The following is a 112,500-nucleotide window of genomic DNA, read 5'->3' as shown; positions in this document are numbered from 1 at the left end:
AAGAACTTCGAATCGGGCCTCAGCGCCTTCTTCGTAGGCTGCGACGTTTCCGTCGTAGCGAGCCGCCCATTATATGGCGGCTTTTCTGCTTCGTCAACACCTTTTGAGAGGCTGTTGACTTGGCGGCTTCAGCGCTGGCCCGAAGGCTTTTCGTCGAAGCGAGCCGCCTATTATGGCAGGCTTTTTGTTTCCGTCAACACCCTGTTTCGAGGCTGGTGACGTCGCTTCTTGGTGTCGGTCACTGCTGTGATCGGCGCCGTGAAGCGAGGAGGTGGATTCTAGACATCTTTGTGAAAATCGCAATCACTTTTTGTTGCAGAGCGGCAAATCGGGGATTGGGGCCAGAGTTGGCAAAGTGCCGGGGGTGCCGGGGTTGGGTTTTGCTCTTTGTGCCTCTTTGCACGCGCTCCCAAGCGCAGATCAGGAGCTTGGACGAGTTCGCTGTCGACTTGCTGTTCTGGTGCTTGCTGGACGACTGGTCCGGTACTGAGCTGCTACATGGCAGTGCTAAGAGCTGCCCTCACCCCAACCCCCGCTCCGCGCCCCGGCCCTTACGCTGGCGCAAGGGCGTTCGATGGGCAGCGAACCAATGGTTCGCAAGCTGCCCCTCTCACCCCGTAAACGGGAGAGGGGCTATTACTCCGCCTACCTTTGTCTGGGACCGTAGAGCGGCTTGCTGGGCCACAATGCGGGTTGATCCGTCGCACCCCTCTATATAGATGACCAATCCGGCTCCGCGTTCGTTCTTTCGTGATCTCTCGTTGCCTGCGGTGGTTGCCGGCTTCATTACGGTGCTGGTGGGCTTTGCCAGTTCGGCGGTGATCGTGTTCCAGGCCGCGCAAGCCGTTGGTGCCGGGCAGGCCGAGATTGCGTCGTGGATGTGGGCGTTGGGCATCGGCATGGGTGTGACCTGTATTGGTCTGTCGCTGCGCTATCGGGTGCCGGTGGTGACAGCCTGGTCGACCCCGGGCGCGGCGATGCTGGTGGTCGGGGCGACCACGCTGCCGCTGTCCGATGCGATCGGTGCGTTCGTGCTGGCCGCGTTGCTGGGCACGGTGGCCGGTTTCTCGGGGGTGTTCGAGAAGGCGATGCGGCGGATTCCGGTGTCGCTGGCCTCGGGCATGTTGGCCGGTGTGCTGCTGCGCTTTGGCCTGGATGTCTTCGTATCGGTGAACACCCAGCCGTTGTTGGTACTGCTGATGTTTGCCACCTACCTGCTGGGCCGGCGCTGGCTACCGCGCTATGCGGTGATTGCGACCTTGCTGGTGGGGGTGGCGATCGCCAGTGGCAAGGGGTTGATGCATATGGAACAGGTGCAGCTGCAGATGGCGCTGCCGGTGTTCACCATGCCGACGCTGTCGTGGGCGGCGCTGTTCGGCATCGCCCTGCCCTTGTTCATCGTCACCATGGCCTCGCAGAACGTGCCGGGCGTGGCGGTGTTGAAGGCCTCTGGCTATGACGCGCCGATATCGCCGGTGATCGGTTGGATCGGCGTGGTCAATACCGCCCTGGCACCATTCGGTGGCTATGCCTTGAACCTGGCGGCGATCACCGCGGCGATCTGCATGGGCCGCGATGTGCACGAGGACCCGGCGCGGCGCTACACCGCGGCAGTGAGTGCTGGCGTGTTCTATATCGTGATCGGCTTGTTCGGGGCAACGGTGGCGGCGGTGTTCGCGGCGTTCCCCAAGGAGCTGATTGCGACGCTGGCCGGCATCGCCCTGCTCGGCACCATCGGCAACAGTCTGGCGGTGGCGCTGAAGGAAGAGGCCGAGCGCGAGCCAGCGCTGGTGACCTTCCTGGTGACGGCATCGGGATTGTCGATGGCGGGTATTGGCTCTGCGTTCTGGGGCTTGGTGGCCGGTGTGATCACCTTGCTGGTGCTGCGCCGACCTGCGCCGCTGCGCTGACACAAGCTAAAGCTTGCTGCAGCACCATCCTGCTTGAAGGCCAGTGCCTGCCCGCGAAGGGCGGGCACTGAGAGACATCATGCAATCGCGGCTGCAATCAATAGATTGATACCCACCAAAACAACAATGCCAATCACCACGGCGGCACCATTGGTGCCACCGCGCAGTCGCAACTGCGCCCGTAAAGCATGCGCACCGCCAGTATTGGCAGCCGTCGCCTGCTGGATCTCCTTCTGCACATGCTTCAGGTAGAACGTATTACCCAAAGCACCTGCAACCGCAGCTATGCCGATGTTAGTGCTGGATCCGACGACATCCGGGACGCCCAGCAGAGCCAACACCGTTGCAAGCGCCATGGATCCGCCTGCCCACATCGCAGCGAGCCCATACATCTTGCGATAGAGCATCCACATCACGCCGAAAAAAAACGCTGGCCAATGCCAGGTGCCATTGCCATTGGGCTGCCTCTCATCCAAACGCCATTTCTTCCGATACTTGTCGAAGTTGTTGCCGACAAAGTCGGCGTAGGGCTTCAACTTATCGTCCAACTCAAGCGCTGGCGCGGTGATGCCGCTGGCCGATGCGGCGTAAGGATTGCCTCCCGCCGGCTCCGGCCAGGCCAGTTCCAGCGCGAAGTCCTGCACTGGCTGCCATTGCTCCATGCCCGCACGCCATACCAGCGCCGACGGCGCCAGCCCACCCTCGGCAAACAGCTGCTTCATCTGCGCGGTGGCGAATGGACCCTGCCGCTCGTGCTGGGCGTCGGTGTAATACCACTGGGTATTCGGCATGCTTTCTTCCTTGATGGAACAACTACTGCCCTCATGGCAGCGGGATTGACACTAGTCCGCGCGCGTACGCCTCACAACGGGATTTCACTCAAAGTGGTTTGACCTCGAATACCTGCTTGAGTGTGTGGCGTCCGCCGGGAGCCAGTTCGATCACGTCAGGGCCGGCATTGGCAGCCTCCACGCAGACGTAGTTGCGCCACGCTGCACCGATGTCGTCCATCTTTGCAGCACCGGCTTCGCCGGCATTCCAGACCACGGCGGTGCGGCTGCCGCTGGTGCTGATGTCGATGGCCCGCTTGAAACCCGGGTCGCGCAGCACGTAATGGCCACCGGCCTGGGTGTAGAGGCGGTCGCTGCGGCCCGGATCGCGCGGGTCGCGCAGGTTCCAGTCGCCCTTCTGCACGTGGGCGTTGCCGCTGTCGAGCTTGTCCAGGTAGGTGAGCCCATCCAGTCCGGTGACATCCACTTTCAAGGCATCGCTGACGTTGAAGTAGTTGTGCAGGGCCTGGGTGAAGCTGGTCGCCTGGCTGCCGGTGTTCTCGGTGATCAGCTCCTGCTCCAGGGTGCGGCCGATGCGCACCACCATCTGCAGGCGCAGCCCGAGGTTGTCCATCGGCGGCGGTGCAAGGGTCACCACCATGCTGCCATCGGCTTCGCGACGGGCGTCGCGCAGCTCCCAGGCGACAGTGCGCACGAAACCATGCGCAGGCACGTCGTTGCCCTGCCCTTGCCGCGAGAAGTACGGCCAGCACACCGGCGCACCACCACGGATGGGCGTGGGCGGTTGCTTGGCGCTGGGCGAAAGCCACATCACGTCCTGGCCGCCATTGGGCACGAAGGACAGCAACTGCCCACCGAACACGCTGATGGCCGCGGTGGAGAACGGGGTTTCCACCTTCCAGGCGGTGAAGCCCTTGAAGTCGCCTGTGCTCAGGCCCTGCACATCCTTCATTGAAACGCTGCTCCGTACGATCGGTGATTGGACAAGTTGCTGGTAGTTGGGCGGCAGCTGGAACGCCGTTGGCTGCGCCGGCTTGGCGCTGCGCAGCGCCTGCAGGATGCGGCTGCCGGCGCGGCCATCGGCATCCTTCCAGCCGAGGCGCTGCTGTTCCACCTGGATGGCGCGGCGGGTGGCGGTGCCGACCATGCCGTCGGCGCTGCCGATATCGTGGCCACGTGCGAGCAGCAAGGTCTGCAGTTCACGACGCTCATCGCGGCCGATACCTGGATCATCGGTAGGCCAGGCCGCGCTCAGACCGGTGCCGCCGCGTAGGCGGTCGGCCAAGGTGGCGATCGCCAGCGCGTAACTCTCGGCGGCGTTGTAGGAGTAGATCGCGTCGTAGTTACGGAACACCAGCAAGGCCGGGCCCTTGGCACCGGCCGGCAGCAGCAAAGCGGCATTGCTGTCGTCGGCGATAGCCGACGCCTGCAGCGGTTTGCCGTCCGCCAGGGTGATGCCCAGCGCGCGCCAGTCCGCCAATGGCTTGCGCTTGGTGCGGCCAGCGAGCGCGGCGTTGAAATTGGCCGGGATGCGGACTTCCACGCCCCACGGCTGGCCGGTGCGCCAACCGGACTGCTTGAGATAGTTGGCGGTGGAGGCCAGCGCGTCAGGGATGCTGGCGACCAGATCACGGCGGCCATCGCCGTCGCCGTCCACGGCAATGCGGGCATACGTCGACGGCATGAACTGGGTGTGGCCGAAGGCGCCGGCCCAGGAGCCGGTCAGGCCAGTCGGGTTCAAGTCGCCCTTGTCGATCAGCTTGAGCAGGGCCAGCAGTTCGCCCTTGAAGAAGGGCTGGCGGCGGCCGTTGCAGGACAGGGTGGCGAGGGACTGCAACAACGGGCGCTTGCCGAACACGCGGCCGTAATCGCTCTCCACACCCCAGACCGCGACGATGGTGGCCGGATCAACGCCATATTGGGCGCTGACCTGATCCAGCAGCACGCGGTGCTGGCTGAGCAGCGCGCGGCCATCGGCGATGCGGCGGCTGTCGACCAGCGAGGCCAGGTAATCCCATATGGGGGTGGTGAATTCAGGCTGCGCATCGAGCAGCGGCAACACGCTCAGATCGGGAGTGATGCTGCTGAAAACCTGATCGAACTTCTCGCCGTTGATGCCCTGGGCGACGGCGGCGGTCTTGAGCGAGGCACCGCAGCTGCCGAAGTCGGTGATCGCGGCGTTGGCTGAGAAGGCCAGCGTGAGCGCGGCCAGCGTGGTGCCTGCACGCAGCAGGTTGATCGGGTTCATCCATACGCTCCTTGCACTGGAGCTTGATGATAAGCGGTGTGGGTGTGTGGTTGCGGTTGGTTCTGCTTGGTTGTGGGAGCGGCGTGAGCCGCGATGCTGGGGATGGTTGAGGGCTGCGAAGAGCCAATGGCACCCCTCCCCAGCCCTCCCCTGCGCTGCGCGCAAGGGAGGGAGCGGAAGCGTAGTGCCGAGCCATGCTCGGCAGAGGCTTCACCGGCAAAGCCCCAGCCGAGCGTGGCTCGGCTCTACCTATGGATTCCTGCTATCTGCCTTCCCCTGCGCTGCGCACAAGGTAGGGGGCTAGGTGCCGGCGGCGTCGAGGTAATACCAGCGGCCGTCGATGCGTTGGAAACGGCTGTGCTCGACCATCTTTACCGCGCTGCCGCCGCCTACGCGGTAGCGGGCGGTGAACTCGACTTCTGCGGTGTCTTCGCCGGTGACTGCATGACGCTGCACGCTCAGGCCCAGCCATTGCGTGCGCTGGCCCGGGGCATCGTCCAGCGACAGCGTTGCCGGACGGGTGTCCGGGTGCCAGCTGGCGAGCAGGTAATCGACGTCCTTGATCACATAGGCGCTGTAGCGCGAACGCATCAGCGACTCGGCATCCGGTGCGGCCTGGCCGGCGTGGTAGCGGCCACAGCAGCCGGCGTAGGTCTGGTCCCGGCCGCAGGGACAGGAAGATGTGGGAGATATCTGCATCCGCGCATTTTCATCCACGCAGTCCACGGTTCCAAGCGATTCGCCGCTGCGCTGAGCGTATGCTGTCGCGCCCTGCGCCGGAGTTGCCATGCTGGAGTTGATTCCACCCGAATTGCCGTGGCTGCTGGTCATTGCCTTCATCGCGGGGCTGGTGGACGCGGCAGTCGGCGGTGGTGGCTTGATCCAGCTGCCCGGTTTGTTCACTGCGCTGCCGCAGCAGACGCCAGCAGCCTTGCTCGGCACCAACAAGTTCAGCTCGGTATTCGGCACCGGTGCCTCGGCGCTGCGCTATGCGCGCGCGGTGCGTTTCCCATGGCGGCCGGTATTGCTGGCGGCCGCCGCGGCGTTTGCGTTCTCCTTCCTCGGTGCAACCGCAGTGACCCTGCTGTCCAAGGAGGCGGTGCGGCCCTTGGTGCTGACCCTGCTGATCGTGATGCTGGGCTATACGCTGGCCAAGAAGGATTTCGGCGCACTGCACCGGCCGCGCGAGGTTGGCCGCCGCGAATTGCTGATCGCGCTGGCAATGGGCGGGGTTATCGGTTTCTACGATGGCTTCTTCGGGCCGGGCACCGGCAGCTTCCTGATCTTCCTGTTCGTGCGCTTCTTCGGGCTGGACTTCCTGCGCGCCTCGGCCGCCTCCAAGGTGGTCAACCTGGCAACCAATGTCGCGGCATTGTCGTTCTTCGTGCCCAGCGGCAACGTGCTGTTGGCGTTTGCGGTGCCGATGGCGGCGGCCAACGTGCTGGGCGCGGTGACCGGCACCCGGCTCGCCCTGCGTGGCGGCACCCCATTGATTCGCAAGCTTTTTGTGGTGCTGGTGGTGGTGCTGATCGCACGCATGGCCTGGGATACGTTCAGCGCGGCGTGAAGCTGCCCTGCACATAGCTAAACTTCGGCCACTGGAAATTCTTGACGTACATCACATAGTGGTGCAGTAAGAAGCCAACCGGGGATGGCGCATCCATGAGCAAACGTTATCGAATCGCTGCGTTGCTGCTGCTCGCCGCAGCGATACTCGCCTGTGTGCCGGTGCTGTATTCACTGCACCAGGCGCGCAAACAGGCCATCCGCGAAAAGTACGTGTTGCTCGATGACGTCTCCACGAGCATTCGCCGCGAGGTCGCCGGCACCATCGGCGTGATCGAGCGCCTGAGTGCGGAGATGCGCAGCAGCGGCGATGCCCCCTGCAGCCCGGCCGGGCTGCTGCGCATGCAGCGTTTCGGCATCAGCTCGCACATCGTCAAAAGCACCCTGTACCTGCAGGACGGCAAGGTGGTCTGTTCCTCCGGCGGTGCACTGATGCAGCAGATCGCGCTGCCACCCAACCCGTTGCGTGCAGCGGACGGCGTGCTGGTCTACACCCAGGTACAGGTGCCGGGTCTGCCCGGGCACGAGTACGTGATACTGGAGAAGGATGGCTACGCCCTGCTGGTCTACCCGGATGGGCTGATCTCCCCGTTTGCCCGCCCCGATCTGTCACTTGGCCTGTTCAACAGCATGGACGGCCGCTATGCCGCGCGTCAGGGCACCTTGCTGCCGCGCTGGACCACGACCACGGCGGACAAGAACCACGACGGCCACTTCACCGATGCCGAGGCTGGCTACCTGGTGGTGCGCCGCGTACTGCGCCCCGGTGGCACCGGGGTGATCGTGGCCACGCCACTGGCCACGATTGATACGCGCATGGCCCAGTTCGCCCATTGGTTCATCCCGATCGGCATCGTCGCCGGGCTGGCGGTGCTGGGCATGGCGCTGGTGATGATCCGCCGGCAATGGTCGACCCGTGCCGAGCTGTTGCGTGCCATCAACAAGGGCCACTTCTTCCTGGTGTACCAGCCGGTGTTCTGCCTGCAGGACGACACCTGCATCGGCGCCGAGGCGCTGCTGCGCTGGGAGCACGAAGACGGCACCGTGGTTCCGCCCGACCGCTTCATTCCCTTTGCCGAGGATGCCGGGCTGATCCAACTGGTCACCCGCCGGGTATTGGAGCTGGTGGTGCAGGACCTGAGCGGCTTCTTTCGCCAGTACCCGCGCTTCCGCCTCGGCGTGAACCTGTCGCCGCGGGACCTGCAATCGATGGACACCCCGCAACTGCTGGCGGATATGCAGCGGGCCATCGGTACAGGCAACGGCCAGTTCGTGGTGGAAGCCACCGAACGCGGCCTGTTGGAGGAAACCAGCGCGCAGGATGTGGTGGCGGCGATCCACGCGCTGGGCATCGAGATCGCCATCGACGACTTCGGCACCGGCTATTCCAGCCTCGCCTATCTGACCACCTATCCATTCGACATCCTCAAGGTGGACAAGAGCTTCACTTCCACCGCCTGCACCGAAGCGGTCACCAGCCAGGTCGCCACCCATATCATCGAGCTGGCATCCAGCCTGGGCATGCAGACGCTGGTGGAGGGCATCGAGAGCCAGGAGCAGGCCGACTTCTTCCGCAGCAGGGGCGTGCTGTACGGGCAGGGCTATTTCTTCGCCCGCCCGATGCGCGCCAATGACCTGAGCGCGTTCGTGCCATTGCACACGTATCCGGGCCAGCATGCAGCGCGGCCGCCGTCCGAAAAACACGAATCCGCCACCACACCGGATTGATCCCGCGCAATGCGCCTGCAAGGCAAACGCGGGACGCTGGCCACATGCGGAATGACCGCAGTTGTGGAAACGTCCCATGCAACACGATTTTACCGGCCGCATTGCGCTGGTTACCGGCGCCGCCTCCGGCATCGGTGAGGCAGTAGTACGGCAGCTGGCCGCACGCGGTGCAAGCGTATTGGCCGCCGATATCGACGGCGATGCCGCAACTGCGGTCGCGCTGTCGCTGGGCGAGCGGGTACAGGCACTGCAGGTGGATGTCAGCGATCCGGATGCAGTGCGGCTGATGGTCAACGCCTGCAACGAACGCTTCGGCGGCCTGCATCTGGCGGTCAACAATGCCGGCATCAGCGGCGCCAGCCTGCAGACCGCCGATTACCCGCTGGAAGAATGGCACCGCGTACTTGGGGTCAACCTGCACGGCGTGTTCTATTCGATGAAGTACGAGATCCCGGCGATCCTCGCCAGCGGCGGCGGTGCGGTGGTCAACATGGCCTCGATCCTGGGCAGCAATGGCTGGGCCGGCGCGGCAGCTTACGTGGCAGCCAAGCACGCGTTGATCGGCATGACCAAGAGCGCAGCGCTGGAGTACTCCGCGCGCGGGCTGCGGATCAATGCAGTGGGCCCGGGTTTCATCGATACACCGCTGCTTCAGGACATGGACGACCGCGCCTACGCCGGACTGGTGGCGCTGCACCCGGCCGGACGCTTGGGCAAGGCCGAGGAAGTAGCGGCGTTGACCTGCTTCCTGCTGTCGGACAAAGCCTCGTTCATTACCGGGAGCTACCACTTGGTCGATGGTGGCTATTCATCACGATGAACTGATGTAACGGCGGTTCCATTACGCGGATTCAGGTTCGCGTTGAGACGGCTCTGCTTGTTTGCGCCTAACGAATTGCTTACAAATCGGCTACGCCCGTCATGGTGGCGGGCACGTAGTCCGGCAATCACCAGGAGCATTCCGATGACGTTGTTACCGCTACGCCCGCGCCGCCTGAGCTGCGCTGTCCGCTTGTCATTGTTGTGTCTGCTGCCCGGCGCGGCCTTCGCGCAACAGGCGCCAGACAGTACCCCCAAGACCCTGGACAGCATTCAAGTCACGGGTACCCGCATCAAGAAAGCCGAGCTGGAAACCCAGGTTCCGGTACAGGTACTCAGCCGCGAAGCCATCGAACGCACCGGCTACAGCTCGGTCGCCGACGTGGTCCAGCACCTCACCGCCAGCGGCGCGTCGCTGAGCACCAAGCTCAACTCCAGCGGCAACTTCGGCTTCCCGCCCGATGGCGGCGGTGTCGGCGCCGGTGCGGCGACAGTGGACCTGCGCCATCTCGGGCCCAAGCGCGTACTGGTGCTGGTGGACGGCATCCGCTGGGTCAATGAGTCCTCCGGCTCGGGTGTGGGCTCGTCGGTGGACTTGAACACCATTCCACTGGCAATCGTCGATCGCATCGAAGTGCTGGAAGACGGTGCCTCCTCGATCTACGGTTCCGATGCCATTGCCGGCGTGGTCAACATCATCACCAAGAAAGGCGCCGAAGGCGGCCACGTCGAGGTGCAGTACGGCGACTACAACCTCAAGGGTGGCGACACCAGCAGCATCGACCTGAGCTTTGGCGGCAGCAGTGAACGCGCGCAGTGGATTGTTGGTGCGTCGTGGTTCAAGCAGAAGGAGATCTCCTCAAGGGAGTACGAATGGGCGACGGTGCCGGTGCCCGGTACCGGCCTCGCCAACGGCAGCTCGGCCACGCCGCAGGGACGCCTGGTGTTCGCCGACCCCAGTGGCAACACCTACAACATCACTTCCAATACCGGCGTTACCAGCCCGGTGTTCGATCCCAGCCAGACCGGCTGTACCCGCACCGATGACTATCACTGCTTCACCACCGCGGATCGCTACAACTTCGCGCCCAACAACCTGCTGCTGACCCCGAACGAGCGCAAATCAGTGTTCGGCCAGGTGCGCTTCGAGTTCACCCCCAACGTCAGCGGCTGGTTCCGCGGCTTGTACAGCGAGCGCGAGTCCGCCAACCAGGCCGCGCCGGAACCGTTCTTCCTCGGCACCGATGCCGGCGTCTACAACGAGTGGGCCGAAACCAAGCTGGTGATCTCGGCCAACAACCCATACAACCCCTTCGGCTTCGACCTGACCACGATGGGGGCCAATCCCAATCTGTTCCTGCTCGGCCGACGCCCGGTCGAAGGCGGCCCGCGCCGCTACGAACAGGACGTCAAAACCTGGTATGCGGCCGGAGGCCTGGACGGCATCTTCGAGGTCAACCAGCGCAGCTGGAACTGGGACATCAACGTGATGTCCAGCGAGAGCAAGGCCACCCAGACCAATACCGGCAGCTACAACGTCAAGCACATCAACCAGGCGCTGGGTGACCCTGCAGCCTGCGCGGCGATTGCCGGCTGCGTGCCGCTGGACATCTTCGGCGGGCCCGGCACCATCACCCCGCAGATGCTGGCGTGGATCTCGCCGATCGTGCGCGACCGCAGCAAGAACACGCTGTCGCTCGGTTCGGCCAACATCACCGGCGAACTGTTCGATATCTGGGCCGGCCCGCTGTCCTTCGCCGCTGGTGCGGAATGGCGTCGCTACAAGGGCGAATACCACCCCGACCCGATCACCATCGCCGGTGAGTACAACGGCGTACCGTCCGGCGTGACCATCGGCAGCTACTCGGTGAAGGAAGCCTATGTGGAATTCGACGTGCCGCTGGCGCGCGAGGGCTTCTGGGGCAAGAGCCTGGACCTGAGCATTGCCGGCCGCTACTCGGACTACTCCACCTTCGGCGGCACCGGCACCGGCAAGATCGGCCTGCGCTGGCAGCCGGCCGATGAGCTGCTGCTGCGCATGTCGTTCGCACAGGGCTTCCGCGCACCGTCCATCGGTGAGCTGTACGGCACGCTGAGCCGCTTCGACGCCACCATCGTCGACCCCTGCAACAACGCCGCTTCGACGACCCCGAAGTGCGTCGCCGATGGTGTGCCGCCGGGCTATGAGCAGGCCAACCCGCAGATCTCGGTGGTGACTGCCGGCAACCGCGACCTGGAGCCGGAAGAGAGCCGCTCGTTCATGGCCGGCGCAGTGTGGAGCCCGAGCTGGGCTGAGGACAGCAGCTGGGCGAGCAAGCTGGATCTGGGTGTGACCTTCTATCGCCACACCATCGACAAGGCGATCCAGGCACCGGATGCGCAGTCGATCATGGACCGTTGCATCGACACCCGCGATGCCTTCGCCTGCGCCAGCTACACCCGCAACGATCGTGGCCAGATCGTCCGCTTCGAGGACATCCTCGCCAACCTCGGCACCATCAACACCAGCGGCTGGGACTTCACCGCGCATTGGTTGCTGCCGGAAACCGGCTGGGGCCAGCTTGGCTTTGACTGGAAGGCGACCTGGGTAACCCGCTACGAGCTGATCAACGAATCCGGCCAAGCCGAGCCGAAGGGACCGGGCATCGAAGTCAGCGACAGTGCGATCCCGGAGTGGAGCTCGACCTTCGCCACCAACTGGGACTACCAGAACTGGAACGTGAACTGGACGATGCGCTACATCGACCGTCTGCGCGAGAGTTGTGCCGGTGCGAATGGCTTTGCGATCTGCACCGACAGCGTTGCCGATCAACACTGGCTGGGTTCAACCACCTACCACGACGCGCAGATCAGCTGGCGTACCGATGCGTGGATGAAGGGCGTCAAGCTCAGCGTCGGCGTCAACAACGTGTTCGACAAGAACCCGCCGATCTGCCTGAGCTGCACGCTCAACGGCTACGACCCGGGAACCTACGACCTGCCAGGCCGCTACACCTACGCCAGACTCAGCATGGATTTCTGAGTTGGCAAAAATGACCAAGGGAGCCGCGAGGCTCCCTTGGTTTCAGCACTGTTGTTGCGGGAGCGGTGTAAACCGCGAAGCTGGCGATGCCAGAGGCCGTGCAAGCAATGCAATTGCGGATCAAGCTGCAGCTGCGAGGCCATGAGCTTCGCGGTTTACACCGCTCCCACAAAAGCGGAAAAAAGCGGGATTGTTCAGCGCAGGAACGCGCCAGCCAGCGCCATCAGCAGCAGTACCAGCACCGGCAGCATCGACAGCCCGAAGCCCAGGCCGCGGCTGGACGGATTGCCGACATAGGCGCGCCAGTAGATGAAGCGGCCGACCAGGTACACCGCGCCAATGCCTGCCACCCATTCGGCTGGCCAGAAGCGTGCGGCGATCAGCATCGACGGCAGCAGCGCGACCATCAGCTCCAAGGTGTTCATCTGCACGCGGTAAACGCGCTCGAAACCTTCGTGACCGGTGACCGCGGGTGCTTTGACGCCGTAGCGACCACGCGCGCGGCCGGCCAACACAATGAAGAACAGGTATTGCAGCACCACCAGGGCGGTGATGATTTCCACGTAATGCATGCTGATCTCCGTTGCGGGTGTTTTTGGATATGCAGAGGGTAACAAGCGCAGCGAAGGGAGCTTGGCTGTGCTCCCTCCCTTTGGCCGAAGGCCAAGGGGAGGGTTGGGGAGGGGTGCTTTGGCTTTGGCTTGATGCGACAGCCAAAGCAACGTCAAAAGCGCCCCCCACCCGCCCCTTCGGGGCACCCTCCCCCGCAAGCGGGAGAGGGGACGACGCGAGTTCTTCAGCTGACGTTAGTCTGCTGGTTATCGCGAGGACAGCGCGAGCTTAAAGCCATCAAGCTGGAATGTTCTTCTTGGTCGAAGCCTTCTTCGCGGCTTTCTTCACTACAGGCTTGGCTTCCGCTTCCGCCGCAGCTTCAGCAACCGGCGCTTCAAGCTCGGCATCAGCAGTTGCGCTGGAAGCAACCGATGCTTCAACAGCAACCGGCACATCCGCCACGTCCTCCGCGCTGGCCTGCGCCATCGCACCACGTGCGCGCGCCGGCAGCTTCAGGCGATTGCCTGCGTCGTCGTACTCGATCAGCAGCACGCCCGAATCGTGGCGGCCGCTGATCTCCACGAAGCAGGCGCCGCCGATGAACGGCTCCAGCGTCATCACCGACTTCAGCGGTGTTGCCACCACCATCTGGAAGCCGAAGTTCTCGAAGATGTTCATCGCCAGCGCGGTGAATTCGTTATCGGCCTTGTCGAAAGCTTCGTCCAGCACCACTGCGGCATAACGCGGCAGCTCGCCATCTTCGCCGCCGAGCTGGTAGCGCAAGGCGGCGGCAAGACAGGTCGTGGCCAGCTTCTGCCGCTGGCCACCGGATTTGCCGGCGCCGCTGCGATAGATCTCGACCTGCTCGCGGGTTTCGGCATCCAGCTCAACGCCGATGAACTCCACATGCAGGCGCACGTCGAGCACCTGCTCGCGCCAGCGGCGCAGCTCAGGCTCCTGTGCGCCAAGACGACGCACCAGCTCGCGCAGCACGTTGAACTGCGATTCGGCCAGCGAGCGGTCTTCGGTCTGCTGATGGGTCAGCACCGCACGCAGCTGCAGCTGGAAATCCTGCACTTCCGGCAGGCGCCGGTCGTGCACGTCGATGGCCAGCACGGTGCCGCGGTTGAACGCAACCTGCTCCAGCGAGGCGTTGACCTCGTCCATGCGCTGCTTGATCGCCTTGTGCGCTTCGGCCGTGTGGCGTTGCAGGGCAAGCAGGTTGTTCTTGCTCTGGGTCTGCAGCAGCTCGAAGAAGCGGCCTTCGTGGCGCGGCAAACCGTCGCTTTCCAGTCGCGTCAAACGCGCAAGGAAATCGTCGGCGCTGGTCAGCGACACGGTGAAGTCGCCGGAGTCCTCCGGCCATTGCTGGGTGTATTTGCGGAAGCAGTCGAGCAGGTGCTGGGTCAGCTTGGCGTCGCGGCCCTGGCTGCTGCCCAGCTCTTCGGCCAGACCACGCTCGATCACGCGGAAGTGGCTCTCCAGACTTTCCAGGTTCAAGCCCGGCAGGATCTGCAAGCGCGATTCCAGACCTTCGCGCTGCAGCTCGGTCAGCGGTGCGCTGGAAACGCGCGACTGGCCGTTGTCGCGCTGCTGTTCCAGGCGCACGCGCTCACGTGAGAACTGCGCGCGTTCCAGGCGCACATCTTCATAGGTGCGCTTGCCCTGATCGCGCAGGCCGCGGGTCAGTTCGATCTGCTGGCCGATGCGGGCCAAGGCGCTGTCGCCTTCGCGCAGATCGACCAACTGCTCATCGATATCGGTCAGGCGCTGCAGGCGCGGGCCGACATCGATCTCGTCCCAGTCGCGCTCGATCAACGAGTGCGCAGCCAGCTGCTTTTCCTGCCCGCTTTCGCGCTGCTTGCGCAGCATCGCCACGTCGGCCTCGCTGCGCGCGATGCGCTGCGCCAGCTCCTGGCCTTCGCGTTCGAACACACGGCGCTTGTCGCGGTTGTCATGGCCCAGCATCCAGCGCTTGCGATCGTTGACCGCGTGGCGATCGTCCTTCTCGTAGCGGTCGCCCGGGTGCTTGATCTGGCCTTCGCGGGTGATCGCGCGGTCTTCGTTACGCAGCTGGCCAGCGTTTTCCACGCAGGTGTAATCGAAACGACGCTGCAGTTCGTTGTAGACCCAGTCGCCGTAGGGGTGGTCACGCAACTGCAGCTTGTGGATCAGCGAACGCTTTTCCGGCTCGCGCGAATGCAGCAGCTCGTTGTCACGGATGCGGAAATACACCAGCTTGGTACCGAGGTGGGTGCGGTTGGCCCACTCGGCGACCTGCTGGTGGTTCTTCTCGTCGACCAGCAGCGACTGCGCGAAGCCATGCAGCACGCGCTCGATCGCGCCACGCCAGCCGATCTGGTCCTCGCGCACCTGGATCAGTTCGCCGACGAACGGCAAAGCGGACTCGGACAGGCCGGTGTCGTCGCACAGGCGCGCGCGCAGCTGCTGCAGCGGCGCCGGGATCGAACTCGGCGCGGCCTTCAGCGATTCCAGTTCCACCCGCAGTGCAGCGAAACGCTTTTCATCATCGCGACGTTCGGCCATGCGCTCGGCAATGGCATCGTCCACGGTGCCGGCGCCAGACTTGGTGCCGTCGATCAAGGCACGCGCCTGCTCCACCTGCTCGGAGAAGCCGCTGGCAGTATCGGCCAGCGCCATGCCGAGCTGGCGGCAAGCGCCTTCCAGCTGCTTGCGGCGGCGGCTGCGCTCTTCGACTTCACGTTCGATGCGGACGCGCTCGCGCTCGAGTTCATCGATGCGCTCGCCACCCTGCTCGCGCTGCTGGCGTTCCAGCTCGACCAGTTTCAGTTCGTGGTTATCCAGCGACTGCCGGCGCTGCCCTTCCTCGCCCATCAGGCCGCGGTCGAGCATCTCCACTTCCTTGAGGCGCTCGTTGACCAGCTCAAGACGCTTTTCCTCACGGAAGCCGTCGATGCCGATCTGCAGGTCACGCAACGTCGCCACACCCTTGCGCAGCGACATCAGGTCCTGGTGGAAGTCACGCGCCGGGGTCAGCGTTTCGACCTGGCGGCGTGCGGTGACCACGGCGTGGTGGGCGCCATCGAGCTCGGCGAAGTCATCGACCAGGCGGTCGGCGGCTTCGAAGGTGCGCGGCTCTTCCAGCATGAAGCCACGCAGGAAGCCATTGAGGTCGCCAAGGTTCTTGGCCGACTGGGTCTTGTGCAGCAGACGCAGCGCCATGTCATTGCCGATGCCCAGCAAGTGGCGGAAGCGCTCGGCATAACCGGTGAAACTGTCGAAGTGGCCGACGTCTTCGCCCAGGCGGCCGCGCAGCTTGCGCAGGTCCAGGTCGAAGCCTTCCATCTCGGTGGCCAGGTCGAAGCGACGCGGGATCACCATGTAGTGCTTGCGCACGTCATTGGCCGAGGTGCCGGCACCGGCAATCCAGAACAGGCGCACGATCGACACCGCATCTCCGCGGGCGTTGAGGTACTCCAGCGCCAAGGCGCTCCAGGTGGCGCCCTTGCGCAGGTACTGGGTGGCGATCTCGCCGGACTCGCTGTCCTGCTGGTCGGCCCAGGCGCCGCGCACATACGACACCAGCGAGCGGTCGCGGCCGGAGCGTTCGGCTTCGCGCGCGGCGGCGTTGAAGTCGACGATGCTTGGCGGCGTCAGCAGCGCGCTCATGCCGTCGAGCAGGGTGGACTTGCCCGAGCCGGAGCGGCCGACGAACAAGAAGCCACGCTCGGCGATCGGCACTTCGGTCAGGCCGGAGAACGTGCCCCAGTTGAGCACCTGCAGGCGGCGCATGCGGAACTGGTTCGCGCGCGCATCGCTGGCCGGGTCGTTGAACAACGCGGCGTTGGGAAGCAGGGTGTGGGAAGTGGTTTCCATACGGCTCATCCTTCAGCCGCCACGCACAGCGCGGCGGTGGTCATTCTGGTCAGCGTGGCGTGGGTGCCAGGCATCATTCGGTGGCGCTGTCGCTGCTGGCTTCTTCTTCGTCGGCAACCGCGTCGGTGACGGCATCGCCGTCGCGCAACTGGCGGTAGGCCTCGACCAGCACCTGCACGTCCTCGGCCGAGAACAGCAGTTTCAGCGCCGGCGATACCTCGTAGCGGTCCTCGCTGCCGCGCAGCTTGGACAGCAGCTGGTTCTCGCGCAGCTTGGCGATGGCGGCGGCCACGCGCTTGCCGTAACCGGCCTGGTCGGTGGACACGTTCTTCTGGTAGATGCTCATCGCTTCCACCAGCTGGAACTCGGCCACCACCGCGCGTTCGCCGCGGGTATCGGCCTCGGCCAGCTGCTGGCGCAGGAACAACAACAGCACCGACTCGATGAAGGTCAGCGGTGCGGCGCGCAGCAGGTTGGGCGAGTCCAGTTCGGCGGTATCGAACTGGCGGGTGAAGGCGACGCCGCCGTCACGGTCCAGCACCAGTTCCAGGAACAGTTCGCACAGCAGGCTGCGCACTTCGTCCTCATTGCGCAACAGTGCCGCCCATTGCGCCGGCTGGCGCTGGGCATCGACGCTGGGGCCGGCCAGCAGCAGGCACAGCGCGCGGCGTGCATCGACCGGCAGGCGGCCACTGTCGCCGACGAACAAGGCCCCACCGGTCAGCACCGGGGCCGCCGGCGCCGGCGCAGCTTCCATTTCAGTTTCGGTCTCAGACCAGTTCATCGCGTCTTTCCTTGAGGAACCAGATCAGCGGTACGCGGGCGCGTCGCACCACGCCATCACCGCCGGTCCATTCCACGGTTTCGAGTTGGTCGGTCATCACCTTGCCATGGCGGGTGCCAATGGAGAGATAGCCGATCACGCTGCCCAGGCCCTGCCGCGCCGGCCGCTCGCGCAATACCTGCGAGATGCTCAGGCGCGGGCGTGAACCCAGCAGCATGAAGAGATTGTCTTTCAGCGTGCGCACATCGATTTCCGACTGCGCGACCAGATCGCCGACGCTGTCGAGGGTGATCTCGGCGGCTTCGGCGTAATAGATGGAGGTGTCGACCTGATGCGTGCGCGGGTCGTGCAGGCGCCATTGGCCGATCGAGCGGATGCGCGCCGACGACAGCGGCAACACGAAGCCGGTGGGCGCGGTCGGCCGCACTTCGTCGCGCAGCTGCAGGGCCTGGCCCTGCGCCTGCTTGAGCAGCTGGTTTAGCCGGCGCTGTTCCAGATAGCCACGGCTCTGCACGAAGCCACGCAGGCTGCGGGCGAAATGCTGCATCACCTCGTGCACCTGGCCGCCGCGTTCCAGCAAGGTGCTGGTGAAGTTGCGCAGGAAGTTGCGCTCGTTGCGGTCCAGCTTGCGGGTGAAGCCACGGTTGAGCACGGTGTCCAGCGCAGCGTCGAGTTCACCGCTGCGACGCGGATCATTGAGCAGGTCCCAGAAGGCCTGGAAGCTGCGCCCGGCATCGGATTCGCCGATCACATCGACGCCGTTGAAGAGGCGATCAAGCACGTCGCCGCGCGCGCCTTCGTCGTCGATGATGCGTTCGCGGAAGCGGCGGTTGAGCTGTTCGAAGTCATCGCGCACGCGGCGGAAGTCCTCGGCCAGATCATCGGCCAGGCGGATCACGTCGCGGGTGCGTTCCAGCGCGCGCTTGCCATCCAGCGCACTGACCTTGCCGGTCGACACCTGCGCGATCTCGGCATCGATGCGGTCGCGCTCGGCCTTCAGTGCGGCCAGCCGTGCTTCCGGATCGGCCTCGGTCTGCTGCGCCAGCTGCGAGATCTGCTGCATCACCATCGCCAACCGGCTTTCGGTGGCCAGGCTGGCGTTGTGCTCGATGCCGGCGATGAAGCGGATGGCCTGCACGGCGTGCCGTGACAGCTCGTACTCCTCCTCGCTCGCGCCTTCAGGCAGGCGTCGCACCAGCCAGCCCTGGGCCAGCCAGTAGGCGATGTAAGCCGGCGCGGTGCGCGGCAGCTCGACCTCGAGCTCCTCGCCATTGAGCGTATCCAGCTGCTGCTGCAGGCGCTCGGCAAGGATGGAACCGGGGATGCGGCGGTCCGCTTCCAGCAGCAGGCCCTGCAACAGGCCCACCAGCACCGGCGCACGGTCGGAGGCCAGCAGTTTCCATAGCGGCTGCTCGCGCAGGCGCTGGTAGCTGGCGATACGTTGGCGGTACTTCATCGAGCGCGTGCGATCCCTGGGCTCAGCGTCGGGCGTGGCCGACTTCGATGAAACGCAGGAACTCGGCGCGGGTGCGCGCGTCGTCATGGAAGGTGCCGCGCATGCGCGAGGTGACCATGCTGACGCCACGCTTGTGGATGCCGCGGGTGGTCATGCACTCGTGTGCGCCTTCCACCACGATGCCCACGCCCATCGGCTGCAGCACGTCCTGGATGACGTCGGCAATCTGCGCGGTCATCTTTTCCTGCACCTGGAAGCGCCGCGCATAGGCCTCGACCACACGCGCCAGCTTGGAGATGCCGACCACGCGGCCGTTGGGGATGTATCCGACATGCACACGGCCGATGATCGGCGCCATGTGGTGCTCGCAGTGGCTTTCGTACTCGATGTCGCGCAGCACGATCATTTCGTCGTAGCCGGCCACTTCCTCGAAGGTACGGGCCAGGTACTCGCGCGGGTCATCGTTATAGCCCTTGAACCAGTCGCCATAGGCCTCGGCTACCCGGCGCGGGGTGTCGAGCAGGCCTTCGCGGGAGGGATCTTCACCGGCCCAGCGCAGCAGGGTGCGCACGGCGTCTTCAGCCTGGGCTTGGGTGACGGACGGGTTCTTGGGATCGGCCATTACAGAACTGCGCTTGGATTACGGGGTAGACATGCTACCAGCCGGGGGTGAAGTGGGGATGGAGAGGCCCTTAATCGCGTTGTACGCTCGCCCCCTGAAAATACATAAGACTTTGTTTTTCATTGATTTTACGAACATCCACGGCCGACTCAGGAACGACTCCATCTGGATGCCCAGGCAAGCGCGTCGGTGATGGGTCCGTAAACGATTTGCCGCAGCAGACGCGCCTCACCCGGATCTACCTCATGGGTGATGCCCTGCTCATAGGCCTGCAGCAGTGCCTGCGCTTCCCGCCACAGCTCCTTGGCCAGACGCTCCAGCTCCCGCAGGGTCAGCGCTGCAGGAACCCCGATGCTTTGGCCAAAAGCACCGATTTCCGCCTTGGTGACATCGGCAAAGCGCGTGGCACTGCCCATCGGGAACACCAGGGTTTCGATTCCCCAGTCGGGCGCCCGGTACACCGCAGTGCTGAGCAGATCGTAATGCGGCGCCGGCTCCCAGCCCTTCTCGCCCCACAGGAAGCTGAGATTCTTCAGATGGGCGTCGGCATTGCCAATAAAGAAGTTGAACAGCTGCCAGCGCAGCAGTGCCAAGCGTGTAGCTGCCGGTGTTCGGGTGATATCCAACAGCTGCCGCAGGGCGGTGCTGTTGGCTTGTTGATATTTGAACACCGCGTCCAGCGACAGTAGCTGGCATCCGTCCAGCGCATAACGGCGTTGAACGTGCAGTCCCTCGCCTTCACGGTCGAAGCGACGCACCAGATAGACCGGCTCCGGCACCCGCCGCACCTGCACCTCCGGTACCGGCAAGCCACACGCGGCAGCCAGGCGCATGCAGAACCACTCATTGACCACGCTGTGCGGGTAGTCATCCACCTGCTCGTGGTCTGGCTTGAGGATGTGGGTAGAGGCGGCCTGCCCGATCGGCTCCCACAGCTGGCCTTGCTCCAACACCACGGCCAACTTGTGTTGCGCACCGGCCAGCGACATGCGCTTTGGCGCGCCATGCGACAGCGGCTGCCTTGGCAGCGCCTGGATACGTGCCGAGAGCTCGGCATCGGGCAGGGGCCGCAACTCGGGAGGCGGCAACTGCTGTCCGGGCGACAACAAGGTCAATGCGCCTGCCGACTCCGGACCAAAACGCTGCAGCAGGCCGAATGCGTCGGCCGCATTGATGCCGGCATCGGCGGCGACCAACTGGCGCCCGCCCTCCTCCGGCAGCAGATTGTCGAAGAACCACTGCACGGGACGCTGGCTGCCACCGTCCTGGATCTCGCCCGCATTGCGCGGCAAGGCCGGCGACAGGTCAAAGCCGTTGTCACGCCAGACCGGATCGTAGTGCAACGCCCACAGGTTGCCCTGCTCGTACAGCTCACCGATGCGCTGTTGTTCCAGCCACACATCGAGCTGACGCGGCTCGACCTCGACCTCGATCGCCATCAGCCGCGCTCCGGCGGCTGCAGGTCCACAGGCAGATCAAGCTGCACACGAATGCCCAGCTGCCGCAGCAATTCGAATACACGGCCAATCTGCACGGTGTCCTTGCCCCGCTCCACATTGCCCAGGACCACGTGGCTGGTGCCCGCCATTGCTGCCAGATCATCCTGACGCAGGCCCTGCGCCTTGCGTACAGCGCGGACGTACTGGCCGATGTCTGACGCCTGGTCGATCTGCACCTGCATGGCTGGCTCCCTGGAATATAACGCAGGCTTTAGATTGCGCTATAAAAGCGTGTAGCTCAAGCGAAATCTAACGTAAACGTTAGAAATATCGCATGCGGGTTGCCACAGCATCAAAATCTAACGTACGCGTTATAAATTACCGCAAAGGGATCAAATACTTCAAAAAACTAAAGCAGCCTTTATTTTTTGCCCTTAGCAGCTTGGGTGTCGCGCTCCAGTGCCTGCAACAGACTCGGTGCACGCGGGCTGGCGATATCGGCAACACGCCAGCTGCTGCCCTGGCGCTGCAGGGTCAACTGCAGCTGCACGGGGTGCTGCGGGTCGTCGAGCTGGGTGCTGGCGCGCAGTTGGTCGTCTGCCAGCGGCTGGATATCAAAGCTGAGTTGGCGCAGGTCCTGCGCGGTGTCCTGGCAGTCGCAGAGCGGATCGCCGTCCAGATAGCCAACTTCGCCGGCGTACGCGTCGCTATTGGCCTGCATCGCGGCGATCAGGGCCGGCGTGTAGACCTGCTCGTCGGGCAGGATGGCATCCAGCCCGGCGTCGGGGTGGTAGCCGGCGTAGATGTGGCTGAGGAAAGTGCGGGCGCTGCTGACGTTCTGCGCGTTGCTGCTGGTCGTTGCCTGAGTGGGCTCGGGCGTGGCGGTGGCCGGTGCGTCCTTGCTGCAGCCGGTCAGGGTCAGCACCAGCAGTGCGGTGGTTGCCAGGGTTTTCATGGGCTTCCTTGCGGTGTTCTGGGTTGGGCCTATTTAGGCTGGGATTTTGGGAAAAGCAAAGCGCTTCAAAGCACTCCTCCCAAACCCTCCCCCTTGCCTATGGCAAAGGGGGGAGACCACGACCGGCTTACCTCTGGCCCATGGCATCAAGCAAGGATGCTTTTCGACCGGCCAAGTACAGCTATCAGCCCGCACCTGCCTCCATGCCTTGCACGTCTTCATTCGCGTAGATCACCTCGAAAGTCACATTCGTATTGATCCATGCAGACCGACAGACATACTTATCTTCAGAGATGAATTGACTTCTCAACTTGCTCTCGTTGGACCGGACAGTCAACGGATCAACCTCGTAGTATCCCGCAGTGAAGAAAACTGCATTCGCGCCTTTACGCGTAGCGATACGTTGGACGTCACGCAATATCGCAGTCATCACGTCTCGACATGCTTCTTCCTTTGTTTCATAGCGCTTTGTGTTTGTTCCTTTTGAGATCACGGCACTCCCGTCTCTATTACCAAAGCTTCCAGCCGGTACATAGTCCTTTCTCAGGAGCCAAGCACTACCGAAGTAGAAACGGACGCTCCCATCAATTCCCGCCGATTCTCTTGCCTGTGTTGAATTCAGCACCTCACTTAAGGGCAGCTCAAAGCGGTTTTCATCCGCGAACGCGGAGAACCCGCAAACACTCAACAGCAGACCTACCAACATCTTCCTTTTCATTCCCTTCTCCTTAGTTGCTACAGCTCAGTAAATCAAAACTCATGTCCCAACCGCTGCGCCAAGCCTGACCAGCGGCTGGCGTGGCGGGCCAACGCCGCCTCGATTACCTCGGCGCTACCGGCCAGATGCAGGCCGTTACGGGCGCGGGTGATGCCGGTATAGAGCAGCTCGCGGCTGAGCACGCGGTTGTCGCGGCGTGGTAGCTGCAGCCAGACCTGGTCGAACTCCGAGCCCTGCGCCTTGTGCACGGTCATAGCGAAGGCGCTTTCGTGCAGCGGCAACGCCGCCGGGTGGAAGGCGCGCGGATTGGCAGGATCGTCGCCGGGGAACCAGGCGCTGACGCTGCGGCCGTCACCATCACGCAGGCAGATGCCGACATCACCGTTGAACAGGCGGTGGCGGTAGCTGTTCTCGCCAATGATCAACAGGCGGCCGTGGAACCAGCCCGGGCCCAGCGCGCGGCCACGGGTGCCAGCCAGCAATTCTTCGATGCGGGCATTGAGTCCGCGCGCGCCCTGCGGGCCTTCGCGTACGGCGGTAAGCAGGCGCATGCGGCCGGCCAGGGCCAGCGCATCGGCCGGCGTGGCAGCATCGGCCAACGCCTGCCAGTAGTGCTGAAGTGGCTCGCGCCAGGCTTGCAGCGGATCGATATCGCCTTCGTGGAAATGCACGCCGGTCAGCTGCCCGTCGCGTAGCAGTTGCAACGCCTGAATAGCATCGCCGTCGCGCATGGCAGCGGCCAGCGGTGCGAGCTGCAGGGCTTCGCTCTGGCGGTAGCCGCGCTGCAGCTGCACGCGGGCACCGGCGAAGTCGGCGGGTTTGTTTTCGATCGCATCGACTGGCAATTCGCCCAGCAGCGGGCGCAGTGCATCGGCGTCCGTTGCGGTGGTGCGCTGGCCATCGCCGGCCGCGCGCAGGATGGCGCTGAGCACATCGCCCGCTTCCACCGACGGCAGCTGGTCCGGATCGCCGAGCAGCACCAGGCGGGTGCCGGGAGCGATGGCTTCGACCAGCTTGGTCATCAGCAGCAGGTCGATCATCGAGGCTTCGTCGACCACGATGACGTCATAAGGCAGCGGGTTGTCGGCGTGGTGGCGGAAGCGCGGTGAATCGGGGATCACGCCGAGCAGGCGGTGCAGAGTCGTACCGGTGCTTGGCAGCTGTTCGCACAGGGCGCTGTCGATGCCTTGCGCCGAGAGCTTCTGCAGGGCGTGGCGCAGGCTTTCAGCCATGCGCTCGGCGGCGCGGCCGGTTGGCGCTGCCAGGGCGACACGCGGTGCCGGTTGGTTTGTGGCCTGTGCCTGTGCGGCCAGCAGCACCAGCAGGCGGGTGATGGTGGTGGTCTTGCCGGTGCCGGGGCCGCCGGTGACCAGCAGCAGGTTGTGGCGCAGGGCGGTGGCTGCGGCGCGGGCCTGGTGGTCTAGAAGCCTCCCCTCATCCGCCCTTCGGGCACCTTCTCCCGCTTGCGGGAGAAGGGAGAGGTCCAGCTGCTCGGAGGTCTGCGAGTCTTGCGGCGCCGCCCGCTTCTGGCCCCCTCTCCCGCTTGCGGGAGAGGGTTGGGGTGAGGGCGCTCCGAACAGATCAGCCTGTTGGATTGCAGGCACCGCTTGCCCCGGAAACAACCGAGCAAACACCTGCGCCAAGCCAGCAACATCACCACCAACAACCGGTGCCTGCCCGATTCGCTGCAGACCCGCCGCCAAGCGGCGTTCGTACTCACGGTAACGACGCAGATACAGCAGCCCGTTCTCCCACACCAAGGGCGCCTGCTGCGACTCCACGCTGTTATCCACAGCTGTGGATATCCATTTGGACGACGCCAGCTGCGCAATCCATTCCTCGGCAGCCGGCCATTCCACACCCGCATCCACCAGCCGTTGTGGCTGGGTCGGATCAAAGCCGGCGTGGCCCTGCGATACCGCCAGCGACGCCAAGGCAGCCGCAGCCAGCACCGCATCCGGCGTCTCCGCATCCAGGCGGCGCAGGCTCTGCGCCAGGGCATGATCCAGCGCGCGCAGGACGCCGACTTTGTTCAATGCGGCCAGCAGGCTCATGCCTCGCCTCCCAGTCGTGCCAACAAGGCCGCATGGCCGTCGCGGCCACCGGCAAACAATTCATCCACCGCATGCACCAGCTCCGGTGCGAAGCTGTGCGCGTACAGGCCCGGCGACTGCGGACGCGTTGCATCCAGGCCCCGGCAGAACAGGTAACGGATGCCACCGAAGTCACGCGCATAGTCATAGCCTGCACCGATGCGGAAACGCAGCCAGCGGTGCAGCGCCACGGTGTAGATCAGCGCCTGCAGGTCGTATTCGCTGTGGCGCATGGCCGCATCCAGCTGCGCTGGGGCGTAGTCCGGCAAGCGATTGGACTTGTAGTCGAGCACATACCAGCGCCCGTCGCGGACGTAGGTAAGGTCGATCTTGCCGGTCATCAGCCCTTCCAGCTGGCGGCGCAGGCCGAAGCCGTTGCGACCGCGCACAACCCCGTGTGCATGCAGCACGCGCAGCAGTGCCGGCACCGTGGTCGGCTGCATGGCGAAGTGGAACTCGATTTCGGCGCGGCGCTCGCCTTCGTCCAGCGAATGCAGGGCACCGCCTTCGGGCAGGGTGACAGTCAGGGTCTGGCCGATCAGCTCGGTCAGCAGCGCTACGCCGTCTTCGATCTCTTCGTCGATATAGCCGTCTGCGCGCATGGCCTTGGCGATGATCTCGCCCTGCCCTTTGGGTGCCTGTTCGGTGGGTTTCCAATCCCGCCAGATGCCGAAGTCGACATTCTCAAGCGCGGCATGCAGCACGTTGCCAAAGCGACTGCCGGCAAAACGCGGATCGAACACTTCCGGTTGTGCGGCGGCAGCTTCGTTGGCCGGCTCCGCATCGACGTCGACCTGCGCCGGTTCGTCGGCGGCACCGCCACTGTCTTCGGTGGCAGCGGCAGCGGTGTCGTGGCCGCCTTCGGCATGGGCGAGCTGGGTGAAGCTGTAGACCCACCAGTCGTGCGGCACGCTGCGGCGCACCTCGCGTACCGGCAGCAAGGCCTGCTCGCGTTCGGGCGGCAGGCGTGTCGGCACCGGGCCGCTGTCGTCTTCGATCACCTGGATGTCGGCGTGTTCGGGCAAGCCCTGCAACATCGGCCCGAGCCGCGAGGTGGCCAGGCCAGTCAAGGCACCGCCACTTATCCACAAGGCATGCTCGGCGCGGGTCAGGCCGACGTAGAGCAGACGCGCGGTTTCGGCCTCCTCATCGGCGTTGACCTGCTGGCCCACGGCCTTCCAATCGGGATCTTCCTTGTCGATCTTCCAGTGCAGTACGCGCTGTTCGCCGTCGTGCACGGTACGGTGGTTGCTGCTGTCCGGCGCGTTGGTGGCGATGCCGACAAAGGGCAGGTAGACCAGCGGGTATTCCAGGCCCTTGCTCTTGTGCAGGGTGATGATCTGCACACGGCGGGCATCCGATTCCAGCCGCAGCAGCTGCGCTTCGTCGCCTTCGTCGGCGTGGGCGATCTGTGTCTGCAGCCAATCGAGCAGGCCATGCAGGCCGATGCTGCGGTTGCTGGCTTCCTGCAGGGCTTCGGCCAGCTGCAGGTAGTTGGTGAGGCGGCGCTCGCCGTCGATCAGCAGCAACAGGCGTTCGGCCTGCTCGGCGCACAGGTCCGACAGCAGGGCGAGCACGCCGCCACGCTGCCAGCGCTCGCGCCATTGCAGCAGGCGTTCCTGGTGCAGGCGCTGTTGTTCACCTTCGTGTTCCATCGCGGCGATGGCGGCTGCGCTTTCACCCAGCAGCACGGTTGCCAATGCGGCGCGCAGGCGGCCTTCGTCGGCCGGTTGCAGCAAGGCCAACAACAGCAGGCGCAGTTCATGCGCCTCGGTGCTGGCGAACAGGCTCTGCTTGCCTGCCGCTACGGCCGGGATGCCGAGTGTGGCCAGGGCCTGCTGCACACGTGAGGCTTCTTTATGCGAGCGCACCAGCACGGCGATATCGCCCGGCTGCACCGGCTTGTCATCGACCAGCGCGCGGCCTTCGCGGGCGGCACTGAGCACCCTGTGGATATCTGCCACGCAGGCGGCGGTGGCGGCGTCGCGCGATGCATCGGCCTTCAACGGTTTGCCATCGGCGTCGCCTGTAATCAGCTGCAGGGTCAGCGCCGGTGCCGGTTTGCCGTCGAGCAGGTAATCGGCGTCGCTGCGCTTGCTGCCCGGCAAGACCGGCTCGAACTGGATGCGTTCGTCGAGGAAGGCTTCGGGGCCGGCGTTGTCGTACAAGGCCTGGATCGCGCGCAGCACGCCCGGGCGTGAGCGGAAGTTGCGGTCCAGCGCCGGCGCGGCTTCGGCCAATGCCTTGGCCTGCAGATAGGTATGCACGTCGCCGCCACGGAAGCCGTAGATGGCTTGCTTGGGGTCACCGATCAGGAACAGCGCGGCATCGCCGTCATCGGCTGCGAACACGCGGCGGAAGATGTCCCACTGGCGCGGGTCGGTGTCCTGGAATTCGTCGACCAGGGCGAAGCGGTACTGTGCACGCAGGCATTCGGCCAAGTGTGCACCATGCGGGCCATGCAAGGCCTTGGCGACGTTGTCGATCAGGTCGTCGTAGGTCTGCTGGCGGCGCAGCTGCTTGAGCTGGGCCAGCCGCTGGCGGACTTCGCTGCGCAGCTGGTGCAGCAGCACGATCGACTGCTGGCGCTGCCATTGCGTCACCTGCGCCAACGCCTGCAAGTAATCGGCGATCAGTGGTTGCAGCGGCGATTGCGGGGTGCTGCCGGCCTTGGCCTTGTTGGTCTTGGCAGTGAGCGCCTCCAGCGTGAGCCGTTCCAGACGTCCGTCCAGTTCGGCGGTCGGATCGGGGTGACGGCTCCACTGCAGCAATTGCTGGAACAGCGGCTCGATCCAGTCGGATTTGTAGCTGGACTTGTTGAGGATGCCGCCTTCCAGCGCGCCACGCAGTTGTTGCAGATAGGTGTCGCCGTGCTCGGCGATGCCGGCGGCCAGGCGCTGCGCTGCGCCGTCGCGGAACGGGCGGGTGTCTTCGATCAGGGTCTGCGGCGGCTGTGGATAAAGTGGCAGTTCGGCCGCCAATGCCGGCAGATCCCGGGCCAATGCATCCGGACTTTTCCACAGGCCGAGCAGCGCCTCCAGATGCTCGCCCTGCCCTGCGTGCAGGCGCCACAGGTCCGCCGCCAGTTCGGCATGCAGCTCACGGGTATTGGCCAGCAGCTCGGGCGCGGCAAAGGTGTGGCCGCTCTCCAGAGCGTATTCGCCCAACACGCGGGTACAGAAACCGTGGATGGTGAAGATCGAGGCCAGGTCGGTTTCTTCAGCGGCAATGCGCAGGCGCCGGCCCAGCTGCGCGGCGCTTTCCACACCCTGCTGCAGGTGGCGCTGCAGGATGGCGCGGGTGAGCGTGGTTTCGGGGCTGTCGTTGTCGTCCGGCGTGCTGTCGACCACGCGCGCAGCCAGTTCCAGACGCTCGCGGATGCGCTTGCGCAGTTCCTGGGTGGCCGCGTCGGTGAAGGTCACCGCCAGGATCTGGCCCATGCGCAGGCCCTGCTCCACCACCAGCCGGGTGAACAGCGTGGCCAGGGTGAAGGTCTTGCCGGTGCCGGCGCTGGCCTCGATCAGGCGCAGGCCATCCAACGGCAGGTGCAGATACGGGTCCTGCTGCAGCGCTTCGGTGCTCATGCGCCGGCTCCGTTCGTGAGATCGGTTTCAGCATCGAAATCGGGCAAAACGCGGCCCTCGCGCAGCGCGGTAAATATCAACAAGGCGTTGTGGATAAATCTGTGAGTAGTGCTTGGCGAAGCGAACGGATCGGTGCCGCGCAAGGCCAATTGCAGGGCTTCGCCGTTGCGCTCGCCCCAGCTGTGTTCGCTGCCGAACCAGCGCGCCTGCGCCGCGTTTTCGCGCTTGTCCTCATCGGCGTTGTAGATCTCCCAGCCGGTGTACGGGGCGAACAGAAGCGGCGCCTGCATTCCTTCGGAACGCAGGCGCAGCAAGGCTTTCAAGGCTGTCTGTGCAGCTTCTGCAGACAGCTCAGGCAAGCGGTGTGGGCCATAGCCAGCCTGTCCGTTGTCATGGAACTGCAGCATCGCTGACGGCACACCGGCAGCGTTCACCAGCAGCCAATCCAGGCCACCGCGCAGCACATAGGCCACCCCTGGCGACCCCGCCTGCAGGCGGATCAGGCCCTGTGGATGAATTTGCTCGACACGCCCATGCAGGCGCACGCCATCGAGCTGAACTTCGTAACGTTGCGAGCCCAGCGGCTGGCCGTCGTACCACTGCGAAAACGTTTCCGCACAGGGCCGGATGCGGCTGAGCATGCGTTCGAACTGCTGCCGTCCCAGCGCACCGGAAGGCAATAAAGCACGGGCACGCAGACGCTGGTACAGGCCAGCTTCGCGGCCTTCCAGCAAGGCACTGAGCACATGTTGCTGCAAGGACGAATGCAGGCGGCCACCGCTGGGTACCAGCAGCGGCTCGATGTCTTCACTGTCGTCGATGTCACCGGCCAGCCGTAGTCCAAGCCGCTGGCTGAGGAACTGCCCGGCGGGGTCACTGATGAATCGGCGCAGGGTATCCAGCGACAGGCTGTCGTCACTGAGCGCGGTCGGCAGCGGTGCGTTCAGCGGGCCGTCAAACCACGGCGCCAAGCGTTGCCGGCTGCCGCCGACCGCGCTGGCGGCCGGATGCCACTGACGCCGGTAACTGAAACGGCGCGGCTCGCCATCGCCGCCAAACGCCGCCGGCGCGAACGGCTGCAGCGGATGCCGCACCACCAGGTGCTTGCGCGCGGCAGCGCTGTCCAGGTGATAGGCCGACGCCGCGTTGACCAGTTCGCTGACCAGCACCGAGGGTTCGCGCACGCTGCCGTCGCGGGCATCTGCGCCGAGGTAACTCAGGTAGAACACGTCTTGGGCCGAAGCGAACAGCTGCAGGAACAGGAAGCGGTCGTCCTCGCGCAGCGAGCGGTCGCCATAGCGGCGACGCTCGGTGCCCAGCTCGGCGGTGAGCCGGCTCAGGCCGGCAGCCGGATCGCGGCGCGGGAAATCGCCGTCGTTCAAACCCAACACACAGATCACCCGGAACGGCAGCAGGCGCATCGGCACCATGCGGCCGAAACTGATGCCGCCGGTCAGCAGTGGCGCGCGGGTATCGGCCTCGGACAGCACCGAGGCAAAGTGGGCGCGCACGACTTCAGCCGGTACCGGCGCGTCAAAACCAGCCGTGTTGGCTTCTTCGGCAAACTCGTTGACCAGCTTGCGCAGGCGATCCAGCGCGCGCACCGCGGACGGCTCGGTCGGGGTTTCCGGCAGCAACGCCAGCAGCAGGCCGAGCAGGCGCTCGCGCCACTGATTTGGAGTCAGCGCTTCGGCCAGGGTCTTCTGGTGGCGGGCGAGAACACGCAGCAGGCGGATCAGCGCATCCAGTGCAGCCAGCCCACCGCCTTCCAGTTCCGGCCACGGCGCGACGCCTGCGATGTCCTCATCACTGCCGCTGGCGTGGCCGAGCAGCAGCCGGTCCAGTGCGAACTGCCAGGTGTAGGCATCGTCTGCCGGCGCCTGACGCTGCTTGCGATGGCCAGCATCCAGGCCCCAACGCGCGCCCGCTGCCTGCAGCCAGCCGTGCAGGCGTTCGAATGCAGCCGCATCCAGACCGGAGGCGGACGCCAGCGGCGCGCTGGACAGCAGGTCAAGAATTTCATTGAGGCCGAAACGCGATACCGGCAGGCCCAGCAGCTGCACGAACACCTCGGCCAGCGGCTCACCCTGCAGCGGACTGGCATCGGCCAGTGCCCATGGAATGTGCGCATCGTTGCCGCCACGGCCGCCGAACACCGATTCCAGGTAGGGCACGTAGGGGTCGATATCCGGTGCCAGCACCGCGATCTCGCGCGGCTGCAGCGGCGGGTCGAAGCGCGGGTCTTCCAGCAGCGCGCGCAGCTGGTCGTGCAGCACCTGCATCTCGCGCAGGCGGGTGTGGCAGGCGTGGATCTGGATGCTGGGGTCGTCCACCCGCAGCGTCTCGCGCAACGGTGGCGAGGGCAGCGCGCGGCGGTGGAACAGGTCGGCCTGCAGGCGATGCAGCAAGCTGTCGCCCAGCCCGCCGTCATCCAAACCGGGGACGGGAATGCTCTCCGGGTCGACATAGGCGGCGATTTCGCCGCTGGGGTGCACCACTTCGTAATCGCCCAGCACCGCCATGAAGTCACGGCCGGCCTCGCCCCAGGCCTGCAGCAGCGGGTTCTCGCCGGCCTCGGTGCCGAATGGTTCGGCCAGGCCGCTGCGCAGCTTTTCCTTCAGCGTCTGCAGATCGCCCCAATAGGAGCGCGTTGGCGTCGGCATATAGAAGTGCAGCGTGCCGACCCGTGCCTGGCTGGCGATCACCCGCAGCACGTCCGGCGAGACGTTGAGCGTGGCAAAGGCGAACAGCCGCTGCGGCAGACCCTGCGGCAAGGGCTGGTGCTCGCCTTCGAAGCGGGCCAGGTAATCGTTGATTCGCCGTGCGCGGTAGTTCTGTCCGCCGGCGATATGCCGCCACAGGATGGCCTGCGGGTCGTCCGGCTCAGCGCCGTCCTCCCAGCGCAGCAGCCAGTCGCGGCGCCAGGCCTGGTACTTCTCGAACACCCCGCCCAGCTCGGCCGCCAGCGCCCACGGGCGCAGCGGATCATCGCGGTCCAGGTAGGCATGCAGCCCGGCCATCGCCGGTTTCTGCATTAACGTGCTGTCGGTCAACGCCCCGTACAAGCGCCAGTGCAGGCCGGTCGCGCCCAGATCGTCTCGCTCGCCCGGCACATTGGCCTTCAGTGCCTTGGCGACGAATTCACCGGGGGTCAGGAATTCCAGATTGGCTGACACACCATATTCGGCAGCCAGCGTGGACTGCAGCCAACGGCGCATCGCCACCTGCGGGATCAGGACGATATCGGCAGCCAACAACGGCTGGCCCGGCGCCGGCTCGCGCAGCGCATGGGCCAACAGCTGGGCCAACACATCCAGGGCATTGGAGTGGTACAGGCGGAAATCGGGGGCATTGCTCATCGCGCCATCTTGCCGCAGTGGGATGGTTTCGACGAGTAATCTGGGTGGCGGTTGGGGGATCGAGGCGCTGAACAGGTGCCAGTACCTCCGTTCAATAACCCTCCATGAGCACCTGGATGCTAATGGCTTCGTTTACTGGACTCATGTGGACAGGATGAAGATTTGGAGTTCATTACCTTCCGTCCACAACGTGCAGCTCCGCTCTTGCAAATACTGCATCCGGAACGGAGAGCCGTGGCGTCAGATCGAAAGAGAATCGAACTGTCAGATCTAGCGGATTCAAAGCGAATCGGGTTATCGCATCCGGCGTTACCAGCCACTGGATTCGAACCGTTTCACCGGGGGACAAGACCTGCAATTGATTGGCCAAGTCAGAGTTAGGTGGTCCCATACCCACGCGGCTTTCCTTGCCCGAGTGATTGTCCACAAGGATCACCCTTGGCCCACGTTTCCGGTAGTACTCGACCGGCAGCGACACAGGCTCATTGCCCGCATTGATCAGCTCCAATTCCACGCGGATCATCTCGTCGACGAAGCGACAGGGATTACCACCAAGGCAACGAGCACGTAGCTCAATCATGGGATCAGTCTCCCCGCCATAAGCGAATAAGGGTAACGATAGAATCAGGATCAACAGAACACGTTGCACGCCACCTCCCGGCCGATTCTTCTGCTCAAAAATTCCCGGACTTCAAGCCCTATGTTCCAAGCATGACGCGGCTTCAGCACGGTATTGAATTCGTCGGACATCAAGGTCGCATCAGGATCGGACTTCTCTCTCATTTTCTTTGTAACTACGGCATCGGAGCTTAGAAACCCACTGGGAAAGCGATGCTTTATAGTCAATTCTGGATCTTCTCCGTCCATGTACTCATCCGGCAAACCCAGGCAGTGCATGAACTCATGCACATAAGTCCATTCGTCGGTGTTGACTGAAGTGTAGATCGTGCTGCCAGACACCTTCTCGCGAGGATAAATGTCGTGTAGCAGTAACGTGTAGTCCTCACCCGCTGCTACAAATTCCACCATGTAGCGGATTGGAAATGCCCGGGTGCCACATGGGTCGTCAATAATCTGCAAATTGAATTTATTGTTGATCCTCAGGTCAACACCACGCAGAAAGCGTTCCTTGGCCGTTTCGACGTCGTTGTCTGATACTCGCCCGCGCTTGACCACTTTGATCTTTGCTGTGACCAAGATATCGCCACCGGTCTTAAGCGGAACATCAATGCGAAAGCTGGAAGCCATGTCAAAGACAGCGCGCGTACCATCAGGCTCTTGTGCCACAAAGTAGCGGCCGTTCGGGTCCTCCCGCACATGGCGACTATGGTCACCTAGCCAACATTGCTCAGGAGGTAGCGCTCCAGGGGCCGCCAACGAAGAAGCTACTGGTTGCAGCGCAGGTTCAACTGGAATCGAGCTGCTTGCCTTCATCGCTGTCGCAGCAACCGGCGCACCACCCGCACTCACATGCGCCAACTGCTGTTTGCCCGCCAACAACGCGCAGCCACAACTGGCTTTGTCGCCATGCCGGGCGACCGGCTGGCCATCGATGACCAGCGTTGCATCGCCGGTGAGGATGGAGCCTGGCCCATGCCGGGCACAGATGACGCGGTCGCCGATGCGCGCCACTGCGCGGCCTTCGATATCGGTCTGTGGTGAGCCGGTCAGTACCGAACCACCGGCTTGCAGGGCGTCGCCCACGACGATCAGCGTCCTTGCCATCGTCCTCGGCCCCTCCGTGGCCGGTGCATTGAATGCAGTCGGCCGCGACCTTAGCCTGCCCCTTCCTGCCCAAGAATCGGATACGTCTGGAAACGACGTAGGCGTCCAGCCCTGCTGGCCGTCGTTGTTTGCAAGGCAGCCGAGGGATACACCGCTGCCGTGTGGGCATCCGTGCCCGTCACAGGCTGTGCACAGAACCCCGGACGCCGATTCGGCCACAGGGGAGACAGTGTGTTGCCACCAATACTGAGCTTCCGTGCATCCCCGGGGCCGCGCGGGGTGCGACAATACTGCACGGTCCAGTACGCTTATGTTCAGGCGCTGCTGGCAATCCTAGAACGTTGGTTTTCCGTTAAAGGCCGTCATGCCCTCAGCCCGGACTCCCTTGGTGCAGTTGTCGAACGTGCGAATCGATCGCGGCGGACGCACCATCCTGCGCGATGTTTCACTGCAGGTACCGCGCGGCAGCATCACTGCCGTGCTCGGCCCTTCGGGCAGTGGCAAGTCAACGATGCTGGCGGCACTGACTGGTGAGTTGCGGCCGGTGTCCGGCACTGTGCAGCTATTTGGTCAGGATATTCCGCACGGCAACCGTGATCTGCTGGAGATGCGCAAGAACGTCGGCGTGCTGCTGCAGGGCAACGGTCTGCTCACCGACCTGAGCGTGGCCGACAATGTTGCGCTGCCGCTGCGTGCGCATACCAAGCTGCCCGAGCCGGTGCTGCGCCGCCTGGTGCAGATGAAGCTGCATGCGGTTGGCCTGCTGGCCGCTGCCGACGCCTGGCCACGGGAGCTGTCCGGCGGCATGGCGCGGCGTGTCGCGCTGGCGCGTGCGCTGGCCCTGGACCCGCCGTTGATGATCTACGACGAGCCGCTGACCGGGCTGGACCCGATCGCCTCGGGCGTGATCATGAGCCTGATCCAGCGCTTGAACGACAGCCTCGGCCTGACCAGCATCATCGTCAGCCACCATGTGCATGAAACCCTGCCGATCAGCGATCAGGCCGTGGTGATCGCCAATGGCGGCATCGTGTTCTCCGGCACGCCGGACGAACTGCAGGCCAGCACCGACCCGCTGGTGCGGCAGTTCCTGCATGGACAGCCGGACGGCCCGATCCCGTTCGATGCGCCAACGCGCAACTACGGGTTGGAGAACGCGTGATGACGACGCTGCGCGAAATGCGTGATTCCTGCTCCCTCTCCCGCACAGCGGGAGAGGGCTGGGGAGAGGGCGCTTTTAAAGCACGTGGAGCAAAAGCTCCCCTCATCCGCCCTTCGGGCACCTTCTCCCGCTTGCGGGAGAAGGCCTTGTCGTCCAGCACCTTCGGTAGTTCAAGGGACGCTAGCTGATGCCCTTCACCTCCTCCATCCGTTCGCTGGGCCGTGCCGGGCTGTTCTCGTTGACGGTGTTGCGTGGCTCGTTGCCGACGCGCGACTTCCTGGCCGAGCTGACCCGCGAGATCTACAAGATCGGCGCGCGTTCGCTACCAATCATCGCCGTCGGCGGCGCCTTCGTCGGCCTGGTGCTGACCCTGCAGGGCTACCGCACGCTGACCACCTTCGGTGCCTCCGATGCGCTGTCCACCCTGCTCGGCCTGTCGCTGTACCGCGAGCTGGCACCGGTGCTGACCGCGCTGCTGTTCATCGGCCGCGCCGGTAGCTCGATCGCCGCCGAGCTCGGCCTGATGCGGGCCACCGACCAGATCAAGGCGCTGGAGCTGATGGCCATCGACCCGATCGCCAAGGCGGTTGCGCCGCGCTTCTGGGCAGCGGTGCTGACCGTGCCGCTGCTGACCGGCATCTTCTGCTCGCTGGCCATTGCCGGTGGTTACTTCGAAGCGGTGCACGTATTGGGACAGGACAACGGCACGTTCTGGTCGGGGCTGCGCGGCAGCGTCGATTTCTGGGATGACTTCGCCGTGGCCCTGCTCAAGTCGGCGATCTTCGGCGGTACCGCGGCGCTGGTGGCGGCTTACGTCGGCTTCCACGCCGAGCCGACCATCGAAGGCACCTCGGTGGCCACCACCCGTGCGGTGGTGAACGCCTCGTTGCTGGTGCTGATGTTCAACTTCGTGCTGTCCGCACTGCTTTTCCAATGATGCGAGTCCCTCGCAAGAGCCCGCACATCCGTGTGCGGGGATCAAACTAAAGAATCGAACAACCCGCTTCGCTTTGCGAAGCACCAGATGGATCAGGAGTGAGACAGAACATGGCCATCCGTGGACCCAGACTCGAATTTTCCGTTGGCGCCTTCCTGCTGCTGGCCCTGGCCTCGCTGCTGGTATTGGCCGTCGCTTCCACCAACCAGCGCTTCGGCACTGGCGGCGGTGGCTATGAGCTGAAGGCACGCTTCAGCCAGATCGGGCAGCTGCGCAAGCAGGCACCAGTGAAGGTCGGCGGTGTGACCATCGGCCAAGTAGCTGACATTCAGCTCGACCCGATTAAATACGATTCCATCGTCACCCTGTCGCTGGACAGCAAGTTCAAGGACCTGCCCGCCGACACGTCCGCCGGAATTTTCACCAGCGGTCTGCTGGGCGAAAGCTATATCGGCCTGCAGCCCGGTGGCGATCCGGACGTATTGAAGTCCGGTGATGAGATCGTCTTCACCCAGCCGGCGGTAGACCTGCTGCAACTGGTTGGCAAATACATGTTCAGCGGTGGCGGCAATGCCGGCGCGGCTGCAAACGAAACCCCCGGCGCAGACGCGCCCGCTACGGAACCGCAACCATGAAAGTGAAACTGCTTACCGTCGTGCTCGCCTCTGCCCTGTTGGCCGCCGCTCCGTCGGTCACGCTGGCACAGGCGCGCCCGGCCGCAACCGCCGCGCAGCCTTCGGCCGCCGCCCGCACCGTGCTGGATTCCAGCACCCGCATCATCAATTCGCTGCAGACCCGCCGCGCGGAGTTCCGCGCCAACCCGGCGACGTTGCGCAGCTACATCGATGGTGAGCTGAGCCGCGCCTTCGACCGCGACTACGCTGCCCGCCTGGTGCTGGGCGTGCATGGCCGCGGCGCCGCCGATGCCGACGTCAAACTGTTCGCCGATGCCATGGCCGACAACCTGATGTCGCGTTATGGTTCAGCCCTGCTCGATATCCAGGGCCGGCCCAGCTTCCGCTACAAGAGCGAGCAGCCGCTGCCGGGCAACCGCGGCGTCAAGGTCTCCACCGAGCTGGTACGCGCTGGCAGTGAGCCGACCCCGGTCGAATACCTGATGCGCAACGTGGATGGCCAGTGGAAGATCTTCGACGTGATGATCGAAGGCATCTCCTACGTGCAGACCTTCAAGAACCAGTTCGACGCGCCGCTGCGGCAGAAGTCGATCAAGCAGGTCGCCACCGAACTGCGCAGCGGCAGCATGCAGGCCAATGCGGGTCCGGCCGCTCCCCGTGGCAAGTAACGCCACCTTCCGCACCGAGGGCGACACCCTGCTGCTGGCAGGCGTGATCAACCGCGAAGCGGTGGTTGCACTGTGGCCGCAGCTGACGCGGGCGCTGTCGCCTGTGCGCCAGCTCGATCTGGCCGCAGTTGAGGGCATCGACAGCGCCGGCTTGGCGCTGCTGGGTGAACTGGCTGCACGTCTGCGGGCGCAAGGTGGCGGCAACGTCAGCGGCAGCCCGGCTGGTCTGGACGAATTGTGCGCGGCCTACCGGCTGTCACCGTCCCTCGATTTCAACGCCTCCTCGGCAGGAAGCTGACATGAAACTTCTCCGCACCCTCCTCCTTCTGCTCACCGTTGCGCTGCTGGCCGCCTGCGCCGGCAAGCCTGCGCGCGATGCAGCGCCGGCAACCACCCTGGTTACGCCGCAAGCCACCGAGCAGGTAGTCGACAACACCGATGCGGCTCCGATCGCCGCTGCGCAGGACAGCGCCGGCACGACCACGGCCGACGTTGCACAGAGCGGCGCAGCCGCCAGCGATGGCGCTGTGCCAACCGGCGCCGAAGACGATTTCGCCGCACTCTACGGTGGCCCTGCACCCGGCAGCGAGAGCGCAGACGGCAGCAGCACCACCGCCATGACCTACGATCCGTGGGAGAAGTACAACCGCGGCGTGCATCGCTTCAACAATGCCGTCGACCGTGGCGTCGCGCGCCCCTTGGCGACGGCGTATACCAATGTCGTGCCGCAGTTCGCACGCACTGGCGTCAGCAACTTCTTCAGCAACCTGCGTTCGCCGCTGACCATGGTCAACCAGCTGCTGCAGGGCCACGCCGACGATGCCTGGGACACGCTGGGCCGCTTCCTGATGAACTCCACCTTCGGTATTGGCGGCCTGTTCGATCCAGCCAGCAAGGCGATGGTACCCAAGCGCAGCGAAGACTTCGGTCAGACCCTGGGTGCCTGGGGCTGGCGTCGTTCGCGTTACGTGGAGCTGCCGTTCTTCGGCCCGCGTACCGTGCGTGATGTGTTCGGCCTGGCCGGTGACATTCCGCTGTCGCCGATGCGCCAGATCGAGATGGACAAGGTCCGCATCGGTCTGCAGGGCCTGCAGCTGGTCGATATGCGCGCACAGCTGATGGCGGTCGATTCACTGCGTGACACCGCGGTGGACGAATACGCCTTGACCCGCGATGCCTGGCTGCAGCGTCGCAACTACCAGATCGAAAAGGATCTGCGCCACAGCGGCAAGCGCGACGATGATGACCAGAGCCCGATTCCGGTCGACGCGATGCCGATGCCGAACTGGGGCGACTGATTCTGCTTGCGGCTGGAAAGCAAAAAGCCCGGGGAAACCCGGGCTTTTTGTTTAGCTTTTTGTCGGAGCGGCGTAGGCCGCGAAGCTGATGGATCAGCCGGTTGCAGATTGATCCGGCGCGCCGGCAATGTCAGCTTCGCGGCTTACGCCGCCCCTACAACAACCGGGTGTTTACGCAGCCAGCGCTGCGTCGATCGCCTTGCGCAGGGCAGCGTCATCGGCGGTGGTGTCCGGTGCGAAGCGGGCGACGACGGCGCCGTCCTTGCCGATCAGGAACTTCTCGAAGTTCCACAGCACGGCCGGGGCCGGGTTGGTCTCAATGCCGAAGCCCGCCAGCTTCTCGCGCAGCGGGCCCTCGCCGATGGCTGCCGGCTGGGCGGCGGTCAGCTGCTGATACAGCGGGTGGATGTCGGCACCGGCGACGCTGATCTTGGAGAACATCGGGAAGCTGACGTCATAGGTCAGCGCACAGAACTGCTTGATCTCTTCTTCGTTGCCCGGCTCCTGGCCGTTGAAGTTGTTGGCCGGGAAACCCAGCACTTCCAGGCCGGCGTCCTGCTTTTCGCGGTAGAGCTTTTCCAGGCCTTCATACTGCGGGGTGAGGCCGCACTTGGAGGCGGTGTTGACCAGCAACAGTACCTTGCCGCGGTAGTCGGACAGCGAAGCCGGAGCGCCGTCGATGGTGGTCAGCGCGATGTCGTATACGGAAGCGGTCATGTGGTTACCTGCGGTGGGGTTGGGAGATCGCAAGCATAAACGGCGCGGGTGGCGCTGGCACGACAGTCCTACTGCAACACTGTAGTGCCGAACCATGCTCGGCTGGCTGGCTGTTGGTAGTGGGGGGGGCGCGGGCGGCGGGGGGGGGGGGGGGGGGGGCCCCCCCCCCCCGGCGGGGGCGGCCCACCGCGGCGCCCCGCCCCCCCCCCCGCGCCCCCCCCCACTACACGGGCGAAGAGCCAACCCCTCCCCAACCCTCCCCTTGCCTTCGGCAAAGGGAGGGGGCTGAAGCTTGGCACCGCACTACGCTGTGGGGCTTTCGTCTTCGGCTTCGTCAGCTTCGTCGTCTGTACCCAGCATCGCCTGCGAGGCGTCGCTGGACAGGGACTCCACGCCACGCAGCTTGCGCTCGATCGTACGCGTCTTGCGGCTGGCGTCGCCCAGGCTCTTGCCAACCGTGTTGATCTGCTTCTCGGCCTTCTCGAGGATGCCGGCGAACTTGCCGAACTCGCTCTTGACCGCGCCCAGCAGGCTCCACACTTCCGACGAGCGCTGCTCGATGGCCAGGGTGCGGAAGCCCATCTGCAGGCTGTTCAACAAGGCGGTGACCGTGGTCGGGCCAGCAATCACCACGCGGTGTTCGCGCTGCAAGGCATCCACCAGACCGGCGCGGCGGATCACCTCGGCATACAGGCCTTCGGTCGGCAGGAACATCACCGCGAAGTCGGTGCTGTGCGGCGGCACGATGTACTTCTCACTGATCGACTTGGCCTGGATGCGGATCGCCCGCTCCAGCTGGTTGCCGCTGTTGCGCACCGCTTCCACATCGCCTGCTTCCTGGGCATCGAGCAGGCGTTCGTAATCTTCGCGCGGGAACTTGGAATCGATCGGCAGCCATACCGGCGACTCGGCATCGCCACGACCGGGCAGACGCACGGCGAAGTCGACCATCTCACCGCTGTCGGCGCGCAGTTTCACCCCGCGGGCGTACTGCTCGGCAGTCAGGGTCTGCTCGAGGATGTTGTCCAGCTGCACTTCGCCCCAGCCGCCGCGGTTCTTGACGTTGCTCAGCACGCGCTTGAGATCGCCAACGCCGGTCGCCAACTGCTGCATTTCGCCCAAACCGCGCTGCACCTGTTCCAGCCGCTCGGAGACCAGCTTGAACGAGGAATCCAGACGCGTATTGAGCGTGCTCTGCAGCTTCTCGTCGACGGTCTGGCGCATCAGTTCGAGCTTGGCGGCGTTGTCCCCCTGCAGGTCCTTCAAGCGCGCTTCCAGGGTCTGGCGCATCTCGGTGATGCGCTGCTCGTTGCGCTGGGTCAGTTCGCCCAGCTTCTGGTTGAGGGTTTCGCCGAAGCGCAGCTGTACCTGCGCGCCTTCCTCGCGGCCCTTGCGGGTTTCCTCGACCAGACTCTGCTGCAGGCCGGCCAGCTGGCGGGCGAAGGCTTCCATCCGCGCTTCCTGCTGCTGGCCGAACACGTCGAGTTGGCCGCGCACATCCTGCAGCCGTGTACCCAGCAACTGCGCAAGCAGCTGCTGGGCGTTGGCGGTTTCCTCGCGGCCCTTGCGGGCGTCGTCGTTGAGGCTGTCGCGCAGCAGGTCCAGGCGCTGGTCGGTGCGGGTGGACAGGTCGGTAAGGTTGCGGCCGAAGCCATCGATGCGGATGTCCTGCTGCCGCGCCATGGTTTCCAGCTGCTCGCGCAGCTCGCCGCGGCCGCTACGCTGTTCTTCACGCAAGGTGGTTTCCAGCGCGCTGTTGTCATTACGGCGCAGCAACAGCAGTAGCTGCAGCACCAGGACGACGACCAGCAGGCCGCCAAGGATCAGGGTTTCAGTTTGCATGGGCAGAAGTGTAGCCCTGCCCGTCTCAGAAGCTGATCCTGCAACCAGCCGACCACTGGCGAAAACTGCCATTGGCGCCTATCTGCGATCATGTACACCCCCACCACCCGCCGTGTCCCTGCCATGAAGCCGCTGTCGCTGCTGCTGTTGTCGAGTCTGTTGTGCCTGCTGCCGATGGCAGCCTTGGCCAGCGACTCGCAGACCATCACCTCGCCCAACGCCCTGCCCGCCAATGACGCGCGCCCCAAGGTGTTCCTGGCGGGCAGCATCGAGATGGGCAAGGCCGGCGATTGGCAACAGCAGGTACAGGCCGCGCTGGCCGACCAGGGCGTGCTGATGCTCAATCCCCGTCGCGCCGACTGGAATCCGGCCTGGCGCGCCGAGGCCGACGAGCCCGAGTTCCGCCGCCAGGTGGAATGGGAACTGGCCGCGCTGGAACAGGCCGACATCGTGCTGATGTACTTCGCGCCCGGCACGCAGAGCCCGATCACCCTGCTCGAGTTCGGCCTGTATGCGCGCTCGGGCAAGCTGCTGGTGGCCGCGCCGGCGGGTTATTGGCGCAAGGGCAACCTGGATATCAGCGGTGACCGCTACGGCGTGCCGCGCTTTGATGACCTGCAAGGGTTGATCGATGCGGTGAAACAACGCATCGCCGCGCAGCGCGCGCCCTGACCCCCACGGAGAGCCGCCATGCCGTGGATGGGTATCAACGATCTGGGCACCTTCGTGGTGGCCGTGATCCTGTTCCTGATGTTGCCCGGACCGGGCACCTTCACCCTGCTTACCGCCACAGCGCGCGGCGGCGTGCGTGCCGGCTACGCCACCCTGGCCGGGCTGATGCTGGGTGACCAGATCCTGATCGCCATTGCCGCCACCGGCGTGGCTGCGTTGCTGCAGGCACATCCGGTGTTGTTCGCCGCGCTGCGTTACGTGGGTGCGGCCTACCTGATCTGGGTCGGCATCAACCTGCTGCGTGAGCCGGCGGCTGCGGTCGCTGGCGAGACTGCGCCGGTTCAACACGGGCGGCGCTGGTTCCGCCAGGCTTTGCTGGTCGGCCTGCTCAATCCGAAGGCTATCCTGTTCTACATGGCCTTCTTCCCACTGTTCATCGACCCGGTGCGCCAGCGCGGTGCGCTGACCCTGGCGACGATGGCGGTGCTGATCGCCATCCTCAGCATCGGCTGGTGCTCGGTGCTGATCTTCGGCGGCCAGTTCATCGCCCGCCGCCTGGCCGGCTATCCGCGTGTTGGCGTGTGGCTGCGACGCGGAGTTGGCGTCTGCCTGGTGGTGTTCGGGCTGCGCCTGGGCATTGCCGATTGAGGGTGCTGCAGGCGCGGCGTTGATCAACGCCGCAAGACGCTTTGGCGGCGTAAGCTCGGTTGCCGGGTCCACAACCCGGCCTGCTCCTGTGCTTTTTATGCCGAATTCGGCACGTTGACATCTGTACGCGGTAAAAGCGCGCCAAATAGCGGGTTTTTCTAGCTTTGCTGCACTGCGTTACGCCAAACTCGGCCGCTTCCCCGAACCACCACGAACCGTGAGGTCCGCATGCAATCCTGGCTCCGGCGCAAGCCCATCGACCAACTCACCGAACACGAAGAAGGCCGTCGGCTTATTCCAACGCTGAGCTGGCCCCATCTGGTCGCGCTCGGCATCGGCGCCATCGTCGGCACCGGCATCTACACGCTGATTGGCGTGGGTGCGGACAAGGCCGGCCCTGCGGTGCTGCTGTCCTTCATCATCGCTGGTGCGATCTGCGCCTGTGCGGCGCTGGCCTATGCCGAGCTGTCGACGATGATGCCAGCCGCTGGCAGCGCCTATACCTACAGCTACAGCGCACTGGGCGAGACCATTGCCTGGGTGGTGGGCTGGAGTTTGATCCTGGAGTACTCGCTGGTGGTCAGCACGGTGGCGGTCGGCTGGTCCGGCTACTTCGTCGGCTTCCTCGAATGGCTGCACACTTCGTTCGGCTGGAACGTAGCCTTGCCGCAAGCCCTGGCCGCCGGCCCGCACGTGGAAGGTGGCTTCCTCAACGTGCCCGCCATCGTCATCACCTTCCTGGTCGCCGGCATGCTGATGGTCGGCACCAAGGAAAGCGCCACCCTCAATGCAGTGCTGGTGGTGTTCAAGCTGATCGCGCTGGCGGTGTTCGTGGCGGTGGCCCTGCCGGCCTTCGACAGCGCCAACCTGCAGCCGTTCATGCCGTACGGCTTCCCCAAATCGCTGGGTCCGGATGGCGTTGAGCGCGGGGTGATGGCGGCAGCGGCGATCATCTTCTTCGCCTTCTATGGCTTCGATGCGATCTCCACCGCGGCCGAGGAAACCAAGAACCCCAAGCGCGACCTGTCGATCGGCATCATCGGTTCGATGGTTGGCTGCACCATCATCTACCTGCTGGTTGCCCTGGCTGCGGTCGGCGCGATGAGCTACACGGTGTTTGGCAAGAGCGCCGAGCCGCTGGCGCTGATCATGCGCGAACTCGGCCATGGCACCGCTGCGCTGGTGATCGGCATCGTCGCCATCATCGCCCTGCCGACCGTGCTGCTGGCGTTCTTCTACGGCCAGAGCCGCATCTTCTTCGTGATGTCGCGTGATGGCCTGCTGCCGCGTGGCCTGTCCAAGGTCAACCAGCGCACCGGCACGCCGGTAACCATCACCCTGTTCACCGCCGTGCTGGTGGCTGCGCTGGCCGGTGTGGCGCGCCTGGATGAAATCGCCGCGCTGGCCAATGCCGGCACGCTGGCCGCGTTCACTGCGGTCGGCTTGTGCCTGCTGGTGCTGCGCAAGCGCGAACCCAACCGTCCGCGTACCTTCCGCACGCCACTGGCATGGGTGGTAGGGCCGCTGGCAATCGGTGGTTGCATCTACCTGTTCATCAGCCTGCCGATGCGCACCCAGCTGTGGTTCCTGGCGTGGAACGTGTTTGGTTTGCTGGTCTATGCGCTGTACAGCCGCCGCAATGCGGTGCTGGGGCGTAGCAAGTAATCCACAGGCTGTTGTGGATAAAGCGAAAGGCGGGCTTCGGCCCGCTTTTTGTTTTTGGGGTTTGTTGGTTCTGCTTGAAGAGCACCCCTCCCCAACCCTCCCCTTGCCTGCGGCAAAGGGAGGGAGCAGAGCCGCCCCCTCCCTTGCGCATAGCGCAGGGGAGGGTTGGGGAGGGGTGCCTTTGCTTCAAAGCTCTAAAGCCTCAAGGCTCAACCCAACCTGTGGACAACCCACTTACCCCCAACAACGTGTGGACAAAAACAAAGCGGGCCTGAGCCCGCTTCGTCATTCCACGCATCCAACAGCGCGCGATCAGGGCTTGTTCTGCGCCGCCGCGTAATCCTGCGCCTGGCGCATCACCCGCAGCACATTGCCGCTCCAGATGTTGCCGATCTGTGCATCGCTCAAACCACGGCGCTGCATCCAGGCGGTGATCTTGGGCAGGTCGGCCGCATCTTCCATGCCGGTCACGCCACCGCCGCCATCCCAATCCATGCCGATGCCGACGTGATCGGGGCCGACCACGTCGAGCATGTGGCCGAAGTGCTGGAAGAAATCATCCAGCGTGGCCTTGCGCCGCGGGTACTTCTGGTCGAGCTCGGCCATCGCCTTGCGCAGTTCCACGCCCTTGGCCATGGTCATGTTCTCCCAACCGCCAAGACGTTTCTCCAGCTCTTCCTCGGCCTGCTTGCGCTCGGCGCTCTTGGTTTCGTCGACCAGATAACCGCCATAGGCATTGGCCTGGATCACGCCGCCCTTGGCGGCCAGCTGGCGCAGGCGCGCGTCGTCCAGGTTGCGCGGGTGGTTGAACACCGCCTTGGCCGAGCTGTGCGAGAGGATGAAGGGCACCGGCATCATCTCGATCAGGTTGTCGAACACCGCATCGGAGGCATGCGACTGGTCGATCACGATGCCCAGCTTCACTGCCTCGTTGACCAGTGCCTTGCCGGCCGGGCTCAAGCCTTTCCACTCGGCCCCCTTGGGATCGGTGGCCGAGTCGGCAAATTCGTTGTTGGCGAAGTGCACCGTCGACATCAGTCGCAGGCCGGCCTTGTAGTAATAGCTCAGCAAGGTCGGATCAGCGACCAGCGGGCTGCCGTTCTCCATGCTGATATAGACCACGCGCTTGCCGGCGGCCTTGATCCTTGCGGCATCGTCGGCAGTCAGTGCCAGCTGGAACTTGTCCGGGTTGGCGGCCAGCATTTCGTGGATTTCCTGCATGCGCTGCAGGCCATGGTCGCGCTCGGCGATATGCGCGGCCGGGCTGCGGTCGCCCTGATCGGTGTAGATGGCGAAGAAGCCACCATCCAACGCACCTTCGACCATGCGCGGGTAATCGACCTGCGACAAGGCATTGTGGTCGTGGCGCTGCATGATGTTGAAATCGGCGCGGCCGAAGTTGGCCGGCGTGTCCAGATGCGAATCCAGGGTCAGCAGCTTGTGCTGCAAGGCGCTGGCCTTGCTCAGCTCAGCCTGGTTGAACTCCACCGCCGAGGCTGCCAGTGGAACGCACAACGACAGGGATACCAGCAGGGACAGGGAACGCAGCGTCATGGAGACTCACCGGATCTGGAAAAATCCGACATTAACGCCGGTCACCTGCTCAGGGCCAGTGACTGACGACAGGGGGGCGTGTCGGCGGCAGTCGCTTCGGATGGCGCGCTCACCCACAACCGAACGTGGACAGACACCTCTGCAAGCGACCATGCGCTGGTGCCACCCAGGTTTCAATCCAACGGCTGCCATCCACTTATTTCCCTGTACCGCTGCGATGCCTGTCGTACACTCGCCAACCAATGGGTATGCGGTAGCCCAAGCCACCGGAAGGGATATCTAGTCAATGTCAGCGGTACCACCGCCGCTTCCTGCACTGGAAGCAGTCGATAAATTGCCTGCAAACGAGAACCTGCAGGTTGCACTGGTCGCCCGGCTGCAACGGGACGTGCTTCCAGCGTTGTTCGCCCAGGAAGTGGACATCGGCCGCTACGGGCCATCCACAATGACCCACCAGATCACCGAGCCATCCCGCAATGACGGTGGGGCGACGGAACTGGCGCAGCTGCTCGGCCTGATGATGCAGCGCCTGCAGGAGGACTCGATCGATGCGCTGAGCGCTCGTGCGTCCTGGTGGCGGAAAGCAACCGGTCTGGATATCGAGGCCCGGGTAAACAGCGAAATACGCTTTGGCACTATTGCCGATATCGCCATGCAGATCGAAACGCAGTCCGGGTTGGTGCGCGCCGGCGTGCTGCAACTGGACACGCTGCGTGACCAACAAACACAGCAGATCTTCGAACTGCAGGCCTACATCGCCGCCGGCAAGGCCTTCGCTGCTGAACTTCCTGCTGAAACCGCCCTCCCCGAACCCGACAGCTCGCCGCGCAATCGCTTGCTACGACGGCTGACCAACCTGGCGGTATTGCTGGCGAGCCTGGAGATGGGCCAGCTGCAATTGCAGCTGGCACGAGGCAATGCACTCAGCCTGCTCGACCGCTGCGGCGAAGTCATACAGGTATTGCTCCCAATGTGGCAGCAAAGCCGGCGGGCGCTGTTCTCGTCCCGCGACACCGATCCGGCACTGATCGGCGCCGCACGGCGGGCCCACCAGGATCTGCTGCAGTCGCTGCAGCAGATCCTTACCGAACCAACCCCTCTTTTCCCAACGCCTTCGACACAAGCATGAGCCAGACGACGCTTCCCAGTGTGGCCCCCTCCATCGCCACGCCCGCCACTGCGGGCCTGGAACTGGCCGCCTACGGTCTGGTCGACACCGATCTTCCGAAGATCACCGAGCTTGCAAACGGTATCAATGGCGAAGACCCCGCCAGTGTTCTGCGTTTCGGCCGCGAGGCGAGCAGCAGCGATCTCGGTGATGGTCTGTTGGATATGGTTCGTAACAAGGACCTGGACGATGGTGGCCGCATGCTCAGCGAAGTGGTTCAGCTGGCCAGCCGGCTCAACACCACGATGATGGCTGAGCAGCGTTCAAAGGTGCCGTTGATCGGAGGCTTGATCGACCGGATGCGCGATCGCGTTGGTGCGCTCTCCAGCCAATTTGAATCCACCCGCAGCCAGATCGACCGGCTGATGACCGAAGTGAACACCACCCAGCAAGCGCTGGAACAACGCAACAGCCTGCTGGAAAAGACCTTTCAGAGCGTTGAACAAGAGGTTCGCGCACTTGGGCAGCATGTGGTCGCCGCCAAAATCCGCGCTGCTCAGCTGCAGACCGAAGCCGATCAGCGTGCGCTGCAGGACAGCACAGACCTGTTCGCCGGGCAGAAAATCAGCGACCTGCGCAATCTGGCCAACGTGCTCGACAAGCGTGCTGGCGACCTGCTGGCCGTACAGCAATCAGCACTGCAGAACCTGCCGCAGATCCGCTTGATCCAGCACAACAACCGCCAGTTGATCGAAAAATTCCATACCGTTCGCGAGGTGGTGCTACCAGCATGGAAGCGCAACGTCGTGATCGCGCTGAGCCTCAACGAACAACGCAATGCCACCGAACTCGTGCGCAACATCGATGATGCAGCCAACGAGATGCTACGCCGCAATGCCGAGCTGCTGCATAGCAACTCGGTGGAAACCGCCAAGGCCAACAACCGCTTGGCGGTGGACGTGGAGACCCTGCAGTTCGTGCAGCAGAAGTTGATCCAGACGGTCAGCGAGGTTCAGCAGCTGCAGACACAAGGCAGGCGCGACCGACTCTCGGCTGAGCAGCAGATTCTGCAGATGCGGCAAGCGCAGCAGCAATTGGTACATGCAGCAGGACCGGCAAGGTGAGTTCGGTGGCGCCGTCTTGGCCATTGCTGGAGCTGCAGAAACGACGCAACCGCGTGTTCGTCGCGCTCATCGGCGTAGTTTGCTCGATCCCATTGCTGATCAACCTGGCCGTGTCCTTCCACATGGCAGCTCCGGCCTGGAGCGGTGACCACTGGCCTGACCTGCTGCACTTACCGAGGATCGCAGCCACCGAAAGCATCGCAGGTGCAGGCGAGTCGATGGTAGCCGGCAGCTTCGCGTTCATCATCGTGTCCGCCCTGTTGCTTGTTTTTCGCAAGCGGAGCTTCCGCAAGCGCCTGCGACCGATCGACATGATCGCGCTGTCCTCGGCATGGACGATGCTCATGTTGCTTGTCCTTCTTGCTATCTCCAGCATCGGAACATGGGACCCAAAGCAGCCCTCGCTTTCAGGCAGGGACAAATGGGTGAACTACAACGAGATAAGCAAGCCAGACACGCAACTGGAGCAACTCCCGCTGGCGGTGCGCGCCTATGTGGACGTGCAGTTGGCGGTACTGAACCGGCCCCACAGCGAGTACGGGAAGATCGCCGTTGATCAGGTGAAACCGTTGCTGGAGCGCACGCGAACCGATCCCGGATTGGCCGCAGCTGTTTCGCCCACCTGGATCATTCCGCTGCAACGACTTGTCGCCAAATACGATCCGCAGACGCAGGTAACCTCCCCCAGCCGCTGGCGTGCAGCGATGGGTACGCTACTGCAAGTGGCAGCCAAGGCGCTGTGGGTACTCATCCTGTTGTTGGCCGTTGCCAGCGTTGTCCTGGTGATGTTGTGGCGCGATATCGGCGCACGGATAGCCAGGATTTCGTATCTGCTTTCGGCTACGCCGGGCTTGGCTGAGCGAATGGAAGCGTTGTCGGTGCCCGACGTGCCCCTGCAGAAAGCATCTGCGGCGTGATGCGGCCCTGCTGATCAGCGCATGCCGCAGCGATCAGCCGCCTTGGATCGATTCCCATGCAGCGGCCCTGCTCTGTGTGGCCCGCTGCATGGGGGATGATCAATCGGCTCAGTCCAGCACGCGGCAGAACACCGCCTTGAGGTAGCGCGATTCCTGCACGTGCGCCATGAACGGGTGGTCCGGGCCGGCGCCGGCAACCTTCAGGATCTGGATGGTGCGGCCCGAGAAATAGGCGGCACGACGCAGCATGTCGAGGAACTGGTCCTCGGCCACCAGGCCGGTGCAGGAGAAGGTGGCGAACAGACCGCCGGGCTTGACCACGCCCAAGGCCAGCTTGTTCATGTCCAGGTACTTCTTCAGCGCGGTGATGACCTGGTCGCGGTCGCGGGTCATCTTGGCCGGGTCGAGGATCACCACGTCGTACTGGTCGCCGCGATTGGCCGCATCACGCAGCCACGGGAAGATGTCGGCCTGCACGAAGCGCGGCTTGGCGTTGTTCAGGCGCGCATTGCCCTTGGCCAGCTGGATCACGTCCTGGTCGATGTCCACACCCAGCACGTCGGCCGCACCGCGCGCTGCGGCGTACACCGCAAAGCCACCGGTGTTGCAGCACAGGTCGAGCACGGTCTTGCCTTCCACCTGCTGGCTCAGCCACTCACGGTTCTCACGCTGGTCGGCGAAGAAGCCGGTCTTGTGCGCGCCGGCCGGGTCGGCACGGAACTTGATGCCGTACTCGGTGATCACGGCCGGTTCGGTGGTGGTGTTGCCGTGGAAATCGAAGCTTTCCTGCTTCTGCACGTGTTCGTCGGCGAAGCTGTGGAAACGGCAGCCCGGGAACAGGTCGCGCAGTGCCTCGTAGATCCATTCGCGGTGGCGGAACATGCCGGCAGCGAAGAACTCGACCACCAGCAGGTCGTCGTAGCGGTCCACCACCAGGCCGGACAGACCGTCGCCTTCGCTGTGGACAACGCGCCAGGCATTGGAGGTTGCGTCCAGCTTGAGCACGTCACGGCGCAGCGACACGGCCTGCGCCAGCTTCTGCGCGAACCAGGCCTGGTCCACCGCCACGTCCGGATTGGTTTCCAGGATGCGCACGGCGATGCGCGAGTGGCCGTTGTAGAAGCCGCGGCCAATCCACTCGCCGTCCACGCCGACCACATCGACGATGGTGCCGGACTTGGGCTTGACGGTCGGCTTCTCGACCAGTTTCTGGAAAATCCACGGGTGGCTGGAGCGCCACGCGTTCTTCAGGCGTACGACGGGGAGTGGGGTATTCATGGCGCTATTGTAGCCGCGCAGCGCCCCCTGCCTGCAGCGTATTCATTGACTGTAATAGGCCCGCACGGCACTATTCGCTCCAGAAGGGGAGTAGCTCCCAGACGTTGTCGCCGTCAATTCGAGTCGCAGGACTCCGGTGCAACGGCAGTTCCAGTCACTGGAACTGTGAGCAAGACCTTCGCCGCATAGGCGAAGCTCTGTCCCCGGTCTCCCCGATTCCGTGTCCAGCTCTTGGCCTTTGTGGTTCCGAGATATCCCCGTTCACGACCGGAATTTTTCCCATGATGCAGACAATTGGTAATCCTTGGCTTTGGGGCGGCTTCATCGTCGTCGTCATTGCCGCGCTGTTGATCGACCTGGTGCTGATGCGCCACGGCGGCCCGCATAAAGTCACCTTCAAGGAGGCCATTTACTGGTCGCTGGGCTGGGTGGCACTGGCCTTGGCCTTCAATGCGGGCCTTTGGTACTACCTGCACGAGACCGCAGGCGCGGCCGTTGCCAATGAAGTGGGCCTGCAGTTCCTGACCGGCTACCTGATCGAAAAGGCGCTGGCGGTCGACAACATCTTCGTCTTCCTGCTGATCATGGGCTACTTCGCGGTGCCCGAGACCCAGCGCCAACGCGTGCTGATCATCGGCATCCTGGGCGCGATCGTGCTGCGTACGATCATGATCTTCGCAGGCTCGGTGCTGGTCACCCAGTTCCATTGGCTGCTCTACGTGTTCGGCGCCTTCCTGCTCTACACCGGCTGGAAGATGTGGTTCGCCGCCAGCGAAGAACCCAGCCTGGACAACAACCCGGCACTGAAGTTCATGCGCAAACACCTGCGCATCACCCACGAGTACAGCGGCAACAACCTGGTCACCGAAAAGAACGGCGTGCGCTGGTTCACCCCGATGTTCGTGGTGTTGATCCTGATCGCGGTCACCGACGTGATCTTCGCGGTGGACTCGATCCCGGCCATCTTCGCCATCACCACCGACCCGTTCATCGTGCTGACCTCGAACGTGTTCGCGGTGTTGGGCCTGCGTGCGATGTTCTTCCTGCTGGCCGGCATGGCCGACCGTTTCCACCTGCTGCCCTACGGTCTGGCGGTCATCCTGGCCTTCATCGGTACCAAGATGCTGCTGATCGATATCTTCAAGATCCCGGTCCCGGTTTCGCTGGGTGTGGTTGCCGCGGTCCTGGTCGCCACCGTGATCCTGAGCCTGAAGATTCCGCCGAAGGGCGGCCACAAGGCCTGATGACGGCGCCACCGGCGGGATTGTCCCGCCGGTGGCATGCCAGATCCCATGCGCGGCGCCCTTGGCTTTCGCCGAAGGCGCCGCAATCCCTTGATCATGGACACGCCAACCCTCCCCGACACCGGCGACACGCCGGCCACCACTGCCCGCAACGACCGCAGCCGGGTGCTGCGCGCGTTCAACATCAGTCTGGGCTTCGTCCTGCTGCTGGTGGCGATGTTCGCCCTGCAGAGCAGCGGCTGGGATTGGCGGCCGTGGGCGGTAGCGCCGCTGGAAGCCAGCGGTCTGGCCGGCCTGCTTGGCGCGCCCTTGTTACATGGTTCAATCGAACACCTGGGCGCCAATGCGGTCGCCCTGCTCATTCTCGGCACGCTGGCCGGCAGTGTTTATCCCAAAGCCACCCTGCGTGCCCTGCCCTTGCTGTGGATAGGTTCCGGCCTGGGCGCCTGGATGCTGGGCGATGCCGGCAGCCGCCACCTCGGCGCCAGCGGCCTGACCCACGGCCTGATGTTCCTGGTCTTCGTACTCGGCCTGCTGCGCCGCGACCGGCCGGCGATTGCCGCCAGCCTGATCGGCTTCCTGTTCTACGGCAGCATGTTGATCACCATCCTCCCGCACGAGCCGGGCGTGTCCTGGCAATCGCATATGGGCGGAGCGGCGGCTGGCGTGATCGCCGCATTGCTGTTCCGCAACGCCGACCCACGCGCTGCACGTAAACGCTACAGCTGGGAAGACGAAGAAGAAGAACAACTGGCCCAGGCCGACAACGAACTGGAGCCGCCCGCACCGGGCCAGGTTCCAGTGCTGTGGCAGCCGCGCGAAGGCCGTGACTATGAAGTGGTGGTGCCGCTGCGGCGGCGGGATTCAGACGAACGGCCCTAAGCGCCGCGCGGTAGTGCCGAGCCATGCTCGGCAGTGGCTCTACCAGCGAACCATCAATCTGCAGGAGCGGCATAGGCCGCGAAGCTGCCGATGCTTGAAATGCCTAAAAGCTAACCCCTCCCCAACCCTCCCCTTGGCTACGCCAAAGGGAGGGGGCCGTTCTCGGCGATCTGCCAGTGAGCAGCTTAGCTGCTTGGCTCCCTCCCTTTGGCGTAGCCAAGGGGGTGAAGAAGGCCTGCTTGCGCGCCATTGGCGCGCGGCCTGATGAACGACCGAAGGCTACGCCTTCGGGCCGGACGGGTTGGGGAGGGGCCGCTCTTCAGCCTTTACGAACCACCATCCACCGCCCGTCGACCCAGCGCCGGATCATCGGTAAAGAACGCATCGATGCCGGCCTGCAGATAGGCGCGGATCTCGGCCACCGAGGCCTCCGGGTTGCGTGCGTTCTCCGCCCCCTGGCGCAGTGCCGGTGGCAGGAACGGGTTTTCCGGGCGGAAGCTATAGGCCACTACCTGCAGGCCGGCGGCATGCGCATCGCCGATCAAGGCGGTAGGTGCAGCCAACTTGCCCTGTGCATCCAGCGGCACCAGCGCGCGCCGTTCAACGCCGATCGCATTGGCATAGCCGGCGATATCGCGCAGGCCGGCTGGGGTCGTCATCTGTGCATAAGTCAGGCTGCCACCGGCCAAGGCGATGTCAGCCGGCTTCTCGTCACTGGAATCGAGCAGCTGCAGCAGGCGGATATTGCTGTCCTTGCCGAGCTTGCTGCGGATCTGCCGCAGGTTGGCGGTCTCGAAGGACTGCAACAGGATCGGCGCGACCTTGGTGTAGCTATTGCCCTGCAGGCTGGCGAGCAGCTTGTCCTCCATCGGCAGGCCAATGCTCTTGAAGTAGCTGCCGTGCTTGATCTCCGGCGCCAGGCCGATGCCACGATTGGCGCGTCCGGCCTGTTGCACCAGGAAGCTGATGATCTCGTCCAGGGTGGCAATGCGGAACTGGCCGTCGAAGGCGGTGCCGCGGATCTGCGGCAGGCGCTCGCGCGCATACAGCGTCTTCAACTCGGCGACGGTGAAGTCTTCGGTGAACCAACCCTCGACCTGCTGGCCATCGATCAGCTTGCGGGTGCGGCGGCTGGCGAACTCGGGATGGCTGGCGACATCGGTGGTCGAGCCGATCTCGTTCTCGTGCCGGGCCAGCATCACCCCGTCCTTGCTCATCACCAGGTCCGGCTCGATGTAATCGGCGCCGTCGCTGATGGCCTGTGCATACGCGGCCAGGGTGTGCTCGGGCAGCAGTGCGCTGGCACCGCGGTGCGCGTACACCGAAACCTGTGGGTAAGTTTGTGCGGCTGAGCTGTCCATTACCCCGCAGCATGCCACGCCAACCCCCACCGCCATCAACCAGGCCCAGCTTCGCACCGTCAACGCTCCTATCGAAAACAAGGCGCGCAGCATGACGGCTGGATGTGACGTGCGGAAGAACATCGCGTCACTATTCGCGCTGCCATTGCCAGCCATCGGCTCCGGCATGCAGGCGCGCGGTGATGCCGATGGCCTGCAGCAGCGCCTCGTCATGCGATACCAGCAACAGGCTGCCCTGGTATTGGCGCAACAGATCTTCCAGAGCCGCCAGCGCATCCAGGTCCAGATGATTGCCGGGCTCGTCCAGCAACAGCAGCTGTGCCGGTGGATCGGCGTACAGCGCGCAGGCCAGGCCGGCTTTCAGTCGCTGCCCACCGCTGAGCTGGATTGAAGGCAGCTGTACCTGCGTGGCATCGAGCCCCAGCAAGGCCAGCCGGCTGCGCAACTCCCCTTCCGACATCGCGGGATTTCTCAGGCGCAGGGCATCCAGCACGCTGCTGTGCTCCGGCAGCAGCTGCAGTTGCTGATCCAGCAAAGCCGCTGGCACCTGCACGCTCACCTCGCCCGCCAGCGCTGGCAGCTGTCCGGCCAGCACTTTCAGCAATGTCGACTTACCCACACCATTGGCGCCAGTGATGGCGACACGTTCGCCCCGGCGCAGATTGAAGTCCAGCGCGCGCAGCGCCGGTGCCACATGCGGCAGCTGCAGTCCGCTGGAACGCACTACCCACTCCGGTCCGCTGGTTTGCACGCCTGGGACCAGCAATACCGGGGCGGCGACTTCACTACCAGCCTGTGCCTCGCGCACCGCGTCGTGCAGCTGCACCTGCCGCTGATCCAGCTGCGCGCGTGCCTTGCCGAGGCTGGCTTCGGCACGCTGCCGCTGCAGGCCAAGCAGGATCGGCGCCTGATTGGCGTTGGCGGCATCGCGGTTGCCGCGCGCGCTGCGTTGTTCCAGCCGCTGGCGTTGCTCGCGCAGCGCCTGCTCGCCCTTGCGGCGTTCGTGGCGACGTTGCTGCAGCAAGGCCTCGGCCGCTGCGCGTTCGCCTGCGCGGGCCTGTGCATAAAACGCATGGTTGCCGCCGTAGCTGCGCAGCCCTTGCGGCGACAGTTCGACGATGCGCTCCACTAGCTGCAGCAGCAGGCGATCGTGGCTGACCAGGATCAGGCCCTGCTTTCTCGCGCGCAGCTGCCCGGCCAGCCAGTGCCGGCCGGCGTGATCGAGATGATTGCTGGGTTCATCGAGGATCAGCCATTCCACCGGCTGCAACAGCGCCCCCACCAGAGCGACGCGCATGCATTGCCCGCCACTGAGCTTATCCACAGGTGTATCCGCATCCACGCCGTGCAGACCTGCATCGGACAATGATTGCTGCAAGGTTTCACACAGGCTCCATTGCTCGCCAATCGCGTCGAAATCCGCTTGTAGCGTGCTTCCGGCTTCAATCCTGCGCAATGCATCCACACGCTTATCCACAGCAGCGAGCTCGGCTACGCGCTGTCCTGTTTGTGGCTGTACCTGCTGTGCAAGGTAGTAGGCCTCACCGATGCGACGGCAGTGCCCAGCACTGGGCTGGCGAAGTCCAGCCAGTATTTGCGCGAGTACGGACTTACCCACACCGTTGCGGCCGACCAAACCGGTGGGCCGGTCATCGAACTGTGCGTTGAGGTTGGAGAACAGGCTGCGCCCATCGGGCGAGTGCCACGCGACGCCGTCCAGCGTCACGGAAATAGAAGTTGTCATGCGGTATTCCATCGATGCCCGAAGCACCCGACCGCCAGCGGCAGCAGGGACTGGTAGGGACCGTCATCAAGACGGTGGCATCAATGGCGCATTGGACTGACTCCGTTGGCGGGGGAATCCCGTAACAGGGCCTAGCCTAACGGCGGCAAACAGAACTGTCAGTAACCGGCGGCGAGATCTGCTCCGCGCCGCCGCAGCAGGGAAACGTTGCTCAGGCCTGAGCCGCACGGTGCGTGGCGCACAGCTTGTTGCCGGCCGGATCGCGCAGATACGCCAGGTAGAGCGGACCGAACGGGCTTTGCCGCGGCCCCGGCGGGTCTTCCACGCTTACGCCACCATTACCCACACCCGCCGCATGCCAGGCCTCCACCACGTCCGGCGAAGCACAGCTGAAGCCGATGGTGCCGCCATTGGCATGGGTAGCCGGCTCGCCGTTGCGCGGATGGCCGACGATCAACAGAGCACCGGCGTGGAGATAGACCACGTTGCCCTTGGGGTCGACGAAACCCGGCTTTGCACCGAGCGTGGACAGCAGCGCGTCATAGAACGCCTTGGATGCCTCTATGTCATTTGCCCCAACCACGATGTGCGAAAACATCAACTACCTCCTGACTTTTGTGTTGTCTGGCCGCTACCGGCCGGTGGCTCAACGCCGACATCATTTGCCGATGCAGAAGCTCGAGAAAATCCTGCCCAGCAGATCGTCCGCGGTCATGCGGCCGGTGATCTCGCCGAGCGCGTCATGCGCGAGGCGCAGTTCTTCAGCGGCCAGTTCCAGCTGGTCGTAGTGCAGCTGACCATCGGCGGCATCGAGGTGTTCGCTGGCCAGGGCCAGCGCTTCGACATGGCGCAGGCGCGCGGAGAACTCGCCCTGCATGCCCTCGCCTGCGCCGTGGCTGGCGATCTCGCGCAGGCGTGCGTGCAGCAGTTCCAGGCCTTCGCCGTTGGCGGCAGACAGGGCGATGCTGTCTTCGCCGAGGTCCTGTGGCCACTGCGGCAGCAGGTCCGACTTGTTGTAGATCCACAGCTGACGCGCGGCCTGTGCGGCGGCATCACCGATCGCCGCCCTGCCCGCTTCCGGATCGCGGGCATCGAGCACGACGATGGCCAGATCCGCCCGTTGCATCTCGGCGCGGGCGCGGCGCATGCCTTCGCGTTCGATGGCGTCACCACCTTCGCGCAGGCCAGCGGTGTCGACCAGCTCCAGCTCCAGGCCGTCGATGCGGATGGTCTCGCGCAAGGTGTCGCGGGTAGTACCGGCGATATCGGTGACGATGGCGCGTTCGCTGCCGGCCAATGCATTGAGCAGCGAGCTCTTGCCGGCGTTCGGCGGGCCAATCAGCACCGCGTGCAGACCATCGCGTAGCTTGCGGCCGCGTTCGGCGTCGATGCGCAGCTGGGCCAGCAAGGCCTTGGCCTGGCCGATGCCGGCGCGCACCTGCGCGCCGCCGAGCGTGTCCAGCGGCTCATCGGCGAAGTCGATGGCGGCTTCAACATGGATGCGCAGCCGCACCAGTTGCTCACCCACCTCTTCGACCCGCCGCGAGAACACACCATCGAGCGAGCGCCGCGCCGCGCGGGCGGCGCGCACATCGCCAGCGGCGATCAGGTCGGCGATGGCTTCGGCCTGGGCCAGGTCGAGCTTGCCGTTGAGGAAGGCCCGTTCGCTGAACTCACCGGCGCGGGCCTGGCGTGCGCCCAGCTCGATGCAGCGGCTCAGCAGCTGGCGCAGCACGACCGGGCTGCCGTGGCCTTGCAGTTCCACCACGTCTTCGCCGGTAAAGCTGCGCGGACCGGGGAAATACAGGGCGATGCCGTCGTCGATGACTTCGCCGGTGTCATCGCGGAACCTGGCGTAATGGGCGTGGCGCGGCTTGAGCTGTGGACAACCCAATGCAACCGCGATGCGCAGTGACTGCGGGCCGGAGACGCGCAGCATGCCGACGCCGCCGGCAGCGGCGCCGCTGGCGATGGCAACAATGGTCTGGCCGGTGGACACGTCGCTCATCGCTTACAGCTTCTGCAGTTGCGCGCGGGCCTGGGCTGCACCGCTGCCCTGCGGCTGCAGCTCCAGGTAGGTGCTGTAGGCCTGCTTGGCCTTGGGCTTGTCGCCGGCATTGAAGTAGGCGTCGCCAAGATTCAGGTAGGCCACCGCGCGTGAGGGATCAATCTTCAAGGTGTTCTCCAGCCAGCGCGCGGCTTCGGCATAGCGCTGCTGGCGGTAATAGACGAAGCCGAGGTTGTTCGCCGCCTGGGCGAAGTCCGGGCGTAGCTTCAGTGCTTCGGTGAACTGCAGGGCGGCTTCGTCATAGCGCTTCTCGCGGTACAGCTGCAGGCCGCGGTCATTGGCCTGCTGCGCACGCTGGCGGTCCGAAGTCGGTACGGCGGCCGGCACTACCAGGGTGCTCTTGCCACCCTGCAGATCGGCCACTGTCACCGGCGCCTCGGTCTTGCCTGCAGGCTTGGCGTCCTGCACCGCATCGACGCGGCTGTTGAGGGCGATGGCGTCAGCCGACAGCTGGCGGGTATCGGCGTTGAGGAATTCCTGGCTGTCCGGCACCTGGAACACGAACTCGCCACCCTGCGAACCGGGCAGGCTACCGAAGGCCGGGGTCTGCCGCGATACCGCCGATACCGCAGGCGCCACATAGGCGGCCAACTCGGTGCCGGTGATCAGCCCATCGCCATTGAGGTCGCCCTTGCCGGCCAGCGCCTGCAACAGCACCCAGGTGAATACCGAATGCCCGTTCGGGCCGCTGTCGGCGACCTGCTGGTCGGCACCGCCGGCAGTCAGCATCTGCCGCGCGCTGCGGCGCGCGTTCTCGCGCAGGAAGGACGACGAACTGCCGCCACCGCGAGTCAGCCCAAGCCCGCTGTAGCAGGCATCCATCACGAACAGCACATGCTTGGCCTGCATGCTCTCGGCGATGTTCTGGATGTCGGTCATCGCGATCGCGTCGGTGGCGAACTCGTTGGGATCCGAATCCACTGGAATGATGTAACCCAGGTCACGACCAGAAGCGAGCTGGCGGGTTGCGCCGTGGCCGGCGAAGAACACGAACACGCGGTCGTTCTTGCCGGTGCGCTCATCGGCCAGGCGGTCATGGAACGCAGCGAGGATGTTGTTGCGGGTGGCCTGCTGGTTCTTCAGCACGATCACCTGCGAAGACGGGAAGCCGAACTGGCCGGTCAGGGTATCGGCGATGGATTGTGCATCACGACCGGCGTATTCGAGCTTGGGCCACTTGGCGTACTCGTCGATGCCGATGACGATCGCCCAGGATTTCTCGTAGCCAGTGGTGACCGTGGTGTCGCCGACCGCGCCCTTGCGCACACGGCTGACGCTGAAATCACGGCCATTCCAGCCGGCGAACTGATAGCCATCGGCGATCAGCTTGTCGAGGATCTGCGGCAGCGCCTTCACCGCGCGGTCGTGGATGTCATGGAACAGGATGATGCCGCGCTGTTCCTTCTGCACCTGGTCGACCACGCGCTGCACGATGGATTCGGGCACCGGGTCGGCCCAGTCCATCGAGTCGATGTTCCACATGATGGATTTCAGCCCGGCTTCGTTGAGCAGTTGCAGGCCTTCGGCATTGCGCGCGCCATACGGGAAGCGGAACAGTGGTGCGCGCTTGGCATCCACACCCTTGAGCAGCGTATCGGTATCCAGCACCTGCTGACGCAGGGCATCGCCGGTGGTGCGCGACAGCTGCGCGTGGGTCAGGCTGTGGTTGCCGACCGCGTAGCCGTGCTCCATCAGGCTGCGGCTGATGCCGGCCATCGACCCGAGCTTGACCTTGCCATCGGCCTCGACTGTGCCTAGGTTGCGGCCAACTTCAAAAAACACGCCCGGTACGTCGTAGCGCTGCAGGATGGCGACGACTTCATCGGTGTAGGCCTTGTGCGGGCCATCATCGAAGGTCAGCACCACGGTCTTGGCTGGCAAGTCGCGGCCGAAGATCTCGCGGTCGCTGTCCTGCATCGACATCGGGTAGGGCTCGATCACACCGAAATCGCGCAGGATTGCGTCGCGCTTGTACAGCGTGTTGAGGTGGGCGACATAGTCATCCCACTTCTCGCGCTTGAGTTCGATGGCGCGGGTACGCTCGAAGCGGCTGAAGATGCGGGTCAGTTCCTGGTTGTAGTTGCGCTCGATCTCGTCGAGTGCTTCCAGATCTTCGCCGATGCGCTGACGCAGCTTCACCGCTGGTAACGAGGAATCCGCACCTACACGCTGATGCAGTTCGCGCAGTATTTCGCGGAAAGCCAGACGATCGGCGTCGTAGAGCTCGGGCGAGGATTCGATGTAATCCAGCACCGTGCCCAGGGTGGCGAAGCGCTGCGGATTTGGATCACGCAGCAAGGCGTCGAACTGTGCGGCAATGGCCTGGCGTTGTTCCAGACCGTCATGGAACAGCTGCTGGCCGATGCGGCTGGACGTCTGCCGGTCGGCCGGCGATTGCTGTGCCTCGTCGGCCAGCAACACGACGATGCGGCGGTGCCCGTCCAACTGTTTCTGCAAAGCGGTCAACAGCGGTGCAGCTGCGGGGTTGGCCGCGGCTGCAGCCTGCGCACTGGCCTGGGTTGGCGTCGCGGTGCTGGTCTCGTCCTTTTTCGAACAGCCGGCGACCGTCAACGCGGCAAGCAACAAAGCAGGCAAGGACAGGCAACGCGACAAAGAACGGGGCATGGCAGGCTCGGGGTGAAAGGGTGCAGCAGATGTGGTGATTCTAACGCCACAGGCAAAAACCAAGCTCGCGGCACTGGCTGGCTGTTTGTGGGAGCGGTGTAAGCCGCGAAGCTGGTCTTGCCTGGACACTGGGAAGCTGTGCGATCTGATGCTGTATCGGCTTCGCGGCTTACACCGCACCCACAAACAACCAAACAACCGAACTTTCCGTCTTCGCCTGCCCCCACATGCGAAAAGCCCGCCTTGCGGCGGGCTTTTGCTTACTTGGCTTCGATCACCTTGCTCGGCGCGTCTTCGCCGTGCTTCTTGATCATCCACCACTGCTGCAGCAGGCTCAGGCCGCCGTTGACCACCCAGTACAGGACCAGGCCGGACGGCATGAAGGCCATCATCACGCCGAATACCAGCGGCATGAACTGCATCATCTTCTGCTGCATCGGGTCCATGCCCACCGCCGGGGTCAGCTTCTGGGTGAACCACATCACCGCGATGTTGATGATCGGCAGGATGAAGTACGGGTCACGCGCGGTCAGATCCTGGATCCAGCCCAGCCACGGTGCCTGACGCAGTTCCACCGATTCCACCAGCACCCAGTACAGGGCGAAGAAGATCGGCATCTGAATCAGCAGCGGCAAGCAGCCACCCAGCGGATTGATCTTCTCCTTCTTGTACAGCTCCATCATTGCAGTCTGGAACTTCTGCTTGTCGTCGCCGTAGCGCTCTTTCAGCTGCGCGATGCGCGGCTGGAACTTGCGCATCTTGGCCTGCGACTTGAACTGCGCATTGGCCAGCGGGAACAACGCCATCTTCAACAGGATCACCAGGCCGATGATGGCCCAGCCCCAGTTGCCGACCAGCTTGTGCACCTGGTTCATCACCCAGAACAAGCCCTGGCCGATGATGGCCATGATCGAGAAGCGGCTGTAATCGACCACGCGGTCCAGGCCCTTCACGTCTTCCTTGGCGATCTGGTTGACCAGCTTCGGGCCCACCCACAGGCGTGCCTCGGTGCTGACCTTCTGGCCCGGTGCCACGGTGAAGCCGGGGCCGCGGGTTTCGATCACGTTGCGCGGACCGTTCTGCGACAGCAGGTACAGCGCCGACTGGTCAGCCTGCGGAATCCATGCGGTGAAGAAATGGTGCTGCAGCATCGCCACCCAGCCACCACTGATGGTCTGGTTGATGGTGCCGTCTTCCAGGTAATCCTTGAACGCACGACGCTGGTAGCCATCAGCCGGGCTGAACCAGGTGGCGCCGTTGAAGCTGAAGGAGTCCGGGTTGGTCATGCCCTTGGTGATCACCGGCGGCACGCGGTCCAGTTTGCGGAACACATAGCCCTGCCACGGTGCGGCACCGGTGTTGACCACTTCGTCCTTCACGCTGATGGCGTAATCGCCACGCTTGAAGGTGTAGGTACGGTGGATGCTGACGCCGTTCGGGCCGTTCCACACGAACGGCACCTGCACTTCGTTCTGGCCATCGGCCAGGGCGACGGTGGTGACACCCTGCACCGGCTGGAAGCCATTCGCGCCGGGTACCGGCGAGTTGTTCTGGCTGGCCCATCCGGCGGTGGCGCTGTACGGATGCGCCTTGTCTTCGGTCAGCAGCTGCACCGGCGGGCTGCCGGCGGCCTTGGTCTGCGGGAAGTGCAGCAGATCGGCGTCAAGCACGCTGCGGCCGTCGAGCACCAGCTTCAGTACGTCGGTGGTGACGGTCACGCGCTGGGCGCTGGAAGCAGCTTCCATGCCGGCGGGTGCAGCGGCGACAGGCGGCTGGCCCGGCACGCTGGCCTGCGGCACGTCGGCGCTGGCCGGCGCATGCAGATCGACATCATTGGCGCCCGGCACGGCCGGTTGGGTGGTGGCCACGGTTGCCGGATCCGGTGCGGCCTTTTCGCGACCCCATTCCATCCACAGCAGCACGGCTACCATCAGCCAGGCAAAAATCAGGAATACACGGGTCTGGTTCATCAGCAGGCAGGCTCGGCTCGACCGGAGGAAGTGTCCGGTACGTTCAAAGGAAGAGGGGCGGGTGCGCCCTCGTGCGGCGGCATTGTGCCGCCCGCAGCCACAACGGGCAATGCGCCGGAACGGCGCAGCAGGCGCTCGAACGCCTCACGGATCTGTTGATTACTGGCGGTCTTGGCCGCGGATCGGGCAACGATGACGTAATCGCCACCGCTCAGGCACGATCGTAGGTGGCGTGTTGCATCCCGCAACACACGCTTGATACGGTTACGACCGACCGCACGCGTATCCACCTTGCGTGACACAGCCAAGCCGAGTCGAGCGGGGGTATCCCCTTTCAACCAGTGGAGTGTCATCAAGGGATCGGATACACGGCGGGCGCCGTTGAAGACCGTTGTATATTCGGCACGCGTACGAACCCGCGCAGAGCGAGGGAATCGCTTGCGCGGGCAGGTACTGATCACGATCGGTGTTGCGATTGCCGCTTCACGCGGCAACGCAATCAAGCGCTGAGGACTTTGCGGCCCTTGGCGCGGCGACGCGACAGGATCTTGCGGCCGTCGGCGGTCTTCATACGAGCACGGAAGCCGTGATCGCGCTTGCGCTTGAGGTTGCTGGGTTGGAACGTGCGCTTGGTGGCCATTGGGGCACCTGTATGAAGTGGACGGAAAGAACCGGAAATTCTATAGACCCTACCGGGGTCACGTCAAGTCTTGCTTGACAAAGCTATCCACAGGCCGGTGTACATCTTGTGGATGAGCCTGTGAATAAAACCGGGACAAGCATTCCCGCATCGGGCCTGCGGTGGTAGTCTGGGCCATCCACTTTCCCCCTTCCGGCCTGTGGCCCGGCGGCTTTCTGCGCCCGGCTGGCAAGCCTTTGACGACTATTGCTGATGGATGCCTGGACACGTTGTCTCGAACGTCTGGAGGCGGAATTCCCGCCCGAAGATGTCCACACCTGGTTGAAGCCGCTGCAGGCCGACCAACGCGCTGACAGCCTTGTGCTGTACGCGCCAAATGCCTTTATTGTCGACCAAGTGCGCGAACGCTACCTGCCGCGCATCGGCGAACTGCTGACCCATTTCGCCGGTTTCGGCGAGGTGATCCTGGAAATCGGTTCGCGCCCGCGGGCGCCGGAACCGGCCCCGCTGGTCGCCCCGGCGGCCAGCTATGTGCCGGCCGCGCCGGTGGTGCCGTTCAACGGCAACCTCGACGCGCACTACACCTTCACCAATTTCGTCGAAGGCCGCAGCAACCAGCTGGGTTTGGCGGCCGCATTCCAGGCGGCGCAGAAGCCGGGTGACCGTGCGCACAACCCGCTGCTGCTGTACGGCGGCACCGGCCTGGGTAAAACCCACCTGATGCTGGCCGCTGGCAATGCCATGCGCCAGGCCAATCCGGCGGCAAAAGTGCTGTATCTGCGTTCGGAACAGTTCTTCAGCGCGATGATCCGTGCGCTGCAGGAAAAGACCATGGACCAGTTCAAGCGCCAGTTCCAGCAGGTCGACGCGCTGCTGATCGATGACATCCAGTTCTTCGCCGGCAAGGACCGCACCCAGGAAGAGTTTTTCCACACCTTCAATGCGTTGTTTGATGGCAAGCAGCAGATCATCCTGACCTGCGACCGCTATCCGCGCGAAGTGGAAGGCCTGGAAGCCCGCCTGAAGTCGCGCCTGGCCTGGGGTTTGTCGGTGGCCATCGAGCCGCCGGACTTTGAAACCCGTGCTGCCATCGTGTTGGCCAAGGCCCGCGAACGCGGCGCCGAGATTCCGGACGACGTGGCGTTCCTGATCGCCAAGAAGATGCGCTCCAACGTGCGCGATCTGGAAGGTGCGCTCAATACGCTGACCGCCCGCGCCAACTTCACCGGCCGCGCGATCACCACCGAGTTTGCCCAGGAAACCCTGCGCGATCTTCTGCGTGCCCAGCAGCAAGCCATCAGCATCCCCAATATCCAGAAAACGGTTGCCGACTACTACGGCCTGCAGATCAAGGATCTGTTGTCCAAGCGGCGCACCCGTTCACTGGCCCGGCCGCGCCAGGTCGCCATGGCGCTGACCAAGGAACTGACCGAACACAGCCTGCCGGAAATCGGCGACGCCTTTGCCGGCCGCGACCACACCACGGTGCTGCACGCCTGCCGGCAGATCCGCACGTTGATGGAAACCGACGGCAAGCTGCGCGAAGACTGGGACAAGCTGATCCGCAAGCTCAGCGAGTAAGCCCCGGCGCTGCCCTGTGGAAACGCTCATCGATGAAACAGGTGGGAAAACCATTGGGGCAGCGAGGTATGGGCTGGAAGTGGAGCGAATGATGCACCTACGCCACTGCGGCGTCATCGCACAAAACGGTGCATCATTCGGGGGCAGGCTTGGGAGAAGTTGTGGATAAAATTGACAGGCAGATCCGCGTCAAAATTATCCACAGGTTCACCCACCAGCTCAGCGTCAGTAATACATGGGTTTCAGCTTCAATAAAACATTTAAAAACAAACACTTAGGTGTGTTTTAAGCCAAATCTGGCTCTACCAGCACCACCAAGCTTTTGATTTAATCCACATCTTTTTAAAAGCATAGGGGCACGAAACCACATGCGTTTCACACTGCAGCGCGAAGCCTTTCTCAAGCCGTTGGCCCAGGTCGTCAACGTGGTTGAACGCCGTCAGACCCTGCCGGTTCTGGCCAATTTCCTCGTCCAGGTTCAAGGCGGCCAGCTTTCGCTGACCGGTACCGATCTGGAAGTGGAAATGGTCTCCCGCATCGCGGTCGAAGATGCCCAGGACGGCGAAACCACGATCCCGGCGCGTAAGTTGTTCGAAATCATCCGCGCCCTGCCCGACGGCAGCCGCATCACGGTTTCGCAGACGAGTGACAAGATCACCGTCCAGGCCGGCCGTAGCCGCTTTACCCTGGCCACCCTGCCGGCCAATGACTTCCCGTCGGTTGACGAAGTTGAAGCCACCGAGCGCGTCGTCGTGCCGGAAGCCGCGTTGAAGGAACTGATCGAGCGCACTGCCTTCGCAATGGCGCAGCAGGACGTGCGTTATTACCTCAACGGCCTGTTGTTCGACCTGCGCGACAGCATCCTGCGCTGCGTTGCAACCGACGGCCACCGCCTGGCGCTGTGCGAAACCGCACTGGAGAACGATAACGGCGCCAAGCGCCAGATCATCGTGCCGCGCAAGGGCGTGACCGAATTGCAGCGTCTGCTGGAAGGCGGCGAGCGCGAGGTTGAGCTGGAAGTCGGCCGTAGCCACGTGCGTATGAAGCGCGACGATGTCACCTTCACCTCGAAGCTGATCGACGGTCGCTTCCCGGATTACGAAGCAGTAATCCCGATCGGTGCCGACCGTGAAGTGAAGGTTGAGCGCGAAACCCTGCGTGCTTCGCTGCAGCGTGCGGCAATTCTCTCCAACGAGAAATACCGCGGCGTTCGCGTCGAAGTGACCCCGGGCCAGCTGAAGATCAGCGCGCACAACCCGGAGCAGGAAGAAGCCCAGGAAGAAATCGAAGCCGATACCGTGGTCAGCGATCTGGCCATCGGCTTCAACGTGAACTACCTGCTCGATGCCCTGTCGGCACTGCGCGATGAGCACGTTGTGATCCAGCTGCGCGATTCCAACTCCTCGGCACTGGTGCGTGAAGCCAGCAGCGAGAAGTCGCGTCACGTGGTGATGCCGCTGCGTCTCTGACCTGCAGGTTCCACGTGGAACACGAAGAAGCCCGGCCTGATGCCGGGTTTTTTTGTCGCTTGGATTCTGACTGAGGTTCCACGTGGAACAGCCGGAAGCGGCCCCGAGTTGGCCGGCCTCTGGACGATTGCGCCCTGCCCGCCTGCTTCCAGGCGAGGTGCAACGACGTGGTGGCAGATCTTGGAGTGATGCGAGTCTCGCGATTTCCTTCAGCTACCGTGCCAGGTACTGATTCCGGTAGCAGAGCCCAAACACTTGGTTCCAGCTCATTCCGACCGCTCTTGCCGATGTCTTCGGAGCTCACTGAGATTCGTGCACTGGTTTTCTATCGGGTCGATCGCTTCAGCGCTTAGCGGAAGGGCTTTGATCTGCAGGACTCCTTCCCTGCCTGGCTGCGTTGGCGGGCATGACCGAGCTGGATGGCGTTGAACATTCGCCTTAGCCAACCTGATCGAAGATCAGCAGCTCAAATTCCTTGAGGCTTCGGACCGTCACGCCCGAGACCCATGCAGAGCTCGGCTCGCAGATCAAAGCGAGCAGTTCAATCCGTGAAATCCGGGGCCCGGGACCTTGATCGGCCGATCAGAATTCAAGAAATCAGCACCCTTTCCGGAGCATCTCCAAGGGACCAACAAAGCGGAGGGGGCAGGCAGCTTGGATCGACCTCGGATTTCTTGAAATCTAAAACTCGCAGCAGGATCCCAGCACCCAGAATTCAAGGATTCACAGCTCTGGTTTTTCGCCCTTCTTGGCTGCCTGTTTTCTCAGCTCTATGCTTTAAATCTGAGAATAAATCAAAAGCTTGGTGGTGATGGTAGGAGCAGATTTCATGTAAAACTAGCTTAAGTGATTGTTTTACATTGAGTTGTTGGCGTTGAAACCCCCTGTAAAACAGGGCTTCTAGCCTGTGGATATCTGTGGATAAGGTCGGATCGGTCTTTCAAGGTCGCTTTTATCCACAGATTGCCCCACTTATACACAGGGTTTGTACCCGGACCTATACATGCCCTAAAAAAACACCGGATTTCGTGAAATCTGCAAAGCTGCTGCCCAGGGCATCACTCAGATTTGAAGAAATCCTGTGATGTTCCACGTGGCACAGATCGTCGTTGCTCCTGCGAACGCGTTGGGGCCTGCTCTTCGGGCTGTTCGAACTCGGCGGATGCTTTAAGCTGCGCATGGCCAGCCACGGACCCCGTGCTGGCGTCGTGCTTTCTGTCGAGCGTCAATGCATATCGTCCGTGTTGCCCTGAACCGCGTGCGTCGGTTCAATTCGGTGGAGCTGGCTCCCCGCCCCGGCATCAACCTGATTACCGGCGCCAATGGCGCGGGCAAGACCAGCGTGCTCGAAGCACTGCATCTGATGGCCTATGGCCGGAGCTTCCGTGGCCGCGTTCGTGATGGCTTGGTGCAGAAAGGTGCTGAGAATCTGGATGTTTTTGTTGAATGGCAGGAGCGCAGCGACGCAGAACTGGGCGTTTCAACGCGTCGGGCAGGGTTGCGGCACAGCGGACAGGCCTGGAAAGGCCGCTTGGACGGTGAAGACGTGGCGCAACTGGGCAATCTTTGTGCCGCACTCGCCGTGGTTACCTTCGAACCGGGTAGCCACGCCTTGGTCAGTGGCGGCAGCGAACCCCGTCGGCGTTTCATCGATTGGGGATTGTTCCACGTGGAACCTGACTTTCTTCCGCTATGGCGCCGTTACACGCGGGCCTTGAAGCAGCGCAATGCGCTGTTGAAGATGGGCGCCCCGGGCAAGCAGCTGGATGCCTGGGATTGGGAGCTTGCTGAAGCCGGAACTCCCCTCACCTCCCGGCGCCAGCACTATCTGGAGCGCTTGCAGGATCGCGCGGTCGCAATCGCTGCGGATCTGGCCCCTGGTCTGCAGTTGAGTGGTTTGGAACTGCAACCGGGCTGGCGCCGGCACGAAATGTCGTTGGGCGATGCCTTATTGCTTGCCCGCGAGCGCGACCGAAGCGCTGGCTATACCTCGGTGGGACCGCACCGGGCCGATTGGAGCGTTGGTTTCACGCAGATTCCGGGGCGTGATGCGCTGTCACGCGGGCAAGCCAAGCTCACTGCCCTGGCCTGCTTGTTGGGGCAGGCCGACGATTACGCCAGCCAGCGCGGCGAGTGGCCGGTAATCGCCCTGGATGACCTGGGCTCTGAGCTGGACCGCAATCACCAGCAACGCGTTCTGCAATTCTTGGCTGCAACACCGGCGCAGATCTTCATCACCGCAACGGAAACCCCGGCTGCACTTGAGGAAGAGATGAAGCCGGCGGCTGTGTTCCACGTGGAACATGGCACCATCCATGCCGTAAGTTGAGCCTTCAGGGCGGAAATTCCCCCGGCAGGTATAATCGGAACGTCATCCCCTATCTCTCATGCCCGTTCCACGGAACGGCGCATGACCTGCGGAGCCTACGGCAAGCGCAATGAGCGAAGAACAGAACACCCCGGTCAACAACGGCAATTACGACGCCAACAGCATCACCGCATTGGAAGGCTTGGAGGCTGTTCGCAAGCGTCCCGGTATGTACATCGGCGACGTCCATGACGGCACTGGCCTGCACCACATGGTGTTCGAGGTTGTCGATAACTCCATCGACGAAGCCCTCGCCGGTCATGCCGACAACGTGCTGGTCACCATCCATGCCGATGGCTCGGTATCGGTCGCCGATAACGGCCGCGGTATCCCGGTTGGCAAGCATGCGCAGATGAGCCAGAAGCTCGATCGCGAAGTCTCCGCTGCCGAAGTGGTGATGACCGTCCTGCACGCAGGCGGCAAGTTCGATGACAACAGCTACAAGGTTTCCGGCGGTTTGCACGGCGTCGGCGTCAGCGTGGTCAATGCGCTGTCGCAGAAGCTGATGCTGGATATCTACCAGGGCGGTTTCCATTACCAGCAGGAATACGCCGACGGCGCAGCAGTAACCCCGCTGAAGCAGCTGGAAGCCAGCGATCGCCGCGGTACCGTGCTGCGCTTCTGGCCATCGGTGACGGCGTTCCACGGCAATGTGGAATTCCACTACGAAATCCTGGCCCGCCGCCTGCGCGAATTGTCGTTCCTGAATTCCGGCGTCAACATCACCCTGGTGGATGAGCGCGGCGAAGGCCGTCGCGATGACTACCACTACGAAGGCGGCATCAAGAGCTTCGTGGAACATCTGGCGCAGGTGAAGACCCCGCTGCATCCGAACGTGATCGCGGTAACCGGCGAAGCCAACGGCATCGTGGTCGAAGTTGCGCTGCAGTGGACCGATTCCTACCAGGAAACGATGTACTGCTTCACCAACAACATCCCGCAGAAGGACGGCGGTACCCACCTCGCCGGCTTCCGTGCCGCGTTGACCCGCACGCTCAACAACTACATCGAGCAGAGCGGCATCGCCAAGCAGGCCAAGATCAGCTTCACCGGCGATGACATGCGCGAAGGCATGATCGCGGTGTTGTCGGTGAAGGTGCCGGACCCGAGCTTCTCCAGCCAGACCAAGGAAAAGCTGGTCAGCTCCGACGTCAAGCCGGCGGTGGAAAGCACCTTCGGCGCAAAGCTCGAAGAATTCCTGCAGGAAAACCCGAACGAAGCCAAGGCCATTGCCGGCAAGATCGTTGATGCTGCCCGTGCGCGCGAAGCAGCGCGCAAGGCCCGCGATCTGACCCGCCGCAAGGGCGCACTGGATATCGCCGGTCTCCCGGGCAAGCTGGCCGATTGCCAGGAAAAGGATCCTGCGCTGTCCGAACTGTTCATCGTCGAGGGTGACTCGGCAGGTGGCTCGGCCAAGCAGGGCCGCAACCGCAAGAACCAGGCGGTGCTGCCGCTGCGCGGCAAGATCCTCAACGTGGAACGTGCGCGCTTCGACCGCATGTTGGCCTCGGACCAGGTCGGTACGCTGATTACCGCGCTGGGCACCGGCATTGGCCGTGACGAGTACAACCCGGACAAGCTGCGTTACCACAAGATCATCATCATGACCGACGCCGACGTCGACGGTGCGCACATCCGTACGCTGCTGTTGACCTTCTTCTACCGGCAGATGCCGGAGCTGATCGAGCGTGGTTTCGTGTATATCGGCCTGCCGCCGCTGTACAAGATCAAGCAGGGCAAGACCGAGTTGTACCTCAAGGACGACCCGGCGCTGGATGCGTATCTGGCCAACAACGCAGTGGAAAACGCGGCGCTGATTCCAGCTGCCGGCGAGCCGCCGATTGAAGGCGTGGCGCTGGAAAAGCTGCTGATGACCTACGCTGCTGCGCAGGAAACCATCAACCGCAACGCGCACCGCTACGACCGTGGCCTGCTCGAGGCGCTGGTCGATTTCACCCCGATGGATCTGGAACACCTGCGCAATGCAGCTCCGGGCGAGGGCCTGGATGCCTTGGCTGCACGCTTGAACCAGGGCAGCCTGGGCACGCCGCGTTTCACCCTGGTGCTGCAGGAACCGAATGAACAGCGCCCGGCTGCCGTGCTGGTAACCCGCCGTCACATGGGCGAGGAACACACCCAGGTGCTGCCGCTTGCCGCATTTGAATCTGGCGAACTGCGTCAGCTGCATCTGGCTTCGCAGTTGTTGCATGGCCTGGTGCGCGAAGGCGCGACCATCAACCGTGGCAACAAGTCGTCCGAGATCACCGGTTTCGCGCAGGCACAGGCCTGGTTGATGGAAGAAGCCAAGCGCGGCCGCATGATCCAGCGCTTCAAGGGCCTGGGTGAAATGAACCCGGAGCAGCTTTGGGATACCACGGTGAACCCGGATACCCGCCGTCTGTTGCAGGTTCGCATCGAAGACGCGGTGGAAGCCGATCAGATCTTCAGTACCTTGATGGGCGATGTGGTGGAACCGCGTCGTGACTTCATCGAGAGCAATGCGCTGAAGGTCATGAACCTGGATATCTGATCCAGGGCAACCGTAAGTGTGGGCGCCGACGATGGCGCCCACTTTTTATCCGCGTCACTCCCAGGTTCGCGATGTCCAGTCTCCCCGACGTACCGATCAGCTCGCCCTCTTCTCCATCACCCAGCCCGGGCTCGCCCTTGCTTGGATTTGGCCTGGATCTGTTGATCGGCGTCGCCACGCTGCTGTTTCTGAGTGTGCTCGGTGGTTTGGCCTGGGGTTTATGGCGGGGATTCGAAGTCGGCCTGCAGGCTGCGCGCGATGGCGCGGCACCGGCGGCAGCTGATCTGGCCAGTTCGCTGGGCGCGCCGGGCGCGTTGGCGCAGATGCTGATTGCGCTGTTTTCCACAGGTGGTGCAGCGTTGCTGCTGTATTTCCTGCGTCGTCGTGCCAGCCCGGCCGAACGTGCAAGCTCGCATCAGGCGCTGGGGCGCGCATCCACCTGGGGCTGGATCGCACTTGTCGCCACCGGCGTTTTCCTGGGCAGCAGCGGTATTGGCTGGGCCGCCAAGCAGATGGGCGTGGAGCCGGTGCCAACCAACCTGTTGTTGATGCAGCAGGCATGGGCGCAATACCCGCTGTTTCTGATCGCTTTCGCGGTGCTGTTGGCGCCGGCTTACGAAGAGCTGCTGTTCCGCCGCGTGCTGTTTGGGCGCTTGTGGGCAGCTGGCCGTCCGGCCTTGGGCATCGTGCTCAGCAGCATGGCCTTCGCGCTGGTGCATGAAATCCCCGGCACCAGCCCCAACAGCTTCCCGGCGATGCTGCAGCTATGGCTGATCTATGGCTGCATGGGCGCAGCCTTTGCCTGGGTATATCGCAAGACCGGCACACTGTGGGCGGCCGTCATCGCGCATGCTGTCAACAACGCCATTGCCTTGGCTGCGATGGTCCTGCTCGGCGTGCAATAAGACCGCCAGCGGTTGACGAAAAATTAAGCAAGACACTCGCACACTGCAGTTGTGAATGAGGGGGTCCCGGATGAAAGCAGTCGGATTAGCTGTTGTTGTGGCGCTGTTGCTCAGCGCCTGCGCCACCACCACCTCCCCTACCGGGCGGCGCCAGGTGGTGGGTGGTGTTTCGCAGCAGCAGCTGGATCAACTCGGTGCCCAGGCCTTTGCTGAAACCAAGGCCAAGGAAACGCTCAACCGCGACGCCAAGCAGAACGCCTACGTGCAATGCGTGGTCAACGCCTTGGTCGCACAATTACCTTCTCAATACCATGGCGTACGTTGGGAAACCGCTGTATTCGTCGACAAGGAACCCAATGCCTTCGCCCTGCCCGGTGGCAAGGTCGGGGTGAATACCGGCATCTTCACTGTGGCCAAGAACCAGGATCAGCTGGCAGCGGTGATCGGTCATGAAATCGGCCACGTGATCTCGCGCCATCACGAAGAGCGCTTGACCCGCCAGCAAGGCACACAGGTTGGGCTGGGCATTCTGGGGGCGCTCGCAGGCGCCGCCTATGGCGATACCGCCGCCAGCGCGGTCAACCAGTTCGGCGGAATGGGCGCACAAGGCCTGATCCTGCTGCCGGGTTCCCGAACTCAGGAAAGTGAGGCTGACGTGGTGGGGCAACGCCTGATGGCACAGGCCGGGTTTGACCCCTCACAGGCAGTGAATCTATGGCAGAACATGATGGCAGCCAGCGGAAACCGCTCTCCGCAATGGCTTTCCACCCATCCTGACCCGGCCAATCGTATCCGTGAATTGCAACGTGACACCCCCGCTCTGGAGCCTGTATATCAGCAGGCGAGGCGCTCTGGTGTAGTCCCGCGCTGTGGTTAGTTGTAGGGTTTTTGTGCATTACAGCATCGGAAATTATTTCTCAGGCAAATGATTTCTGATACGTTTGTGAGCTCGGTTTCGTTCCGACAGTTTGAATTTCTACCGCCACGGCGGCTCCTTCGAGGTGAAACATGATCTTCCGCAGCCCAAAGCACGCCGTGCTCTCCATCCTCATCGCCACTGCATTGGGCGGTGTTGTCGTCGCTGACGCTGTGGCGCAGTCGCGCTCGTCCGAGCGTCGTGGCAACAAGGGCAGCGCCAAGGCTGAAGTGCTGTTCCCGGAAGCTACCCGCGTGGAGCCGAAGGGCAAGGCCTCCTCGAAGATGGGCAGCAAGCTCAACAAGCTGTTTGCTGCCTACAACGACAGCGAGTACGCAGAGACCCGCACCCTGGCCGATGAAATCCTGGCGTCGCCCGATGCCAACGACTACGACAAGGCCGTTGCCAACCAGCTGGCCTCGCAGGGCGCGTACAACCTCGACGACAATGCCGCTGCCAAGCAGTACTTGCAGCAGGCCATCGCGCTGAACCAGCTGGACAACAACGGCCACTTCCAGGCGATGTTGATGCTGGCCCAGCTGCAGCTGCAGGACGAACAGTACCCGGAAGGCCTGGCCAACCTGGACAAGTACTTCGCCGAGTCGAAGTCGAACAAGCCTGAAGAACTGGTCATCAAGGGCCAGGCGCTGTACCAGACCGAAAAGTACGCCGAGGCGATCCCGGTGCTGAAGGCCGCCATCGCTGCCTCGCCCGAACCGAAGGACAACTGGAACCAGTTGCTGATGGCGGCCTACTCCGAAGCCGGCCAGACCGGTGAAGCAGTCAAGGAAGCCGAGGCACTGGCCGCCAAGAACCCGGCGGACAAGAAGGCCCAGCTGAACCTGGCCAGCATGTACATGCAGGCCGACCAGATGGACAAGGCTGCCGCAGTGATGGACAAGCTGCGCACGGCCGGACAGCTCACCGAAGAGCGCGAGTACAAGCAGCTGTACTCGATCTACGCCAACACCGACAACAAGGAACGGGACGTCATTGCGGTGATCAACGAGGGTATCTCCAAGGGGATCCTCAAGCCGGACTACCAGACCTATCTGGCGCTGGCACAGTCGTACTACTACACCGAGCAGGTGCCGCAGGCGATCGAAGCCTGGAAGAGCGCGGCCCCGCTGTCCAAGGATGGTGAAACCTACCTGAATCTGGCCAAGGTTCTGCACTCGGAAGGGCGCATTCCGGAAGCCAAGCAGGCAGCGCGTGACGCATTGGCCAAGGGTGTCAAAAACCCGGCAGATGCAAACAAAATCATCAACCTGAAGTAAGCAGGAATAACGCCTGAACGGCTGCATTTTAGATGCGCAGCTGGTCAGGATTGGTATAAGCTTGGAGGTTCCTGCGGTGTCATGCACCGCTGAATCAGGGGCGGCTTCACACCACCGCCCCGACCCCACTAAAGAGTTCTTGGCGCATGACGGAACAACTGGTCTTCCACCACAGGTATGACACCCAGAAAGAGACGGGCCTCAGCTGGCCGCGTATCGCGGGTATCGCATTTGTAATCGCACTGCATCTCGCAGCCCTGATGATGCTTCTGATTCCGGCTGTTGCCCCCAAGGCAGCTGCGGAAAAGGAACGCAATGTCATGGTGACGTTGGTCGACGCTCCGCCGCCGCCACCGCCGCCGCCGCCGCCGCCGCCGCCGCAGGACACCCCGCCGCCGCCGGTGAAGAATCTGGCGCCGCCGAAGGCTTCGCCGCTGCCGCCGCCGCCGGAAGCACCGGTGATCGACGTGCCGGAACCGCGTCCGAACGACGTGGTCACGCCGCCGGCTCCGCCTGCACCGCCGTCGCCGCCGGTTGATATCCAGGCCAGCGTGGACATCTCGTCCAAGGCCATGAACCCGCCGCGTTATCCGCCGGCAGCGTTCCGTGCTGGTATCCAGGGCGAGGTCATCCTGATCATTGATGTCGATGCCAGCGGCAACGTCACCAATGTGTCTGTCGAGAAGTCCAGCCGCAACCGCGACCTCGACCGAGCTGCAATGGAAGCGGCGCGCAAGTGGAAGTTCAACCCCGCCCAGAGCGGTGGATCGAAGGCAGCTGGTCGCGTCCGCGTCCCGGTCAACTTTGCGCTGAGCTGATCCGCGTGGCGGCGGTAATAGCCGCCACCAGGTCAGGTCAACATTAGCTACACCCTTTAACACCACACACAACAAAGGTAAGCGTCATGCTGCAGGAAATCTTCATCGCCGCTGCTGCCGGGGGCAACGCAAACAACGCTCTCTCGCAGATGGGCTTCGAGCATCTGATCCACGAAATGACCACCAAGCCGGGCGACTTCGCCGTTTCCTGGGTTGTTCTGTTGACCCTGGTGATCATGTCGGCCATGTCCTGGTACTGGACCGTCATCAACATCTTCCGTACCGCTCGCCTGAAGTCGGCAGCTGATCGCGTGCCGTCGCAGTTCTGGGATGCCCCGAACGCACAGGACGCCATCCGCGCCATGGAAGAGCAGCCGGCTTCGGAGCCGTTCTCCAAGATCGCTCTGGACGCAGCCCAGGCTGCTGCCCACCACCAGCAGGCTGGTGCGTCGGAAACCCTGAGCCGTTCGGAATTCGTTGACCGCGCCCTGCGTCAGGCCGTGACCCGCGAATCCAACAAGCTGCAGGGCGGCATGATCCTGCTGGCCACCGTCGGTGCAACCGCTCCGTTCGTGGGTCTGCTGGGTACCGTGTGGGGCATCTACGGCGCGCTGATCAAGATCGGTGCAACCGGTTCGGCCTCGATCGACGCCGTTGCCGGCCCGGTGGGTGAAGCACTGATCATGACCGCCATCGGTCTGTTCGTTGCTATCCCGGCCGTGTTCGCCTTCAACTTCTTCAGCAAGATCAACAGCGCGACTGTCAGCAAGTTCGACACCTTCGCTCACGATCTGCACGACTTCTTCGCCACCGGTTCGCGCGTTCGCTAATCCGGTACGTCGAGTAAGTCTTCGCAACGATATAGACGGAGCCCGTTATGGCTTTCAGTAGTGGTAACAGCAGCGGCCCAATGGCCGACATCAACGTCACTCCCCTCGTGGACGTGATGCTGGTGCTGCTGATCATCTTCATCATCACGGCTCCCCTGATGTCCCACAAGGTCAAGGTGGAGTTGCCGGAAGCCAACCTGATCCAGAATCCGGATACTGCGCCTGATCGCAAGAATCCGATTACGGTGGCGGTCAAGGAAGACGGCAAGCTCTACTGGAACGACGAAGAGGTCTCCAAGGAGACCTTGGAGTCACGTTTCGCGACCGCTGCACAGCAGACGCCGCAGCCGCCGCTGAATCTGCGTGGTGATAAAACCACCAAGATGAAGGTGATCAACGAGGTCACCAAGATCGCGCAGGGTCAGGGCATGCTGGATGTCGGTTTCGTTGCCACCAAAGACAAGCAGGGGCAATAAGACATGGCATTCAGTAGTGGTGGAAACAGGGGCCCAATGGCCGACATCAACGTCACGCCCCTCGTGGACGTGATGCTGGTGCTGCTGATCATCTTCATCGTTACCGCGCCGATCATGACGTATCCGATCGCCGTGGATCTGCCGCAGCGGGTTATCAATCCGCCGCCGCAGCTGCGCGAGCCGCCGCCGCCGATCGACCTTCGCGTCGATTCAAGCAACCAGGTTTTCTGGAACAACAGTCCAGTCAACGTGGGCGACCTGCAGCAGAAGATGGAAGAAGAAGTACAGAAGGATCCGACCAACCAGCCGGAACTTCGCATCGAAGCAAGCCCGGATTCGGAGTACGACGTCATGGCCAAGATCCTGGCCCAGGCGAAGAACGCTCAGATGAAGAAGATTGGCTTCGTGCAGTAAGCAATACTGCAATACCAAGTCATGACGCGACTGGAAAACGCCCTCCTGGTGGGGGCGTTTTTTTTTGTTTTTCAAACCCCTCGCCCGTACCCGGAGGAAGCATTCCGGCAACTGGGCAATGGGTATCTCGAACCCCGGGAGAGAAGCCCACGGGCATGACGTCCAGCGCTGCCTGGATGGCGGCAATGGTCTATCACAGCCTTCTTTGGACAGCTTCACTGTGCTGCTGCACAGCTAATAGCCCTGTATTCGCACGGCGTTTACGAAAGACTGGAACCCTGTAGCCCCCTGCCAACGGGAGCGCTGCGCTTGCCCGAACTACGGCATTTGAAGAACTCCGCAGATCGTAGCCACAAACAGGGGCTCAAGCCGTCCCGCATGCCGCGAGGGCGACTTGCTGGTGCTGGTTCCCTATTCTTCCAGGGCCTGGCCTTGGCCCGCTGCACTTGCTCATAGCGTCCTGGTAGCTACTTACCCACAGCTTTCTGTGGATAAGGCTCTGCTGTATTCAAGATGGTTGAAGAAGTCCGAAACTCGCTGTGGATTACTGCCGTGCGATCCACGTGGAAACCCAAAAGCGCTGATCCCGGAGCGACTACAAGCGTTCTTCCAGAACTGTGGATATCTCGGACTGAACGCCGCGAGCGCTGCTCGGCTCAGCCTGTCCCTGCCCCTCACAGGAATCCTGTGGATAACTCCTGCAATTCGCGATCGGCGACGCCCGCACTGGATCAGGCCGCGGAAGCGGCGCGCCGGTCTCCCTCGCAAAAGTACGTCTTTCCAACCGACACTCTCCTTGCTGTGAGCGCGTGGAGCGTGCGCGTAGAAAATGATGAGTTATCCGAAAATGGCTGTTGAAGGCGGACTTTGGGTACTTATGGTGGCGCGTTTCTGCCCTTGAACAGCCGACAAGCAAGTTCTAGGAACTCGACCGTCGCTGCGATCAACCAGATTGGCCTGTATGTACCTGCCGCCGATTCCAGCTTGAAAAATCTGTAAATCGGACCCTTCGAGCGTCGCTTCGAGGCGACTTCCACCTGTGGATAAGGCAGGAAAAGCATGCGATGGAGATTCACAGGAAACCACACGCTGAGAGATTCCAACTGGCGCTTTCCAGCCTATCCACAACGCTGAGCTGTTCAGGGGAAATCCCTACGAAACCCTGTGCAAACGTATGTGGATAAGTGTGTGGATGCAATTCTGACGACAGGGGCTGTGACAACGCCCCCGGGGGCGATGGAAGTGCCCCCATGCAGCAGCCGGACCGGGCTTATCGGCCAATAAGCCCGGCCCGGCGGTGGCCATTGTTGCAATCAGCAGCGAACCACGACGGTTTAGCTGTTCAAGCTCTCAGCTTCTGCAATTGCTGCAAGATAGCCGCCGACGCTGGCTTCCAGCCCCGTATACAGTGCTTCGCTGATCAAGGCGTGGCCGATGGAGACTTCCAGCACGTTGGGAACGTGCGCCAGGAACGCGGCCAGATTGGCCTGCGACAGGTCATGGCCGGCGTTGACGCCGAGTCCGGCAGCCTGCGCACGGCGTGCGGCATCGGCAAACAGCGCCAGTGATTGCCAGGGGTCGCCAGCGGCATACGCTTCGGCGTAAGGACCTGTGTATAACTCGACGCGATCGGCGCCGAGCACCGCAGCCTGAGCGACATCCGGATTGCCGGCATCGACGAACAAGCTGACCCGGCAGCCATAGGACTTCAGGGTGGCAATCAGTGGGCGCAGGCGCTCACCATCACGAGCGAAGTCGAAGCCATGATCGGAGGTGAGCTGGCCGTCACTGTCGGGCACCAGCGTCGCCTGCGCCGGGCGGGTCTGTTCGCACAGCTCAAGCAGGCCGGGATAACCCTCACGTGCCGGTGCGAACGGATTGCCTTCGATATTGAACTCGACGCCGTGTTGCTGGGTGAGTGCAGACAGCAGCAAGACGTCGGCAGCACGAATGTGGCGCTGATCGGGACGCGGATGCACGGTGATGCCATGTGCACCCGCGCGCAGGCAGGTCATCGCTGCGCGCACCACATCCGGATCATTGCCGCCGCGCGAATTGCGCAGCACCGCGATCTTGTTGACGTTGACGCTGAGTACGGTCATGGCTGTGTTGGCTCGCGGTCGCCAGCAGCGGCTGGCGGGCTGACAGGTGCGGGAGCAGGCGGCGCGACGGTCGCCGCGGTCTCTGGATCGGTCCTGGCTTGGAACTGCGCGCGCAGCGCCTGCAACTCAGCGGCATGCAGCGGGCGTGGCACCGAACTCACACCGCCGAAGCGGGCCACGTACAAGCCTTTTGCCCACAGCAGCAGGAACACCAGAGCTGCCAGCAATGCCACTACCAGCAACCAGGCGTGCGCCGTGGTGAAGGCAAACAGAAACGCGCCAAGCGCGAGCAATAGAAACAGCCAGTACATGACGATCTCCCTATCAGAGGCGTGCAGTGTAACGGCGCTGGCAGCGCCGATTCCATGCATGAACAAGGGTTTGGGTGCTGTACCGGACAGCCGGTAGCTTCAGCGAAACAAGCGGGCTTCCGCCAGCGCGATTCAGGCTGGCTAGCTACAGACCGGCACGGGATCTACTGAGGTATTTGCCTCACAACAAGGGCGAAGCCAGGCGCGCGAAGGCCTCCGGCAGGCGCTTGCGCCACAGCGAACGGTCGCGGATTGGCTGCACTTCCTCGGCGCTGTCGAATTCAGCCTGCAGGATGGCCTCCAGTTCGCCGGTGAGCTTGTGGTCGGTGTACATCATCGACAGCTCGAAATTGAGCCGGAAGCTGCGATGGTCGAAGTTGGCCGTGCCAACGATGCAGGTGTCGTCATCAGCGATGAAGGCCTTGCTGTGCAGCATGCGTGGGCCGTACTCGAAGATACGCACGCCCGCTTCCAGCAACTCGTCGAAGTAGGAGCGCGCAGCCAGGGTGACAAACCTGGAGTCGCTTTGCTTGGGTACCATCAGGCGCACGTCCAGGCCGCCGAGTGCGGCCGAAGTCAGCGCCATGCGCGCAGCCTCGCCGGGCACGAAATATGGCGTCACCAGCCAGACACGATGCTTGGCCTCCTGGATGGCGGCGACGTGCAGGCGATGAATTGGCTCCCACGCGGAATCGGGGCCGGACACCAGCACCTGTGCATCGATGCCGCCCTGTGCGCGGGTGGGCACATCGGCCGGAAACAGGTCCTCGCGCTCGAAGAGTTCCGGGCCGTGTTCGGTGGCGTAGATCCAGTCTTCCAGGAACACCAGCTGCAGGCTGTGGACAACTTGTCCACGGATGCGCATGTGCAGGTCGCGGTAGGCGTTCGGGTTGCGGCTGTCGTCTTCTTCGTCGGTGACATTGATGCCGCCGGTGAAGGCGACTTCGCCATCCACCACCACCAGCTTGCGGTGGGTGCGCATGTTCAACCATGGTCGCTTCAAGGGCTTGAGCAGCTGGCGTGGGTGGAACCAGGCCACTTCGGCGCCGGCATCGAGCAGCGGCCGCAGGAACTTCCTGCCGACTCTCGAGGAGCCCACCGCATCCAGCAGCAGCCGCACCTTGATGCCGGCGCGGGCGCGTTCCACCAGCGCATCGCGCATGGCGGTGCCGGCATGGTCCGGTTCGAAGATGTAGTACTCCAGGTTGACGTGCCGGCGCGCCTTGCCGATCGCGTCGATGATGGCGGCATAGGTCGCCGCGCCATCCAGCAGCCAATCGACATCGGTGGCGGTGCTCGGCGACAGCCCGGTGGTGGCCTGCCCTACCCGCGCCAGTTCGGTGCAGCTGGCATCGGGCGGGCACACTGCGTCATAGGTACTCATCCCCTCGCGCGAACGGCCACGGCGCAGGCGCTGGCGCACGATCTTCTGCGGGCCGAACAGATAGAACACGAACAGGCCGATGTACGGCAGCGCCGCCAGCGACAGGATCCAGCTCAGCGTCGCCACCGGCTCGCGCTTCTGCAGCACGATGTAGCAGGCCAGCACCAACAGATAGGTGACATAGGCGGCGGCCAGGATCTGGGCGACGTGGGGAATGCTGGACAGACTTGTCCACAGGTCTTGGAGGGCTTCGCGCATCCACCGATTCTAGCCATCGCCGATGACGCCAGGGGCGGGTTGGTTTTTGTAGGAGCGGCGTCAGCCGCGAAGCCACAGCTGGCTCCGGCGCCGAAAGCGCTGGGCAACCATGTAATCGGGTATGCGCTTTGCGCGGCGGGATGGTCAGCTTCGCGGCTTACGCCGCTCCTACAAAAGCTGCGGTGCATTCGCCGATGAGGTAAGCCTCGTTGTTGTGGGAGCGGCGTCAGCCGCGAAGCCACAGCTGGCTCCGGCACCGAAAGCGCTCGGCGGCCATGTAATCGGGTATGCGCTTTGCGCGACGGGCTTGTCAGCTTCGCGGCTGCCGCCGCTCCTACAAAAGCCGCTGGCATTTGTGCATTGCATCATTTAATACATAAATGTAATATACCGGGATGGACAAACCCATCCCCGCCGCCGGCGGCTACGCCAGCATCGACCAGAAGCTGGCGATCAGCAGTGCCCGCCACCCCGGTTTTCCGCGCGACCAGGCCATGCTGGCGCGGCTGATCAAGCTGGTGCACAAGCTGTTCTGCGACCACGGCAACCAGCTGATGCGCGAATACGGCATCTCCCATCCGGAGTACAACGTGCTGATGATGCTGGATGGCTCCGAGCAGGGCCTGAGCCCGTCGGAGATCAGCGAGGCGGCCAGTGAGAAGTCGTCCAACGTCACCCGTTTGATCGATCAGCTGCTGGCCAAGGACCTGGTCAGCCGCGAACCCAGCGGCGAGGACCGGCGCAAGCTGGTGGTACGGCTGAGCCCGGCCGGCGAGCAGCTGATCGAGCAGGTGATGCCGGCGGTGATCCAGCAGCTGCAGCACTTCTTCAGCGGCGTCGAGCCGGCAGAACTGCGCCGCACCGAAACCGTGCTGACCCGCATCCTGATGGGCCTGGAACAACAACCATGAGCTCCCAACCGGCTGAGTACGCGCCGGGCGCGCAGCAGTCCCCTGACACCAAGTCCCCCACCCCCTGGCTGCACACCTTCGCCCAGGCCATGAGCGGCGAACGCGCGGTATGGGCCTACATCGGCAAGGTGCTGGTGGCCTTGTACCTGTCCGGCTGGATCGCGATGCGCTTGGGCATGAGCTCGCCCGGCACGGCGATGATCACCGTGCTGGTGGTGATGAACCGCAATACCGGCATGGTGCTGGCCAAGGCCTTCTATCGTGGCGTCGGCACCGTGGTCGGCTGTGCGATGGCGGTGCTGCTGGTGTCGCTGTTCCCGCAAAGCCCGGTCGCCCTGGTGACGGTGATGGCGCTATGGGCCGGTTTCTGTGCCGGCGGCTCGGTGTGGAGCCGCGGCATGGCCTCGTACGGTTTCGTGCTGTCCGGCTACACCGTGGCAATGATCGTGTTCCCGGTACTCAACCATCCGCAGAACATCCTCAACAGCGCGCTGGAGCGCACCGGCGAGGTGCTGCTCGGCATGGCGGTGACCAGCGTGGTGTTCGACGTGCTGTGGCCCAACCGCCTGCGCGCCGGCCTGCGCGCCGCCGATGACGGCAACCTCAATGACTTCCTGGGTTTTGTCGCCGATGCGATCGGCGGCCGCCTGCACGGCTTTGAAGTGATCGAGCGCACCCAGAGCCGGGTGGTGCAAGGCGCGATCAACTTCGAAGACCTGCGTGCGATGGCGTACTTCGACGACCCGATCCTGCGCAGCAACAACGGCCAGCTGAAGCTGATCAACCAGCACTTCATGGCAGCCACCTCGCGTTTCCAGGCATTGCACCACCATATCGATCGCCTGCATCGCAGCAAGGACGACGCCCTGGTCGCAGCGGTGCGGGCAAGCCTGAAGCCCTTGTCGCAGCTGCTGGACGACAGCGCATTGCGCGATGACGTCCCTGCCCTGGCCAAGGCGCTGCAGCACTGGTGTGGACAACTCAATGGCGTGTTCGCCCGCGAACGGCGCGCGCTGCCGGCAGACCTGCAGACCGGCTTCGATGCAAGCGCCTTGCTGGTGCGCCGCTTTGCCGAAGAGCTGCAGGCTTATCTAGGCGCCAAGGCGCGTATGGAAACCGGCAACGGCCGCCTGCGGGCACGCGCGCCGCGCTTGAGCAAGGTGCGCTTTACCCGCGCCAATGACTGGTATGCGATTGCCCTGGCAGCTGTACGCTGCTTCGTGGTGATGCTGGCCCTGTCGCTGCTGTGGCTGAGCAGCAGTTGGAACCAGGGCGGTCTGGCGGTATTCGGCATGGCCGCGCTGGTGGCGATGTCCTCCGCTGCGCCCGACCCATTGTGGGTAGTGCGTCGGGCCACCATCGGCCATGTCATAGCGCCGTTCTTCGCGGTGCCTGGCTTCATTGCGATGGCATTGGGATCCGACTTCCCGATGCTGGTGTTGCTGACCCTGCCATCGATGATCGCCTCGCTGTACATCTCCACCCGGCCGCGCTTCGCGGTGACCGGCTTGGCCTTGAACGTCGGCATCCTGGTCTCGTGGAACATGGGCCCGCATTTCCATCCCAGCGCGCAGAGCTATCTGGACAACTCGTTGACGCTGGCGGTCGGCGCCTTCATCGCAACCGGTGTATTCATGCTGGTGCCGGGCCTGCCCGGCAGCAAGCAACGCCAGCGGCGCCTGCTGGAGCGCCTGCGGGCGCAGGTGCAGTTGGCGGTAAGCGCACCGCTGCCCGGGTTGCTGCCGAAGTTTGAAAGTGTCAGCCGCGAACTGTTCCAACAGGTAGCCAGCCGCACCGCGCCCGGCAGCCGCCCGTCACGGCAGTTGTTCGAGTGGGCCTTGCTGGTGCACGAAGCCGGGCATTGCGCGATCGATCTGCGCCATGACCTTGCCGAGCAACAGCTGCCAGCCACGCTGCGCGCACGGATCGAACAGGCGCTGGTACTGCTCGGCCAGCTTTACCGCGAACCGCAGGCACGCACCCTGCGCGATGCCAAGGCCAGCGTGCAGGGCGCGCTGAGCGAGCTGGCCGGCCCGCAACCGCAGGCGCTGCGCGCCGTGCGTGATCACCTGTACCTGCTGCAGATGAGCTTGGACGACAGCGCCTCGGTGCTGGCCGCCTACGTGCAGCGTTCACGTCGCCAGCAACGCCTGAAGGAGGCCCGCCATGCCGTTTGAAGTATCCATCGGCGATATCTATTTCCCCGGCTCGCTGGTGCTGGTGGTGCTGTTGCTGCCTGTGTTCGGCCTGCTGGATTACGGCCTGGGCCGGGTTGGCCTGTACCGCCGCGCGCTGCACCCCTCGCTGGTGCGCGTTGCCTTGTTTGCCAGCGTTTACTGCCTGGCCTTGTTGTTGTTCCTGCCGCACTTTTCCTGATTGAGGATGTACCGATGAAAACCGCCAGCCTGATACGAGGCGGTGTCACCACAGTGGTGGTGCTGCTGGCCGCAGTGCTTGCCTATGTGGTCTGGCACCAATACATGCTTAGCCCTTGGACGCGCGATGCGCGCCTGCGTGCCGAGGTGGTGCGCATTGCGCCGGATGTGTCCGGCCTGGTCACCGAAGTCGCCGTGCACGACAACCAGCGGGTCAAAAAAGGCGAGCTGCTGTTCGTCATCGACCGCGACCGCTATGCACTGGCAGTGGCAAAAGCCGAGGCCGATCTGCAGGCCGCCGAAGCCGCTGCGCGCGCTGCCGGTGCCTCGATCTCGGCGGCAAGTGCCGGCGCCAGCGCCAGCCAGGCCGAGTTCCAGATGCGCCAGGAACAGGCCCAGCGTCGCGCCCAGCTCGACGGCATCGTCTCGCGCGAATCGCAGGCCGATGCCCGCGCCGTTGCGCAGGCAGCACAGGCCAGCTGGAAGCAGGCACAGGCCAGCGCGCACGCCGCCAGCGCCGGCAGCCAGCAAGCCAGCGCCGCCCTGCAGCAGGCGCGTGTCATCCTGCAACAGGCGCAGCTGGAACTGGCACGTACCGAAGTACGCGCCAGCGCCGACGGCACCATCACCAACCTCGACGTGCGTGTTGGTGATTACGCCGCCGCCGGCCAGGCACGGATGGCGCTGGTTGCCAGCGAAGGCATGTGGGTCTATGGCTACTTCGAGGAAACCAAGCTGCCGAAGATCCATCGTGGCGATGCCGTGGATATCCGCCTGATGGCTGGCGGTGTGCACTTGCAGGGCAAGGTCGAAGGTATTGCTACCGGTATCGCTGACGCGGCCGGCCCTACCAGCAGCAACCTGCTGGCCGAAGTCGAGCCCACCTTCAACTGGGTGCGATTGGCGCAGCGCGTGCCGGTACGGGTCAGCATTGATCCGCAGTCGGTTCCCGCCGACGCCGTGCTCAGCGCCGGCATGAGCGCCACCCTGGTGATCAAGCCCAAGGCCGGCTGAAGCAGGCGCAAGGTGAATACGGCTGGTCGCAGATCCTGCGACCAGCCGGCGTTAGGGTAGGCGTATGCCTACCCCGATCAAGGGCCGCGGTGCCAGCACCTACCTGCCCGGCCGTTTCGAAACCCAGACCAGCGAAGCCGTCGATGACGGCTGGGCGGTCGATGAGAGTGAGGAATTCGCCGCCGCCCGGCTGCGCACCGATGTGCGCCCGGAGACCGCGCGCAGCATCATCAGCCGCAACAACTCGCCGGACGTGGGCTTCAGTCAATCGGTCAATCCGTATCGCGGTTGCGAGCACGGTTGTTCCTACTGTTTCGCACGGCCGACGCATGCCTATCTGAATCTGTCGCCGGGCCTGGATTTCGAAACCAAGATCTTCGCCAAGACCAATGCCGCCGAAGTCCTGCGGCGTGAGCTGTCCAAGCCCGGCTATGTACCGCAGCCGATTGCCTTGGGCATCAACACCGATGCGTATCAGCCAATCGAGCGCAAGCTCGGCATCACCCGCCAGCTGATCGAAGTGATGCAGGAAACCCGGCACCCGTTCTCGCTGATCACCAAGAACGCGCTGGTCGAGCGCGACATGGATCTGCTCGCGCCCTTGGCCGAGCAGCAACTGGTCAGCGTGCACTTCTCGGTGACTTCGCTGGACCCGCATCTGTCCGCCAAGCTTGAGCCGCGTGCGTCGGCACCGCATGCACGGCTGCGTGCGATGCGCCGCTTGAGTGATGCCGGCATTCCGGTCGGCGTGATGGTGGCGCCAGTGATTCCGTGGATCAACGACGCTGAACTGGAGTCGGTGCTGGAAGCTTCACGCGATGCCGGCGCCAGCAGCGCCGGTTACGTACTGCTGCGCCTGCCCTATGAAGTAGCACCGCTGTTCCGCGATTGGCTGGATGCGCACTATCCACAGCGCGCGGAGCACGTGATGAGCACCATCAACCAACTGCGCGGCGGCAAGGATTACGACAGCCAGTTCGGCAAGCGCATGCGTGGCGAGGGTGTGTATGCCGACCTGCTGGCAAACCGTTTCAAGCTGGCCAGCAAACGCCTGGGCTTCAACGCATCGCGTCAGCAGTGGCCGTGGCTGGATTGCAGCAAGTTCATTGCACCGTTGCCGCCGAAAAAGCCGTCGTTGCAGGGCGAATTGTTCTAAGCCCCACCTATAGTGCCGAGCCATGCTCGGCAGCGCGTCGTATCGGTTGTGGGAGCGGCGTCAGCCGCGAAGCGACAGCAATGAAGCTGCGATCATCTTTTCCACCTCGGTTGGTTCACCAGCTTCGCGGCTGACGCTGCTCCCACATTGGTTACTCCTAACGTCCCAGCGGAGCATGGCTCCGCTCTACCAAAGACGCACTGCTCAGGACGCAGGTCGTACATGCACAACGCAGAGGCTGCCTGGCCATTTATCCAAATGACCGCCTGTTTTTTTTGTGTAGACACCCGTTAGAAGTACATGAGTTTCCGGCTCGGCTTGGAGAGGTGAAAGGCCATCGATCCAAATGCCTTCGTCGAAATTGCGCGCGTAGATATCCACGCCTGCGTCTCGATACAGCGCCGAGTGCTCGAAGCCATGCACGTAGTAGCCTGAAACGGAGACAGCACGCCCTTCGTACTCATGACCGTTTGCGAGGAGCTCGCCGAGGGAAACGGGTTGAGGAACACCGATGTGGCGCTCACAAAGGCTGTTGACAGCAGGTGAGGCTTGTTTCATCGCTGGCGGCGGTGGACAAGCGCAGGCCGACAACAACAGAGAAGTCAGAGCAAGCGGGAGGAATCTCATGTCCCACCGGCTTCTGTCGCCTCGCCATACAACCGCTGCGCCGACTGGAACAAAATCCAACTGGTCGCAATGAACTTGTCGCCACCCTGCGGGCGATTGCCACGATGGGTGTGGGTGAACGCCGTCGGCGCAATCAACAGACTGCCCGTACGTGGCACCACCTTGCGTTGCTGGAACAGGAATTCGGTCTCGCCATCCTCGAAGCCGTCATTGAGGTATAGCGTCCACAGCAGGTGCCGGTGCAGGGTTTCGCCACCAGGATCACGCGGGAACAATTCGCAGTGCCAATAGGGGTAGCCGCCCTCGCCCGCCGTATACCACTGCAGGTTGATCGCGCCGGGGCGCAGGCAGGTGCGCGCGAGTTCGGATAGCGCGGCATCGTCCATACCCTGGAAATCATCTGCGCTCAGTCGTCGCGCCTGGCCTTGCGCATCGGGTACCTGCAGCATCAACGGTGAAATCAGAACCTGTGGATAACGTCGCAGGTACTGCAGCATGCCGTTGAACACCGCCTGCTGCAGGCGCTGCTCGACATCGCGCCAACCCTCGTTGCCGCTGATGCGCAGGTCGTGGCTGCGTTTGAGTTCGGGGAATACACCGCTGCCGACCTGGCCGGGTTTGAGCTGTGTGCTGTGGCGCAGACGTTCGACGATTGCCGCGCAATCGGCGGCAGTCAGTGCGTTGTCATAGACCTCGATGAAGTCGGGCACGCTCATTGCGTGGCCTCCAGCCGGGACGAGTGCGAAGCCAGCATCTGCCATTGGCCATCGCGCAGCAGCCAGACGCGGGTGAAGCGGAACCTGCCTTCCCAAGGCTTTCCATCGCTGATGGCGGCCTGCACGCTGATGCCGGTGATCACCGCGGTATCGCCATGCTGGCGGACCTGCACGTCTTCGTTGTCGATGCGGGTGTTGCGGCGCTGGCGGGTTGCCAGCTCGTTCAGGTAGTCGGCCTTGTGCTGCACGCGGCCGTCGGAATGAGTGAGCAGCCAGTCTTCAGCAAGCAGTGGTGCTAGCGCTTTGGCATCACCGTGCAGGCGCAGCTGGTTCCATGCCGTATCGGCTTGTTCCAGTGTTGCCGGTGTTTGTGCCCAGGCCCAGCCGGGAGCCAGCAACATCAACAGCAGAATCCATGTGCGCATCGACGGTATCTCCGGAGAGCTACCGCCGATGGTGGCGCGAACCGCCCCGCATGGGTAGTGCCGAGCCATGCTCGGCAGGGGCGTTCCCAGCAACGTCCAGGTAGTGCCGAGCCATGCTCGGCAAGGGCTTTCCAAGCAATGCCCAGCAGCGGGGCTGTACCGGTAATGCCCCTGCCGAGCATGGCTCGGCACTACAGGGGGTTTTCGGTAAGGCCTCAGCCGAGCATGGCTCGGCACTACAGGTGAAGCGGGGCTCAGTCTTGCAGGTCGTGCTCGCGGTGGTAGCGGGTGGCTTCAGCTACTTCGTTCTTCGAGCCGAGGAACACCGGCACGCGCTGGTGCAGCTGGGTCGGGGCGATGTCGAGGATGCGCTCGCGGCCATCGGTGGCGGCGCCGCCAGCCTGTTCGACCAGCAGTGACATCGGGTTGGCTTCGTACATCAGGCGCAGCTTGCCGGCCTTGGACGGGTCCTTCTTGTCCCACGGGTAGATGAAGATGCCGCCGCGGGTCAGGATGCGATGCACGTCGGCCACCATCGAGGCGATCCAGCGCATGTTGAAGTCCTTGCCGCGCACGCCGTCCTTGCCCGCCAGCAGGTCAGCCACATAGCCCTGCATCGGCGCTTCCCAGTGGCGCTGGTTGGACATGTTGATGGCGAACTCCTTGGTGTCCGCCGGTACCTGCATGCCGCGCTGGGTCAGCACGAACTCACCGGTTTCGCGGTCCAGGGTGAAGGCGTGGGTGCCATGGCCGACGGTCAGGATCAACATGGTGCTGGGCCCGTAGATGCAGTACCCAGCGGCGACCTGCTGGGTGCCCGGCTGCAGGAAGTGCTCGTCGCCCGGCTTATCCACACCCTTGGGCGAGCGCAGCACCGAGAAGATGGTGCCGACCGAGACGTTCACATCGATGTTGGAGCTGCCGTCCAAGGGATCGAACAGCAGCAGGAAGTCGCCCAGCGGGTATTCCGACGGCACCGGCTGGCTGTGGTCCATTTCCTCGGAGGCACAGGCGGCCAGGTGGCCACCCCAGGCATTGGCCTCGAGCAGGATTTCGTTGGAGATCACGTCCAGCTTCTTCTGTGCCTCGCCCTGCACGTTGCCGGTGCCGGCATCGCCCAGCACGCCGCCCAGGGCGCCCTTGCTGACAGCGATCGAGATGCTGGTGCAGGCGCGAGCCACGACTGCCACCAATTGGCGCAGGTCCGCGTTGATGCGCTTGGCATGCTGTTCTTCGATCAGGAAACGGGTCAGCGACGTACGGGACATGGACGGCAACTACCTTCAGACGAAAGGGGCGCTATTGTCGCGGCTGGCTCCACTTTTAGCGAGCCGCGGCCAGACTTTGTCTTCCTGTGGACAAATCTGGACAGAGCCTGCAAGACGATGCATTGCGCACGTACGATGGCCAGGAGAAGCCCCGCCAGGGCGGGCGCAAGCGGGTTATCCACAAGCGTTTGGGGATAATTCCATAGCGGAATGAGATGTGGATAAGTCCGTGGGTATTGGTTTTATCCACAGGCCTCGTACCATTCAGGGCCTTGCGGAGAACACGATGGATTGGAACCAGGCCACACATGGTTTGCTGACTGCTCTGGGCATCGGCCTGCTGATCGGCGCGGTGCGCGAGCGTCAGCACGGTGGGCGCAAGAGCCTGCAGGCTGGCGTCCGCACCCATGCGCTGTCGGCCCTGCTGGGTGCGGCGGCCCTGATGCTGGGCCAGGCGGTATTCGTGGTCGCACTGCTGGCGGTGGCGGCGCTAGCGTGGACCAGCTACTGCGTTACCTCGCGTGAAGATCCTGGCCTGACCGGCGAGATCGCCCTGTTGATAACTGTGTTGCTGGGTGGGCTGGGCATGCAGCAGCAGGCGCTGGCGGCGGCGCTGGGCGTGGTGGTGGCGATCCTGCTATGGGCCAAGGCGCCATTGGCGCGACTGAGCCGGGAAGTGATCAGCGATCAGGAAGTGCGCGACGCCCTGCTGTTGGCCGCCTGTGCGCTGGTGGTGCTGCCGATGTTGCCGGACAGCGCGGTCGATCCCTGGGGCGTGCTGGTGCCGTCCAAGCTGTGGCAGATCGTGGTGCTGGTGATGGGCGTGGGCATGCTCGGCCATATCGCGCTGCGGGCGGTGGGCGCGCGCTGGGGTCTGCCGGTAGCCGGGTTCTTTTCCGGCTTTGCCTCCTCGACCGCGGCAGTGGCCGGGTTTGGCCGCAGCAGTCGCGCTGCGCCGGCCTTGGTGATGCCTTCGGTGGCGGCCGCGTTGTTGGCGAATCTTGCCTCGTTGCTGTTGTTTGCCGCCGTTATCGGCACAAGTTCGGCGATGTTGTTGAAGGCTACGGCATGGCCGCTGGCGGCAGCGTGCCTGGTTCTGCTGTTGTGCTCGGCGCTGGGGTTGCGCCATGTGGCCGATGAAGCGGTGCCGCCGGGGCCGGCCAGCAAGGCCTTCCAGCTGAAACATGCCTTGCTGATCGCGCTGGTGATTGCGGTGGTGCTGTTGCTGTCTGAAGGGCTGCGGCAGCTGTTCGGGCAGGCCGGTGCCTTGGCTGGGGCGACGATTGCGGCCTTGGGTGAACTACATGCTGCGGCGGCGAGTATTGCCGGGCTTACGGCTTCAGGTGGTTTGGAGTTGGCGCAGGCGCGTTGGGGTGTGGTGGCGCTGCTCGCTTCGGCGTCATTGGCCAAATCGGTGCTGGCGTTCGCCAGTGGTGGCGGGCGCTATGGCGCTGGCGTGGCGATTGGGCTTGGGGCGATGGTGGTGGCCGCAGTGGTGGTTACCTGGGTGGTGCCGGGATAGCTGCTGGATATCCACAGGGGCTTGTGGATAAAGCAATGGCAGGAGCAACGGCACCCCTCCCCAGCCCTCCCCTGCGCTTTGCGCAAGGGAGGGGGCTAAGCTGCAGTTCGCGAAATGGTGAGGGCTGCAGCTATTGCCCCCTCCCTTTGCCGTAGGCAAGGGGAGGGGTGCTATAAAGCTCCAAGGCCTTTGCTCCACAGCTTTATCCACAACCCTCAAGCCAAAAAAAACCCGGGTTTCCCCGGGCTTTTCATCACATCAGCAGCAAGGCTGCATCAGCCGCGGCTGACTTCGTAGACTGCCTTGGCCACGTAATCCAGGTTGTTCTGGCTCAGTGCGGCAACGCAGATGCGGCCGGTGCCGACGGCGTAGATGCCGTAGTCGTCACGCAGCTTGTCCACCTGCGCCTTGCTCAGGCCCGAGTAGGAGAACATGCCGGCCTGCTGCTGGATGAAGCCGAACTCCGGCGCGCCCAGGGCGGCCAGCTTCTGCACCATGCCGGCACGCAGGGCGTGGATGCGCTCACGCATTTCGGTCAGCTCGGCTTCCCACACGCCACGCAGCTCGCCACTGTTCAGCACGCCGGCGACCAGCGCGGCGCCGTGGGTGGACGGGCTGGAGTAGATGGTGCGGATGATGCGCTTGACCTGCGACTGCACGGCCTTGGTCGAGGTCGCATCCGGGCCCACCACCGACAACGCACCGACGCGCTCGCCGTACAGCGAGAACGACTTGGAGTACGAGTTGGCGACGATGAAGCTGTCGATGCCGGCCTCGGCGACGATGCGCACGGCCTGGCCATCCTGGGTGATGCCCTTGTCGAAGCCCTGGTAGGCCATGTCGATGAAGGGGAACAGCTGACGGTCCTTCATCAGCGCAGCAACCTGCTTCCACTGCTCGGTGCTCAGATCGGCGCCGGTCGGGTTGTGGCAGCAGGCATGCAGCAGCACCACGGTGCCCGGCTGCAGCTTCTGCAGGTCGGCCAGCATGCCGGCGAAATCCAGGCCGTGCGCGGCGTTGTCGTAATAGGTGTAATCGACCACGTCGAAACCGGCGGCACCGAACACTGCGCGGTGGTTTTCCCAGCTCGGGTTGCTGATGGCGATGGTAGCGTGCGGCAGCAGGCGCTTCAGCAGATCGGCGCCGACGCGCAGCGCACCGCTGCCGCCAACGGTCTGCGAGGTCGCAACGCGGCCAGCGGCCAGCAGCTCCGAAGCTTCGCCGAACACCAGCTTCTGGGTGGCCTGGGTGTAGGCCGGCAGCCCGTCGATGGGCAGGTAACCGCGCGGTTTGGCCTCGGCGGCCAGCGTCTGCTCGATCTGCTTGACGGCGCGCAGCAGCGGAATGCGGCCGCTCTCGTCGTAGTAGATGCCCACGCCAAGATTGACCTTGGTGGTGCGGCTGTCAGCGTTGTAAGCCTCGGTCAGACCCAGAATCGGGTCACCAGGAACCTGTTCGACGTTTGCAAAGAAGGACACGGCGATACTCGTATCAGTGGCGGGGAGTGGGGGGTGTTCGGCGCGGGATGCAGCAAAAGCGCGCTCATAACCGCATCATCCTAACAGGGCTGGAGCCCCGTGGCCGTAGGGTTTCAGCTGGAACTTCAGCGCGCGGGGCGATGACGCTGCCTGCGTGGATCGGAGATGATGGCTGGATGCGTACCTGTAATCGTTTTTTCGCGTTCTCCGGGCTGATGCTGGCATTGCCGGCGCTGGCCGACGAGTTGCCCACCGCAACGCTGGATCGGGTGCAGGTCCAGGCGGCCAAGGTCCACGCGGTGGATGATTTCGACCTGCCCGCTTCCAGCACCACGTTGGCGCTGGGCACCGACGGCAATGGCCGTGGCGCACAGGTATCCGAAGTGCTGGGCGCGGTGCCCGGGCTGCTGGCGCGCGACCGGCAGAACCTTGCGCAGGACACCCAGCTGTCGCTGCGCGGGTTTGGCGCGCGCTCCACCTTCGGCGTGCGCGGGGTACGGCTGCTGCTCGATGGGGTACCGGCGACCATGCCCGATGGTCAGGGCCAGCTTTCGCACTTCAATGTGTTTGGCGCGGAGCGGGTGGAGGTGCTGCGTGGGCCGTTCTCGGCGCTGTACGGTAATTCCTCTGGCGGCGTGCTGCAGTTGTGGAGTGCGGACGGGCAGGACGGCGATCCGTGGCGGCTGCGTAGCAGCCATGGCAGCAACAACAGCTCCAGCACCGGTGTGCAGCTCAAAGGGCTGGCCGGGGCCGTGCACTACAACGTGGCAGCCAACCATTTCCGTACCGACGGCTGGCGCGAGCACAGCGCTGCCCGGCGTGAATCAGTGAATGCGCGCTTGGGCGTTGATCTGGCGGCCGGCCAGCGACTGGAACTGCTGTTCAACGGCTTCGATGCACCGCATGCGCAGGACCCCTTGGGCCTGAGTCGCGAGCAAGTACGCGAGAACCCGCGTCAGGCCACCGCCGTGGCTACCCAGTACAACACCCGCAAGTCGGTGCGGCAGACGCAGCTCGGTGCGGTCTACAGCGCCGAACGTGATCAACAGACCTGGCGGCTGATGGGCTATGCGGGGCAGCGCGCGGTGGAGCAGTTCCTGGCGATCCCGCCGGGGCCGCAGAACAGTCCCCTGCACTCGGGCGGGGTAATCGACCTGGACAGCGATTACGGCGGCGTGGACGCGCGCTGGGCCTGGCACGGGCAACTGGCTGGCAAGCCGCTGGAGCTGGTGATCGGTGCAAATGCCGACCGTCAGCAGCAGCACCGTACCGGCTACGAGAACTTCATCGGCAACACCTTGGGCATCAAGGGCCGGCTGCGCCGCGACCAGAACGATCGGGTGCAGAACATCGATCAGTTCGCGCAGGCCTGGTGGCAGTTCAGCCCGCGCTGGTCGGCATTGCTGGGTGCGCGGCACAGTGAGGTGCAGTTCCGTTCGCGCGACCGCTACATCACTGCCAGCAATCCCGATGACAGCGGCAGCCGTGATTACTCGGCGACCACGCCGGTGGCGGGTCTGGTGTTCCGCGCCAGTGATGATCTGCGCCTCTACGCCTCGGCCGGGCGTGGATTTGAAACACCGACCTTCAATGAGCTGGGCTATCGCGCCGATGGTGGTGCCGGGTTGGCGCTGGATCTGGCCGCCGGCAGCACCCGCAATTACGAGATCGGCAGCAAATGGCGGGCGCGGAGCGGTGCGCGGCTGGAGTTGGCGCTGTTCCGTGCCGACAGCGAGGACGAGCTGGCGGTGGCGACCAACAGCGGTGGCCGCAGCAGCTACCGCAACATCGGTGCGACCCGGCGGCAAGGTGCGGAACTGAGCTGGCAGCAGCCGATTGCCGCCGACCAGCAGTTGCAGTTGGCCTATACCTGGCTGCAGGCCAGCGTGCGTGATGCCTACCTGACCTGCACCGGCCTGCCCTCGCCCTGCACCCAACCCAGCAACCTGGTAGCTGCCGGCACACGTTTGCCGGGCGTGCCGCGCCAGCAGCTGTTCGCACGCTGGCAATGGCAGCCGGGGCCGTGGCAGTGGGCGGCCGAAGTGGTGGCCGCCAGCGACATCGGCGCGAACGATCTGGGCAGCGCCAACGCATCCGGTTATGGCCTGCTGAACCTGGAGATGGCGCGGCAATGGGCCACCACACGCGGGCCGCTGCGCGCGTTCGCGCGTGTGGATAACCTGCTGGACCAGCGCTATATCGGCTCGGTGATCGTCAATGACGGCAACCAGCGCTATTACGAGCCGGGCCCGGAGCGCGGCTTCACCGTGGGCCTGCAGTGGCAATGGGCGCGGTGATCAGCCTCGCCGCAAGCTGAGCGCGCTTTGCCCCCTCCCTTTCGCGTAGCGAAGGGGAGGGTTGGGGGAGGGGTGCTTCTGCCTTTGCTTTTTCTTTTGCCGTCGCATCCACCCAACAACCACCTGAACACCCCGCTCACCCCCACCTAACGGCCCCAGGCGTATCTGTGAGCGCCCAACAGGGAGGGTTGTGCCATGTACCGCCCCGATCGCATCGAGCATCCCGCTGCGCCAACCTTGTTTGCCGCCGATCCCAAGCTGATGCGGCGTGGCCGGCTCAGGCGCAACCAACATGCTGCCGACGAAGTGGCGCAGGATTTCGTTCAGTACAGCCTCGACGACTACGCGCGGCGCCGCCGTGGCGCGCGCGGCTGGCTGGATCTGCAACCGGCCTATGCATTTGCGCTGGCAACGCACGCAGCGGATTGGCCGCGTGGCAATGGCGACACCGATGTGGAGCTGGCCGAACACTGGGAACAGGCACGCGGTGGCTCGCGGCTGCGTTGGGAACAGGTGCGGGATCTGGTCGAAGACGCATGGCTGGCGCTGGACCGCATGCCGGTGGCGGCGGTGCACGCACGCTGACCAGGGTATTGCAGTGATGTAGTGCCGAGCCATGCTCGGCAGGGGCCTTCCCAGCGGCATGAATTTTTGTAGGCGATGATCTGCCAGTCCATCAGCTTCGCGGCTGACGCCGCTCCCACAAAACCGGTATTGCTGATGTAGTGCCGAGCCATGCTCGGCAGAACTTGCTTGATCAAAAAAAAAGCAATCCAGCCAGCACACCCCGGGGGAGGAGCGGATGTGCTGGCCGGTTGCGATCAGGCGTTGAAGTCCAACACCACGCGCCCTTCAATCGCACCTGCGTGCATGCGCTTGAACACGTCGTTGATGTTCTCCAGCTTGTCGGTGCTCACCGTCGCCGCGACCTTGCCGTCGGCAGCGAACTGCAGCGATTCCTGCAGGTCCAGGCGGGTGCCGACAATCGAACCGCGTACGGTGATGCCGTTGAGCACCATGCCGAAGATGTCCAGCGGGAAGTCACCCGGCGGCAGGCCGTTCAAGGACACCGTGCCACCACGCCGCACCATGCCCAGCGCCTGCTCGAAGGCCTTGGGCGATACCGCCGTCACCAGGGCACCGTGCGCGCCGCCGATTTCCTTCTTCAGGAACGCAGCCGGATCGGTGTTGCGGGCGTTGACGGTGATGCTGGCACCCAGGCGCTTGGCCAGGGCCAGCTTGTTGTCGTCGATATCCACCGCGGCCACGTTCAAGCCCATTGCCTTGGCGTACTGCACCGCCATGTGGCCGAGGCCGCCGATACCCGAAATCGCCACCCAGTCACCGGGCTTGGTATCGGTGACCTTCAAACCCTTGTAGACGGTGACGCCCGCGCACAGGATCGGTGCGATCTCGACGAAGCCCACTTCCTTGGGCAGCAGGCCGACGTAGTTGGCGTTGGCCAGTGCGTATTCGGCGAAGCCACCGTTCACCGAATAACCGCTGTTCTGCTGCGCTTCGCACAGGGTTTCCCAGCCGCCCAGACAGTGCTCGCAATAGCCGCAGGCCGAGTACAGCCACGGAATGCCGACGCGGTCGCCTTCCTTGATGTGAGTGACACCCGCACCCACCGCGACCACGTGACCGACGCCTTCATGGCCGGGAATGAACGGGGGATTGGGCTTCACCGGCCAGTCGCCTTCGGCGGCGTGCAGGTCGGTGTGGCAGACGCCACAGGCCTCGATCTTGACCAGGATGTCGCCTGCGGCCGGGCGCGGCACGGTTACTTCTTCAATCACCAGCGGCTTGCCGAATGCGCGGACCACGGCCGCCTTCATCGTCTTGTCCATCAATGGATCTCCTTTGCGGGGAATAAGTCCAGCTTCGCGCCAAGCCTGGCTTGGCGCCTTGATCCAGATCACGCCCGGCCAGTGCCGACCGGGCGCATCCGGGCTTGGTTCAGAAGAAGCCCAGCTTTTTCGGCGAATAGCTGACCAGCAGGTTCTTGGTCTGCTGGTAATGGTCGAGCATCATCTTGTGGTTCTCGCGGCCGATGCCCGACTGCTTGTAACCGCCGAACGCGGCATGGGCGGGATAGGCGTGATAGCAGTTGGTCCACACCCGCCCGGCCTGTATCGCACGGCCCATGCGGTACAGGCGTGAAGCATCGCGGCTCCACAGGCCGGCACCTAGGCCGTACAAGGTGTCATTGGCGATCTCCAGTGCTTCCTCTTCGGTCTTGAAGGTAGTCACCGACACCACCGGCCCAAAGATCTCCTCCTGGAACACGCGCATCTTGTTGTGGCCCTTGAACACCGTCGGCTTCACATAGAAGCCATCGGCCAGATCGCCGTCGAGCTGGTTCTGCTCGCCGCCGATCAGCACTTCCGCGCCCTCGGCCTTGCCGATCTCGATGTAGGACAGGATCTTCTGCAGCTGCTCCTGCGAGGCCTGCGCGCCGACCATGGTGTTCGGGTCCAGCGGGTTGCCCTGCTTGATCGCCGCCACCCGCGCCAGTGCGCGCTCCATGAACTTCTCGTAGATCGATTCCTGGATCAGTACCCGCGACGGACAGGTGCAGACCTCGCCCTGGTTGAAGGCGAACATCACGAAGCCTTCCACCGCCTTGTCGAGGAAATCATCGTCCTCGTCCATCACGTCGGCGAAGAAGATGTTCGGCGACTTGCCACCGAGTTCCAGCGTCACCGGGATCAGGTTCTGGCTGGCGTACTGCATGATCAGCCGGCCGGTGCTGGTCTCGCCGGTGAAGGCGATCTTGGCAATGCGCGGGCTGCTGGCCAGCGGCTTGCCGGCTTCCAGGCCGAAGCCGTTGACGATGTTGAGCACGCCCGGCGGCAGCAGGTCGCCGATCACTTCCATCAATACCAGGATCGAGGCCGGGGTCTGCTCGGCCGGCTTCAGCACGATGCAGTTGCCGGCGGCCAGTGCCGGGGCCACTTTCCACGCCGCCATCAGCAGCGGGAAGTTCCACGGGATGATCTGCCCGACCACGCCCAGCGGCTCGTGGAAGTGATAGGCCACGGTGTCGTTGTCGATCTGCGACAGGCTGCCTTCCTGCGCGCGCAGCGCACCGGCGAAATAGCGGAAATGGTCGGCCATCAACGGCACGTCGGCGTTGAGGGTCTCGCGGATCGGCTTGCCGTTGTCCCAGGTCTCGGCATGGGCGATCAGCTCGAGGTTCTCCTCAATGCGATCAGCGATGCGGTTGAGGATGTTGGCGCGCTCGGTGGTCGAACGCTTGCCCCAGGCATCCTTGGCGGCGTGCGCGGCATCCAGCGCCAGCTCCACGTCCTCGGCGTTGGAGCGCGCCACCTGGGTGAATACCTTGCCGGTGATCGGCGTGGTGTTGTCGAAATACTGGCCACTGCGCGGGGCCACCCATTCACCGCCGATGTAGTTGCCATAGCGGGCTTTGAACAGGGACTGCGGGTCGGTGGCATGCGGCTTGGCGGACAGGACTGCGTTCATCTGTGGAATCTCCGGTTCAGCGGTGTGTGGGCCGCGTGTGTGGCGGTGGCTACAACAGGCGCAAGAGCGATGCCAAGTTCCGCCTGTTGCGTTGCGGCACGATGAAAAGCCACTGGCGGCGGAAATCCACGCGCGGATTTGCTGCACTGCGAAACCGCAGGTGATTGCAGCGCCCGTCCGGGTGTGGTGTTAATCGGAACAGTGGTTTGAACAGCTGTCGCAAAATGCGACACAGGAGCGCTCATGGCACTGGCACTGCAACATCGCGTGGGCAACGCCCGCCGCTCGTTCTTCGAGCGCGGCACCACGCCCGTGGGCACCGTGCCCGACACCATCCTGCAGTCGTGGCGGCGCTGCCAGCGCAGCGGCCTGCTGGTGGATGCCGAGCCTGCGCTGGAACCCATGCCCGGGCACAACCTGCGCGAACTGCGCGAGCGCCATGAACGCTTGTGGCGACTGGCGCGCGCTGAGCTGGATGGCTTGGCCGCACATACCGCCAGCACCGGCAGCATCGTTCTGCTCACCGATGAAAGTGGCTGGATCCTCAACGCCGAGGGCAGCGCAGGCTTCCTCGACAAGGCCGGCCGCGTGGCCTTGATGCCGGGCGTGTGCTGGAGCGAATCGGCGGTGGGCACCAATGCGATCGGCACCGCGATCGTCGAAGGCCGCGCGGTGGAGGTACGCGGCGGCGAACACTTCTATGCACCGCACGGCATCCTCAGCTGCTCGGCCATGCCCATTCACGATCCGCACGGGCAATTGGCCGGCGTACTCGACATCAGCGGCCCGGCCAGCGTGCAGCAGATGCATGCGATGGGTCTGGCGCGGTTGGCCGCCAACCGCATCGAGCACCGCTTTTTCGAGAACGGTATCGGCGATTGCGAACTGCTGCGCCTGCACCACGACCGCACCTTGCTGGGCACCGCAGGTGAAGCCGTGCTCGGTTTCCGCAATGGTCGCCTGGTGGCTGCCAATGGCGTTGGCCTGCACCTGTTCGGTCTGGAGCGTGGTGATATTGGCCGCGCTTCGTATGAAGCGCTGTTCGAGATGCCGTTGTCGCGGATGCGCGATGAAGGCATGTTGCAGGATCGCAGTGGTCGCGTGCTGCATGGCCAGCTGGATGCGCCAACACCGGCCGCGCGCACGCGGACGACCAGCACCACGCAACCATTGGCACGGCCATTGCCAAGCACGGTTGCCGCGCCCGCCGTTGTATTCGATGCAGGCCAGCGCGAACAGCTGCTGCGTGCCGATCGCGTATTGGAAGCGGGCTTACCTGTGCTGCTGCAGGGCGAAACCGGCACCGGCAAGGAAGTGGCGGCACGCGCGCTGCATGCGCAAGGCAGCCGCAGCGGCAAACCCTTCGTCGCGGTGAACTGTGCAGCCTTGCCGGAAGGACTGATCGAAGCCGAACTGTTCGGTTACGAGGAAGGCGCCTTCACCGGCGCGCGCCGACAAGGCAGCCAGGGCCTGCTGCGGCAGGCGCAGGGCGGCGTGTTGTTCCTCGACGAAATCGGCGACATGCCGCTGGCCTTGCAGCCCCGTTTGCTGCGCGTGTTGCAGGACCGCGAGCTGTCACCGCTGGGCGGCGGCAAGCCGGTCAAGCTGGATTTCATGCTGATCTGCGCGACGCATTGCGATCTGCAGCAGGCGATGGACGAAGGTCGTTTCCGTTCGGATTTGTATTACCGCATTGCCGATCATGTGCTGCGGCTGTCGCCACTGCGCGAAGCACAGGATCGTGCACAGCTTCTGCAGGCAATGTGGCAGCCGTTGGCGCAGGGGCGAGTGCTGAGTGTGGAGGCGGAGCGTGCGCTGGTTGCTTACGACTGGCCGGGCAATCTGCGCCAGCTTGCGGCCTGCCTGCGCACCTTGGTGGCGCTGACCGAGCCGGGCGCGGTGATTGATAGGGAATTGCTGCCGGAGTATCTGCATCAGGCAGCGCGACGCATTGCAGCTACGCCGGTGGTGGATGGCAGTCTGCAGGAACTGGCGTTGGATGTGATGCGACAGACCTTGGCGGCCTGCGATGGGAACGTGAGTCTGGCGGCGAAAAGGCTGGGGGTTAACCGCAGTACTTTGTATCGGCGCCTGAAGCTCTGAAGCAGAGCAACAGCAACAGCAACAGCAACAGCAACAGCAACAGCAACAGCAACAGCAACAGCAACAGCACCCCTCCCCGGCCCTCCCCTGCGCGTTGCGCAAGGGAGGGGGTGGTTCGTGCGGCCTGCAGCATCCTGCGCAATTGCAGCTTCAGCGCCCTCCCTTTGCCGAAGGCAAGGGGAGGGTTGGGGAGGGGTCAGCTTTTGATCTTGATCTTGATCCAATCCCCAATCCCCAATCCCCAATCCCCAATCCCAGCATCAACCCGGCAACACCGCCGCAGCTCTTGCCAGCTTCTCAATCCCAGCCCAATCGCGCGCCTGCAGCAGCTCACGCGTGGTCAACCACGAGCCGCCCACGCACAGCACATTCGGCAAATGCAGGAACTGTGATGCGGTCTGCGCGCTGATGCCACCGGTCGGACAGAACCGCACATCGCCGAACGGGCCATTCCAGGCCGACAACATGCCCACGCCGCCAGCCTGCACGGCCGGGAAGAACTTGAACGTATCCAGCCCCTGCTCCAGGCCACGCATCAACTCGGACGAAGTCGCAACACCTGGCAGGAAAGGCAGGTCGGTATCGCGCGCCGCCGCATACAGCGTGTCGGTAGCGCCCGGCGACACCGCAAAGCGGCCGCCCACCGACTTGAGCTTCTCCATCTGCGCCGGGGTCAGCACGGTGCCGGCACCAACCACCGCATCCGGCACGGCCTCGACCATCGCCTTGATCGCATCCATCGCGTTTGCGGTGCGCAAGGTGACTTCGATCACCGGCAGTCCGCCGTTGAACAGGGCCTGCGCGACCTGCACCGCATCGTCGACATTGTCGGGAGTGAACACCGGAATCACCGGGGCCAGTTTGAGCACTGCGCGTACGCGCGGATCAGCGCCGGACATCGAACTTTCCTTCGCCCATCAGGGCCATGACGTCGGCAACGCCGACTGGGTTGAAATCACCGGGAATGGAATGCTTCAGGCAGCCAGCGGCCAGGCCGAAGCGGATCGTGGTTTCCGCATCCATGCCTTCGATCAGGCCGTGCAGCACGCCGGCTGCAAACGCGTCGCCGCCGCCGATGCGGTCGACGATATCGGTCAGCTCTTCGGCCGGTGCCAATGCACGGGTGCCATCACGGCCCAGCAGCATCGCGCCCAGCGAATGGTGGCCGACGCTGTGCGCGGTGCGCTGCGTGCAGGCCATGTATTGCAGGCGCGGGAAGGCGGCGAATGCCATCGCTGCCGCGGCATCGACGCGCGCCTGCGGTTCGGGCTGGTGGAATTCGCCGCCCAGCACCACACCGATGTCGCGGTAGTCGGCAAATACGATGTGCGCGCAGTCGAACAGGTCGCGCAGGATCGCCTTGGCGTCGCCGCCCCAGCGTTCCCAGAGTTTGGGCCGGAAGTTGCCGTCGAAGGACACCTTGATGCCGCGCTCGTTGGCGGCGCGTGCGGCGGCCAGGGTGGCCTGCGCGGCTTCAAGACCGAGGGCAGGGCTGACTCCGGACAGGTGCAGCCACTGCGCACCCTGCAGCAGCGCCGGCCAGTCATAGCTGTCGGCACGGGCGCTGGCAAAGGCCGAGTCGGCGCGGTCATAGACCACTTCGCTGGGCCGGTGGCCGGCCCCCGTGGTCAGGAAGTACAGGCCCATGCGGCCGTCGCTGCGGCGCACGCGCGAGGTGTCCACGCCGTGGCGGCGCAGTTCACCGGCCACCGCCGCACCCAGCGGGTTGTCGGCGACCACGCTGATCATCGCCACGTCGTGGCCGAAGTGCGCCAGCGACACGCCGACATTGGCCTCGGCGCCGCCGGCATGCACGTCCAGCGTGGGCGACTGCAGCAGCAGTTGATTGCCGGGCGCGCCCAGGCGCAGCAGCAGCTCACCAAAACAGACAACACGGGGGGAAATCATCGCCATTCCTGTCTCCTCGTCAATCGGCGCGCATCATGGCACGGTTGATTGACTATCGGTGTCATTTGCTCGCCGCTGTCCCTCCGGTTGCCCGTGTTACCGTCCCCTCATGTCCATCAGACAATGGTTTCCGCCCTGTTTGAGTCCTGCTGCACTGCAAGATGCTCCCTCTCCACGCAGCTGTTACTTTCCGTTTTGACCAGCGGTGTCATCCAGCGCAAAGCACAAGCCGGAGCCACTGCATCGCTTGCAAACCTTGGAGAGGGGAAGCACATGAAACCAAGTAACTCGCAGAAAAAGACACCGGTTACCTTGCTCGCGTTGGGGATCAGTTTGGCCCTGCAGGCGGGCGTTGCCATGGCCCAGGATGCGTCCGCGCCGGCCACCGGCGGCACCGCTGCCACCGAACTGGATGCAGTGACCGTCACCGGTTACCGCGCCAGCGTGGAGAAAGCGCTGGACATCAAGCGCGGCGAAGCCGGCATTGTCGACGCCATCGTCGCCGAGGACATCGGCAAGTTCCCCGACAGCAACCTGGCCGAGTCGCTGCAGCGTATTCCCGGCGTGGTGATCACCCGTGATGGCGGCGAAGGCCGCAACATCTCGGTGCGTGGCCTGGGCCCGGACTTCACCCGCGTGCGTATCAATGGTCTGGAAGCACTGAGCACCGTCGGCAGCAGCGACGGCCAGGGCGGCACCAACCGTGGTCGCGGTTTCGATTTCAATGTGTTCGCCGCCGACCTGTTCACCCAGCTGATCGCGCGCAAGACCGCATCGGCTGATGTCGAGGAAGGTTCGCTGGGCGCCACCGTCGACCTGCGCACCGCGCGTCCGTTCGACTATGACGGCCTGACCATCGTCACCAACGTGCAGGCCTCGTACAACGATGCCTCCGAATCGGCGATGCCGCGCTTTGCCGGTTTGATCGCCAACAGCTGGGCCGATGGCAAGTTCGGCGCGCTGCTGTCGGTTGCCTACTCCGAGCGTGAGACGGTTGAAGAGGGTAGCGGCACGGTGCGTTGGGCCAACGCGCTGGCCAATACGCCCACCAACACCGCCAATCCGAATGGTGTTGGCTTCGCGGGTTGCTCTACCGGTACGGCACCTTTCCCCGCTGTCTGCAGTGACAAGGTGTACACGCCGCGCTTCCCCCGTTACACGCTGATGGAGCATGACCAGAAGCGTCTGGGCGTGACCGGCGCGCTGCAGTTCAAGCCCAGCGACCGCACCACCTTCAGCCTGGATGCGCTGTACTCCAAGATCGACGCCACCCGCGATGAGAAGTACATCGAGGCCAATGGCCTGAGCAAGTCGTCGGCCGATGGCAAGAGCCAGACCGTCGTCAAGAACGGTGAAGTGCGTAATGGCGCACTGGTTTATGCGGAAATGGACAACGTCGACATCCGCGCGGAAAACCGCCACGACGAATGGACCACCGAGTTCTACCAGCTCAGCCTCGATGGCGAACACCGCCTGACCGACAACTTCACCATCACCGGCAAGGTGGGTACCTCGCGCTCCAAGCACGAGAACCCGATCCAGGCCACCATCATGATGGACAAGCTCAACGTCAACGGCTACAGCTACGACTACCGTGGCAACCCGAACAAGCCGGTGTTCAACTACGGCGTCAGTCCGACCGATCCCACCGGTTGGACGCTGTCCACCATCCGTCTGCGCGAGAATTACGTCACCAATGATTTCGACAACGGTCAGCTGGAGTTCTCCTGGCTGATCGGCCCGTCCTTCACCCTCGAAGGCGGTATCCAGGCCAAGAACTTCAGCTTCGATTCGATGGAGCGTCGCCGCGTCGGCAACGAAGCCACCTCGCTGCCGTTCTTTGCCGGCGGCACCCGGGTTGTTCCGGTCAACATGACCGAGCTGGCCAGCCTCAACGGCATGTCCGGTTCGCCCGGCAAGTGGGTGGTGCCGAACTTCAACGGCATTGCCAATGAATTCGGTGTGCTCAGCGGCGAAGGTATCTATGCATTGGCCGACTATGCCGCCAGCATCCGTAGCGTGCAGGAGCAGGACCGCGGTGGTTGGTTGATGGGCAAGTTCGGTTTCGACATCGGCTCGATCCCGTTCAGCGGCAACATCGGTGGGCGCTACGTCAAGACCAAGCAGACCTCGACCGGTATCGCCACGGCCAGCGGCACGCCGATCAGCACCACGGTCAGCCGTGAGTACAACGACTTCCTGCCGTCCTTGAACGTGGTGGCGGAAATCACCCCGGACTTCCTGATCCGCTTCGGCGCCGCCAAGGTGATGTCGCGTCCGGGCCTGGGCAGCCTGACCCCGGGCGTCACCGTCAGCGTCAGCGGCAGTGCGCGCACCGTCAGCGGCGGCAACCCGACCCTGGACCCGATCCGCGCCAAGACCGCCGACCTCGGCTTTGAGTGGTACTTCGCCGAAGGTGCGATGGTGGGCGTCGGCCTGTTCTACAAGGACATCGAGAGCTTCATCCAGGCAACCCGCGAAAGCCGCGTGTACTCGACCAGCGGCCTGCCGGCGAGCCTGCTCGACAACCTCAACGCGACCGTCAATGACGAGTTCGTGTTCAGCACCCCGGTCAACACCCCCGGTGGCGACCTGACCGGTGTCGAGTTCAATTACACCCAGCCCTTCACCTTCCTGCCGGGCAAGTGGGCCAACTTCGGCACCCAGCTGAACTACACCTACGTCGACTCGAAGATCCAGTACGTGACCTCCACCGGCGTGATGGCGCAGAAGGCCGACCTGACCGGTCTGTCGCGCAATTCCTGGAACGCCACCCTGTTCTACGAAGGGACCAACTGGTCGGGCCGCGTGTCGGCAACCAACCGCGATGATTACCTGATCCAGGTGCCGGGCACCGAAAAGGGCTTCGACAGCGCAGGCCTCGGCGTGCACGGCCAGAGCGGCACCACCTTCCTCGATGCGTCGATCCACTACCGCATCAGTGACCAGCTGGAAATCAGCCTGGAAGGCGCCAACCTGACCAACGAAGCACAGGAATCGTGGGTGTCCAACCCGTCGTTGTCGCTGCCGCTGGAATACAGCGAGACCGGCCGCCAGTACACCCTGGGCCTGCGTTACAAGTTCTGATAGCCGCTGTTTGGCAGGGACCGGAGCGCACTCTCTCCGCAGCTCCGGCCCTGCCCTTTCATCCTCCGCAGGCCATGGTCATGCCATGGCCTGACGGCTGTCCACGCGCGGCCGCAACGGCCCGACAGCACCTTTGAAGTACTCGCCAGGGACAACCCCACACCCTTCTCAGTCCGCTTGATTCCCCACCCGGGGAAGGAGCCAACCGCATGGATCGTAAGCGCCGTTTTGGAAAGACACCGGTTACCTTGTTGGCAACCGCCATTGCTTCGGTATTGACTGCTCCCCTTGCCTTCGCCCAGTCCGCACCAGCGGCCGCCGAGGCCACCCAGCTGGATGCAGTGAACGTCACTGGCTACCGCCAGAGCCTGCAGAAATCGCTGGACGAAAAGCGTTACACCACCGAGCAGGTGGACGCGATCTTCGCCGAGGACATCGGCAAATTCCCCGACCAGAATCTTGCCGAGTCGCTGCAGCGCATCGCCGGCGTATCGATTGATCGCGAAGGCGGCGAAGGCCAGCGCATCTCGATCCGTGGCCTGGGTGCGGACTTCACCCGCGTGCGCCTCAACGGCCTGGAAGCATTGGCCACTGCCGGCAACGGCAGCAGTGGCGTCAACCGCAGCCGTGGTTTCGATTTCAATACCTTCGCCTCCGAGCTCTTCAGCCAGGTCAAGGTCAACAAGACCCAGTCGGCGCAGATGGATGAAGGCTCGCTGGGTTCCACCGTCGATCTGCGTGGTTCGCGTCCGTTCGATTTCGCCGGCTTCCAGGCCTCGGCATCGGCACAGGCCGGTTATGGCGAGCTGTCGGAAAAATTCGATCCGCGTTTCTCCGGCCTGATCAGCAACACCTGGGCCGATGGCCGCTTCGGTGCCTTGCTGTCGGGCTCGTACAGCAAGCGCAACGTCTACGAGGAAGGCTACAACCCGGTGCGTTGGGAGCACGGCAACCACCGCAACTCCAACCAGGCCACCGCCGCCAACAACGGCACCTATGGCTTTTGTTCGCCGGTGGGCTACAACCCGCAGACGCCGCGTAATCCGGCCTCGAATGAAACCCCGGCTGGCAGCGGCAGCCAGGCCAACCAGGACCGCAACAACGGTTGGGGCAGCTATGGCATCAGCAGGACCCATTGTGGCAACGGCTTGCCGCGCCCGGCGAATACGCCGGAGAACATCGCCGCCTACGAGACCGCGACCAATGCCTGGATTCCGCGCTATCCGCGCTACATCCGCACCGCGCATGAGATCGAGCGGCTGGGCGTCACCGGTGCATTCCAGTTCCGCGTTTCCGATGACACCTTGCTCAGCTTCGATGCGATGTACTCGAAGCTGGACAAGGAGCAGCGCGAAGATTCCATCGGCGCCAACCTGCACCGCGCCGCCAACCTCGGTGGCAAGACCCAGATCGTGGTGCGCGAGGCCGAAGTGGATGCGCAGAATCGGCTGGTCTACGGCGTGTTCGACAACGTCGACTTCCGCACCGAGTCCAGCCTGATCGAGGAATCGACCACCTTCCAGCAGTACAGCCTGAACCTGGAACACCACTTCAACGATGCGGTGAAGATGGAGGCCGTGCTCGGCCACTCCAGCTCGGACTATGAGCGCCCGGTGTTCTCCTTGGTGAGCTTCGACAACAGCAATGTCGATGGCTTCGTGATGGACATGCGCAACGGCGGCGACATGCCGAACATGACCTTGCCGTTTGCCTTGAACGACCCGGCGGCATGGTCGTGGCTGGGCTATGGCGCGGTACCGGTCAACAGCAACGGCACCGCACGCGGCAGCAACATCAGCGAAGTGCGCTTGAACCCGAGCTACGTCAACAACGCCTTCGATACCGCCAAGATCGACCTGCAGTTCAACATCAACCCGACCTTTACCCTGCGTACCGGCCTTGCCTACAAGGACTACGACATGGAGTCGGAGGAATACCGCCACATCAGCTACGGCCGCCTGGCCCAGGCCTTGCCGGCGGGCGTCAGCGTCGGTGACCTGAGCACCACGCTGACCGGCTTCGGCAAGAACCTGTCCGGCAATGTGCCGAACGGTTGGCTGATCCCGGATTTCGGCAAGATCGCCGAGCTGCTCAACATCAACTGCAATTGCGATACCGGCGTGCAGGGCGGCGATTACCGCTTGGCTGGTGTTGGTCACTTCGGTGCTTCCAACAACAACTTCGAAGTCAATGAGCGCAGCCTCGGCGGCTACCTGCAGTTGGACTTCAATACCGAGCTGTGGGACCGCGCCTTCCGCGGCAACCTCGGTGTGCGCGTGGTCAACACCCAGATCAACGCCTCGGGCTGGGCGCCGTGCAACGCAGCGACGTCGGGTAACAACTCGGCCAACTGCGAATCGTTCTTCGGTGTCGCCAGCGCGACGGCTGCCGCCGGTGAACGCTCGCTGGTGCGCTCGGTGGTCAACCACAGCTACCAGGACGTGCTGCCATCCTTGAACCTGGCCTGGGACGTGGCCGAGAACGTGGTGCTGCGCTTCGGTGCGGCCAAGACCATGGCTCGACCGACCTTGGCGTACCTGTCACCCAGCGTCAGCGGCGGCCCTACCGGTTACTTCGATGATGGCCGCGTGTTCGCGATCAACCTTGGCAATCCCAAGCTCGATCCGTTCCGCTCGACCAACTACGACCTGAGCGCGGAGTGGTACTTCGGTGATGGCGGCCTGCTGTCTGCTGCATTGTTCTACAAGGACATCGACAGCTACGTGCAGCGCACCCGCCTGCTGACCACCTGGGGCGACATGGGCTACTCGTTGGACCTGCTGCCGGCTGGCTTCACCGCCGACACCGTGTTCAACGTGCAGAGCTACTACAACACTCCGGGCGGCCCGCTGAAGGGCTACGAGTTGAGCTACCAGCAGCCGTTTACCTTCCTGCCCGGCATCTGGAGCAAGTTCGGCATCCAGCTCAACTACACGCATGTGGAGTCGAGCATCAAATACATGTTCAGCTCGGCCGGCAACAGCAATACCAGCATCACCACCACCTTCACCGACAACGACCTGGTCAACCTGTCGCCGAATTCGTACAACGCCACTTTGTACTATGACGATGGCAAGTTCAGCGCCCGCGTATCCACCAGCTACCGTGATGGCTACATCGGCGAGATCCTCAGTCAGGAAAGCGTCTGGGACCTGGACGGCAACCAGTTCGCAACGCCGGATGTGACCGGCAAGAACAGCGTGCGCAACGTCGACTTCAACATGTCGTACAAGGTCAACAAGAAGCTGTCGCTGACCTTCGAGGCGATCAACCTGCTCGACACCCCGGACGAGCGCTATGTGGACTCGTCACGGCAGATGGCCGACCGCTACACCGTTACCGGTCGCCAGTACTACCTCGGCGCGCGCTATAAGTTCTGAGATGAAACATACGCACGGCCAATGCAGTAACACCGGGATGCCAGCACGCTGGCGTCCCGGTGCGCGCCGGAGGATGCGATGAGGCGATTATGGTTGTCGACAGCGCTGTTGATCAGCGCGGGCTGGAGCTTCCCGGCGGCGCATGCGGCCACGTCGCGCACCGAAGCAGAGGCCGAGAACATGTTGCTGCTGCAGACCGCCTCCGGCGGTTGGTCCAAGCAGTACCAGGGCAAGGCGGTGGACTACCAGCATGTGTTCAGCGCCGACGAGCGCGCGGCGTTGCAGGCAGCGGATCGCTTGGATGACGCCAATATCGACAACAAGTCGACCACGCGTGAAATCCGCCACCTGCTGCAGGTATGGAAAGACACCGGCAACGCTGCTTACCTGAGCGCCGCGCAGCGTGGCGTGGACTATCTGCTGGCCGCGCAATACGCCAATGGCGGCTGGCCGCAGTACTACCCCGAGCGCTCGCTGTACCGGCACCAGATCACCTTCAACGACGACGCGATGACCCGCGTGCTGGATCTGCTGCGGGACATCGCCGAGGGCGTGCCCGCGGTTGCGGGCTTGCCGCCGGACTATGCGGGCAAGGCCAATGTCGCCTTGCAGCGCGGTCTGCAGAATGTATTGGCCACGCAGGTACGCATGGATGGCCGGCTTTCCATCTGGGCAGCGCAATACGACGAGGTCAGCCTGCAACCGGCCAAGGCGCGTTCCTACGAACTGCCATCGCTTGCCGTATCCGAGTCGGTAGGCGTGCTGCGGCTGTTGATGCGCCAGCCCGAGCCGAGCCTGCAGACCATCGAAGCCATTGAAGCCGGCCTGCAGTGGCTGCAGGCCAATGCCTTGCCGGACTTGGTAATGCGCAAGGTCGAGGCACCGGAGCAGTCCAGCGGCAAGGACGTGCTTGTAGAACCTTTGGCAGGCGCACGGCTGTGGGCACGCTTCTACGATCTGGAACAGGGGCGTCCGATGTTCGTCAACCGCGAGGGCGAGCGTGTGGCGCGCTTCGCGGATATTCCGAACGAACGGCGGGTAGGTTATGCCTGGTATGGCGTGTGGCCGGAGCAGTTGCTGGAACGGGAGTGGCCGAAGTGGGCGCAGCGGCATGGGCGGAAGATGCCGGAGCGAACGTGAAGTCTGACCCTTCTCCCCCCGGGAGAAGGTGGCCCGAAGGGCCGGATGAGGGTAAGGCAGTTGCAGTCAACCGATTTGGAACGAGTTAGACAATGAACCAGAAAACCGTGTTGCGTCCCACCCACCTCGCCTGCGTGCTGGGCCTGTTGCTGGCGCCGCTGAGCGCCGTCGCGCAATCGCCGGAGCTGCTGTTCCGCGTCTCGGCGGACAAGGGCTTCGTCGCCGACAGCGCAGGTGGCGATGCCACGCCGAACTTCCAGGACAAGGTCAGCCTTGTCGACGATGGCGCGCATGGCCGCGCCATCCAGTGGCAGGACGACGGCGTGCTGTCATGGAATGCACCCGGCAACATCCAGGCCGAGCGCGGCACCCTGTCGTTCTTCTGGCGCTCGCGTTATGCAGTGGGCGAAGCACCGTTCGTGATCTTCCGCGTCGGCTACGCCGACCACAGCAGTTGGGACATGGCCTGGCTGCGCATCGACTGGAATGGGCACGGCTTCGATGCCTTCGTCACCGATGCCAACCTGGCCCGCACCCGCGTCTCGTTCAAGCTCGACAGGAATCCGTCGCCCGAACAATGGCAGCACATCGCCTTCGCCTGGGACGAGGACAAGGGCGTCAAGCTGTTCATTGATGGCCGCGAGGTCGCGCAGGCGGCCACCACCGGTGATTACGACGCAGCGCTGGACCAGCTCGGTCTCGCCGGCCGGGTGATGGCGCCCTACCAGGTGCAGAGCCGCTACAACTTCCTGCGTGGCAGCGACTTCGACGAGATCCGCGTCTACGACCGCATGCTCGATGGCGCCGGTGTTGCCGCGCTTGCGCGCAATGCCGAGCCGCGCAGCGCCGAGCGCGGCAGCGCCTCGCAACGCGCCTGGTGGCACCGCTATGGCTGGGAAGGTGCCGCACCGCCGGCACTGAGCGCGCAGACCACAAGCATCCGTAAGGTCGAGTTCGCCGATGTGAAGGACAAGCTGCAGTGGATGTGGAAAGGCACCGACGGCATCGCCGAAACCACCTGGCCCGGCGTCTACAACCGCTCGCGCCTGCCCGGCCGCAATGATTACTTCCAGCTGCCGGACTGGAACACCTATGTCGAAGGTGGCCAGCAACTGGACCTGACGGTTCCCGAAGGCGAGCACATCAATCGCATCGAGATCCGCGGTGCCGCCTACGGCGAGTTGAAAGGCTCGGCCGGCACCCTGTTCAAGCGTCCGCAAGGCGTGGTGCGCAGCGTGGACAGCTTCGCCGACCAGGTTGGTGGCACGCTGCACTTCCACAACACCGCGCAGGAAACGCCGATCCAGGAGATCTGGGGCTACCAGGTCAGCGACGCGGCCGAGCCGGAAGGCACGGTCAAGCAGCGCTACCAGATCGACAGCAGCGTATTGCCGGATTACACCAACATCGCCAGCCTACGCGACTACATCGACGGCCGTTTCGCGCCGGATGAGCGCAGCACGGTGATGGCGCTGCCCAAGGGCGCAGGCTCGCGCAAGCGCGCTGCCGACAGCCTGCCAGCCAAGCCGATGCCGATCGTGCATGTGCTGATTCCGTCCGGCGTCGGCGACGCACCGGCAGCACAGCCACTGATCCGCAGCTGGGCGCACAGCTGGGAGAACATGTACGACGGCATGGATGGCGTGGCGATCGATATCCCCGCATTGGACCTGCCGGCGACGCATGACGGGCTGATCCCGCTGAACATCCGCATCAAGGACCCGATCTGGCCGGCGCGCGACATGATCGATGTCTCGGTGTCGGTGAAGCCGGGTGAAGCACGCACGCTGTGGCTGGACCTGCGCGACCGTATCCTCACCGCCGACAGCCTGTGGATCTCGGTGGCCTCGGCTGCGCCAGGCTTCAATGCCGCATCGCTGGACGGTGCCGAAGTGCGGCTGGTGTTCAAGGACCGCAAGGAGGCAATCAAGCAGCATGTTGCCGACCGCTTCAACCAGGTGCGTGACAACTGGGGCTTCCTGGTCGAGGAGCACACCACCTCCAAGCGCCAGCGTTTGTACTCGCGCGTCTATGCCGATCTGAGTGATCTGCTGCGGGTCGATCCGGACCATGAGCTGGGCCGCCTGTATTGGAACTACATCAGCTACAACAGCCAGGGCAAGCCGCCGTTCGAGCAGCCGCAGGCGCCGAAGGGCGTGCCGTTGTGGGCGTTCCGCCAGGTTGAAGACCTGAAGTACGTGCGTCGCTTTGTCGACTGGTGGATCGAGAACCGGCAGGTCGCTTACGGTGATTTCGGCGGCGGTATCTCCGACGACAGCGACCTGACCCAACAGTGGCCGGGACTGGCACTGATGGGCGTGGAGCCCGAACGCCTGAACCGCTCGCTGACCGCACTCTCCGATGCGGTTTACCGCAACGGCATGTTCTCCAATGGCCTGAGCACCATCGAGACCGATGAGCTGCACGCCTACGAGGAGGGCATCAATACCAACAGCGCGATGCTCTACCTCAACTGGGGCGATCCGCTCACAGTCGAGCGCCTGATGGAGACGGTGAAGGCCTTCGACGAGCGCATCATCCTGCGCAACCCGCAGGGCAACCTGCTGTTCTCCAGCAACTGGTTTGGTGGCAACAAGGTCTACCGCGAGCCGAACTGGCAATGGCAGAAGCCATACTCGTTCCCGGCGCTGCATCCGGCCTTCCTGATCGGGGAATACAACGCAGATCCCACCGGCCGCAAGCTGGTCACCGGCCTGGCCGACGGCTATCTGGCCCACGCCTACAAGGACGACAAGGGACGCTTCACCCTGCCCAATGAAATCAACTGGGCCACGGGAAAGACCCGCGGCGGCGAGTTGAACCAGGGCTCGGGCAGTGGCGATCTGATGCATACCTTCTGGGCCGCGTGGCGCTGGAGTGGCGACGCCAAATACCTGCAGGCGCTGGACTACCGCGTTGTGCGCGGCGGGCCGGGCGTACTGTCCAACCTCGGCGAGAACTATGTCGATGTGCTGGGCAGGCAGCAGGACTGGGGCAAGCAGTTGGTGGCCGATGCCGACAAGGGCGGCAGCGGCTTCGCCGCGATCAGCGCCTGGCAGCAGACCGGTGACAAGAAGTACCTGGAAGCGCTGCACGCCGACGGCATCCAGGCCAAGGCACAGCGCGAGTACATGAACACCGAAGGCCACTGGTGGAGCGACCGCGTCGAAGCACCGAGCGAGTTCCTGCAGCGCCTGCGTCTGGGCGGTATCGGCCTGAAGCGCAACCAGAGCTGGCCGGGGCATACCGTCAGCTGGCAGTTCGCCCAGTCGAATGGTGCCGAGCAGGTCGCCTTGCTGGTGCATGCGCCGTCACGTGAGCGCTTCAAGGTGATCGCCTACAACCTCGGTAACACGCCGTTGGACGCGACCATGACGGGATGGAATATCGCCGCAGGTACCTGGCGTGTACGCAGTGGCGTGGATCGCGATGGTGATGATGTGATCGACGGCAAGGCGGAGGTTCGCGAGGTGTTGCTGGAGAAAAGCGTCGGTACCCAACTGCGGTTCGCGCCGAAGCAGAGCCAGGTATTCGAGTTCGAGCTGGTGACGCCGGGTACGCCGGTGGAAACGCGCGCGGATCTGGGCATTGGTCGCGGCGATCTGAAGATCGACGGTGAGCGTGTGCTGTTGACCGTGCACAGCCTGGGGCATGTGGGCACTGGTGCTGGTTATGCGGTGCTGGAAGATGCGCGCGGTCGTGAAGTGGCGCGGGTTGTGGTGCCTGCCTTGGAGGCGCCGTTGGATCTATCGCCGCGGACGACGGCCGTGGAGCTGATTATGCCGGCCGGGTTCAAGCGCGAAGGGGCGAGCGTGCGGGTTGGCCTGGAAGGGGATGCGGCTGAGGTGACCAAGCTCAATAACCGGCTGCCCTTGCGGTGATTGCTGGAGCGGGGGCCACCAAGCGTGAAGGGCGGGGTGTGGGGGTAGAGGGGGGGGGGCGGCGGGAGCGGGGGCGAGGGCAGGGGAGGCAGAAAA

Annotated in this window: 84 protein-coding genes and 1 pseudogene (1 of these 85 only partly in view); 44 read left to right on the top strand and 41 right to left on the bottom strand. The window is 63.8% G+C overall.

Annotated features, from left to right (window positions below; translation table 11 throughout):
- On the top strand, window positions 1–219 hold the 3' portion of the coding sequence (locus ACVOLV_RS00965; RefSeq protein WP_481552749.1) for a hypothetical protein. It extends 156 nt beyond the left edge of the window; the window shows 219 of its 375 coding nt (coding positions 157–375); its start codon lies beyond the left edge, outside the window; it ends in the stop codon at window positions 217–219.
- 500 nt (window positions 220–719) lie between these two features.
- Window positions 720–1,910 (top strand): benzoate/H(+) symporter BenE family transporter, encoded by a 1,191-nt coding sequence (locus ACVOLV_RS00960; protein WP_481552748.1) that lies wholly within the window; start codon window positions 720–722, stop codon window positions 1,908–1,910.
- A 77-nt stretch (window positions 1,911–1,987) separates the two neighbouring features.
- Here ACVOLV_RS00960 and ACVOLV_RS00955 read toward each other — a convergent pair whose 3' ends face one another.
- The 3 genes from ACVOLV_RS00955 to ACVOLV_RS00945 all read right to left on the bottom strand — a co-directional run bounded on the left by ACVOLV_RS00955 (window position 1,988) and on the right by ACVOLV_RS00945 (window position 5,648).
- Window positions 1,988–2,701: a GYF domain-containing protein gene (locus ACVOLV_RS00955; RefSeq protein WP_481552747.1), complete on the bottom strand. Its 714-nt coding sequence runs from the start codon at window positions 2,699–2,701 to the stop codon at window positions 1,988–1,990.
- Window positions 2,702–2,789: 88 nt separating this feature from the next.
- Window positions 2,790–4,949: a lytic murein transglycosylase gene (locus ACVOLV_RS00950; protein WP_481552746.1), complete on the bottom strand. Its 2,160-nt coding sequence runs from the start codon at window positions 4,947–4,949 to the stop codon at window positions 2,790–2,792.
- Between the two features lie 300 nt (window positions 4,950–5,249).
- Window positions 5,250–5,648: a YchJ family metal-binding protein gene (locus tag ACVOLV_RS00945; protein WP_481552752.1), complete on the bottom strand. Its 399-nt coding sequence runs from the start codon at window positions 5,646–5,648 to the stop codon at window positions 5,250–5,252.
- Between the two features lie 88 nt (window positions 5,649–5,736).
- Between ACVOLV_RS00945 and ACVOLV_RS00940 the strand changes: the two genes are divergently transcribed.
- From ACVOLV_RS00940 to ACVOLV_RS00925, 4 genes are all read left to right on the top strand, one after another.
- Window positions 5,737–6,516 (top strand): sulfite exporter TauE/SafE family protein, encoded by a 780-nt coding sequence (locus ACVOLV_RS00940; RefSeq protein WP_481552745.1) that lies wholly within the window; start codon window positions 5,737–5,739, stop codon window positions 6,514–6,516.
- Window positions 6,517–6,611: 95 nt separating this feature from the next.
- Window positions 6,612–8,243: an EAL domain-containing protein gene (locus ACVOLV_RS00935; protein ID WP_481552744.1), complete on the top strand. Its 1,632-nt coding sequence runs from the start codon at window positions 6,612–6,614 to the stop codon at window positions 8,241–8,243.
- Window positions 8,244–8,319: 76 nt separating this feature from the next.
- The gene (locus tag ACVOLV_RS00930; protein WP_481552743.1) at window positions 8,320–9,063 is read left to right on the top strand and encodes an SDR family NAD(P)-dependent oxidoreductase; all 744 of its coding nucleotides are present in this window, start codon (window positions 8,320–8,322) and stop codon (window positions 9,061–9,063) included.
- Window positions 9,064–9,207: 144 nt separating this feature from the next.
- Complete coding sequence (locus ACVOLV_RS00925; protein ID WP_481552742.1) at window positions 9,208–12,084, top strand: TonB-dependent receptor; 2,877 nt, start codon at window positions 9,208–9,210, stop codon at window positions 12,082–12,084.
- A 194-nt stretch (window positions 12,085–12,278) separates the two neighbouring features.
- On the opposite strand, the gene ACVOLV_RS00920 is transcribed toward ACVOLV_RS00925, so the two are convergent.
- The 14 genes and pseudogenes from ACVOLV_RS00920 to ACVOLV_RS00855 all read right to left on the bottom strand — a co-directional run bounded on the left by ACVOLV_RS00920 (window position 12,279) and on the right by ACVOLV_RS00855 (window position 33,229).
- A complete protein-coding gene (locus tag ACVOLV_RS00920) occupies window positions 12,279–12,656 on the bottom strand; it encodes an MAPEG family protein (protein ID WP_303748096.1) in 378 nt (125 codons plus the stop codon).
- Between the two features lie 292 nt (window positions 12,657–12,948).
- Window positions 12,949–16,494, bottom strand: a pseudogene (locus tag ACVOLV_RS00915) (ATP-binding protein); the annotation flags it as partial.
- A 73-nt stretch (window positions 16,495–16,567) separates the two neighbouring features.
- Window positions 16,568–17,278: a DUF4194 domain-containing protein gene (locus ACVOLV_RS00910; RefSeq protein WP_481552741.1), complete on the bottom strand. Its 711-nt coding sequence runs from the start codon at window positions 17,276–17,278 to the stop codon at window positions 16,568–16,570.
- Entirely contained in the window at window positions 17,265–18,734 is a 1,470-nt protein-coding gene (locus ACVOLV_RS00905; RefSeq protein WP_481552740.1) for a DUF3375 domain-containing protein, read from the bottom strand. The genes ACVOLV_RS00910 and ACVOLV_RS00905 overlap by 14 nt, the downstream gene beginning before the upstream one ends.
- A gap of 22 nt (window positions 18,735–18,756) precedes the next feature.
- The gene (gene folE, locus ACVOLV_RS00900) at window positions 18,757–19,356 is read right to left on the bottom strand and encodes a GTP cyclohydrolase I FolE (protein WP_303748099.1); all 600 of its coding nucleotides are present in this window, start codon (window positions 19,354–19,356) and stop codon (window positions 18,757–18,759) included.
- 149 nt (window positions 19,357–19,505) lie between these two features.
- Window positions 19,506–20,795, bottom strand: coding sequence for a HipA domain-containing protein (locus ACVOLV_RS00895; RefSeq protein WP_481552739.1), 1,290 nt, complete (start codon window positions 20,793–20,795; stop codon window positions 19,506–19,508).
- Window positions 20,795–21,037 carry a helix-turn-helix domain-containing protein gene (locus ACVOLV_RS00890; protein ID WP_481552738.1) on the bottom strand — a complete coding sequence of 81 codons (243 nt, stop codon included), beginning with the start codon at window positions 21,035–21,037 and terminating at the stop codon, window positions 20,795–20,797. The genes ACVOLV_RS00895 and ACVOLV_RS00890 overlap by 1 nt, the downstream gene beginning before the upstream one ends.
- Window positions 21,038–21,216: 179 nt before the next feature.
- Window positions 21,217–21,750, bottom strand: a complete 534-nt coding sequence (locus ACVOLV_RS00885; protein ID WP_481552737.1) for a DUF3828 domain-containing protein — start codon at window positions 21,748–21,750, stop codon at window positions 21,217–21,219.
- A 184-nt stretch (window positions 21,751–21,934) separates the two neighbouring features.
- Window positions 21,935–22,468, bottom strand: coding sequence for a hypothetical protein (locus ACVOLV_RS00880; protein WP_481552736.1), 534 nt, complete (start codon window positions 22,466–22,468; stop codon window positions 21,935–21,937).
- A 32-nt stretch (window positions 22,469–22,500) separates the two neighbouring features.
- A complete protein-coding gene (gene recD, locus ACVOLV_RS00875; RefSeq protein WP_481552735.1) occupies window positions 22,501–24,522 on the bottom strand; it encodes an exodeoxyribonuclease V subunit alpha in 2,022 nt (673 codons plus the stop codon).
- A complete protein-coding gene (gene recB, locus ACVOLV_RS00870; RefSeq protein WP_481552734.1) occupies window positions 24,519–28,145 on the bottom strand; it encodes an exodeoxyribonuclease V subunit beta in 3,627 nt (1,208 codons plus the stop codon). Before recB ends, recD begins: the two co-directional genes overlap by 4 nt.
- Window positions 28,142–31,504, bottom strand: coding sequence for an exodeoxyribonuclease V subunit gamma (recC, locus tag ACVOLV_RS00865; RefSeq protein ID WP_481552733.1), 3,363 nt, complete (start codon window positions 31,502–31,504; stop codon window positions 28,142–28,144). The genes recB and recC overlap by 4 nt, the downstream gene beginning before the upstream one ends.
- Window positions 31,505–31,676: 172 nt before the next feature.
- Window positions 31,677–32,084 carry a hypothetical protein gene (locus tag ACVOLV_RS00860; protein WP_481552732.1) on the bottom strand — a complete coding sequence of 136 codons (408 nt, stop codon included), beginning with the start codon at window positions 32,082–32,084 and terminating at the stop codon, window positions 31,677–31,679.
- 50 nt (window positions 32,085–32,134) lie between these two features.
- Window positions 32,135–33,229, bottom strand: a complete 1,095-nt coding sequence (locus tag ACVOLV_RS00855) for a PAAR domain-containing protein (protein WP_481552731.1) — start codon at window positions 33,227–33,229, stop codon at window positions 32,135–32,137.
- A gap of 364 nt (window positions 33,230–33,593) precedes the next feature.
- Here ACVOLV_RS00855 and ACVOLV_RS00850 point away from each other — a divergent pair, with 364 nt between their 5' ends.
- The 6 genes from ACVOLV_RS00850 (at window position 33,594) to ACVOLV_RS00825 (ending at window position 37,929) form a co-directional block, all read left to right on the top strand.
- Window positions 33,594–34,391, top strand: coding sequence for an ABC transporter ATP-binding protein (locus tag ACVOLV_RS00850; protein WP_282267693.1), 798 nt, complete (start codon window positions 33,594–33,596; stop codon window positions 34,389–34,391).
- A gap of 187 nt (window positions 34,392–34,578) precedes the next feature.
- Complete coding sequence (locus ACVOLV_RS00845) at window positions 34,579–35,328, top strand: MlaE family lipid ABC transporter permease subunit (RefSeq protein ID WP_282267696.1); 750 nt, start codon at window positions 34,579–34,581, stop codon at window positions 35,326–35,328.
- A gap of 110 nt (window positions 35,329–35,438) precedes the next feature.
- A complete protein-coding gene (mlaD, locus tag ACVOLV_RS00840; RefSeq protein ID WP_296247276.1) occupies window positions 35,439–35,963 on the top strand; it encodes an outer membrane lipid asymmetry maintenance protein MlaD in 525 nt (174 codons plus the stop codon).
- Entirely contained in the window at window positions 35,960–36,631 is a 672-nt protein-coding gene (locus ACVOLV_RS00835) for an MlaC/ttg2D family ABC transporter substrate-binding protein (protein WP_481552730.1), read from the top strand. Before mlaD ends, ACVOLV_RS00835 begins: the two co-directional genes overlap by 4 nt.
- Window positions 36,600–36,929 carry an STAS domain-containing protein gene (locus ACVOLV_RS00830; RefSeq protein ID WP_481552729.1) on the top strand — a complete coding sequence of 110 codons (330 nt, stop codon included), beginning with the start codon at window positions 36,600–36,602 and terminating at the stop codon, window positions 36,927–36,929. Before ACVOLV_RS00835 ends, ACVOLV_RS00830 begins: the two co-directional genes overlap by 32 nt.
- A 1-nt stretch (window position 36,930) precedes the next feature.
- Entirely contained in the window at window positions 36,931–37,929 is a 999-nt protein-coding gene (locus ACVOLV_RS00825; RefSeq protein ID WP_481552728.1) for an MlaA family lipoprotein, read from the top strand.
- Window positions 37,930–38,100: 171 nt separating this feature from the next.
- Here ACVOLV_RS00825 and ACVOLV_RS00820 read toward each other — a convergent pair whose 3' ends face one another.
- The gene (locus tag ACVOLV_RS00820) at window positions 38,101–38,646 is read right to left on the bottom strand and encodes a glutathione peroxidase (protein ID WP_481552727.1); all 546 of its coding nucleotides are present in this window, start codon (window positions 38,644–38,646) and stop codon (window positions 38,101–38,103) included.
- Between the two features lie 303 nt (window positions 38,647–38,949).
- Complete coding sequence (locus ACVOLV_RS00815) at window positions 38,950–40,488, bottom strand: DNA recombination protein RmuC (RefSeq protein WP_481552726.1); 1,539 nt, start codon at window positions 40,486–40,488, stop codon at window positions 38,950–38,952.
- A 123-nt stretch (window positions 40,489–40,611) separates the two neighbouring features.
- Between ACVOLV_RS00815 and ACVOLV_RS00810 the strand changes: the two genes are divergently transcribed.
- The 3 genes from ACVOLV_RS00810 (at window position 40,612) to ACVOLV_RS00800 (ending at window position 43,473) form a co-directional block, all read left to right on the top strand.
- Window positions 40,612–41,160, top strand: a complete 549-nt coding sequence (locus tag ACVOLV_RS00810) for a nucleoside 2-deoxyribosyltransferase domain-containing protein (RefSeq protein WP_481552725.1) — start codon at window positions 40,612–40,614, stop codon at window positions 41,158–41,160.
- An 18-nt stretch (window positions 41,161–41,178) separates the two neighbouring features.
- On the top strand, window positions 41,179–41,808 hold the full coding sequence (gene leuE, locus ACVOLV_RS00805; RefSeq protein WP_481552724.1) for a leucine efflux protein LeuE: 630 nt from the start codon (window positions 41,179–41,181) through the stop codon (window positions 41,806–41,808).
- A gap of 228 nt (window positions 41,809–42,036) precedes the next feature.
- Window positions 42,037–43,473 carry an amino acid permease gene (locus tag ACVOLV_RS00800; RefSeq protein ID WP_481552723.1) on the top strand — a complete coding sequence of 479 codons (1,437 nt, stop codon included), beginning with the start codon at window positions 42,037–42,039 and terminating at the stop codon, window positions 43,471–43,473.
- Between the two features lie 312 nt (window positions 43,474–43,785).
- On the opposite strand, the gene ACVOLV_RS00795 is transcribed toward ACVOLV_RS00800, so the two are convergent.
- On the bottom strand, window positions 43,786–45,027 hold the full coding sequence (locus ACVOLV_RS00795) for a dipeptidase (protein WP_481552722.1): 1,242 nt from the start codon (window positions 45,025–45,027) through the stop codon (window positions 43,786–43,788).
- A 286-nt stretch (window positions 45,028–45,313) separates the two neighbouring features.
- Here ACVOLV_RS00795 and ACVOLV_RS00790 point away from each other — a divergent pair, with 286 nt between their 5' ends.
- The 3 genes from ACVOLV_RS00790 to ACVOLV_RS00780 are packed head-to-tail and all read left to right on the top strand — an operon-like array spanning window position 45,314 to window position 48,176.
- Window positions 45,314–46,156 carry a protein klaA gene (locus ACVOLV_RS00790; RefSeq protein WP_481552721.1) on the top strand — a complete coding sequence of 281 codons (843 nt, stop codon included), beginning with the start codon at window positions 45,314–45,316 and terminating at the stop codon, window positions 46,154–46,156.
- Window positions 46,153–47,259: a toxic anion resistance protein gene (locus tag ACVOLV_RS00785; protein ID WP_481552720.1), complete on the top strand. Its 1,107-nt coding sequence runs from the start codon at window positions 46,153–46,155 to the stop codon at window positions 47,257–47,259. The genes ACVOLV_RS00790 and ACVOLV_RS00785 overlap by 4 nt, the downstream gene beginning before the upstream one ends.
- A 23-nt stretch (window positions 47,260–47,282) precedes the next feature.
- Window positions 47,283–48,176, top strand: coding sequence for a hypothetical protein (locus ACVOLV_RS00780; protein WP_481552719.1), 894 nt, complete (start codon window positions 47,283–47,285; stop codon window positions 48,174–48,176).
- Between the two features lie 108 nt (window positions 48,177–48,284).
- Here the strand turns inward: ACVOLV_RS00780 and ACVOLV_RS00775 are convergent, their stop codons facing one another.
- On the bottom strand, window positions 48,285–49,454 hold the full coding sequence (locus tag ACVOLV_RS00775) for a class I SAM-dependent rRNA methyltransferase (RefSeq protein WP_481552718.1): 1,170 nt from the start codon (window positions 49,452–49,454) through the stop codon (window positions 48,285–48,287).
- A 284-nt stretch (window positions 49,455–49,738) separates the two neighbouring features.
- Between ACVOLV_RS00775 and ACVOLV_RS00770 the strand changes: the two genes are divergently transcribed.
- Window positions 49,739–50,698, top strand: a complete 960-nt coding sequence (locus tag ACVOLV_RS00770) for a TerC family protein (RefSeq protein WP_481544860.1) — start codon at window positions 49,739–49,741, stop codon at window positions 50,696–50,698.
- A 96-nt stretch (window positions 50,699–50,794) separates the two neighbouring features.
- Window positions 50,795–51,580 (top strand): rhomboid family intramembrane serine protease, encoded by a 786-nt coding sequence (locus tag ACVOLV_RS00765; protein ID WP_481552717.1) that lies wholly within the window; start codon window positions 50,795–50,797, stop codon window positions 51,578–51,580.
- Between the two features lie 326 nt (window positions 51,581–51,906).
- Here ACVOLV_RS00765 and ACVOLV_RS00760 read toward each other — a convergent pair whose 3' ends face one another.
- From ACVOLV_RS00760 to rpmH, 8 genes are all read right to left on the bottom strand, one after another.
- Complete coding sequence (locus ACVOLV_RS00760; RefSeq protein ID WP_481552751.1) at window positions 51,907–52,941, bottom strand: glycerophosphodiester phosphodiesterase; 1,035 nt, start codon at window positions 52,939–52,941, stop codon at window positions 51,907–51,909.
- Between the two features lie 130 nt (window positions 52,942–53,071).
- The gene (locus tag ACVOLV_RS00755) at window positions 53,072–54,685 is read right to left on the bottom strand and encodes an ATP-binding cassette domain-containing protein (protein ID WP_481552716.1); all 1,614 of its coding nucleotides are present in this window, start codon (window positions 54,683–54,685) and stop codon (window positions 53,072–53,074) included.
- Window positions 54,686–54,896: 211 nt separating this feature from the next.
- Window positions 54,897–55,283 carry a VOC family protein gene (locus ACVOLV_RS00750; protein ID WP_481552715.1) on the bottom strand — a complete coding sequence of 129 codons (387 nt, stop codon included), beginning with the start codon at window positions 55,281–55,283 and terminating at the stop codon, window positions 54,897–54,899.
- Window positions 55,284–55,343: 60 nt separating this feature from the next.
- Window positions 55,344–56,693, bottom strand: coding sequence for a tRNA uridine-5-carboxymethylaminomethyl(34) synthesis GTPase MnmE (gene mnmE / locus ACVOLV_RS00745; protein ID WP_481552714.1), 1,350 nt, complete (start codon window positions 56,691–56,693; stop codon window positions 55,344–55,346).
- 3 nt (window positions 56,694–56,696) lie between these two features.
- Complete coding sequence (locus ACVOLV_RS00740; RefSeq protein ID WP_481552713.1) at window positions 56,697–59,378, bottom strand: polysaccharide deacetylase family protein; 2,682 nt, start codon at window positions 59,376–59,378, stop codon at window positions 56,697–56,699.
- Between the two features lie 260 nt (window positions 59,379–59,638).
- On the bottom strand, window positions 59,639–61,348 hold the full coding sequence (gene yidC / locus ACVOLV_RS00735; RefSeq protein ID WP_481552712.1) for a membrane protein insertase YidC: 1,710 nt from the start codon (window positions 61,346–61,348) through the stop codon (window positions 59,639–59,641).
- Window positions 61,348–61,851, bottom strand: a complete 504-nt coding sequence (gene rnpA, locus ACVOLV_RS00730; RefSeq protein ID WP_405051631.1) for a ribonuclease P protein component — start codon at window positions 61,849–61,851, stop codon at window positions 61,348–61,350. Before rnpA ends, yidC begins: the two co-directional genes overlap by 1 nt.
- Complete coding sequence (gene rpmH, locus ACVOLV_RS00725; RefSeq protein ID WP_006404565.1) at window positions 61,848–61,988, bottom strand: 50S ribosomal protein L34; 141 nt, start codon at window positions 61,986–61,988, stop codon at window positions 61,848–61,850. The genes rnpA and rpmH overlap by 4 nt, the downstream gene beginning before the upstream one ends.
- Before the next feature lie 252 nt (window positions 61,989–62,240).
- On the opposite strand from rpmH, the gene dnaA reads away from it, so the two are divergent.
- The 11 genes from dnaA (at window position 62,241) to ACVOLV_RS00670 (ending at window position 75,572) form a co-directional block, all read left to right on the top strand.
- Window positions 62,241–63,569, top strand: a complete 1,329-nt coding sequence (gene dnaA, locus ACVOLV_RS00720) for a chromosomal replication initiator protein DnaA (RefSeq protein ID WP_481552711.1) — start codon at window positions 62,241–62,243, stop codon at window positions 63,567–63,569.
- 368 nt (window positions 63,570–63,937) lie between these two features.
- Window positions 63,938–65,038: a DNA polymerase III subunit beta gene (dnaN, locus tag ACVOLV_RS00715; RefSeq protein ID WP_481552710.1), complete on the top strand. Its 1,101-nt coding sequence runs from the start codon at window positions 63,938–63,940 to the stop codon at window positions 65,036–65,038.
- Between the two features lie 1,228 nt (window positions 65,039–66,266).
- Window positions 66,267–67,367, top strand: a complete 1,101-nt coding sequence (recF, locus tag ACVOLV_RS00710) for a DNA replication/repair protein RecF (RefSeq protein ID WP_481552709.1) — start codon at window positions 66,267–66,269, stop codon at window positions 67,365–67,367.
- A 109-nt stretch (window positions 67,368–67,476) separates the two neighbouring features.
- On the top strand, window positions 67,477–69,936 hold the full coding sequence (gene gyrB, locus ACVOLV_RS00705; protein ID WP_481552708.1) for a DNA topoisomerase (ATP-hydrolyzing) subunit B: 2,460 nt from the start codon (window positions 67,477–67,479) through the stop codon (window positions 69,934–69,936).
- A 71-nt stretch (window positions 69,937–70,007) separates the two neighbouring features.
- Entirely contained in the window at window positions 70,008–70,841 is an 834-nt protein-coding gene (locus ACVOLV_RS00700) for a CPBP family intramembrane glutamic endopeptidase (RefSeq protein WP_481552707.1), read from the top strand.
- A 70-nt stretch (window positions 70,842–70,911) separates the two neighbouring features.
- Window positions 70,912–71,718, top strand: a complete 807-nt coding sequence (locus tag ACVOLV_RS00695; protein ID WP_481552706.1) for a M48 family metallopeptidase — start codon at window positions 70,912–70,914, stop codon at window positions 71,716–71,718.
- A gap of 131 nt (window positions 71,719–71,849) precedes the next feature.
- Complete coding sequence (locus ACVOLV_RS00690) at window positions 71,850–73,034, top strand: tetratricopeptide repeat protein (protein ID WP_481552705.1); 1,185 nt, start codon at window positions 71,850–71,852, stop codon at window positions 73,032–73,034.
- 146 nt (window positions 73,035–73,180) lie between these two features.
- Window positions 73,181–73,852 (top strand): energy transducer TonB, encoded by a 672-nt coding sequence (locus tag ACVOLV_RS00685; protein WP_430980706.1) that lies wholly within the window; start codon window positions 73,181–73,183, stop codon window positions 73,850–73,852.
- 86 nt (window positions 73,853–73,938) lie between these two features.
- Complete coding sequence (exbB, locus tag ACVOLV_RS00680) at window positions 73,939–74,682, top strand: TonB-system energizer ExbB (protein ID WP_057629874.1); 744 nt, start codon at window positions 73,939–73,941, stop codon at window positions 74,680–74,682.
- Between the two features lie 47 nt (window positions 74,683–74,729).
- A complete protein-coding gene (locus ACVOLV_RS00675; protein WP_057629873.1) occupies window positions 74,730–75,158 on the top strand; it encodes an ExbD/TolR family protein in 429 nt (142 codons plus the stop codon).
- 3 nt (window positions 75,159–75,161) lie between these two features.
- Window positions 75,162–75,572, top strand: a complete 411-nt coding sequence (locus tag ACVOLV_RS00670) for an ExbD/TolR family protein (protein WP_303748133.1) — start codon at window positions 75,162–75,164, stop codon at window positions 75,570–75,572.
- A gap of 1,334 nt (window positions 75,573–76,906) precedes the next feature.
- On the opposite strand, the gene ACVOLV_RS00665 is transcribed toward ACVOLV_RS00670, so the two are convergent.
- The 3 genes from ACVOLV_RS00665 to cls all read right to left on the bottom strand — a co-directional run bounded on the left by ACVOLV_RS00665 (window position 76,907) and on the right by cls (window position 79,627).
- A complete protein-coding gene (locus ACVOLV_RS00665) occupies window positions 76,907–77,674 on the bottom strand; it encodes a pyridoxine 5'-phosphate synthase (protein ID WP_481552704.1) in 768 nt (255 codons plus the stop codon).
- The gene (locus tag ACVOLV_RS00660; protein ID WP_481552703.1) at window positions 77,671–77,985 is read right to left on the bottom strand and encodes a hypothetical protein; all 315 of its coding nucleotides are present in this window, start codon (window positions 77,983–77,985) and stop codon (window positions 77,671–77,673) included. The genes ACVOLV_RS00665 and ACVOLV_RS00660 overlap by 4 nt, the downstream gene beginning before the upstream one ends.
- Before the next feature lie 181 nt (window positions 77,986–78,166).
- Window positions 78,167–79,627, bottom strand: coding sequence for a cardiolipin synthase (gene cls, locus ACVOLV_RS00655; protein WP_481552702.1), 1,461 nt, complete (start codon window positions 79,625–79,627; stop codon window positions 78,167–78,169).
- Between the two features lie 395 nt (window positions 79,628–80,022).
- On the opposite strand from cls, the gene ACVOLV_RS00650 reads away from it, so the two are divergent.
- From ACVOLV_RS00650 to ACVOLV_RS00630, 5 genes are all read left to right on the top strand, one after another.
- Window positions 80,023–80,538: a MarR family winged helix-turn-helix transcriptional regulator gene (locus tag ACVOLV_RS00650; protein ID WP_481552701.1), complete on the top strand. Its 516-nt coding sequence runs from the start codon at window positions 80,023–80,025 to the stop codon at window positions 80,536–80,538.
- The gene (locus ACVOLV_RS00645; protein ID WP_481552700.1) at window positions 80,535–82,715 is read left to right on the top strand and encodes an FUSC family protein; all 2,181 of its coding nucleotides are present in this window, start codon (window positions 80,535–80,537) and stop codon (window positions 82,713–82,715) included. Before ACVOLV_RS00650 ends, ACVOLV_RS00645 begins: the two co-directional genes overlap by 4 nt.
- Window positions 82,705–82,914, top strand: a complete 210-nt coding sequence (locus ACVOLV_RS00640) for a DUF1656 domain-containing protein (protein ID WP_481513393.1) — start codon at window positions 82,705–82,707, stop codon at window positions 82,912–82,914. Before ACVOLV_RS00645 ends, ACVOLV_RS00640 begins: the two co-directional genes overlap by 11 nt.
- 14 nt (window positions 82,915–82,928) lie before the next feature.
- The gene (locus ACVOLV_RS00635) at window positions 82,929–83,927 is read left to right on the top strand and encodes an HlyD family secretion protein (protein ID WP_481552699.1); all 999 of its coding nucleotides are present in this window, start codon (window positions 82,929–82,931) and stop codon (window positions 83,925–83,927) included.
- A gap of 64 nt (window positions 83,928–83,991) precedes the next feature.
- A complete protein-coding gene (locus ACVOLV_RS00630) occupies window positions 83,992–85,083 on the top strand; it encodes a PA0069 family radical SAM protein (RefSeq protein ID WP_296247364.1) in 1,092 nt (363 codons plus the stop codon).
- A 204-nt stretch (window positions 85,084–85,287) separates the two neighbouring features.
- Here ACVOLV_RS00630 and ACVOLV_RS00625 read toward each other — a convergent pair whose 3' ends face one another.
- The 4 genes from ACVOLV_RS00625 to ACVOLV_RS00610 form a co-directional block, all read right to left on the bottom strand.
- On the bottom strand, window positions 85,288–85,641 hold the full coding sequence (locus ACVOLV_RS00625; RefSeq protein WP_481552698.1) for a hypothetical protein: 354 nt from the start codon (window positions 85,639–85,641) through the stop codon (window positions 85,288–85,290).
- 65 nt (window positions 85,642–85,706) lie between these two features.
- Window positions 85,707–86,426, bottom strand: coding sequence for a 2OG-Fe(II) oxygenase (locus ACVOLV_RS00620; RefSeq protein ID WP_481552697.1), 720 nt, complete (start codon window positions 86,424–86,426; stop codon window positions 85,707–85,709).
- Window positions 86,423–86,851, bottom strand: coding sequence for a nuclear transport factor 2 family protein (locus tag ACVOLV_RS00615; RefSeq protein ID WP_481552696.1), 429 nt, complete (start codon window positions 86,849–86,851; stop codon window positions 86,423–86,425). The genes ACVOLV_RS00620 and ACVOLV_RS00615 overlap by 4 nt, the downstream gene beginning before the upstream one ends.
- Before the next feature lie 254 nt (window positions 86,852–87,105).
- On the bottom strand, window positions 87,106–88,119 hold the full coding sequence (locus ACVOLV_RS00610) for a class 1 fructose-bisphosphatase (protein WP_481552695.1): 1,014 nt from the start codon (window positions 88,117–88,119) through the stop codon (window positions 87,106–87,108).
- A 286-nt stretch (window positions 88,120–88,405) separates the two neighbouring features.
- Here ACVOLV_RS00610 and ACVOLV_RS00605 point away from each other — a divergent pair, with 286 nt between their 5' ends.
- Window positions 88,406–89,641, top strand: coding sequence for an MgtC/SapB family protein (locus ACVOLV_RS00605; RefSeq protein ID WP_481552694.1), 1,236 nt, complete (start codon window positions 88,406–88,408; stop codon window positions 89,639–89,641).
- Window positions 89,642–89,916: 275 nt separating this feature from the next.
- On the opposite strand, the gene ACVOLV_RS00600 is transcribed toward ACVOLV_RS00605, so the two are convergent.
- Window positions 89,917–91,119 (bottom strand): amino acid aminotransferase, encoded by a 1,203-nt coding sequence (locus tag ACVOLV_RS00600; protein ID WP_481552693.1) that lies wholly within the window; start codon window positions 91,117–91,119, stop codon window positions 89,917–89,919.
- A gap of 176 nt (window positions 91,120–91,295) precedes the next feature.
- Here ACVOLV_RS00600 and ACVOLV_RS00595 point away from each other — a divergent pair, with 176 nt between their 5' ends.
- Together ACVOLV_RS00595 and ACVOLV_RS00590 are read left to right on the top strand one after the other, a co-directional pair.
- Window positions 91,296–93,416, top strand: coding sequence for a TonB-dependent receptor family protein (locus ACVOLV_RS00595; protein WP_481552692.1), 2,121 nt, complete (start codon window positions 91,296–91,298; stop codon window positions 93,414–93,416).
- A 261-nt stretch (window positions 93,417–93,677) separates the two neighbouring features.
- Entirely contained in the window at window positions 93,678–94,001 is a 324-nt protein-coding gene (locus ACVOLV_RS00590) for a hypothetical protein (RefSeq protein WP_481552750.1), read from the top strand.
- A 236-nt stretch (window positions 94,002–94,237) separates the two neighbouring features.
- Here the strand turns inward: ACVOLV_RS00590 and adhP are convergent, their stop codons facing one another.
- Both adhP and adh read right to left on the bottom strand, forming a co-directional pair.
- Window positions 94,238–95,266 carry an alcohol dehydrogenase AdhP gene (gene adhP, locus ACVOLV_RS00585; protein ID WP_481552691.1) on the bottom strand — a complete coding sequence of 343 codons (1,029 nt, stop codon included), beginning with the start codon at window positions 95,264–95,266 and terminating at the stop codon, window positions 94,238–94,240.
- A 109-nt stretch (window positions 95,267–95,375) separates the two neighbouring features.
- On the bottom strand, window positions 95,376–96,905 hold the full coding sequence (adh, locus tag ACVOLV_RS00580; RefSeq protein ID WP_481552690.1) for an aldehyde dehydrogenase: 1,530 nt from the start codon (window positions 96,903–96,905) through the stop codon (window positions 95,376–95,378).
- Window positions 96,906–97,148: 243 nt separating this feature from the next.
- On the opposite strand from adh, the gene ACVOLV_RS00575 reads away from it, so the two are divergent.
- Window positions 97,149–99,008 (top strand): sigma-54-dependent Fis family transcriptional regulator, encoded by a 1,860-nt coding sequence (locus ACVOLV_RS00575; RefSeq protein WP_481552689.1) that lies wholly within the window; start codon window positions 97,149–97,151, stop codon window positions 99,006–99,008.
- A 260-nt stretch (window positions 99,009–99,268) separates the two neighbouring features.
- Here the strand turns inward: ACVOLV_RS00575 and eda are convergent, their stop codons facing one another.
- Together eda and ACVOLV_RS00565 are read right to left on the bottom strand one after the other, a co-directional pair.
- A complete protein-coding gene (gene eda, locus ACVOLV_RS00570) occupies window positions 99,269–99,907 on the bottom strand; it encodes a bifunctional 4-hydroxy-2-oxoglutarate aldolase/2-dehydro-3-deoxy-phosphogluconate aldolase (RefSeq protein ID WP_303748148.1) in 639 nt (212 codons plus the stop codon).
- Window positions 99,894–100,916 (bottom strand): sugar kinase, encoded by a 1,023-nt coding sequence (locus tag ACVOLV_RS00565; protein WP_303748149.1) that lies wholly within the window; start codon window positions 100,914–100,916, stop codon window positions 99,894–99,896. The genes eda and ACVOLV_RS00565 overlap by 14 nt, the downstream gene beginning before the upstream one ends.
- Before the next feature lie 273 nt (window positions 100,917–101,189).
- Here ACVOLV_RS00565 and ACVOLV_RS00560 point away from each other — a divergent pair, with 273 nt between their 5' ends.
- The 4 genes from ACVOLV_RS00560 (at window position 101,190) to ACVOLV_RS00545 (ending at window position 112,404) form a co-directional block, all read left to right on the top strand.
- Window positions 101,190–104,003 carry a TonB-dependent receptor gene (locus ACVOLV_RS00560; protein ID WP_481552688.1) on the top strand — a complete coding sequence of 938 codons (2,814 nt, stop codon included), beginning with the start codon at window positions 101,190–101,192 and terminating at the stop codon, window positions 104,001–104,003.
- 209 nt (window positions 104,004–104,212) lie between these two features.
- Window positions 104,213–107,383, top strand: a complete 3,171-nt coding sequence (locus ACVOLV_RS00555; protein ID WP_481552687.1) for a TonB-dependent receptor — start codon at window positions 104,213–104,215, stop codon at window positions 107,381–107,383.
- Window positions 107,384–107,461: 78 nt separating this feature from the next.
- Entirely contained in the window at window positions 107,462–108,523 is a 1,062-nt protein-coding gene (gene pelA / locus ACVOLV_RS00550) for a pectate lyase (protein ID WP_481552686.1), read from the top strand.
- Between the two features lie 92 nt (window positions 108,524–108,615).
- A complete protein-coding gene (locus tag ACVOLV_RS00545; RefSeq protein WP_481552685.1) occupies window positions 108,616–112,404 on the top strand; it encodes a LamG-like jellyroll fold domain-containing protein in 3,789 nt (1,262 codons plus the stop codon).
- The last annotated feature ends 96 nt before the right edge of the window (window positions 112,405–112,500 follow it).

The organism is Stenotrophomonas sp. STEN023, from assembly GCF_056760135.1.
Note: the sequence above shows the minus strand (reverse complement) of the source record. Positions and strands in the feature narration are given on the sequence as shown.

Excerpts from the sequence above, each read along its gene's own strand:
- ACVOLV_RS00960 (WP_481552748.1), top strand. The coding sequence starts at position 720 with ATGACCAATCCGGCTCCGCGTTCGTTCTTTCGTGATCTCTCGTTGCCT.
- ACVOLV_RS00955 (WP_481552747.1), bottom strand. The coding sequence starts at position 2,701 with ATGCCGAATACCCAGTGGTATTACACCGACGCCCAGCACGAGCGGCAG.
- ACVOLV_RS00950 (WP_481552746.1), bottom strand. The coding sequence starts at position 4,949 with ATGAACCCGATCAACCTGCTGCGTGCAGGCACCACGCTGGCCGCGCTC.
- ACVOLV_RS00945 (WP_481552752.1), bottom strand. The coding sequence starts at position 5,648 with ATGCAGATATCTCCCACATCTTCCTGTCCCTGCGGCCGGGACCAGACC.
- ACVOLV_RS00940 (WP_481552745.1), top strand. The coding sequence starts at position 5,737 with ATGCTGGAGTTGATTCCACCCGAATTGCCGTGGCTGCTGGTCATTGCC.
- ACVOLV_RS00935 (WP_481552744.1), top strand. The coding sequence starts at position 6,612 with ATGAGCAAACGTTATCGAATCGCTGCGTTGCTGCTGCTCGCCGCAGCG.
- ACVOLV_RS00930 (WP_481552743.1), top strand. The coding sequence starts at position 8,320 with ATGCAACACGATTTTACCGGCCGCATTGCGCTGGTTACCGGCGCCGCC.
- ACVOLV_RS00925 (WP_481552742.1), top strand. The coding sequence starts at position 9,208 with ATGACGTTGTTACCGCTACGCCCGCGCCGCCTGAGCTGCGCTGTCCGC.
- ACVOLV_RS00920 (WP_303748096.1), bottom strand. The coding sequence starts at position 12,656 with ATGCATTACGTGGAAATCATCACCGCCCTGGTGGTGCTGCAATACCTG.
- ACVOLV_RS00910 (WP_481552741.1), bottom strand. The coding sequence starts at position 17,278 with ATGAACTGGTCTGAGACCGAAACTGAAATGGAAGCTGCGCCGGCGCCG.
- ACVOLV_RS00905 (WP_481552740.1), bottom strand. The coding sequence starts at position 18,734 with ATGAAGTACCGCCAACGTATCGCCAGCTACCAGCGCCTGCGCGAGCAG.
- folE (WP_303748099.1), bottom strand. The coding sequence starts at position 19,356 with ATGGCCGATCCCAAGAACCCGTCCGTCACCCAAGCCCAGGCTGAAGAC.
- ACVOLV_RS00895 (WP_481552739.1), bottom strand. The coding sequence starts at position 20,795 with ATGGCGATCGAGGTCGAGGTCGAGCCGCGTCAGCTCGATGTGTGGCTG.
- ACVOLV_RS00890 (WP_481552738.1), bottom strand. The coding sequence starts at position 21,037 with ATGCAGGTGCAGATCGACCAGGCGTCAGACATCGGCCAGTACGTCCGC.
- ACVOLV_RS00885 (WP_481552737.1), bottom strand. The coding sequence starts at position 21,750 with ATGAAAACCCTGGCAACCACCGCACTGCTGGTGCTGACCCTGACCGGC.
- ACVOLV_RS00880 (WP_481552736.1), bottom strand. The coding sequence starts at position 22,468 with ATGAAAAGGAAGATGTTGGTAGGTCTGCTGTTGAGTGTTTGCGGGTTC.
- recD (WP_481552735.1), bottom strand. The coding sequence starts at position 24,522 with ATGAGCCTGCTGGCCGCATTGAACAAAGTCGGCGTCCTGCGCGCGCTG.
- recB (WP_481552734.1), bottom strand. The coding sequence starts at position 28,145 with ATGAGCACCGAAGCGCTGCAGCAGGACCCGTATCTGCACCTGCCGTTG.
- recC (WP_481552733.1), bottom strand. The coding sequence starts at position 31,504 with ATGAGCAATGCCCCCGATTTCCGCCTGTACCACTCCAATGCCCTGGAT.
- ACVOLV_RS00860 (WP_481552732.1), bottom strand. The coding sequence starts at position 32,084 with ATGATTGAGCTACGTGCTCGTTGCCTTGGTGGTAATCCCTGTCGCTTC.
- ACVOLV_RS00855 (WP_481552731.1), bottom strand. The coding sequence starts at position 33,229 with ATGGCAAGGACGCTGATCGTCGTGGGCGACGCCCTGCAAGCCGGTGGT.
- ACVOLV_RS00850 (WP_282267693.1), top strand. The coding sequence starts at position 33,594 with ATGCCCTCAGCCCGGACTCCCTTGGTGCAGTTGTCGAACGTGCGAATC.
- ACVOLV_RS00845 (WP_282267696.1), top strand. The coding sequence starts at position 34,579 with ATGCCCTTCACCTCCTCCATCCGTTCGCTGGGCCGTGCCGGGCTGTTC.
- mlaD (WP_296247276.1), top strand. The coding sequence starts at position 35,439 with ATGGCCATCCGTGGACCCAGACTCGAATTTTCCGTTGGCGCCTTCCTG.
- ACVOLV_RS00835 (WP_481552730.1), top strand. The coding sequence starts at position 35,960 with ATGAAAGTGAAACTGCTTACCGTCGTGCTCGCCTCTGCCCTGTTGGCC.
- ACVOLV_RS00830 (WP_481552729.1), top strand. The coding sequence starts at position 36,600 with ATGCGGGTCCGGCCGCTCCCCGTGGCAAGTAACGCCACCTTCCGCACC.
- ACVOLV_RS00825 (WP_481552728.1), top strand. The coding sequence starts at position 36,931 with ATGAAACTTCTCCGCACCCTCCTCCTTCTGCTCACCGTTGCGCTGCTG.
- ACVOLV_RS00820 (WP_481552727.1), bottom strand. The coding sequence starts at position 38,646 with ATGACCGCTTCCGTATACGACATCGCGCTGACCACCATCGACGGCGCT.
- ACVOLV_RS00815 (WP_481552726.1), bottom strand. The coding sequence starts at position 40,488 with ATGCAAACTGAAACCCTGATCCTTGGCGGCCTGCTGGTCGTCGTCCTG.
- ACVOLV_RS00810 (WP_481552725.1), top strand. The coding sequence starts at position 40,612 with ATGAAGCCGCTGTCGCTGCTGCTGTTGTCGAGTCTGTTGTGCCTGCTG.
- leuE (WP_481552724.1), top strand. The coding sequence starts at position 41,179 with ATGCCGTGGATGGGTATCAACGATCTGGGCACCTTCGTGGTGGCCGTG.
- ACVOLV_RS00800 (WP_481552723.1), top strand. The coding sequence starts at position 42,037 with ATGCAATCCTGGCTCCGGCGCAAGCCCATCGACCAACTCACCGAACAC.
- ACVOLV_RS00795 (WP_481552722.1), bottom strand. The coding sequence starts at position 45,027 with ATGACGCTGCGTTCCCTGTCCCTGCTGGTATCCCTGTCGTTGTGCGTT.
- ACVOLV_RS00790 (WP_481552721.1), top strand. The coding sequence starts at position 45,314 with ATGTCAGCGGTACCACCGCCGCTTCCTGCACTGGAAGCAGTCGATAAA.
- ACVOLV_RS00785 (WP_481552720.1), top strand. The coding sequence starts at position 46,153 with ATGAGCCAGACGACGCTTCCCAGTGTGGCCCCCTCCATCGCCACGCCC.
- ACVOLV_RS00775 (WP_481552718.1), bottom strand. The coding sequence starts at position 49,454 with ATGAATACCCCACTCCCCGTCGTACGCCTGAAGAACGCGTGGCGCTCC.
- ACVOLV_RS00770 (WP_481544860.1), top strand. The coding sequence starts at position 49,739 with ATGCAGACAATTGGTAATCCTTGGCTTTGGGGCGGCTTCATCGTCGTC.
- ACVOLV_RS00765 (WP_481552717.1), top strand. The coding sequence starts at position 50,795 with ATGGACACGCCAACCCTCCCCGACACCGGCGACACGCCGGCCACCACT.
- ACVOLV_RS00760 (WP_481552751.1), bottom strand. The coding sequence starts at position 52,941 with ATGGACAGCTCAGCCGCACAAACTTACCCACAGGTTTCGGTGTACGCG.
- ACVOLV_RS00755 (WP_481552716.1), bottom strand. The coding sequence starts at position 54,685 with ATGACAACTTCTATTTCCGTGACGCTGGACGGCGTCGCGTGGCACTCG.
- ACVOLV_RS00750 (WP_481552715.1), bottom strand. The coding sequence starts at position 55,283 with ATGTTTTCGCACATCGTGGTTGGGGCAAATGACATAGAGGCATCCAAG.
- mnmE (WP_481552714.1), bottom strand. The coding sequence starts at position 56,693 with ATGAGCGACGTGTCCACCGGCCAGACCATTGTTGCCATCGCCAGCGGC.
- ACVOLV_RS00740 (WP_481552713.1), bottom strand. The coding sequence starts at position 59,378 with ATGCCCCGTTCTTTGTCGCGTTGCCTGTCCTTGCCTGCTTTGTTGCTT.
- yidC (WP_481552712.1), bottom strand. The coding sequence starts at position 61,348 with ATGAACCAGACCCGTGTATTCCTGATTTTTGCCTGGCTGATGGTAGCC.
- rpmH (WP_006404565.1), bottom strand. The coding sequence starts at position 61,988 with ATGGCCACCAAGCGCACGTTCCAACCCAGCAACCTCAAGCGCAAGCGC.
- dnaA (WP_481552711.1), top strand. The coding sequence starts at position 62,241 with ATGGATGCCTGGACACGTTGTCTCGAACGTCTGGAGGCGGAATTCCCG.
- dnaN (WP_481552710.1), top strand. The coding sequence starts at position 63,938 with ATGCGTTTCACACTGCAGCGCGAAGCCTTTCTCAAGCCGTTGGCCCAG.
- recF (WP_481552709.1), top strand. The coding sequence starts at position 66,267 with ATGCATATCGTCCGTGTTGCCCTGAACCGCGTGCGTCGGTTCAATTCG.
- gyrB (WP_481552708.1), top strand. The coding sequence starts at position 67,477 with ATGAGCGAAGAACAGAACACCCCGGTCAACAACGGCAATTACGACGCC.
- ACVOLV_RS00700 (WP_481552707.1), top strand. The coding sequence starts at position 70,008 with ATGTCCAGTCTCCCCGACGTACCGATCAGCTCGCCCTCTTCTCCATCA.
- ACVOLV_RS00695 (WP_481552706.1), top strand. The coding sequence starts at position 70,912 with ATGAAAGCAGTCGGATTAGCTGTTGTTGTGGCGCTGTTGCTCAGCGCC.
- ACVOLV_RS00690 (WP_481552705.1), top strand. The coding sequence starts at position 71,850 with ATGATCTTCCGCAGCCCAAAGCACGCCGTGCTCTCCATCCTCATCGCC.
- ACVOLV_RS00685 (WP_430980706.1), top strand. The coding sequence starts at position 73,181 with ATGACGGAACAACTGGTCTTCCACCACAGGTATGACACCCAGAAAGAG.
- exbB (WP_057629874.1), top strand. The coding sequence starts at position 73,939 with ATGCTGCAGGAAATCTTCATCGCCGCTGCTGCCGGGGGCAACGCAAAC.
- ACVOLV_RS00675 (WP_057629873.1), top strand. The coding sequence starts at position 74,730 with ATGGCTTTCAGTAGTGGTAACAGCAGCGGCCCAATGGCCGACATCAAC.
- ACVOLV_RS00670 (WP_303748133.1), top strand. The coding sequence starts at position 75,162 with ATGGCATTCAGTAGTGGTGGAAACAGGGGCCCAATGGCCGACATCAAC.
- ACVOLV_RS00665 (WP_481552704.1), bottom strand. The coding sequence starts at position 77,674 with ATGACCGTACTCAGCGTCAACGTCAACAAGATCGCGGTGCTGCGCAAT.
- ACVOLV_RS00660 (WP_481552703.1), bottom strand. The coding sequence starts at position 77,985 with ATGTACTGGCTGTTTCTATTGCTCGCGCTTGGCGCGTTTCTGTTTGCC.
- cls (WP_481552702.1), bottom strand. The coding sequence starts at position 79,627 with ATGCGCGAAGCCCTCCAAGACCTGTGGACAAGTCTGTCCAGCATTCCC.
- ACVOLV_RS00650 (WP_481552701.1), top strand. The coding sequence starts at position 80,023 with ATGGACAAACCCATCCCCGCCGCCGGCGGCTACGCCAGCATCGACCAG.
- ACVOLV_RS00645 (WP_481552700.1), top strand. The coding sequence starts at position 80,535 with ATGAGCTCCCAACCGGCTGAGTACGCGCCGGGCGCGCAGCAGTCCCCT.
- ACVOLV_RS00640 (WP_481513393.1), top strand. The coding sequence starts at position 82,705 with ATGCCGTTTGAAGTATCCATCGGCGATATCTATTTCCCCGGCTCGCTG.
- ACVOLV_RS00635 (WP_481552699.1), top strand. The coding sequence starts at position 82,929 with ATGAAAACCGCCAGCCTGATACGAGGCGGTGTCACCACAGTGGTGGTG.
- ACVOLV_RS00630 (WP_296247364.1), top strand. The coding sequence starts at position 83,992 with ATGCCTACCCCGATCAAGGGCCGCGGTGCCAGCACCTACCTGCCCGGC.
- ACVOLV_RS00625 (WP_481552698.1), bottom strand. The coding sequence starts at position 85,641 with ATGAAACAAGCCTCACCTGCTGTCAACAGCCTTTGTGAGCGCCACATC.
- ACVOLV_RS00620 (WP_481552697.1), bottom strand. The coding sequence starts at position 86,426 with ATGAGCGTGCCCGACTTCATCGAGGTCTATGACAACGCACTGACTGCC.
- ACVOLV_RS00615 (WP_481552696.1), bottom strand. The coding sequence starts at position 86,851 with ATGCGCACATGGATTCTGCTGTTGATGTTGCTGGCTCCCGGCTGGGCC.
- ACVOLV_RS00610 (WP_481552695.1), bottom strand. The coding sequence starts at position 88,119 with ATGTCCCGTACGTCGCTGACCCGTTTCCTGATCGAAGAACAGCATGCC.
- ACVOLV_RS00605 (WP_481552694.1), top strand. The coding sequence starts at position 88,406 with ATGGATTGGAACCAGGCCACACATGGTTTGCTGACTGCTCTGGGCATC.
- ACVOLV_RS00595 (WP_481552692.1), top strand. The coding sequence starts at position 91,296 with ATGCGTACCTGTAATCGTTTTTTCGCGTTCTCCGGGCTGATGCTGGCA.
- ACVOLV_RS00590 (WP_481552750.1), top strand. The coding sequence starts at position 93,678 with ATGCGGCGTGGCCGGCTCAGGCGCAACCAACATGCTGCCGACGAAGTG.
- adhP (WP_481552691.1), bottom strand. The coding sequence starts at position 95,266 with ATGGACAAGACGATGAAGGCGGCCGTGGTCCGCGCATTCGGCAAGCCG.
- adh (WP_481552690.1), bottom strand. The coding sequence starts at position 96,905 with ATGAACGCAGTCCTGTCCGCCAAGCCGCATGCCACCGACCCGCAGTCC.
- ACVOLV_RS00575 (WP_481552689.1), top strand. The coding sequence starts at position 97,149 with ATGGCACTGGCACTGCAACATCGCGTGGGCAACGCCCGCCGCTCGTTC.
- eda (WP_303748148.1), bottom strand. The coding sequence starts at position 99,907 with ATGTCCGGCGCTGATCCGCGCGTACGCGCAGTGCTCAAACTGGCCCCG.
- ACVOLV_RS00565 (WP_303748149.1), bottom strand. The coding sequence starts at position 100,916 with ATGATTTCCCCCCGTGTTGTCTGTTTTGGTGAGCTGCTGCTGCGCCTG.
- ACVOLV_RS00560 (WP_481552688.1), top strand. The coding sequence starts at position 101,190 with ATGAAACCAAGTAACTCGCAGAAAAAGACACCGGTTACCTTGCTCGCG.
- ACVOLV_RS00555 (WP_481552687.1), top strand. The coding sequence starts at position 104,213 with ATGGATCGTAAGCGCCGTTTTGGAAAGACACCGGTTACCTTGTTGGCA.
- pelA (WP_481552686.1), top strand. The coding sequence starts at position 107,462 with ATGAGGCGATTATGGTTGTCGACAGCGCTGTTGATCAGCGCGGGCTGG.
- ACVOLV_RS00545 (WP_481552685.1), top strand. The coding sequence starts at position 108,616 with ATGAACCAGAAAACCGTGTTGCGTCCCACCCACCTCGCCTGCGTGCTG.